This window comes from Candidatus Pantoea communis (genome assembly GCF_011752685.1).
GTDB classification, from domain to species: Bacteria; Pseudomonadota; Gammaproteobacteria; order Enterobacterales; family Enterobacteriaceae; genus Pantoea; species Pantoea communis.
Genome location: NZ_VWXC01000004.1, coordinates 1 through 115,343 on the forward strand (window position 1 = coordinate 1; position 115,343 = coordinate 115,343).

Below are 115,343 nucleotides of genomic sequence, written 5' to 3' on the forward strand. Positions count from 1 at the left end.
TAACCTTCTGAGGTTCATGATGGCGCAGATGGCGTACAGCCTGAAAGGCGTGGAACCTTATCAGATGAGTTTTAAGCAGTCCGCACTGTATCTGAGAAGTCATCTGAGCCTGCTACCGGGCATCTCAGGGGGAAAAATACCGCGGATAATGGAAGAGATAATGGCGATGGCGCCAGGGCTGGTGCTGCCGGAAAGAAGAGTGCGGCATTACCCAAGGGCGGTAAAAAAGAGGCCACAACGTTATCCGTTGCGGCCTCCATTAAGATCTTAACTGACAAGCATTACGCCTGATGCGCCCTTTCTGTTTTAATCCGCCAGCAGATGTCCGTACATCGACATTAGCCTGCGGGTCACACCGTTGGTCCAGCCAAATCCATCCTGCAGTGGATATTCACCGCCGCCACCCGGACGGGCGCGATCGCCGCTGATGTCGTACTTCTCCACCAGCTTGTGATGCAGCGAATAGAAGTTATTCACCGTGGTCAGCCAGTTAACGGCAATCTCTGTCGCCAGCGTCTCTTCGCCGTAATGATTCAGACCCACTACCGCCATCCATTGTAATGGTGCCCAGCCGTTGGGTTTATCCCACTGTTCACCGCTCTCTACCATCGATGTCACCAGACCGCCCTGCGTCAGCAGCAACTGGCGCAGCGCCACCGCCTGCAGATGTGCCTGCTCCGGCGTGGCCAGGCCGAGGAACAGCGGCACCACAGCCGCTGCCGTGAAGGCACCAAAGCGTTCGTCGCGCCAGTTGTAATCACGGTACACGCCTGCGGTGTCATCCCACAGATAACGATGAATCGCTTGCTTACGCGTATCGGCTTTTTTCTGCCACGCCAGCGCCGTTAGCTCTTCGCCTTTAGCATGCGACAGGGTGGAGATCATCAGTTCCAGCTTGTAGAGAAACGCATTCAGGTCCACAGGGATAAACTGGGTAGTGCGAATGCTGGCCAGACGTTGCGGATCGCGCAACCAGCGCGAGGAGTAATCCCAGCCCGATGCGGCACCGGCACGCAAATCGCGGTACACCTCATTAGCCGGTCGGCTCGATTTGCTGGCGGTTTCCACGTCTTCCATCCACGACTCATCGCGCGGGGTGTCGCGGTCATCCCAGTAGCGGTTGAGCAGCGAGCCATCGGGCATGCGCACCACGTGGCGATAAGCCTGATGTGGCATCAGCTCGCCCGCGCCATCCATCCAGAACTGATACTCTTTCATCAGCTGGTCGAGATAACGTTTGGCACCGCGAATCCCATCCTCTTCAAACAGCTCCACCATCAGGGCAAACACCGGCGGCTGTGAGCGGCTGAGATAATAAGTCCGGTTGCCGTTTGGCACGTGGCCGTAGTTATCGATTAGCCATGCGAAGTTATCTGCCATGTCGCGCAGCAAATCGTCACGCCCGGCATCGGCAAGGCCGAGCATGCTGAAATAGGAGTCCCAGTAATAGGTCTCACCAAAGCGTCCGCCGGGCACCACATAAGGTTTTGGCAGCGGCAGCAGCGATGAGTGCGGTAAATGCTGCTGCGGCATTTTAGTTAACACCGGCCACAGCTCGTCAATATGTTCCGTCAGCGATTTATCTGGATTGGAAACATAAAAACTTTCATTCACCTGCGGCAAATAAAAATGGTCGTGCACGAATTTTTCGAGATCGAATTCGGCCGAGCGACGAGTGCGACGATAGCGGATTAATATATCCAGCGGATCATATTTTGGCGCGCAGTCCGGGAATGTTTTTCCGTCCGGAAATATGCGCGACATCTGCACGTGCTCGAACAGTTCAAGGTAGCGATCGGCAGGGGTGAGCGCATCTGGCGCGGGCAGACCCTGGATCAGCTCCGGTTCCGGCTCGGAATCCTCCATGCCTTCGCGGATAAATTCGTGAGGATCGTATTGATACCCCAGATCAGCATTGGCTTCGTGTTCCCCGAAAGCTTGACGTTGCTGGTGGTTAGTATTAATAGCGGCCTCCTGAAATTGCCTGGTTGCTCAAAGCACAAATTATAGAGCTTTGAATAGCTGAGACAACAATGCGAAATATCTATGAACGTAATAAATCTTGTCGATTGATCCGGCTTTTTAGTGAATTTACAGCGATTACAACAAGCTATATTTCAGGAAGTGAAAGCAGTGTTTTAAATACTGGTTCAAATCAGTGCACAGAATTATCTGTAAATAAGAAAATCGCCATTATTTGGCTTAAATACCGCGTTTGGCTTTGATCATTTGGTGGCATACGTGACGGGAATCAGGCCAGCTTTCGCTGGCCTGAACAGGCATTATTTCGCCAGTGTGGCTTTAATCACCTCTGCATACGGCGTGGTCGGGCGACCAATCAGTTTGCTCAGCGCTCGGCTGTCATCAAACAGCCCGCCTTGTGCGGCACCGGCATCGGAGTCCGCCAGCAGTTCTGCCAACGCATCCGGCAAATCGGCGCCTTTCAATGCTGCCTCAAACTCAGCAGGCGGCAGGTTGATGTAATCCACTTGCTCGCCAGACTGTTTAGCAATCTCAGCACTGAACTCGGCCAGCGTGTAGCTCTCATCGCCAGCCAGTTCATACACTTTACCAGCCTGATCGTCACGGCTGATCACTTCAGCGGCGGCGGCGGCATAGTCCACGCGAGCGGCCGATGAGATGCGGCCTTCACCGACCGCGCCAATAAAGGCGTGATGCGCCAGCGCTGGGGCAATGCTGGCGGCATAGTTTTCGGTGTACCAGCCATTACGCAGCAGGGCATAGGGCACGCCTGAGGCCTTAAGCATCGCTTCTGTGGCGCGATGCTCGACGCCCAGACCCAGCGTGGTGGTGTCCGCATGCAACAGGCTGGTGTAAGCGATAAACTTCACGCCCGCCGCTTTTGCCGCATCAATCACCGCCTGGTGCTGCGCTTCACGCTGGCCGACTTCGCTGGAAGAGATCAGCAGCAGTTTGTCGACGCCGCTGAACGCGCTTTTCAGCGTGTCTGGCTTGCTGTAATCCGCCGCGCGCAACGTCACGCCCAGCGCTTTCAAATCGTCTGCTTTCTCAGGTGAACGCACTGCCGCAATCACTTCGCTGGCAGGCACTTTTTTCAGTAACTCGTTAATCACCAAACGGCCCAGTTGGCCTGTGGCACCGGTAATCGCAATCATGATGTTCTCCTTCAGTTTGAGCTGGAATGAAATCAGCCTAAGGGATAAACTAACTTTTAGTAAGTACTTACAGATTTGTTAGTTTGGAAGAGGCAGCATAAATGTCTGAAAAATTGAGTAATAAATTTATCCGCGGCGAGCTGCTTAACGTCAATTGCCCTTCACGCGACGTGCTCAAGCGCATCACCAGCCGCTGGAGCGTATTGGTATTATTAGCGCTGCGCGAAGAAACGCTGCGTTTTAGCGAGCTGCGCCGGAAGATTGGTGGCGTCAGTGAACGCATGCTGGCGCAAACGCTGCGCTATATGGAAGAAGATGGGTTTATCGAGCGCATCGCCTATGAAGTGGTGCCACCGCATGTGGAGTATCGACTGACGCCGCTCGGACGTGAAGTTGAAGGGCACGTGATTGGCCTGGCCGACTGGCTGGAAAGCAATGTGCACCGCATTGTGAAGGATGCGCAATCCGCCTGAATCGCGAGGTCGGCGCAGAGTGCCGACCCACTCGTTTTTTACCCTGATCACTTTCACATTTTTTCCTGATCTCCCCCTGAATCTCTCGATCCTTCTCACACTTTATGACCAAAAAACGGCGGTTACCCGTAACCCCGCTGGCGCGCTCTCCAGCCTGTATCTACGTTGTATACAATCCGCATCCAACTTGAATTTGATGCGTTACGGGGCCAAAAACACCACGGCCAAAAGGTTAATGCTGTCGTCATGAGGTACGTCATGCCACAGGGACAATCTAAATCGATAACGCTGGATAAGGCGATCAGTGCACGCAGAACGAACGTGCGCTGGCTGGTGGTCGCCGTGTTGTTTTTTGTCACGCTGATTAACTATGCCGACCGCGCCTCGATCTCGCTGGCGGGGCCGGGGATGGCAAAAGATCTCGGACTCAACGCCGTAGACATGGGCGTGATCTTTTCGGCATTCGGCTGGGCCTATGTGCTGTTCCAGTTGCCGGGTGGTTGGCTGCTGGATCGCTACGGCTCGAAACTGATCTACAGCCTGAGCATCTTTTTCTGGTCGCTGTTCACCCTGATGACGGGTCTCGCGGGTTTTGTCACTGGCGCGGCGGCGGTCGTGGTGGTGTTTTGTCTGCGATTTTTAGTCGGTGCGGCGGAATCACCGTCATTTCCGGCGAACAGTCGCCTGGTAGCAGCCTGGTTCCCGGCTTCTGAGCGCGGCACGGCGGCGGCGATCTTTGCCTCCGCGCAATACGGTGCCACCGTATTTTTTGCCCCGCTGATGGGCTGGCTGGCACATACCTACGGCTGGCACTCGGTGTTTACTGTGCTGGGTCTGATCGGCATCGCCTTCCTGCCGCTATTCCGCAAACTGGTGCACGATCCCTTGTCCCATCCGATGACGAACCAGGCTGAGTTGGATCATATGCAGCAGGGTGGGGCGCTGGTGAATATGGATGGCGATAAGCACAAGCCGCGCCTCAGTTGGCTGAAGCAATTGCTCGGCAGCCGCATGATGCTGGGCATCTACCTTGCGCAATATTGCTTAAACGCGATTGGCTTCTTCTTCATCACCTGGTTTCCGGTTTACCTGGTGCAAGAAAAGCACATGACCATCATGAAAGCGGGGTTTGTCGCGGCCATTCCGGCAGTATGCGGATTCCTTGGCGGCATTATGGGCGGCTTCCTGTCAGATGTGCTGATTCGTCGCGGGATGTCGCTGTCACTGGCGCGCAAACTGCCGATTGTCTGCGGCATGCTGCTGTGTTGCGTCATGGTGCTGTGTAATTACACCGACTCAGAAACCGCCGTTATCGCGATTATGGCGGCCTCTTTCCTCGGCAAAGGCATAGGCGGCATGGGCTGGACGGTCAACGCTGACACCGCGCCAAAAGAGATCGCAGGTTTATCCGGCAGCGTGCTTAACACTTTCAGCAATGCGTCGAGCATCACCACGCCGATCATCATCGGCTTCATCCTGCAACTCACCGGATCTTTCAACGGCGTGTTGTGGTTTGTGATCGCGCATGCGGTGGCAGTGATCCTTTTCTATCTGTTCATGGTCGGCAAGATCAAACGTTTTGAACTGCGCGATGTTGGGGAGGAAGCGTAATGGAGAGTCCTGGCTACAAGCCTTCGCTCAGCGAAATAGCGTATCGGCGTATCAAAGAGATGATTTTGTCACTGACGCTGGCTCCGGGTAGCTCATTGACAGAGATGGGATTGATTGACCAGTTGGGCATGAGTCGCACGCCGATACGTGAAGCGCTGTATCGCCTGCAGCAGGAACGCTTTGTGGAGTTGACGCCACGCAAAGGCTGGTTCGTCAGCGAAATCAAATTGCAGGATATTCAACAGCTGTTTGTCATTCGTGAGGCACTGGAAGGGATTGCCACGCGGCAGGCGACGCAGCGAACACCCGATCATGAGCTGGCGGTGATGGCGGATAAGCTGGCCGCGCTGGAGCAAGGTCTGCGTGACGATGAACTGAATGCTACCGATGCCGGTGATGAGATCCATACGCTGATCTTTGCGCACGCCGACAATCCTTATATCAGCAGCATCATGACGCTTTATCTGGATCGTCTTCAGCTGTTTCACGTTATCGCGATGAATCTGCCAGGCCGTAAATGGCAATCCTGGCTCGAGCATTGTCAGATTTTAGCGGCCATGCAGTCGCGCGATGCCGATGCGGCCGAACAGGCGATGCGACTACACATCCGCAGTAGCCTGCAAAGTATTCTGGAAGGGCTGATGCAGCAGCCCGGCTTCCCCTCTCCCGGCGTGCGACTCACGCCCTCTCTTTGACAGGAGTTACGATGCGCAAGGCGATTATTTTTGGCGTTGACGGCCTGACGATGCCGCTGCTGCAACGCTATGTGGCACAGGGCGCGCTGCCCCACATTGCCCGCATGTTTCAGCAGGGTTCTGCAGCGGAGTTGCTGCCCTTTATCTCGGCATGGGGCGATGTGAACTGGGTGACCTTTCTGACCGGGCAGAGTCCCGGCACCAGCTGGATTGGCCAGGGGATGCCGCCCGACAATCAGCAAAGCCACAACTTGCTGGCGACCCTGCAAGAGGCTGGACAGCGTGCGGCACTGGTGCATTTTCCGGAAAGCGTTAAAGCCGATGGCGACCACTTCAGCTTTGCGCCCTATTGGGGACGTGCTCAGCCGTGGCCGGGCGAGATATTCCGGCCAATGGGACACACCACGCGCCTCAGCGAGCGTTTAGGCCAGGGCGGTGCAAAGCAACAAACGCTGGGCTGGCCACCGAAAAGTGCGCTGGCGTATCACAATAAAGGCGCGTGGCAGGCGCTTGAGGTGAGCGAAGAGGGTTATGTCCTGTGGTTACGCGGCGGGCAGGGTGATGAGCTGGCGTTAACGCTGCAGGTTGAGCAGGGACAGCCCTCCCTGCTGCTCGGTGAACAGCGGGTTGTCCTGCCGATCGGAGAATGGTCTGCCTGGCTGTCGCTTGCCGCCGATGACATTCCTGGCAGCGTGCGTTTTTACTGCGGTGAATGCGATGCGCAGGGCAATATCGAAATTTTGCAAAGCCAGGTAACGCGTACCGATGCCCTAAGCAGTGATACGCGTTATTTACAGCAGCAAACACCTTTCTTCAGCAAATGGGTGGCAAAAGCGGCGCCACATACCCCTTATCTGGCGGCAACCTGGCAGGAGGGCGATGAGCAGTCACAGTGGCTGGTGGATAGCGCACTGGAATTAACGCAACGCCAGGGGTTTGCATTGTGGGCCACGGTGCACCGACTGGTGGACGAATCGCACCACAACTGCCTTGGGCAGACCGATCCAGACTCTCCGTTCTTTGATGCACAGCAGGCAGAGCAATACGACGCGGTGATGCGTCGCAGTTACCAAATCCTTGATCACAGCATTGGCCGCTTACTGGATGAAACGGACGAGGAAACGCTGGTGATGCTCGCCTCCGATCACGGCGCTGTGCCCAACAGTTATATGTGCGACATCTATCGTTATCTGCAAAAGCAGGCGCTGGCCGTGCTGGACGCGCAAGGCTTGCCAGATATGACCCGTTCGCCGCTCTATCTCAAAGCAGAGCGTGGCGGCCTGGAAATCTTCGTGAATCATGACGTCGTTGCACCACAGCAGGTTGACGATCTCTGCGCTCGAACCCTGCAGGCACTGAGCGGCTGGCAGGTGCAGGAGGGCGATGGCGTGCGTAACGCGGTGAGTATCGCGCTGCGACGTGACGATGCAGTGGCTCTGGGATTCTGGGGCGACTGCTCAGGCGACATTGTCTTTGCCTACAACACCGGTTTCGTCTGGGGCGTTAGTCAGACGGGTGAAGACATCTGTGCGGTGGAGGAGCCTGGCGCAAATCATGGCCCGCAGAAACCCACCGCAGAAACCGCGCTTGGCTCCAACTATGGCGTGATGCTGGCATGGGGCAAAGGCATTCGACAAGGTTACTACCATCCGCGACAGCAGCGAGGGCCTTACCGCATGACCGATCCGGCGGCGACGCTGGCGCACTGGCTTGGCCTTAACACACGCGATCTCGATGGACGCATCATGAGTGAAATTTTTGACACCCCGCAGGAGCCACAATCATGAAAATCACCGCCGTTAACACGCATCTGCTGAGTGCCAAACTTAGCCAACCGTTCGCCTATTCACGTGCCCGTTATGATACCCGCACCGCGATGCTGGTGGAGATCGTTACCGATCAGGGGCTGGTTGGCTGGGGAGAGTGCTACGGTCCGGCGCGCATCACCAAAGCGGTGGTGGAGGAACTCGGGCAGATGTTGATTGGCGAAGATGCATTGCGCAGCGAGTTTCTCTGGCAGGAACTTTACGCCAGACTGCGCGACCACGGCCAAAAAGGCGTGGTGATTCAGGGATTAAGCGGCATTGATATCGCGCTGTGGGATCTGCGCGGTAAATATTTTGGCGTCCCGACTTATCAACTGCTGGGTGGCGCCACGCGAACCGAAGTGCAGGCTTACGCCACCGGATTGTATCGGCGTGACAGTGGGGATCCGCTGCACTATTTGTGCGAAGAAGCGGCGGGTTACATAGAGCAGGGATTCCAGGCAATGAAGCTCAAAGTGGGATTTGGCGTGAGTGAGGATGCGGCCGTGACGCGGGCCATTCGCGACACCATTGGCGAAGACGCTGCGCTAATGATCGATGCAAATCATGCCTATGACGCGATAGCCGCCATTCGGCTTGGCCGGGAAGTGGAAGAGCTGGATATTGGCTGGTTTGAAGAGCCAGTGCCGCCGGAAGATTTAGCCGGCTACCGTGCAGTGAAAGCCGCGATTGATATCCCGGTAGCCGGTGGCGAGTGCGAATTCACCCGCTATGGTTTCCGCGAAGTGCTGACACAGCAGGCGATGGATATTATCCAACCCGATATTTGTGCGGCCGGTGGTTTATCAGAGTGCAAGAAGATTGCTGACATGGCGCAGGCTTTTGGTGTGCGCGTCAATCCGCATGTCTGGGGCAGCGGCATTGGTATTGCAGCTTCGTTGCAATGGATGGCGACAGTGCCCACGCATACGCCCACGTCATTACAGCCGGTTCAGCCGCTGCTTGAATTCGATCAAACCGAGCATCCGATTCGACAGGCCATCATTGCTGAGCCCATTGTGCAGCAAAAAGGGTGGGTGCAAATCCCTAATGGGCCGGGATTAGGCATTGAGATTAACCGCGATGCATTACGGCATTTCGCGCTGTAGAGGGGAGAAGAAGGGCGGCCTGAAGGCCGTCCTCGCTGCGCGTCTCGCTGTTGGGTACTGACGTTATTAGCCGTGCAAATATTTCTCAAACCACCCCAATGTCCGGCTCCACGCTAACTCTGCTGCCGCTTTGTCATAACGCGGGGTCGAGTCGTTGTGGAAGCCATGATTTACGCCGGGATAGATATAGGCTTCATAGGTTTTATGGTTAGCTTTCAGCGCCTCTTCATACGCTGGCCAGCCTTCGTTGATGCCTTTGTCTAACGCGGCATAGTGCAGCAGCAGCGGGGCGTTGATGCGCGGCACGTCTTCCGCTTTGGGCTGGCGACCATAAAACGGCACTGCACAAGCCAGTTCGGGGAAGGCCACCGCAGCAGCATTCGCCACACCGCCGCCGTAACAGAAGCCAGTGATCCCCACCTTGCCAGTGCCTTCTTCGTGGTGCATCAGGAAATCAACGGCAGCAAAAAAGTCGTTCATCAACTTAGTGGGATCGACTTTGGCCTGCATTGCACGACCCTCTTCATCATTACCCGGATAACCGCCCATTGAACTCAGGCCGTCCGGTGCCAGCGCGATATATCCGGCTTTGGCCACGCGACGTGCGACATCTTCAATGTACGGATTCAGTCCGCGATTCTCATGCACTACCACCACTGCACCCACTTTGCCGCTAGCGTTAGTCGGACGCACCAGATAGCCGCGCACCTCGCCATGGCCCTGCGGGGAAGGGTAGTGGATGTATTCGGGTTTGATCTCGGGGTCGGTGAATTCAACTTGATGCGCCAGTGCATAGTTGGGGCTCATGGCGGTAAGCAGGGTGGCACCGGTCATACCGGCGATGGTGAATTTGGCGGCCAGGGTGATGAACTCACGTTTACTGATCCTGCCGTGCGCGTAATAGTCATATAACTCAAGCAGTTCCTGGGGAAAATCCTGTGCGGTAAGACGGGTCATAACCTCTCCTTCGCTGATTAACCGATGGCTTTGCTGCTCTAAAAAAGCACAGCGGGTTAATGCTTGCAAACGCTATGCCGCAAAGCGTTAAGAATGAAGAGAGCGCGATGCGCTGAGTGCAGGTCTGGAAAAATATATCGTTTGGTATTAAAAACAGGCCATTTTAATTAACAATCGGGATAACGCCATATTGTCTGAAATTATTGACACGCCATTTAGCGAGAAAGTTAATTAACCTTTCTGTTGTCTGTATATAATAATAATCAAATGAAGTGCTTACCTGTTAACGCTGAAGTTCTGCCTTATGGAACAATAACAATATCGTCACAATAAGTGAGGGTTGTTAACCTTTGGCTGTCATATCAATCAATTAGTCTCTGATCGAGACAATGATCGCCATCAAAAAACACTGTTATAGTTTTACAGACTTCCTCTGTTTATTTTCGTTCTGGCGCCTTCCCTTTACATTAGTGCGACCTTTCATTCGATAAGACGAAATAACTCCCCGCACGCTGTGGTTCATTATAAGTAAAAATTCCAGTGCACTTTGTGGCAATGAGGTAAGCAATGTTTGGATTAGATGCCTTTCACCTGGCAAGGATACAGTTCGCCTTTACTGTCTCCTTCCATATTATTTTTCCAGCCATCACCATCGGCCTCGCCAGTTTCCTGGCGGTGCTCGAAGGGATGTGGCTGAAAACCCGCAACGAGACCTATCGCGATCTCTATCATTTCTGGTCTAAAGCCTTTGCCGTAAACTTCGGTATGGGCGTGGTCTCCGGGCTGGTAATGGCTTACCAGTTCGGCACTAACTGGAGTGGTTTCTCGCAGTTTGCCGGCAGTATCACCGGTCCGCTGCTCACCTATGAAGTATTAACCGCCTTCTTCCTCGAAGCGGGTTTCCTCGGTGTGATGCTGTTTGGCTGGAACCGCGTCGGCCCCGGTCTGCACTTCTTCGCCACCTGCATGGTGGCGTTAGGCACCATTTTCTCGACCTTCTGGATTCTGGCCAGTAACAGCTGGATGCATACCCCACAGGGTTACATCATCGAAAACGGCGTTGTGGTGCCGCAGGACTGGCTCAGGATCATTTTTAACCCGTCATTCCCGTTCAGATTGCTACATATGTCCACCGCGGCTTTCCTCGCCAGTGCCTTCTTTGTCGGCGCTTCTGCGGCCTGGCATCTGCTGCGCGGCAATGACAACCCAGCCGTGCGCAAGATGTTTTCGATGGCGCTGTGGATGGCACTGATCGTCTCACCGATTCAGGCGTTTCTCGGCGATGCGCATGGCCTGAACACGCTGGAATATCAGCCAGCCAAAATCGCGGCGATAGAAGGGCACTGGGAAAACAAGCCGGGTGAAGCCACGCCACTGATTCTGTTCGGTGTGCCGGATATGGAGCAGGAGCGCACCAAATATGCGCTGGAGATTCCCTATCTCGGTAGCCTGATTCTGACGCACAGCCTCGAGAAGCAGATCCCGGCACTGAAAACCTTCCCGAAAGAGGATCGCCCAAACTCCACGGTGATTTTCTGGTCGTTCCGCGTGATGGTAGCGCTCGGTTTGTTGATGATCGGTATGGGAGTGATCAGCCTGTGGCTGCGGGTGAAGAAGCGCCTGTATCAGTCGCGGCCGTTTTTGTGGTTCTGCTTGCTGATGGGGCCATCGGGACTGATCGCCATTCTGGCGGGATGGATCACCACCGAAATGGGTCGCCAGCCGTGGGTAGTATATGGCGTGCAGCGCACCATTGATGCGGTCTCTGCCCATGGCAATCTGCATATGAGCATCAGTCTGATGGCGTTCATCGTGGTCTACTGCTCGGTGTTTGGTGTCGGCTATCACTACATGATGCGCCTGATTAAACAAGGCCCGGTGACCGGTGAAGGTAGAGAAGTGGCGCACGGTGGCCCGGGTGAGCAACACACTCCGGCTCGTCCGCTGTCAGCGGCCAATACCCATAAACGTGGGGAGCAATAATTATGATCGACTTTTCTATCATCTGGTTCGCCATCATCGTGTTTGGCACCCTGATGTATATCGTGATGGATGGCTTCGATTTGGGCATTGGACTGTTGCTGCCGTTCAACAAAGATCCGATCGAGCGTGACATGATGGTCAACACTGTGGCGCCAGTGTGGGATGGTAACGAAACCTGGCTGGTGCTGGGTGGCGCGGCGCTGTATGGCGCATTCCCGCTGGCCTATTCGGTGCTGCTGGATGCGCTATCGATCCCGTTAACCGCGATGCTCATCGGTTTGATTTTTCGCGGCGTGGCGTTTGAGTTCCGCTTTAAAGCCACTGAAGAGCATCGTCCGTTCTGGGATAAATCGTTCATCGCCGGATCGCTGCTGGCGACTTTTAGTCAGGGCGTGGCAGTGGGCGCCATCCTCAATGGTTTCCCGGTGTCTGGACGTGAATATGTCGGTTCAGCGATGAGTTGGCTGGCGCCGTTCCCGCTATTCTGCGGTATTGGCTTAGTGATTGCTTATGCACTGCTGGGCTGCACCTGGCTGATTATGAAAACTGAGCACGACCTGCACCGCAAAATGTCAGCGCTGGCCACACCGCTCACCCTGACGCTGCTGTTGGTGGTCGGCATTATCAGTGTCTGGACGCCGCTCACCCACGCGGATATCGCGCAACGCTGGTTCTCACGTCCCAACCTGTTCTGGTTCCTGCCGGTTCCGCTACTGGTGGTGCTGTGCTCGTGGGGGATTGTGCGCGCCATCAAACGTGAGGCGCATTACTCACCGTTTCTTTTGACGCTGGCGCTGATTTTCCTCGGTTTTTCCGGTCTGGGTATCAGTATCTGGCCAAACATCGTACCGCCGTCAATCACCATCTGGCAGGCCGCATCTCCGGCCAGCAGCCAGGCGTTTATGTTGGTGGGCGCTTTACTGATTATTCCGGTGATTCTGGGTTACACCTTCTGGAGTTACTACGTGTTCCGCGGAAAAATCAAAGCCGATGAGGGGTACCATTGATATGCCAATTCAGGTCAGCAAGATGAAAGACAGGGTAACGCCGTCGCCATGGTGGAAGCGGGTGATGTGGCTGGTCATTATTTATGGCGCAAGCGTGCTGGCACTGGGTGTGGTGGCATCAATGTTTCGTATGATGATGAACGCGGCAGGCATGCATACACACTGAGTTTGCGAATTAACACGTTTCGCAACAGTGTGCACCCCGTTACAAAAATTGCGTGAAGGTCGCTGGTAATAGCGACCTTATTCACATTATCGCAGTGCAAAAATTGACCCTAAAACGTTAGTAACCTAAGCAATTAATGCTTTTCCCGCCTCGCTGCCTTTACTCTTCCTTACGTAAGTAATACGTTTTTGTTATATTTATGTGACTAATCGCGCAAATTCATTACCTTCACACTTATCACTCGATTGAAAAAATCATGCTCAGCCTGAATCTTAAAAAACAGTACATCAACGATCTGGTGGACTGGATAGAGGCGAATCTGACCGATGAGCTCAATATCGATCTGATTACCCTGAAATCTGGTTACTCCAAGTGGCACATGCAGCGCATGTTCAAAGAGATGACCGGCCAAACGCTGGCCTCGTATACGCGCAAGCGTCGCCTGACCATGTCAGCGATGGCGCTGCGTTTGACCAGCATGCCGCTGATCGATATTGCCGTGCGCTTTGGCTTCGATAACCAGCAGAATTTCACGAGGGTATTTAAAAGCCACTTCTCCATGACGCCCGGCGCCTATCGTCGTATCCCGGACATGCTGATGAAGGATTTCCACAGTCGTATTTCCACGCAGCGTTCGTGGGTCAACGCGCGTCTGGCCGAGAAGCCGGAGTTGCAGCTGTGTGGTGAAGTGATTGAGTGGGAGTGCCGCTTTGGCGAGTACATCGATCATCATAATCAGGTGGTCGCGCAGCATACCCGCGATTTTGTCCGCTTTGCCGGTAAACATGTCAGCCGTGGCTGGCTGGGCTTCCAGTTCAGTCCGGGAGTGAATTCTGCCGATCAGCAGCACATTAGCTTGTTCCAGGCACTGGAGAGTCAGTATGCCGATGTGCTGCCGCGTAATGTGCAGAACTGGACCGGCGAGAGTGGTTTATATGCGGAAATTGACTGGCACGGTACGCCGGAAGAGATCAACGCGTTTACCGCCGAGATTTACTACAACCACTTGCCTGCACTGGGTGTGGCGCGCCGGGCAGGTAAAGACCTGCTCAAGCTGGATCTGAAATACAGCACGCCCGATTTGCTGCAGGGCACTTTCTATATTCCGGTCTCCACCTGCTAATGCATAAATCGTGCGGTTATCTGTGACTAACCGCACGATTTTATAAAATATTCGCCGTAACTGGCGTAAAATCCTTCATTGAAACCTGATTGGCCGCGTAAAACACCAGCCGCCACACATCAGGCTGGATAATCACCTGCATTCCTGGTCCGCTCTGGACCGCTAAAGTGAAAAAGAAAAAATTATGCGACTTTTACCGTTGTTCCTCATGACAGCGCTTGTGGCGTTTTCCTCGCTGGCAAGTGCACAGATGGCTGAGCCTTTCTCTCCGCCGGGCGGCCTGCATCCTCATCAGACTCACTGCCAGCAGCATGAAATTGTGGGTGATAACCCGCTGCCGCAGCACAGCCAGGATGACAATAGCTTCGTCAACTGCAGTAACCATCAGGCCTGATTTCACCTCCGTTTTACCGCGCTTTACTCCGTTAATATCGATGACACGCCGCACGTTTGTTGCGGCGCGATCGTTGCTTGCTGTTGTCCACTAGTCGAACTCAATTCCCTGTGCGGGAGAACTCGCTGCGGTGCTCTCCTGAAACCCCTTCAGCGTTAATACCTGCCAAGCCGCACCGAAAATTCTGCAACTTTTCCCAATAGCATTTTTCGGCATTGCATCGAAGATATATCATAGCTATTCTTCCTGACGTCAGATGAGAATGATTTTCGATAACGTTTGATTCATGCGCGGACTTCTGACGTCCGGTACGGGGCAAAATTATGGATAAACAATCAGCATCGGCCAGCAGTGCGCTGGTAAACCCTTGTCACACCATCTCTTTGGCAGCTGCTCGCGTGGTGATTAACGCCGCATTTGAGGCCGCAGCAGAATTCGGCTGGCATATCAGTGTGGCCGTGGTGGATCGTGCGGGCGAGTTAGTGAGCCTGGATCGCAGCGACAAGGCGATTGGCATCAGCCCGACGGTGGCGCTGGGCAAAGCGCGCACGGCAGCACTGCTGCGTGCACCGTCAAAAGAATTTGAGACCTTCATCAACGCTGGCAGCCCGAGTTTTCTGGCCACGCCCGGCGTCACCCCGCTGGAAGGCGGTATTCCTTTATGGCTTAACGGCGAAGTGATTGGCGCGGTTGGCGTGAGCGGGGCGCATGGCGCTAACGACTCACAGGTCGCGGAAATGGCCGCCGAAGCACTGGCAATCCTTTAAATACCCCGATTGGCAGGGACGTCAGCATGATGCATCTGCCTGGAGAGAACACTTGCAAAAAAACACTAACGATCGCGCACCGAAGCGCGTACGCAACGAATTACGTTTCCGTCATATCACCGTGGCGAGCAAAACCTTAATCGCCGGTGAATTCTGGCGCATCGAGTTTACCGGCAGCGATCTGGCGGGCTTCAATTCGCCATCGTTCGACGATCACATCAAAGTGTTCTTCCCGGACAACGCTGGCAGTGCTTTGGCCTTGCCGCAAATGACCGAAGAAGGGATCGTCTGGCCTGGTGGCGTACGTCCGGCGGCGCGTGACTACACGCCGCTGGCGTTTAACGGTACGGATTCCCTGACGCTCGATTTCTATATTCACGATGGCGGCGTGGCCAGCAGCTGGGCGAATGAGGCAAAGCCAGGTGATCAAATCGCCATGGGCGGCCCGCGTGGCTCCTGTGTGGTGCCCGTGGATTATGCCTGCCAGATTTACGTGTGCGATGAGACCGGTCTGCCAGCCTTTAAGCGTCGCTACGCTGAGATGCAGACGCAGCAGATCCATCTGCTGGCCTACGCCGATGAAACCACCGGGCGTGATTACCTCGGCGATCTGCCAAATGTGCAGGTGACCTGGCTCGGCAGTGGCAGCATGCAGGTAGATAACCTCGGCCCGCTGATTGCGCAGCTGGATCAGATCTCACTGCCCACAGAAGAGTATTTCATCTGGCTGACCGGTGAAGGTGAAGCGGTGAAACTGCTGAGCGACTACTTCACGCAACGCCGTGGTGCCCACACCGACTTCGTGCGCGCGGTGGCTTACTGGCATCAGAAATAACTGACTTCGCCGCGCCCGCTGCCGCCTGTGTTGAATTTTGCCAGGCGGCAGACTACTATCAACCTCCCTTAATTGACCTCAGGGAAGGCAATGAAACAGCAGCGGGATTTTCCATGGCAGTCCGATAATGCACAACGTGCAATCTGTGCAGGTGCGCGTAAAAAGCGCCGTGAAAGGATGCTGGATGCCAGTGATATCCGCCTGTTAATGATGCACTTCCTCGCCAACGGTTCTGCGCATGGCTATGAGCTGATCAAGTCAGTGGAAGAGCTGTCCAAAGGGGAATATTCCCCCAGCCCTGGCATCATCTATCCTAACCTCACTTTGCTCGAAGAGATGGACGCGATCCGTGTGGTGGATGCGCATGCATCGCGTAAAGCCTACGCACTCAATGAGGGTGGTCGCGCATTATTAGCTGAGAACGGCGAGAATATTGCCAATATTATTGAGCGGCTGACCTCGCTGGCGATTCTGGTGAATAATCGCAGTATTCCGGAAGTCGAGCAGGCGATTCATCATATTCGCCACACGCTGAATCATCGCTTATCCCAGGAAGATATTTCGCCTGAGTCGCTGAATATTGTGATTAATGCACTGAACGAAGCGACAGAAAAAATCTCGAACAGTTAACAGGTTAAGGGCGCGTCTTATCGTGCCTTTATTATTGCCTGTGGTATTAACCTTTTTGCTACGAATTTAATTAAATAAAAACATCCCAACATCCATTATTACAGATATACCAAAAAGGTTTAGCCTGTAAATATAAACGGTAGTTTTTAACTTTTTTATTTGGCGCTACTTTTTCTCCATCGCAGTTAACGCGTTTATGGAGAGAAGTATGTCTGAAAATAAAACCCCAGCCGTGCACGATCTGCGCTCGGCCATCACTCTACTCACCAGCCTGAAAGGCGAGTTTGTCAGCACCGATACTGAAGTCGATCCACACGCTGAACTGTCAGGTGTTTATCGCTATGTCGGCGCGGGTGGCACCTGTGAACGTCCAACCCGCAAAGGTCCGGCGATGATGTTCAATAAGGTCAAAGGCTTCCCTGATGTGCGCGTGGTCACCGGTTTGATGTCGACTCGTGAGCGCGTCGGCCACCTGCTTAACTGCCCGCCTGAAAAGCTGGGCTTCCTGCTGAAAGATTCCGTTCACCATGCGATTGCACCGGTGGTGACCAGCACCAAACCGCTGTGCCAGGAAGTGGTGCACTATGCGGAAGATCCGGCTTTCGATCTGCGCACGCTGTTGCCTGCGCCTACCAACACTGAAGAAGATGCCGGTCCCTATTTCACCATGGGCATGTGCTACGCCTCGGACCCAGAAACCCACGAGTCGGATATCACCATTCATCGCCTGTGCATCCAGAGCAGTGATGAGCTGTCGATGTGGCTGACACCAGGCCGCCATATTGATGCCTTCCGTGAAAAAGCGGAAAAAGCCGGACAGCCGCTGCCAATTTCGATCAGTATTGGTGTCGATCCGGCGATTGAGATCGCCGCCTGCTTTGAACCGCCGACCACGCCGCTGGGCTACAACGAACTCAGCATTGCCGGTGCGCTGCGTGGCTATCCGGTGCAGTTAACGCCGTGCGTGAGCATCAATGAAAAAGCTATCGCCCATGCTGAAATCGTGATTGAAGGTGAACTGCTGCCAAACGTACGCGTGCGGGAAGATCAGAACACTAATACCGGTAAAGCGATGCCCGAGTTTCCGGGATACACCGGCGAAGCCAAGGATGCGCTGCCGGTGATCAAGGTGAAAGCCGTCACCCATCGTAAACATCCGATTCTGCAAACCACCTTAGGCCCGAGTGGCGAGCACGTTAGCATGGCAGGCATTCCGACGGAAGCCAGCATTCTGGATATGCTGGATCGTGCGATGCCGGGTCGCGTGTTGAACGTTAATGCGCACACCTCTGGCGGCGGCAAATTACTGGCCGTCATCCAGTTCAAAAAGGCCTCCGCAGTGGATGAAGGGCGCCAGCGCCAGGCGGCACTGATCGCCTTCGCCGCCTTCTCCGAACTCAAACATGTGATCCTGGTGGATGACGATGTCGATGTGTTCGATACCGACGACATTTTGTGGGCGATGCAAACCCGCTATCAGGGCGATGTCGATCACCTCACCATTCCCGGTGTGCGCTGCCATCCGCTCGATCCCTCACAGGTGCCGGAATACAGCGCCAGCATTAGCCAACAGGGCGTGACCTGCAAAACCATCTTTGATTGCACCGTGCCGTGGCACATGAAGGCGCACTTTGAACGCTCGAAGTTCAAAGAGGTGGATGTGAAACGTTTTCTTCCTGATTTTGAGTAAGTGAGGTAGCAGTGAGCAGAAGGCGCATTATCGTCGGCATTAGCGGCGCGTCGGGTTTTCAGTACGGCATGAAGGCGCTGCAGTTGCTGCGCGATCAGGATGTGGAAGTGCATCTGGTGGTGACTAAAGGCGCAGAAGTGACGCGTTCGATGGAAACACAATGGCAACGGCAGGATGTGGTGGATCTGGCCGATGAGGTGCACAGCATCAGCAATCTCGGCGCGTCGATCTCCAGCGGATCGTTTAAAACCCTCGGCATGCTGGTGGCGCCCTGCTCAATGAACTCGCTGGCATCGATTGCCCATGGGCTGACCAGCAATCTGCTGACGCGAGCAGCGGATGTGATCCTGAAAGAGCGGCGTCGGCTGGTGCTGATGGTACGAGAAACGCCGCTCAATCTGGCGCACATCCGCAATATGCAGTCTGTCACGGAGATGGGTGGGATTATTTATCCTCCGGTTCCGGCTTTTTATCAGCAGCCGCAGTCCGTGGATGAGATGGTCCATCACAGCGTGGCGCGCGCCCTCGATCTGTTCGATCTCGATGTGGGCAACCTCAAACGCTGGGGTGAAAAACATAACGATAAGTAAGGAGTAAATTATGGTAGTGGGACCCTTTGTCAACGGCAGCGCGGTGCTGATTGGCGGGCTGGTGGGCGCCTTTCTTGGCACCAGAGTGCCAGAGAGGCTGCGCATCGCGTTGCCCATGACGTTCGGCCTGTCGTCGATGGGCCTCGGCATTGTTTTGATCGGCAAGATCCACAGTTTACCGGCGGTGATTCTGGCGCTGATCCTCGGTGCGGCGCTGGGTGAATTCGCCTATCTGGAGCAGAAGATAGGTCGACTGGGAAATCTGGCGAAAGGGCTGGTGAGCCGTTTTCAAAGCCAGCCAGCAGAAGGTGGATTGAGTGGTGAAGCGTTCACTGAAAAGTATGTGGCGATCATGGTGCTGTTCTGCGCCAGCGGCACCGGCATTATTGGTGCCATGACCGAAGGCATGACCCACGATGCCAATATCCTGCTGGTGAAATCGATTATGGATATCTTTACGGCGGCGATATTTGCCACGCTGCTCGGTTATGCGGTGGCGGTGATTGCCATTCCACAGTTGATCGTGCAACTGGTGCTGGCTTCGGCGGCGGTACTGATTATGCCGCACACCACGGCACCGATGATGAGTGATTTCACCGCAGCCGGTGGGTTTGTGATGCTGGCGGCGGGCTTTCGTATCGCCGGGATCAAATCTTTCCCGGTGGCGAATATGTTACCGGCATTGGTGCTGGTGATGCCGATCAGTCACCTGTGGAGTATCTATATCCACTAAGCTTGCGCTCAGCGCGGTTGGATCGATTTCGGCCATGGTAAAGTAGCGCGAACAGGGCGCGGAGGGATTATGGATCTGAAACGATTGCATTATTTTTGCACGATAGCGGAACAGGGCTCGATCAGTAAAGCCGCGAAGCTATTGAACATCGCACAACCGCCGTTGGGAAAACGTCTGCAAGAGTTAGAACAGGAGATTGGCTCACCGCTCTTTACGCGCACGCCACGCGCCATGGTGTTAACCGAAGCGGGCAGTTTTCTCTATCGCCGCGCCTGCGATATTCTCAGCCAGGTGAACAGTTTAAAGCGGCAGACGGTCACCATTGCCACTCACAAGCAGCGTCGCGTCACCATCGGTATTTCCTACCTGTATCTGCGTTATTTCACCCCGATCCTGATGGATTATTATCAGAACCGGCCCGACTGGGATATCAACGTGGTGGTATCCGATTCCAGCCATCTGGAAGCGATGCTGGTCGATCAGCGTGTCGATATTGCATTGATGCAGGTGCCACACGATCGCCAGGCGTGGTTTGTGCGCGAACTGGAACCGATTGATACTATTGCCGTGGTTTCCACGCATTACAGCGCGATTCTGGCGGGAAAAACCCTCAACTTTACCGATCTCAACGGAATTCCGCTAATTTTGCTGCACCGCATTGGCGGTGAAGGCACTTATGAGATGCTGCGCAACACCCTGTTTAGCAACCTGAGTCACATCAATATCAGCATCAAAGTGTCAGAACCGCGTCTGGTGCTGGAGATGATGGAGCAGGGCTTTGAGGGCGCGGCTTTTCTACCGCGCTCGGAGTTCGTGCCGAGTCAGCACGGCAAATATCTGGCGTGCCCGCTGGCCGAACCGTTTGCCATTTATCATCCTGCCATCGTCACGCTGAGCACCGCGCAGGATCGCTTGTTGTGGCCGCTGGAACAAGAGGCTGAGGGTTGAGCCGTCGGGCACTATGTCTGGCGATTCTGTCATGTTCGATGCGACTTAAGGGCATGCGCATTGCTCCGCTCGGGGATTAACCCGGCTTCTTCTTATCCACGTGCCCTAACTCGCGATCTGGCCAGCAGAAATCACGCACGCGCTGTTTCAGCGCGGCCGCATCCGGGAATCCGCCTTCCTGTTTACGCTCCCAAATCACCGTGCCATCAATCGAGATTTCAAACACGCCACCCGTGCCAGGCTTCAGCGTCACCGCGCTCAAATCTTCGGCAAAAGTGTGCAGCAGTTCCTGCGCCATCCACGCCGAACGCAGCAGCCAGTTGCACCGCGTGCAGTAGTAAATCGTCACAGCCGGTTTTTGCGACATCAGGCGCCTCTTCTTAATTATTGATTATAAACAAGTTAACAAAATGTGCGGTCTAAGATACATCTTAGTGTAAAGTTTATTGATAATGATTACCAATTGCATTACATTCCTGACGAAATTATTTATTACATAAAATAAGTCCACACATTTTACGGTTTATTAACGCATATCGCGTTTTTTTGGCGGCAATCCAGTGAGCGAATACTAACAATTAACCAGGTATTTCGCGCATGTCTTCACTCTTTCAGGGAATGACCCAGCAACGTCTGTTTAAAGTTGCGATTTTGTCTTCCGCTATTCACGCCGCTTGCAGCTACGCGGCAAGCGACAACACAACACTTGCTTTATCTGCTGACAAATCCACCAGTGCAGAGCCGGTTATGACGGTAACTGCGCCGAAGCTGGAGAAACAAGCCGGTAGCAAAAGCACCATTACCGCCGCCGATATGCAGCGGGATGGCGGCAATGATTTCGGTACCATCATGCGTTACGAACCGGGCGTGACGGCAACTGGTGCAAGCGGCGGCTCTTCTGCAGGTAAAAGTGGCTTCGATCGCGCGGGCTACACCGGCTACAACATCCGTGGGCTGGAAAGCAACCGCGTCGATATCAACGTTGACGGTGTTTCTCTGCCGGATGCCACTGGCCGTAGCTACGTCAGCCGCGCCGGTTTGGATACCTTTGGTATTGGCCGCGATTACATCGATCCTTACATGTTTGGTCGCGTGGATATTGATAAAGGCGCGACTTCAGTCTCTCAGGCCAACACCGCCATTGGTGGTGCGGTATCGTTCCGCAACAAGACGCCAGACGACTACTTACATCCCGGTAAAACCACCTACTTTGGCTACCAGAGCGACTTCGATTCCTCAAACCGCAGCTGGCACAACGGCATCACTGCCGCAGCAGGCGATCAGGAACTGCGCGGTATCTTTGTTTACAGCCGTCGCGATGGCCAGGAAACGCAAAACAATGATGCGAGCCGTGGCGCCTATCCTGCCAACTGGCACTCTGACGCACTGCTGGGCAGCGTGGTGTGGGAGCCGAATGACGCGCATAAAATCACCGGTACCGCCGACTTCTACCATAAAACCAATCACACCCATTACGACAGCTGGGATACTTCAGGCAATACCGTTTACGGCACCGCACAGCAGCAGAGCGATACCCGTCGCTTCGGCCTGAGCCTGGCAGACGAGTACACGCCTTACAACGACTTCATCGACAGCCTGAGCACGCGTGTCTACTGGCAGCACACCGAAGCGCATGACAACACCTATATGCCTTCGAGTGCGTCAGCCTATGAAACGGTTTACTCGGACTACAACACTGACAGCTACGGCTTTGAAACCAACCTGGCTAAAACACTGGGTCGTCATGAGCTGACTGCCGGTTTAAATGGACGTCTGGAAAAAACCGAACGTCCATTCCGCCAGTCACCGACGCCTAGTACCTTCAGTGTAATCATGCAGCCTGAAGCAGACAGCCGCAGCTACACGCTGGGCGGCTTTGTGCAGGATAAGATCAACTTCGACCTGGATGGCCACAACTTTGCGGTGGTGCCGGGCGTACGTGTGGCTTACCAAAATACCAAGCCTGATAACCTCAGCAGCCTGACCAGCGGCAGCACCGTTCTAACCGAATCAGAAGTTGAAACGCTTTATGGCTCAGGCAATAGCGATACGCAGGTTCTGCCATCACTGGCATTCCAGTATGAGCTCACGCCAACATTGATGACCTATCTGCAATACAAGCGCGGCGCACAATTCCCGAACGCCAGCCAGCTGTATGGTTCATGGAACCTCGGTTCCAGCTATGCGGGTAGTCAGCAATATGCGCTGATTGGTAACCCGGATTTGAAAACCGAAACCAGCAACAACTTCGAATGGGGTCTGAAAGGACAGCCGACCGAAGGCGTGGTGATGAACACAGCGGTTTACTATAACGCTTATAAAAACTTCATTGCCTATAACCGTTACACCCGTGCCGGTAGCCCGGAGAAATTCACCAACGTTCCGAGCAACATTTACACTACTTATCAGTCAGAGAATCGCGATAAAGCCTATATCTATGGTGCTGAGTTGAGTGGGAAAGTGAATTTCGGCACCTGGTATCAAGATGTGCAGGGCCTGAGCGCACGCTTCGCCTTTAGCTACAACGAAGGTAAATCGAAGTCGAGCTACCTCGGTGACCGTTATGTCGATCTGGAGAGCGTACCGCCAATGAAAGCGGTGCTGGGCCTGGGTTGGGATGCGCCGCAGAACGAGTACGGTGCTGCTGTGACGGCTACTTTCGTGAAGGGCAAAAAAGCCACGGCGACCAACCGCCAGAGCTACACCAATACCGGTTCTGCACTGACCGATTCCACCACCGATTACGAGCGCGTGCCGGGTTACGGTATGGTCGATCTGACGGCTTATTGGCAGGTGGCTAAGAACGTCAAGCTGAGCGGTGGCGTGTATAACCTGACAGATCGTAAATATTGGGATTACCTGAGCAGCCGCGAAATGACCAGCGATACCGCACAGGATCGCAACGATATCGCACTGGCAACTCAGCCAGGCCGCACCTTCCAGCTCGGTGTGAACGTCGACTTCTAATCATTTTTTCGCCCTGCGTTCGCGCAGGGCCTTTTCATGGAGCAAGAGCAATGAACCCACGTTACGATCACTATCTGGCGCTGAAGGGCGAACATCCGAAGAAGTATGCCCGCGATCTGGCCGCTCTGATGGGCATTGGCGAAGCGCAGCTGTGTGAAGCGCGCGTCGGCCAGGATGCGCAAGCGTTAAAAGCAGATTTCCCGGCGTTGCTAAAGGCACTGGAAGCCGTTGGCGAAACCAAAAGCATCACCCGCAACGAATATGCGGTGCATGAGCAGGTCGGCAAATATGAAAACCTGCACCTCGGCGAACATGCCGGGCTGATCCTTAACCCACGTGCGCTCGATCAGCGTCTGTTCCCGGCACAGTGGCACAGCGCCTTCTTCCTGCGTGAGCAGACAGCGCGCGGCGAACGTCAAAGTATTCAGATTTTTGATCGCCACGCGGATGCGGTACTGAAAATCTACACCACCGACAATACCGACATGGCGGCATGGGATGCGCTGATCGCTGAGTTCACGATCGAAGCCGCTGCGGCACTCGATCCACAACCTGCCGCCGTACCAGAACACAGCCGCGCCATTGATGCCGATAAAGTGGAAGCCGAATGGCGCGCCATCACCGATGTGCATCAGTTCTTTGGCTTACTGAAGCGCCATAATATCTCTCGCCAGCAGGCGTTTCACGCAGTGCCGGACGATCTGGCGCGTCAGGTCAGCAACGATTCGCTGGCTCAACTGCTGGAGCAGGCGCAGCAGGATGGCAACGAAATCATGATCTTTATCGGCAACCGGGGTTGCACGCAGATCTTCACCGGTGCGGTGGAGAAGCTGATGCCGATGGACAACTGGGTCAACATCTTCAACCCAACCTTCACGCTGCACCTGATGGCGGACCACATTGCCGAGAGCTGGGTGACGCGCAAACCGAGTGGCGATGGCTTTGTCACCAGCCTCGAACTCTTTGCTGCCGATGGCACGCAGATCGCGCAGCTGTATGGTCAGCGTAGTGAAGGTACGCCAGAGCAGGCGCGCTGGCGTGAGCAGGTCACTGCATTGGGAGCGACAGCATGAAACGTCTGACGCTGTTATTGCTGGGCGCGCTGGCACTGCCGGCATTTGCTGCTGAACGGGTGATCTCTATTGGCGGTGACGTGACGCAAATCATCTATGCCTTAGATGCACAGGCCGATCTGGTGGCGCGCGACAGCACCAGCCAGCATCCAGCGCAGGCTAACAAGTTGCCGGATATCGGTTATATGCGCCAGCTTAATGCCGAGGGCATTCTGGCGATGAAGCCTACGCTGGTGCTGACCAGCGAGCTGGCGAAACCGTCGCTGGTGTTGCAGCAGGTCGAGAGCGCTGGCGTGAAAGTGGTGGATGTCACCGGCAAAACCAGCCTCGACGCCATCCCGGAAAAGATTGCCACCATCGGTAAAGCATTGCACCGTGATGCCGAAGCGAAGGCGCTGATTGAGAAAGTGAACAAGCAGCGCGCGCAGATTCCCCAGCAGCCACTGCCAGTCAAAGTGCTGTTTGTGATGGCGCACGGTGGCATGCGCACTCAGGCAGCTGGCAACCAAACCGGCGCTGATGCTGCAATCCGCAGTGCCGGTCTGGTCAACGCCATGGCGGCGATCCCGCATTATCAGCAGCTGTCACAGGAAGGTGTGGTTGCTGCGGCACCGGATCTGGTGGTGGTCGGTCAAGATGGTCTGCGCACCCTCGGCGGCGAAGAGAAAATCTGGTCGCTGCCCGGGCTGGCGTTAACACCTGCAGGCCAGCATCACGCCTTGCTGGTGGTCGATGAGATGGCCATGTTGGGCTTTGGTCTTGATACGCCGGAGACCATCGTGAAGCTGCGTAAGGCCGCCGAAGCGGTAAAACATGACTAACACCGTCGTGATGCGCTGGCTGTTATTGATGGGCATCAGCATGGTGGTTTGCATGCTGATGGCCGCCAATTTTGGTGCCATGCCGCTGTCGATGCGCACGCTGTTCCACGCGCCGCTCAGCGATATGTCGTGGCAAATCTGGCTGAACATCCGCCTGCCGCGCGTATTGCTGGCGGTGCTGCTCGGTATGGCATTGGCTGTATCAGGCGCGGTGATGCAGGGTTTGTTTCGCAATCCGCTGGCCGATCCGGGTTTGCTTGGGATCAGCAGTGGAGCGGGGCTAGCAGTAGCGGTTTCGATTGTGGTGCCGCTCAGTTTGCCGCCGTTGCTGGCGCTGTGGCTGCCATCGATTGCTGCGTTTATCGGTAGCCTGGTCGTCACGCTGCTGATCTTTAGTTTCAGCCGGCTGGCGCTGGGGAATCTGTCACGTTTGTTGCTGATCGGTATTGCCATCAACGCCTTGTGCGGTGCGGCGGTGGGTGTGCTCTCCTGGCTCAGTAATGATCAGCAGTTACGCCAGCTGGCGCTGTGGGGGATGGGCAGTTTGAGCGCGGCACAATGGCCGAGTCTGGTGGTGTGTGCTGTACTGATTCTTCCTGCGTTGATTGCCATCCAGTCACGTGCGCGCCGTCTTAACCTGCTGCAACTCGGTGAAGAAGACGCGCATTACATGGGCATTGATGTGAAGCGCACCCAGCGTGAGTTACTGGTGCTGAGTGCGCTGCTGGTGGGCACAGCAGTGTCGGTGAGCGGGATTATTGGCTTTGTCGGATTAGTCGTGCCGCACGTGATGCGTTTCTGTGTTGGTAGCGATCATCGCTGGATGCTGCCGGGTTCGGCACTGGCGGGAGCCATCTTGCTATTGCTGGCGGATACGCTGGCGCGCACGGTGGTGATCCCGGCGGAAATGCCGGTGGGATTGATCACCAGCCTGATCGGTGGACCATGGTTTCTCTGGCTGATTCTGCGTCAGAAAAGGGGGATGAATGAGTGATTCAATGCAGGCTCGCGGCCTGCGCTTTAGTCATGGCACGCGTGCGCTGATTGATGATGTCTCGATCACCTTACAGCCAGGAGAAATGATCGCTTTGATCGGCCCTAACGGCGCGGGTAAATCCACGCTATTGCGCCTGTTGACCGGGTTTCTGGCGCCCGAAGCGGGTGAGTGCTGGCTCGGCGATCGCCCGTTAAACGATTGGCCGCGTGAACCGCTGGCGCAACGTCGTGCGGTGATGCGCCAGCAAAACAGCGTGACTTTTCCGCTGCCTGCTGAAGAGGTGGTGGCGATGGGCCGTGCGCCCTGGCCTGCCAGCAAATCCAAAGCGGTGATCGAGGAAGTGATGCAGATTACCGGCAGTCTTGAACTGGCGAAACGCGATTATCGTTCGCTTTCTGGCGGGGAACAGCAGCGTGTGCAGCTGGCGCGAGTGCTGGCACAGTTATGGTACGACGATGGCCCGCGTGGCTGGCTGTTTCTCGATGAGCCGACGTCGGCACTCGATCTGTATTGGCAGCAGTACAGTTTGCGATTGCTGCATAAACTGACGCGTAACGGCCGCTTTAGCGTCTGTACCGTGCTGCACGATCTCAATCTGGCGTCGCTGTGGTCCGATCGCATTCTGCTGTTGCATCAGGGCAAGCTGGTGGCGCAGGGTTCACCGCAAGAAGTGATGACGGAAACTACGCTGACGCGCTGGTATCAGGCGGAACTACACGTGGTGATGCCGCAAGAGCAGGGCAGGCCGCAAATTCAGCTGCGGGCGTAGAAGTGGGGCGCCATTGATGGCGCCCAAAAAGTTACCGGCAATCGACAATCAGACGGCCACGGACTTCGCCCGCCAGCAAGGCTTCAGCACCTTCACGTGCTTCACTCAGTGGAATCACTTTGGTCAACTGCTCCAGCAGTGCGCCATCCACCAGTTCAGCCAGACGCTGCCACGCTTGCTCACGCAACGGCTTAGCGCACATCACGCTATCCACTCCGGCTAACACCACGCCGCGCAGGATAAACGGTGCCACGCTGGTGGGCAGATCCAGGCCTTGCGCCATGCCGCACGCAGCCACCACGCCATCGCGCTTGATGCCCGCCAGCACATTGGCCAGCGTATGGCTGCCGACGCTATCAATCGCCGCAGCCCAGCGCTCTTTCGCCAGGGGTTTACCGGGCGCACTCAGTTCAGCGCGATCGATAATCGAGGAGGCGCCGAGGGTGTTGATCAGGTAATCGCTGTCACTGGCGCGTCCGCTGGAGGCCACCACGTCATACCCTAAACGGGCCAGCAAACTGACGCTGAAACTGCCGACGCCGCCGCTGGCACCCGTCACCAGCACCGGACCCTGCTGCGGCGTGATGCCCTGTTTTTCCAGTGCCAGCACGCACAGCATCGCAGTGAAACCGGCGGTACCAATCGCCATGGTCTGCAACGGGCTTAAAGCCGCAGGCACTTTCACCAGCCAGTCACCAGAAACGCTGGCCTTCTGCGCCAGTCCGCCCCAATGCTTTTCACCCACACCCCAACCGGTGAGCAGTGCCACATCGTCCTGCTGCCACTCTGGATGGCGGCTGCTGATCACCCGACCGACAAAATCGATACCCGGCACCATCGGGAACTGACGCACAATCGGTCCTTTATTGCAGATGGCGAGCGCGTCTTTGTAGTTGAGGGTGGAGTAGCTGACTTCGAGGGTGACATCCTGATCGGGCAACTGTTGTTCTGACAGATCCTGCAGGGAAGTGCGGTATCCCTGCTCATCATTTTCAATGACTAATGCCTTAAACATGCAGCCTCCGGCTGATTGAGGAAAGTGCGGGCCATATTACTCCTCTGGAAACAGGGAGCAACACGAAGGCGGACACACCTTGCATAAATTCGCATAACATAAAGATATTTAAGCGTTTTTATCATGGGTTGATTTGATATTCACTTATTAATCAGATGGTTGCTGAATGTTGCTTATGCGTATCAATCTCGTTGCAACGGGTTGTTCCAGTAAAAAAAAGATGCCATCATTGCGCCGCAGTTTTCCACTGATTCCATCCACCCTGAGGACGCCACCATGCTCGGTACAATGCGCTTTTGCACTTGTCTCCGTTCGCTTTACGATAAGCGGCCCTCCGTCATCTGTTGTTCGCATTTCTCGCTCACCATGCGGTGAGGCCAGCTTAACGCGCTATGCTGTTGGACATGACTAAAGACAGACGCGATCTGACTTTACTGATGTCTATCGGTTGCGGCGGTTGATCCGCCCGAAGACGTTATTCGCCGGGGAATTTTCCTCATTGCTGTGCCACTGGCACCCACTCATCCTTCATTACGGGGATTTGTGTTATGAATCCATTGAAAATTGCTGCCAGCGTTGCGGTAGCGCCAAGTCTGAGCCTGAACACCGCGCGTGATGTGGTGACGCTCGACAATACTGATTTTACCGATGTGGCGGCGGTGGTCGTCTCACTGGCGGATACACGCAGTGGCGTGTTAACGCTGTTGCGCCAGACCGGTTTTAATCTGCCGGTGTTTGTCGCCAACGCGTTCGATGAAGAAGTGCTGAAGCTGCCGGGCGTGACCGGGGAAATCAACGGTGCACCGGAAGAGTGGGAAGCGCTGGAAGAAGCCGCGCAGGCGTATGAGTCTGACCTGCTGCCGCCGTTCTTCGATACCCTGACGCGCTATGTTGATATGCAGAACAGCACCTTTGCCTGTCCGGGCCATCAGGGCGGGGCGTTTTTCCGTAAGCATCCGGCCGGGCGTCAGTTCTATGAATTCTATGGCGAGAACGTGTTTCGTTCCGACATGTGCAACGCAGACGTCAAGTTGGGCGACCTGCTGATCCATGAAGGTTCGGCCAAGCATGCACAGAAGTACGCAGCGAAAGTGTTTAACGCCGATAAAACCTATTTCGTGCTGAACGGCACCTCCAGCGCCAACAAAGTGGTGACCAACGCCATGCTGACGCGCGGCGATCTGGTGCTGTTTGACCGCAACAACCATAAATCCAACCATCACGGTGCGCTGATTCAGGCGGGCGCTACGCCGGTGTATCTGGAAGCGGCACGAAATCCGTTCGGCTTTATCGGCGGCATTGATGCGCACTGCTTTGATGAAGCCTACCTGCGCGAACAGGTGCAGAAAGTCGCGCCACATCGCGCCAAAGATCAGCGTCCGTTCCGTCTGGCGATCATCCAACTTGGCACTTATGACGGCACCGTCTACAACGCGCGTCAGGTGGTGGATCGCATCGGCCATCTGTGCGATTACATCCTGTTTGATTCGGCGTGGCTGGGCTACGAGCAATTTATCCCGCTGATGGAAGGCTGCTCGCCGCTGACGCTGGAGCTGAACGAGAACGATCCCGGCATTTTTGTCACCCAGTCGGTGCATAAGCAGCTGGCGGGCTTCTCGCAGACCTCGCAGATTCACAAGAAAGACAACCACATCCGTGGTCAGAAGCGCTTCTGTCCACATAAGCGTCTCAACAACGCTTTTATGCTGCACGCCTCAACCAGCCCGTTCTATCCGCTGTTTGCCGCGCTGGATATCAATGCGCGCATGCACAAAGGTGAAGCCGGACGCAGCATGTGGCACGAATGCGTCACCATCGGTATTGATGCACGTAAAGCGATTCTGGAACGCTGCGAGATGATTCAGCCGTTCCTGCCGGAGAAGGTGCACGGCAAGCTGTGGCAGTCGGCGGAAACCGAGGTTATCGCCGCCGATCCGGCTTACTTCAGCCTGGCGCCAGGCGAGAAATGGCACGGCTTTGAGGGTTACGCCAGCGAGCAGTATCTGGTCGATCCCTGCAAGCTGCTGCTGACCACGCCAGGCATTGATGCCGCCAGCGGCGAATACACCAGCTTCGGTATTCCGGCGACTATTCTGGCGAACTACCTGCGCGAGAACGGTATCGTGCCGGAGAAGTGCGATCTCAACTCCATCCTGTTCCTGCTGACGCCAGCGGAGAATCCGGAGAAGATGGCGCATCTGGTGGCGATGCTGGAGCAGTTTGAACACCATGTGAAAGAGGATGCGCTGCTGGCTGAAGTGCTGCCGAGCGTCTATCGCAAAAACATCGAGCGCTATAAAGGCTACACGCTGCGCCGCCTGTGTCAGGAGATGCACGATCTCTACGTCAGCTACGATGTGAAAGATCTGCAGAAAGCGATGTTCCGCGAGGCCTGCTTCCCGAAAGTCGAAGTGAATCCACAGGATGCGCATCAGGCTTACATCCGGGGTGAGGTGGAACTGGTGGCAATTGCGCAAGCTGAAGGGCGCATTGCTGCCGAAGGCGCATTGCCATATCCACCAGGCGTGCTGTGCGTGGTGCCAGGCGAAGTGTGGGGTGGCGCGGTGCAGCGTTACTTCCTCGCGCTGGAAGAGGGCATCAACTTGTTGCCGGGCTTCTCACCGGAGCTGCAAGGGGTTTACACCGAGGAAGATGACAGCGGACGTAAACACTTAGTGGCGAATATGATGGTGCGCTAACCTGCCCGACGGCGTGCGGTGCAATCACCGCACGCCGTCAGCACATTATGAGTGACGAACCACCTGAATTTTCTCTTTAGCCAGCCTTCCTGTGCGGTATGTCGCCTGCTTGCGGCGTTTACCGGTAATGTAAACACCGACGCACAGCACCATAAACGTCACCATCAGCGTCATCAGACTCTCGTAGCGATACTGTGGCAGATAGAACATATAGCCCAGCACACTGACAATCATCAAAATGCTCAGCCAGGTCAGCCACGGGAACAACCACATTTTAAAATCAGGCGTGATGCCCTGTTTTTCCATCGCTGTGCGCATTCTTAGCTGTGAAACGGCAATCACCAGATAGACAATCAACGCAATCGCACCAGTGGTGGAGATCAGAAAGGCAAACACCTCTCCCGGGAAAGCGTAGTTGGCAATACAGGCGACAAAGCCCGCCAGCGTGGAACCTAATACCGCCACGCGGGGCGCGCCACCGTTGGATACCGTGGCGCAAGAGGCCGGGGCATTGCCGCGTTTTCCAAGTGAATAGAGCATGCGGGAAGCGGTGTATAACCCGGAGTTCATGCAGCTGCACACGGCAATCAGCACCACCAAATCCACCACCAGTTTGGCACCGGGGAAATTCAGTGTCGATAACACATACTGGAAAGTGCCCTGGGCTAACAGCTGCGGATCATTCCATGCCACCAGCGACACCACGAGGAAAATAGACAGCAAATAAAATAATGCGATGCGGTAAACCACCAGATTAATCGCACGGCTGATTTTTTTACCAGGGTCCTTTGATTCCACGGCGGCAATGGTGACCACCTCCGCGCCAAAGAATGAAAAAATGGTCAGTAAAATACCGGTTAATACTGCGCCAAAACCGTGCGGCATAAAGCCAATGCTGTTATATAAATGTGCCACACCACTGACATTTGCCAGCGGCCAGTATCCGGAAATTGCCACAATGCCGATGCCAATAAATCCAATAATCGCTACCACTTTGATGATGGCGAACCAGAACTCAAAGGCGCCAAAGTTTTTAACGCTAAAAAGGTTAGTGACAGTGAGCAACAGGATAATCGCAGTGGTAAATTGCCACGAGGCAATGGAAGGGAAATAAGCATGCAGAATATCGGCACCGGCAATCGCCTCAACCGGAATCAGTAACACCCAAAACCACCAATATAGCCAGCCGATAGTGAAACCGGCCCACGGACCAATGGCTTTCGCCGCGTAGGTGGAAAAGGACCCCGAATCGGGTTGCAGCACGGCCATTTCTCCCAGCATGCGCATCACCAGCAGTACCAGCACACCGGTCATCGCGTAGGAGAGCAACACGGCCGGGCCCGCCGTGGCGATGGCATTCGCGGAACCGACAAATAAACCGGCACCAATGATGCCAGCGATGGAGATCATACCAACCTGTCGATCCGAAAGACCGTCGCCTAACGAATCCTGTTTTGCGGGTGAATGGCTCATACATTTCCTCTTAGCAATTCAGGCATGACATTGGATATCCCACGGGATGCAAGCATCCGTGTTGACGAAATAATGTTGATATGCCCGATACGATGTTATTTTCCGCGATGAAGTGTGATCTTCATCGATATTTTAATTATTTAAGTCAATGCCAGAAATTATTTATAGAGCGATATGGGACGTTGTTAATTTATCTGTGGAGACGTGAAATAATCATTGTACCTTATTGAAAAAAGGGTCAATCAGGGCGGCAATGTGAGATGGGAAGAAAACGAAAGAATATAGAATATAAATGTTAGGCAGGTCGTCCGTGTGGTTGTAAAAACAACACGTTGCGATGGGCGAAGTTTCACCATATCGATTTCTTATTTTTGTGAGGTCAGGCGAAATTTATCGACGGGATATACCCCTGCAAGGGTAATTAAAAAAGAGGCAGTCAGAGTCAATCTTTTTCTCTCTGTCTGCCCCTAAAATAACTAATGCATTAACTCATCAGTTGATGATTAATACCGATGATAACTACGCTGTGCCTGATTCACCTTGTACAGATAGCGACGTGATTCGCCCGATGGGTGGCTGGTGGTCAGCGTTTGATACACATCATTTGGCGACATGTCGTTAATCTTCGCGAAGGCACGATCTTTATCGCTGGAGAACACGCGCAGTACGCTACCCGCGCCGCCGTTGTAGGCGGTAATTACCGCGTAGCGGCGTGACACTGGATCCTGAATCCCGCCTAAATAACTCTTCTGCAACAGCGACAGATAGGCCGTTCCCGCATCAATGTTATTGGCCGGATCGAGCAGATAGCTGCGGCTCGGTTTACCCCACTTGCCCTTCATGCGGAACACATCCACGCCAGCGGTGTGCTGAACCACCTGCATCAAGCCCAGCGCATCGGAGTTGCTGACCGCATAGGGGTTGAAGCTCGATTCCGTCTGCATAATCGCCAGAATCAGGGATGCATCTACGCCGTACTCTTCAGCGGCTTTACGCACCAGCGGCAGATATTTGTGCGCACGTTTGTCGAGGTGGTTTGGCACCATCGGTATGGTGACCGACCAGATGACATGCAGGCCAGAAGTGCGTTTTTGTAGTTTGTTCTGAATCAGATAATCGGCGAAATTGGCCGCGCGTCCCTGCCAGCGAATCGGCTGACCGGTGTTATCCAGCACCTGGCCGTAAAGCAGCGGCTCTTTACTGATCTGAATATCATTGGCATCGGAGTAGAGATCGACATTACCCGGATCGTCACCAATCAACAGCGTGGTGATGATCGCCTGGCGCAGGCTGGCCATCGGATCGGTGCCAGCAATGGTCTCAATGGTGATGCTACCGCTGTCGAAGTTGATGTGACTGCGGGTGTAATAGCTGTCGCTATATTTGACGTAATCCTTCGGTCCGGCGATCAGAACCTCATTGATACCCCAAATATTTTCAATGTTGGCGGCGAACTGCCCCATCAGGATGTCGAAACCGTTGGTGTCCTTAACCCACTCTTCGTGATACTGCGATTTTTTTTGTCCGGAGCAGGAAACCAAAAGTGGAGCAATCACTAACAGCGCTATCAGTTTTTTATTCATTGTAAATGCGTGCCTGATTCAAAAAGAGGGCCTCAAAGGGAGGCCCTGAACGATTATTTTTCTGGCGGGGTGAAACCTTCGATGTGCACATCTTTGCCTTCAAACAGGAAATTGATCATCTCCTTTTCCAGCACTTTGCGATCTTCCGGGTTCATCATGTTGAGCTTTTTCTCGTTGATCAACATGGTCTGCTTGGACATCCACTGCTGCCAGGCTTCTTTGGAAATCTCATTGTAGATGCGCTTACCGATCTCGCCTGGATAGAGCTGGAAATCCTGCCCTTCAGCGTCGCGTTGCAGAAACGTACAAAAAATGGTGCGGCTCATTACTCTTCCTCTTGGATCACGCGCGTGTGCAGTGCCAGTTGCTGGGGATGGCGCAATTCGTGCAGCAAACGCTCTACGGGCGCAGCCAAACCCACTGACGGTGGTTGCGCTAAGTTATACCAGAGACCGCTCGCTTCATCCATCAGCGACCCGGCAGAAGGCCACGCCAGCCACATAGGCACAATGTCTAAGTGGAAATGACTAAAGGTATGACGAAAAGCCGTCAGCTGCTGTGGTTTGGCGTGAATGCCGCGTTCGGCCAGCCAGTCAGTTAGCGCTTGCTCACTGGTGAACTGTGGGAAGCAGAACAAACCGCCCCATAATCCCACCGGCGGACGTTGCTCCAGGAATACGTCGTCGCCGTGCTGAATCATCAGGAACCAGCCGGTGCGCTCTGGAATCGTCACTTTGGGTTTCTTACCCGGATATTCGGCCCAACTATTGTTGGCATACGCTACACAACCGTTGCTGACCGGGCAAATTTCACACTTAGGACGTGAGCGAGTGCACACTAACGCGCCGAGATCCATCATCGCCTGATTAAACTGGCTTACGCCTTCGGCAGGTGTCACTTCTTCGCTAATCTGCCATAAACGTTTCTCAACGTCTTTTTTGCCCGGCCAACCACCGACCGCATAACACCGGGCCAGCACGCGCTTGACGTTGCCATCCAGAATCGGGAAATGCAGGCCTAGCGATAAGGACAGCACTGCACCCGCGGTGGAGCGTCCAACGCCGGGCAGCGCGGCCACATCATCGAAATTGCGCGGGAACTCGCCACCGTGCTTATCCACCACCTGCTTCGCCGCTTTATGCAGGTTGCGCGCACGGGCGTAGTAGCCGAGTCCGGTCCACAGATGCAGTACTTCGTCCAGCGGTGCAGCGGCCAGATCGGCAATCGTCGGGAAGCGCGCCATAAAGCGTTCAAAGTAAGGGATAACGGTGGCAACTTGCGTCTGCTGCAGCATCACTTCGGAGAGCCACACTTTATAAGGTGTCTTCTCCTGCTGCCACGGCAGGGTTTTGCGGCCGAAGCGCTGATACCACTCCAGCACCTGTTGCGCGAACTGCGGCGCTTGCATCATTTGAGGAAATATTCCGTGTTTGCTCTACAATCAGGCAGGAATTCCAGCACAGAGACATCGGGGTGTAAACCGGAAGATTGCAAAGGCTTGCTTCTGCTATCTAACTTTGCATAATGCCCGTTTCCCAGAAAAGGCTAACCAGCAGGCTTCAACATGATTAATGACGTCATCACCCCGGAATTTGATGAGAACGGGCGGCCATTACGCCGTATCCGCAGTTTTGTGCGCCGCCAGGGGCGCTTAACGAAAGGACAGCAGCTCGCGCTCGATAATTACTGGCCGGAGATGGGCGTCGAGTTCCAGCAGGAACCGCTGGATTTGGCAGCACTGTTTGGCCGTGAAGCGCCAGTGGTGCTGGAAATCGGTTTTGGCATGGGCGCCTCACTGGTGACCATGGCGCAAAATAATCCTCACCAGAACTTCCTCGGTCTTGAAGTGCATGCGCCGGGCGTGGGAGCCTGTCTGGCTTCTGCCAAAGAGGCAGGCGTGGAAAACCTGCGTGTGATGTGTCACGACGCAGTAGAAGTGTTGCAGAAGATGATTCCGGATAACTCACTGCGCATGGTTCAGCTGTTCTTCCCGGATCCATGGCATAAAGCGCGCCACAATAAACGTCGCATTGTGCAGGTACCTTTTGCCGAGTTGGTGATGCGTAAGCTGAAACTGGGCGGCGTGTTCCATATGGCCACCGACTGGGAAGATTACGCGACACACATGCTGGAAATCATGAGCAGCGTGGATGGGTATAAAAACCTGTCAGAAGCTAACGATTACGTGCCGCGTCCGGAAACGCGTCCGTTAACGAAATTTGAGCAGCGCGGGCAGCGACTGGGCCATGGCGTTTGGGATCTGATGTTTGAGAGGATTAAATAATGGCCGTACAGCGTAGCCGTCGTTTACGTAAAAAACTGCATATTGATGAGTTTCAGGAGTTAGGTTTCTCTGTGGCCTGGCGTTTTGCCGAAGGCACCACCGAGGAGCAGATTGATGCCACGCTGGATCAGTTTATTACTGAAGTGATCGATCCCAATGGCCTGGCGTATGACGGCAGCGGTTATCTGGTGTGGGAAGGTCTGGTTTGCCTGCAGGAAACCGGTAAGTGCACCGATGAGCACCGTGAGCTGGTGCGCAAATGGCTGGAGAAACGCGAGCTGTCAGATGTTCAGGTAACTGAACTCTTTGACGTCTGGTGGGACTAAGTACTCTACTGGCCTGAGATATCGCTTCAGGCTGGCTCACTTGCGCTTATGGCGCCGGGCAGTGCGCTTACAAGCTGCGAAAGCGACTTGTACGCCCAAAGGGCGGCTCCGAAAGGGGCGAGCAACGTGAGTCATTCTTATGTACTCAGGCGCGCTCCGATTACTGTGCGCTGACCGTCACCAAATTCGCTGCGCCGCTTACGCCTGACTTGTACTCACTGCAAAGGCGTGGGCGGCTTTTCATTTTAGGGAGATTTCATGGTTCGTAAGGCTCTTCTTACCGCACTGCTGCTGGCCGCAGCGACACAGGCGCAGGCTGATTATCAGTGCAGCGTTAATCCTCAGGATGATGTGATCATCAAACCGCAGAGCGTGCAGGTGGTCGGCACCAACGGTAATCTTGAAATCTCACCGCAGGGCGATGTGACCTTTAACGGGCAGAAAGCCAACGTGGATAACGCCACGCGACAGAAGGCCATCGACTATCAGAATGCGTTACGCCGTGATCTGCCGTGGGTGGATAACGGTGCCTCGACGCGTCTCGAACGCAGCCGTGTGGCGCTGGATAAAGTGATTGTGGAAAAGCTCGGTGCCAACAGCAACGTGCGCAATCGCCTGACCAAGCTGGATGGACAGCTGAAGCAGCAGATGAACCGTATCATTGAGCATCGTCCGGATGGTTTGACCTTCCACCACCAGGCAATTGACCAGGTGCGCGCCGATGGCGAAAAACTGGTGCAGAGCACGCTGGGCGGTATTATGCAGGATAGTCTGAACGAGATGGGCAGCAGCCAGGCCGCCAGCGGCAGTAATCCACTGCAGGCGATCATGGGCAACCTCGGCGGTCTGCAGCAGGCGGTTCAGGCGGAATGGAATAAGCAGGAACAGGACTTTCAGAACTTCGGTCATGAGGTGTGTAATCGCGTGACGGATCTGGAAGGGCAGCGCAAAGCGTTAGTGCAGGGCGTTAAAGGTTAAAAAAAACCAGCGGGACGAAGTAGCGTGCCGCTGGGTTATATGACTGTTTGGCCTACATAAACAGTTCAAGCAGCGAATTCAGGAACAACTTCCCTTTTTCGGTTATCTGCCACTGCTCTGCGGTTTCCACCACGTAACCCGCCTTGATCGCTTCATCCATCTGCGCGCGGATCACTTGTTCATCCAGCCCGGTATAGCGGCTGAAATCTGCACGCGGTGCGGCTTCCAGCAGACGGAAGCGATTCATAAAGAACTCAAACGGCTTGTCATCGTTCTCAACGTTGTGCTGCTTGTCGAGGTACTTACCTTGCATAAAGCCGCGCGGATGACGGGTTTTCACCGTTCGCACAATTCTGCCATCCGGTTGCGTCAATTTGCCGTGGGCACCACAGCCGATGCCAAGGTAATCACCAAAGCGCCAGTAGTTGAGGTTGTGCTCGCAGCGATAACCCGGCTTCGCATAGGCCGAGGTTTCATACTGCTGATAACCGGCGGCACTCAGCAACTCATGGCCTTGTTCGTAGATGTCCCACAGCGCATCGTCATCCGGCAACACCGGCGGACGCGAGCTGAACATCGTGTTCGGCTCGATGGTCAGCTGATACCACGACAGGTGCGGCGGATTCAGCGCAATCGCCTGACGCAAATCGTCCAGTGCCTCTTCCAGTGACTGATCGGGCAAGCCGTGCATCAGATCGAGGTTAAAGCTGCGCAGACCAAGACCGGCCGCGAGATGGGCGGCACGTATCGCTTCTTCAGGGCCGTGAATGCGCCCTAAGCGCTCCAGCTTCTGCGGGCTAAAACTCTGCACGCCAATCGAAATACGGTTAATACCGGCTTTCTGGTAGCCGCTGAAGCGATCCGCTTCCACGGTGCCCGGATTGGCTTCCATGGTGACCTCTGCGTCGGCCGCCAGCGGCAGGCGCGCACGCACGCCATCCATCAACATTTGCATGGCGTTGCTACTGAGCAAGCTCGGTGTGCCGCCGCCAATGAAGATGGTGCGCACTTCGCGGCCAGCGGTAAGCGGCAGATCCTGTTCAAGGTCGCTGAGCAGATGCTGCACATACTCGATGTGCGGCACCTCGCCTTTTAACGCATGAGAGTTGAAATCACAGTACGGACACTTCTGCACACACCACGGAATGTGGATGTACAGGCTTAACGGAGGTAACTCAGGCATTGCGCATCGCATCCAGTAACAGCGTCAATGCTTTGCCACGGTGAGAAACAGCACGCTTTTCATCTTTACTCAGCTCTGCTGCGGTTTTGCCCAGTTCAGGAACATAGAATATCGGGTCGTAACCAAAGCCACCTTCACCTGCTGCTGCACGGGTGATTTCACCCGCCCAACTGCCGTGGAACACCAGCGGTGTCGGATCTTCCGCATGGCGCAGGTAAACCAGCACGCAATGGAACTGCGCCTGACGCTCGCCCTCCGGCACGTTTTCCAACGCCACCAGCAGCTTATCGAGATTTTGCTGATCGCTGGCGTCTTCTCCGGCATAACGCGCCGAGTAGATGCCTGGCGCGCCGCCGAGCGCATCCACCGCCAGACCAGAGTCATCGGCAATCGCTGGCAGACCGGTGATCTGCGCCGCATGGCGCGCCTTAAGAATGGCATTTTCAATAAAGGTCAGACCGGTTTCTTCCGCTGACTCAACGCCCAGCTCGGTTTGCGCCACGATATCGAGGCCGAAGGCCGCTAACAGATCGGCCAGTTCACGAACTTTGCCCGGATTACCGGTGGCGAGTACGACTTTTTGCATAACAGTTCCAGATTAACGAATTACAGCAAATACCAGAGACCTGGGAACAGGTCCATGCCGAGGAAATTCAGCGCGTACAGCACCAGAATCACAATCATGGCAGAGAAATCGATGCCGCCCATCGCAGGCAGAATACGGCGAATCGGTGCCATCAGCGGTTCAGTCAGCTGAATCAACACGTAATCAATCGGGCCACGTCCCTGGCTGATCCAGCTCATCAGCGAACGAATGATGATCACCCAGAACACCAGATAACCGGCGGATTTCACCAGCGACAATAGGCCAACTAATAGATTGGTGGGATCCACCGAGAACACGCCAACCTGAATTAACAGTAGCACCGGATATTTCAGGGTGGTCAGCACAAAGGCCAGCACCAGCGAGGCTGTGTCAATCGGGCCTATCGCTGGCAGCACGCGGCGCAGCGGCTTGATAATTGGCTGTGTAATCTTCACCACGAACTGTGACAGCGGGTTATAGAAATCACAGCGTGACCACTGCATCCAGATGCGCAGCAGCAATACCATCACGTACAGGTCGATCAGCGTTTTGACTAAAAACGTCATTGTTAACATGAGGTTCCTCAATTATTGTTGTGAAGGTCGCGCATAATCCCGCGCGCCAAATACGGCGGTGCCAATGCGCACCATGGTGCTGCCTGCGGCGATTGCCGCATCCATGTCGTCGCTCATTCCCAGAGAAAGCGTATCGACGTCAGGGTAATCCTGTTTTAGAGCGTTAAACGCGCCAGCCATCTGCTGACATACCGCGAACTGCCGATCGTAATCTGGCTCCGGCGCCGGGATCGCCATTAATCCGCGCAAGCGCAGACGCGGCAATGCGGCTATCTGCGCCGCCAGCGCCGGAATCGCCTCCAGCATGATGCCAGATTTGCTGTTCTCGTCACTGATATTTACCTGAATTAACACGTTAAGCGGTGGCAACGCTGCCGGACGCTGATCGTTCAGACGTTGTGCAATGCGTTCACGATCCACGGTGTGACACCAGGCAAAATTCTCCGCCACCAGGCGGCTTTTATTGGATTGCAGCGGCCCGATAAAGTGCCACTGCAGATCAGGATGTGCGGCCAGCTCAGCCACCTTTTCAACCCCTTCCTGTACGTAATTTTCACCGAATGCCTGCTGACCCGCAGCAATCGCTTCTGCGACTGCGCTCGCAGGTTTGGTTTTGCTCACTGCAAGCAGGGTAATTTCTTCTGGCGCGCGGCCGCAGCGTGCAGCGGCAGTGGCGATACGCTCACGCACTTGCTGTAGGTTGTGCTCAATGGAAGTCATAGTCAGGAGAAGTTAAATGGATTTGGATGAAGTTGTGGCCCTTAGTGTAAAGCATAACGCCGCCGATCTGCACCTTTGCAGCGGACATTTACCGCACTGGCAACGGCAGGGGGTGCTGGAGCCGATCCCACAACAAACCGCATTGGATGGCGACTGGCTGGAAACCTTTTTGCAACAGTGGCTCAGCGGCGTACAGCAGGATGAGCTGGAAGCGAGCGGGCACGTTGATTTTGCCATCACCCTGAAAAGCGGCGTGCGTTTGCGTGCCAACCTGTTTATGCAGCGCCACGGTTTATCGCTGGCGCTGCGCTTGATTGACAGCCAGGCGCCCAACATCAACCCATTGCAACTGCCTGACGTGGTAACGCAGTTGTTGCAGCTGGAAGAGGGGCTGATCTTAATCACGGGTGCCACCGGCAGCGGTAAATCCACCACGCTGGCTGCGATGGTGGACAGCCTCAATCGCGAACAGGCACGCCACATTATTACGCTGGAAGATCCGATTGAGTTTTTGCATCACAGCCAGCGCTCGTTGATACAGCAGCGGGAAGTGGGCGCACACACGGTGTCATTCCAGCAAGGATTGAAAGCGGCGCTGCGCGAAGACCCGGATGTGATTCTGTTGGGTGAGCTACGTGACAGCGAGACCATTCGGCTGGCGCTGACAGCGGCAGAGACCGGGCATCTTGTACTGGCAACGTTGCACACGCGAGGTGCCACGCAAGCGGTGGATCGGCTGGTGGATGTGTTTCCTGCCGAGGAAAAAAACCTGGTGCGCACCCAGTTGGCGGGCAGTTTGAAAGCGGTGCTGGCACAGCGTTTGGTGCCGGCAAAAAACGGCGGGCGAATTGGCTTGTTCGAGGTGTTGGTGGCCACGCCTGCGGTGACCAATTTAATCCGCGAGGGCAAGATGCATCAATTGCCCGGCGTGCTGCAAACCGGCGCGCAGTCAGGCATGCAGACGTTCGCGCAGAGCGAACAGGCGCGACAACAGGCGGGATTGATTTGAGAATTTGCGAGTCGATTCAAAAGGGCGGGCATGATTTGCGTGCCTGCGAGTTGATACTAAAGGGCGGGGCATGATTTGAATGCTTGCAAGCCGATACAAGGGAGTGGGCATGATTTGAGTGCCTGCGAGTTGATACAAAGAGGCGGGGATGATTTTAATGCCTGCGAGTCGTTACAAAAGGGTGGGGCATGATTTACTCGCCTGTGAGTCAATACAAGTGGCAGAATTGATTGGCGTGTTTGCAGGTTGCCGTAAATGGCGGGAGCACAATAGCCGAGCGAATAACAAGCAAGCTGTTGCCGCAATTTGTCAGGTGCGCATTCACGCGCACCTGGATTTCAATCAGTGCGTATCGAACCAATCTTCCAGAATGATCACCGCCGATTGCGAATCGACCTGACCTTTTTGCAATGCACGGAAGCCACCGCGTTCGAACAGGTCGGCGCGCGCTTCCACGGTGCTTAACCGCTCGTCCTGCAGCTCAACGCGCACGCCGAATCGGCCATGAATGCGATTGGCGAACTTACGGGCGCGATCGGTTAACGGCTGCTCGGTGCCGTCCATGTTCAACGGCAAGCCCACCACCACGTAATCAGGCTGCCACTCTTTCAGTAGCTTCTCGATCAGCTTCCAGTCTGGCGTGCCATCTTGCGCTTTAAGCGCGGTCAGAGCGCGAGCGGTGCCGGTCAACTGTTGACCGACCGCCACACCGATGCTTTTGGTGCCGAAATCGAAGCCAAGCAAGGTTTCACTGGCCATCAGGCGTGCCCTGCATCGCTGGTCATATTATGAATATCAATGCCCATGCTGCGTGCGGCTTCGCGCCAGCGCTCGGCGATTGGCGTCTGGAACAGAATATTGCTGTTGGCGGGCGTGGTCAGCCAGGCATTTTCCAGCAGCTCGTTCTCCAGCTGATCTTTTTCCCAGGCGCAATAACCTAAAGCCACCAGCACGTTATCGGGCTGTTCTGAGGTGCCGATCGCTTCCAGCACATCCCGTGAAGTGGTGATCACGGTGTTATCAGAGATACGGATGCTGGAAGAGTAAATTTTCTGGGCAGAGTGCAGGATAAAGCCGCGATCTTCCGCCAGCGGGCCGCCAGCGAACACCGGCTTATCCAGCTTAATGGCAGGATCACGTTCTGATGGGCTGATTTTAAGTTTCTTCAGAATGCCTTCGACCGTCAGGTTTTCCATCGGCTTATTCACGATCAAGCCCATGGCGCCATCTTCATTGTGCTCGCAGATATACACCACCGAGCGTTTGAACAGCGGGTCCTGCAGCGACGGCATCGCAATCAAAAAATGGTGCTGTAAATTCATTCTCACTCGTATACCAAAAATAACCGGCGCGGCCGCAGCCACGTCGGTTTTGGGTTCTCACGGCGCTTACACGCCGTTGACATCAGCCCAGGCGTTTCTCAATGGCATCCATCAGCATGCCGGTGATCGAGATCGGGAATGCAGCCTCGATTTCACGCACGCAGGTTGGGCTGGTTACGTTAACTTCGGTGAGTTTATCACCAATGATGTCCAGACCGACAAAAATCAGCCCTTTAGCTTTCAGCGTTGGACCCACGCGACGGGCGATTTCCCAATCGCTGTCACTCAACGGGCGTGCTTCACCGCGGCCACCAGCTGCAAGGTTACCACGGGTTTCGCCACCCTGTGGGATACGCGCCAGGCAGTAAGGCACCGGCTCGCCATCCACCACCAGCACACGTTTATCTCCCTCTTTGATCGCTGGCAGATAGTTTTGCGCCATGCAGAAGTTCTGGCCGTGGTTGGTCAGGGTTTCGGTGATGACGCCAAAGTTCGGGTCGTCCTGCTTCACGCGGAAGATCGAGGCACCGCCCATGCCGTCCAGCGGCTTAAGGATCACATCACCGTGCTCCTGCCAGAAGGCACGCAACTGCTCTTTGTTGCGGGTCACCAGCGTATCTGGCGTCAGGTCGGCGAACCACGCGGTGTACAGTTTCTCGTTACAGTCACGCAGGCTCTGCGGTTTGTTGACGATCAGCGTACCTTGCTCTTCCGCGCGCTCCAGCAGGTAGGTGGCATAGATGAATTCGGTATCGAACGGCGGATCTTTACGCATCAGCACCACGTTGAGATCGGCCAGCGGGATTACCTGCTCACTGCCGAACTCGTACCATTTGTCGTAGTTTTGCTCCACGCTTAACAGGCGCGTGCGGGCGTAGGTGACGCCACCGCGCAGGGAGAGATCGCCCATCTCCATGTAATGAATTTCGTAACCACGGCGCTGTGCTTCCAGCAACATGGCGAAGCTGGTGTCTTTTTTAATGTTGATGGACGAAATTGGGTCCATAACGATGCCAAGCTTAATCATTATTCTCTCCTCAAAGGGGGAATTTATTGCCCCGTTCCGTGACAGCGCTGCGGCTTTTCACGTGCGTAGTTTTAAAACCCTAAAAGTATCCCTTAACCCAGGTCACCAAACCTCACCTGAAGTGCCGTAATGGCCGTCAGTGCGGTAGTTTCTGTACGCAGCACGCGTGGGCCTAACAAAATATCGGTGAAACCCTGCTGCGCCGTCATGGCAATTTCGTCTGCGGATAAGCCGCCTTCCGGACCAATCAGCAGGCGAACTCGTTCAACCGGCTGCGGCAGAGTATTAATACTGTGGCTGGCACGCGGATGCAGATTGAGCTTTAAACCGCTTTCCTGCTCGGCACACCAGGCTTCCAGCGTCATCGCTTCACGGATTTCCGGCACACGATTACGGCCGCACTGTTCACAGGCGGCAATCGCAATTTTTTGCCATTGCTGAATCTTCTTCGCCAGTCGTTCAGCATCCAGCTTTACGCCGCAGCGCTCCGAAAACAAGGGTGTAATTACGTTCACGCCGAGTTCGATCGATTTCTGGATGGTGAATTCCATCTTTTCGCCGCGCGACATCACCTGCCCAAGATGGAGATGGAGCGGAGATTCACGGTCATCAGGCTGACTGGCAAGGACCCTTACTTTTACACGCTTTTTATCAGCTTGGGTGATTTCGGCGTTAAAAGTCAGATTACTGCCATCAAACAGCTCAATTTGTTGACCGGCGGTCATGCGCAGCACGCGCCCGACGTGGTTAGCGGCATCTTCGTCGAGGAAGACTTCACAGTTAACTTTAAGAGGTTCGGGATGATAAATGCGAGGTATGCGCATGCGGTTCCTGCCAGCGTTATGCCGTGTCTTCGGACACGGCCCAATCGGAAAAAAGCTAGTGTAGGGTAGCGCTTTTAGCGCTGGCAAGCCTGTTGTACATAGGGATTGTGATTTCCCTGCACCTGCGCGATGCGGTTGTCGCGTTCACACTCCCATTGGCTTACCGGATATTGCTTGTTCCAGGCGGTGAACAGTTGGGTCTGCTGGCGTGACAGACGCAACTGATACTGGTCACGCATGTAGAAGTAAGTGCGGGCGATGGCACCGCGTGCACGCTCGGGTGGCTGCGCCAGCTTCTGCTTGAAATCGACTTTCATTGCGCACTGCCCATATTGCGCGTCGCCGCCGTTCCACTGGCTGTACTGGAAGTTATTGCGATCGCCATTCACTTCACCAATCGCCGGTTGCAGATTGTGCAGGTCGCTTTCAATGCGGCGGTAATCGGCATCTTTACTGCAATTTTTGCGTCCGCCATTTTGCCAGCACTGGCGCTGATGGCCGAACTCCCATGCAGGCATCACATGTTCCCACTCAATACGTTCAGCGCGGTTGGCATTTTTACGCACGCTGTAGCCGCAGCTACTGAGATCGGGCACGCCTTTTTTGCCGTGCCAGCTGATTTTACAGCCGCAGTAAAATTCTGCCGGGGCATCGGCATTGATCTGCGCGGCGACCACTTTGGCCTGCTGGAAGTTGTTTTGATTGTAGTGGGTGATGCTGAGGCTGAAGGCGCTAATGGGGGCAACTAATAGGGAGAGTAACAACAGCGTTTTGCGAGACATATTCCAAAAATTACCTGATGCGTAAAAAGGCGGCAGGGTAACAGAATGGCGCAGGGTGGGAAATCAGATAAACGGATTAACCTGCTGAAAATTCACCAGGTTGCAGCAAGGTGCCGCAATGCACGCAGCGATATTCACTCTCGCCGCGCTGCACGCGATTGTGGCGGCGCACGGTGAGCTGATGCTGCTGACAGCGGCAGCGATAGGGGAAGGTATTGCTGCGCACCGAAGCGATTTCGAACTGATGGGTACGACGCGCGGGAACGCCGAGCACGCTCTCCATCATCCACTTCCACTCTTTGCCGTGCGGCGGCACGCGGCCAAAGGTTTTCCATACCAGCAGGTGCGCCAGTTCGTGCGGCACCACCTCGTCCACAAAGGCCTGCTGATTCTCCAGCAATAGCACCGGGTTGATGCGAATCTCCCATTTCTCCAGCCAGGCCGTACCGGCAGCGGTGCCGCGCTGCTGATACACCAGCTTCGGCTCGTCATAGTGACGCTCCAGCTTTTCATTGGCGAGCTGCAAATGGTGACGCAACGAGCGCATCACGGCTTGTTGCAGGGCAATGGGAAGGCGAGGTGTTTTCATGCCGGGCAGGATAACCTGGTACGCACAAATGCGCACCTGACGAAACACACAAAAAAAGGGCCGCCAATCGGCAGCCCTTCGTATCGCTTATCGACCTTATTGCTGTCCGATATCGCGCAGTTTTTTGCCTTGCATCAGGTTGCGCTCGATGTGTTCCAGCGAGACGTTTTTGGTCTCTGGAATCAGCGCCACGGTCAGCAGGATAAAGAACACATTCAGACCTGCGTATACCCAGAAGGTCGGCGCGTTGCCCAGCGTGTTCAGCATGGTCAGGAAGGTGGCGCCGACGATCATGTTGGCAATCCAGTTGGTTGCGGTCGACACGGTGATACCAAAATCGCGGCCTTTCAGCGGCTGAATTTCTGAACACAGTACCCAGATCAACGGACCGGCAGACATCGCAAAACCAACGATGAACATCAGCAGCATGGCGACAGCAAAGTATTGTGCGGAAGCGGAGTTAATGCCGATGTGCAGCATGGTACCGAGGATACCCATACCGGCAGCCATCACGATGAAGCCCAGCACCAGCGTCGGTTTACGGCCCCAGCGATCCACCAGGCCAATCGCAATAAAGGTCGCCAGTACGTTGACCAGACCGACAATGACCGTGCCCCACATCTGCTGAGTGGTATTGGCGAAGCCCGCAATCTCAAAGATTTTTGGCGCGTAATACATGATGACGTTCATACCGGTGAACTGCTGCATCACCTGCAACAGCACGCCCAGGAACACCGCACGGCGGAAGTTGCTGTTGCTCTGGAACAGCTGCCAGCCAGACTGTTTGATCTTCAGGCTTTCACGAATCTCATCCAGTTCACGTTTAGCTTGTTCGCTGGTATCACGCAGACGAGCCAGCACGCGTTCTGCACTGCGGAAATCGCCTTTCGCCGCCAGCCAGCGTGGACTGTTTGGCAGGAAGAATACGCCTACCAGCAGCAGCACGGCCGGAATGGTGATGATACCCAGCATCCAGCGCCATGCGCCTGCGTCACTAAATGCAGTGTCAGACAGATACGCGCCCAGGATACCGATGGTGATCATCAGCTGATACAGAGAAATCATGCTGCCACGAATCTTTTCCGGTGCGATTTCAGAAAGATACAGAGGAGCAGTGTAAGACGCGACACCTACTGCCAGGCCGAGTACTACACGTGCAGCAATCAGCATATCCGGGCTAACCGCCATGGCTGACCACAGTGAACCGATCACGAACAGAATTGCACCCGCCATCAGGCTCTTTTTACGGCCGAGATGTGAAGACATCCAGCCGCTACCAATCGCACCGACAGCCGCACCGAACATCATTGAGCTGACAATCCACTCTTGCTCATGTGCAGTCACGTTGAAATCTTTGGCGATGAAGGGCAGGGCACCAGCGATAACGCCGATATCCAGACCAAACAGCAGGCCGGCCAGAGCCGCTAAGAAGCAGACAAACAAGGTCATCATCTTGTTCGACGTTCTGCTCTTATGAGTATTACCAGGCATAATGCCTCCGAAGTTTATCTATCATTGTTTTTATCAATGTTATGAAACCTGCCGACGGAAAAAAGTGAGGATGATCACATCAGTGTAATCGGTTACACACGCTGAAGCCCTGCAATCCAGCATTTTCCGCCTGAAATAGTTACGTAACCAGTAAGGTATAGCACCCTTTAAGTTTCTGACATCTCTCTAAATATCGGCTATCAGACGACGCTGAAAATAACGCATTTTCATACGAATAACTACGCTGAAAATTCTCTAAATGACAGATTACAAAAGGTTTTCAAAATGTAATCGTTAACACTTTGTTGTAAACATCGAAAATGAAGTGTAGACGGCGGGAAAAAATGTGCAGGCTGGTTAACGGGCATAAAAAAGCCCGCAATAAGCGGGCTCGTTTTTGCAGGATTGTAAGATTACAGGCCCGCAGCCTCGCGCAGTTGAGCAGCTTTATCAGTCTGCTCCCACGGGAAGTGTTCGCGACCAAAGTGACCGTAAGCAGCGGTCTCTTTGTAGATAGGTTTCAGCAGATCCATCATCTGAATCAGGCCGTAAGGACGCAGGTCGAAGAACTCGCGCACCAGCAGGGTCAACTGCTCGGTAGGGACCTTCTCAGTACCGAAAGTTTCCACCATGATGGAGGTTGGCTCAGCCACGCCAATCGCGTAAGAAACCTGGATTTCGCAACGGTCAGCCAGACCAGCCGCGACGATGTTTTTCGCGACATAGCGTGCAGCGTAAGCTGCAGAACGGTCAACTTTAGACGGGTCTTTACCAGAGAACGCACCGCCACCGTGACGCGCCATACCGCCGTAAGTATCAACGATGATTTTACGACCAGTCAGACCGCAGTCGCCCATTGGGCCGCCGATCACGAAGCGACCGGTTGGGTTGATATGGTATTTGGTGCTGGCATTCACCCACTCTGCAGGCAGTACCGGCTTGATGATCTCTTCCATCACCGCTTCACGCAGATCGGCTGTCGAAATTTCTTCAGCGTGCTGAGTCGACAGGACAACCGCATCGATACCGACAATTTTGCCGCCATCGTACTGGAAAGTGATCTGGCTTTTCGCATCCGGACGCAACCACGGCAGTGAGCCGCTTTTACGCACTTCAGCCTGACGCTGCACCAGACGGTGGGCGTAGGTTACCGGAGCAGGCATCAGCACGTCGGTTTCGTTGGTGGCGTAGCCGAACATCAGGCCCTGGTCGCCCGCGCCCTGTTCCAGCGGATCGGTACGGTCAACACCCTGGTTGATGTCAGGAGACTGCTTGCCAATCGCGCTCAGTACGGCGCAAGAGTTCGCATCAAAGCCCATATCGGAATGGACATAGCCGATTTCACGTACGGTATTACGGGTGATCTCTTCGATATCCACCCATGCGCTGGTGGTGATTTCACCGCCAACCAGCACCATACCGGTCTTAACGTAAGTTTCGCAGGCCACGCGTGCTTTTGGATCCTGTTCAAGGATCGCATCTAACACGGCATCGGAAATTTGGTCAGCGATTTTATCAGGATGTCCTTCTGATACGGACTCAGATGTAAATAGGTGTTTAGCCATTCTGTTCTTTACCTTACAAATGGTTTGAATTCGACTGCATAGCGTAAGTGGACCAGGCCGACTCGACGCCCCTTCAGGCAAAGCCGCGAGCAGTAGGGAGTGTAGGTGCTTATCACCCACACCGCCTGGATGTTAACCAGTTTAGATGGAAAACCATCTGGACGGCTATTCTAGGTTACACAGTGAGCACTTTTCCAGTGCTTTTTCTGATTCCGCACGTTTACGCAAGTGAGCAGATGGAAGAAATTCCTGACACCTTCCACAAAATCCAGACAAAGATTTTGCTTTTTCACCCTGCAAACTGTATAAAACGCCGCTGCTGTCGACCACAGTACAAAAGGATGACGCCACCGTGCGTCGCGCCGTCAGAGCTGTTCTCTGATTTTCACCCAGGCCGTTTCTCGTTTGCTGTTTGCAGGCGTTGGAGGTGATAAAAGTAATGAACCACACTTCTCTTCTTTTCGGTTCACTGCGCTCAACGGGCGCACTGGCAATCCTTTCCCAATCCAGTCTTATTCTTTTCTCTCGTCGAAGTTTTGCACGTTGCGGTAATTATCCCGACACGAGCGCCGGCTAAGCTATTCCCTCATTTCTGTCGCTGTGTTTCACTCGTCTTTGGCGGTGAAAAGCGTTGGCTTCTGGCCCGTTTTTTACTGACTACGGCGTGGTGTTTTACACTTAGAGTCAGCAACGTGCACGGCAACCCGATAATCGGAGCTCAGCAGGATGGGGAAATGTTTACCCGGACTCACAACAGCAAGACCCGGCAACTGTTTCATATTTCAACGGAAAATTGAGGTTCGCGATGTCTGACGACATGAAGAATATCAAGGGTTCGTCAGCTGGCGAACAGGGTGTACTCCGCTCCATGCAGGAGGTGGCGATGAACGATCAGGAAGCGAGCAGAATGCTGCGTACCTACAATATTGCCTGGTGGGGTAATAACTATTATGACGTCAACGAGCTGGGGCACATCAGCGTGTGTCCGGATCCGGATCAGCCGGAAGTGCGCGTTGACCTGGCGAAACTGGTCAAAGAGCGTGAAGCCGATGGCCAGCGTCTGCCTGCGCTGTTCTGCTTCCCGCAGATTTTACAGCATCGCCTGCGTTCAATTAACGCCGCCTTCAAACGTGCGCGTGAATCCTACGGCTACAAAGGTGACTACTTCCTGGTGTACCCAATCAAGGTTAACCAGCATAAGCGCGTGATTGAATCACTGGTGAACTCCGGTGAGCCGCTGGGCCTGGAAGCCGGTTCGAAAGCCGAGCTGATGGCAGTGATCGCGCACGCGGGTAAAACCCGTTCGGTGATCGTCTGTAATGGCTATAAAGACCGCGAGTACATTCGTCTGGCGCTGATTGGCGAGAAACTCGGTCACAAGGTTTACCTGGTGATCGAGAAGATGACCGAAGTGCGCCTGGTGCTGGAAGAGGCGGAGCGCCTGAACGTGATCCCGCGTCTGGGGATTCGCGCACGTCTGGCTTCGCAAGGCTCCGGTAAATGGCAGTCGAGCGGTGGTGAGAAATCTAAGTTCGGTCTGGCGGCGTCACAAGTGTTGCAGCTGGTGGATATCATGCGCAAAGCCGGTCGTCTCGACAGCCTGCAACTGCTGCATTTCCATCTTGGCTCGCAGATGTCCAACATTCGCGACATCGCCACCGGTGTGCGTGAGTCGGCGCGTTTCTACGTTGAGCTGGCGAAGCTCGGCGTGAACATCAAATGCTTTGATGTCGGCGGCGGTTTGGGCGTGGATTATGAAGGTACGCGTTCGCAATCTGACTGCTCGGTGAACTACGGCCTGAACGAATATGCCAACAACGTGATTTGGGCAATTGGTGATGCTTGTGAAGAGCACGGTCTGGAGCATCCAACCGTCATCACCGAATCCGGTCGTGCGGTTACCGCGCACCACACCGTGCTGGTCTCCAATATCATCGGTGTAGAGCGCAACGAATTCAGTACGCCAGTGGCGCCAGATGTCGATTCACCACGTCCGATTCAGAGCCTGTGGGATACCTGGCAGGAGATGCACGAGCCGAACGTCCGTCGTTCGCTGCGTGAATGGCTGCACGATAGCCAGATGGATCTGTTCGATATCCATACCGGTTACTCTTCCGGCACCTACGATCTCGGCCAGCGCGCCTGGGCAGAGCAGCTTTATTTAAGCATCTGTCACTATATCCAGCAGCATCTGGATCCAAGCAACCGTGCGCACCGTCCTATCATTGATGAACTGCAGGAACGTATGGCGGATAAGATTTACGTCAACTTCTCGCTGTTCCAGTCAATGCCGGATGCGTGGGGTATCGATCAGCTGTTCCCGGTGCTGCCGCTGGAAGGATTGAACAAGATCCCTCAGCGTCGTGCGGTATTGCTCGACATTACTTGTGACTCCGATGGCACCATCGATCACTACGTAGATGGCGACGGTATTGCCACCACCATGCCGATGCCAGAGTACGACATTGATAATCCGCCAATGCTGGGCTTCTTTATGGTTGGCGCGTATCAGGAAATCCTCGGCAACATGCACAACCTGTTTGGCGATACCGAAGCGGTTGACGTATTCGCTTTCCCCGATGGCAGCGTTGAAGTGCAATTGTCAGATGAAGGCGATACCGTGGCAGACATGCTGGAGTATGTGCAGCTGAACCCTAACGATTTGATGACGCTGTTCCGCGATCAGGTGACACAGCAGAAAGACATCGACGAAGAGCTGCGTGCACAGTTCCTTGAAGAGTTTGAAAGTGGCTTATATGGTTACACCTATCTTGAAGATGAGTAACTGTTAATACGCATAGCGGGCCCTGTACAGGGCCCGTTTTTATTTACCTGCCATTCTATTTTCTTATTCCTCTATTCTTTTATTCGAAGTGTGATGAAGATCACTCTCAATAAATGTTAATCATCCATTTATAACTCGCGCCTAAAATACGTGTTTTCTATCCCCTTCATTTTTATTCACAAAGCTAAAGAACCGCTTCGCTTCAATCCCGAATATCCCTGCATTAGTTACTGATTTTGTAAGGATTGGATAGGTAATCTGTTATGTTTTCTTATCGATGTATAATAAAAATTTAAACATTAAGGATTGAATAGTCCCATCAAGAAACTACATTTTTTGACGTCTTTTGGAACCATGCATTCCAGAACGAAAAAAATGAATTTTGCGATGTAATTATCTTTATCAGACAAATTAAGAATAATTTATACAATAAATTCAATGTGTTCGTTGTTTTTATATCTGTCAAGGATGGTATTAACTTAAATTTTTCCAGGAATTATCCGATAATTTTGTGAAAGTAAATTAAGTTTACTTCGTAAATTGATAGATTTAAACGATTGAAGTGTGGTTGAGTCTTTACTGAAATCTATTTTGCAAACTGTAAGTCCTACGTTAGGCTTCAGTTAACGTGTTAAGATTTATCGATGTTTCCCTTACATCTCACATGAGTAATCCTGACAGTTCAGGAGTATCAGTAAGTTGCGGAAGGGACTGTGAAATGAGCAATCAACCTGAATACATTTTCTTGCTGGAACCCGTTCATGGTAAAGCCGGCGAGTTGATTGCATGGGAATTGTTAACCCGATTCTCAGATGATGCAGATATTAATAATAAACGTAACCCTTGCAGGGATGAGGGGTTCTTCAGTCGGCTTCCTGCTGACGAGAAATGGCAATTATTCCTCCACCAGATCGGAAAACTTATTCAGCTATACCAGAAAGGGTTTGATCAGGTAGTCAGTGTAAATGTGGATAGAGATATCGTCGCCGGTATTTTTGAAGATGCTGAAATACAACAAAAACTGGCGAGTTTAACGTTGTTGCGTTTAGAGATATCCGCCTTCTTTACCGCGCGTTTTAACAGCGCAGACCTGCTGATATTAAAAGGTGTCGCGAAAGTGACACACGCCCCTTTATGGCTTGATGACTTTGGTCCGGGTTATTCCAACCTGACCATGCTCGATAGCGGAATATTTGAAATCGTCAAGATTGACAAAGATTTTTTTTGGCAATTTGGCGACGGTCACATTTTTGACACGCTGCTTAGCCACCTCAACCAATTATGCAAAGGCGTGATTGTTGAAGGCGTTGAAAACCCATCACACCTCGATTTGCTGGCGCATAAAGCGATCTACGGTATGCAGGGCTATCACTGGCAGAGTGTCTATCTAAATGATTTTCTTAAGCAATCCTGAGTTTGTGCGGGTTCGGCCACGACAATCGGGGTAGAAAAAATGTCTAAAAATGGGTTCATTGCATTCAATTTGATTTGTGCTCGCCCAATGGAAAATAAAGGCATTTCCCCCTTTGTTCCGCTGAAAAATAAACCCAGCCCATTCCCAGGATGGAGGCTTAACTCGGCTCAGCGCGATTTCATCATGAGTTTGTATGAAATCGACCAAGAAAAGAAGTGAATAGTCATCTGGATTATTCGCCATTGAAGCCGGTATCTGCGGATACCGGGCGTTTTTATGGAATTTAATAACTGCGCGGGATTTCGATAAAATGAATAATATCTCTATCACTCCTAAAGGTGGGACAGTAGCCTCTGAAGTTAGCGGCTCTCAAGTCAACTTAACTGCGCCAAGCGTAGTTAAACTTCACCTTAATCAATCAGATATTAAGTCTTTCACACGCAATGGTAATGATTTAGTCGTCACCACAAAATCTGGTGAAGTGGTTGTTATTCATAATTTTTATACAGCAGCAGGCGACAGTGACCTGGTGCTGCAGGACGACAAAGGTGCACTGTGGTGGGTTGAAGATCCGGGCTCTGATGGGTTCCAGTACGTCAACATTGACAGCACCGAAGGGCTGTTAGCTGAGAACACCACCAATGATGGCACCATCGCGGCCTTCGGTATCGGTGGCGCAGCGCTGGCGGGCCTGGGGGCGATGTTTGCTGGCTCGGCAGGCGGTGGCGGCGGTAATGCCGCAGTCAGTGACGGTAGTACCGGTGGTGGTAACAACGGAGGCGGTAATAACGGTGGCGGCAACAATGGTGGAGGCAACAATGGTGGAGGCGATACCACTCCTCCAGCCGTAGTGACCAACCTGGTGGTCAGTGACAACGTTGGCCCCTATCAAGGCGCGATCACCACGGGTTCAGTCACCGATGACAACACTCCAACCTTAAGTGGCAACGGCGAAGTCGGTGCCATTATTCGCGTTTATGATGGCACAACGTTGCTGGGCTCCACCGTGGTGGGTGCAAATGGCACATGGTCCTTCACCTCACCAGCGCTGGCAGACGGTTCACACAGCCTGACCGTCACCGCGACCGATGCGGCTGGTAATACCAGCGCCGCCAGCGATCCGATTACCTTTACCGTTGATACCACTGCCCCAGAAGCGGTGAGTGATCTCAATGTCGGGAACAACGCAGGCTCGGTGGTATTGCCGATCGTCAATGGTGGATCCACCAATGACACCACGCCTTTGCTGAGCGGCAGAGGCGAGGTAGGAAGCATCATCACCATTCGCGATGGCGATACTGTACTTGGTAGCGTAACCGTAGGCAGTAACGGCAGTTGGAGTTTCACTAGCCCAGAATTAGCTCAGGGTAGTCATACCCTCAGCATCACTTCGACAGATGCGGCGGGCAACACCAGCGTAGCGACCACCATTACCTTCACGGTCGATACCGAAGCACCGGCCAGCGCCACGGGTCTGGCCTTAAGCGGGGATGCTGACGGAACTGCAACACCGGTGACCAGCGGCGGAACGACCGATGACAGTACACCAACCCTGAGCGGAAATGGTGAAGTGGGTGCGGTGATCAACGTTTATGACAACAACACCCTGATTGGCACGGCGGTGGTCGGCAGCAATGGCACCTGGAGCTTCACTACGCCAGCGCTGAGCAACGGTGCGCACAGTCTTACCGTGACGCAGACCGATGCAGCCGGCAATGTCAGCTCGGTTTCTGATGCGTTTGATTTTAATGTGCAGGCTGGGCTGCCTCCAGCCACCACCTCACTGGAAATTACCGACGACTCCGGCAGCACTCTGGTGCAGCTGACTAATGGCGCCAGCACCCATGACAGCACGCCAACGCTGAGTGGGCTGGCCATTGCCGGAGCACTGATCACCCTCTACAACGGCACGACAGAAATTGGCAGTGTGGTGGCGGGTGCGGATGGACAGTGGAGTTTCACACCCACTGCGCTGGCGGACGGGACTTACAGCTTCCATGCCTCTGTCACCGATACTGATGGCACCGTGACGCAAACGCCAACCATCGTCATCACCATCGATACGGTGGTGCCGGATGTAGCGTCTGGCTTACAGCTCAGTGACAATGATAACGGCACCGTTCAACCCATTGCCTCTGGCGGTGCGACCAATACCACTCATCCGGTGCTCACCGGAACTGCGGAACCAGGCAGCACGGTGACCGTTCGTGATGGTGATACCGTGCTGGGTACGGCGACGGTGGGCAGTAACGGCAGCTGGAGTTTCACCTCTCCAACGCTGTCCGAAGGAAGTCATAGCCTGACCACTACCGTTACTGATCCTGCCGGAAATACCAGTGCGGCTTCTGATCCTATCACCTTCACCGTGGACACTCAGGCCCCTGCAGGCGCCAGCGATCTGGTGGTCAGCGATAACGTTGGCACCGTCACCGGCCCATTGACAGCCGGATCCACCACTGACGACAGTACGCCAACCCTGAGCGGCAAAGCTGAAGCCAATGGCATCGTTAAGGTTTATGACGGCACCACGCTGCTGGGCAGTGTGGCCGCTGACAGTGCAGGTAACTGGAGCTTTACCACGCCTGCGCTGAGTAATGGCGCACATACGCTGAGCGTGACGGTAACGGATGCCGCAGGCAATGTCAGTCCGGCAACTACTGGTTTTGGTTTGACGGTGAATGCGGGTGTGCCGCCAACCACCAGCACGTTGCAGGTCACTGACGATAGCGGCAGTACGCTGAAAGTGTTGCCTGATGGCTCAAGCACGCATGATAAAACACCTGTTCTGAGTGGCCTGGCGGCAGCCGGGGACATTATTACGCTGTACAACGGCACCACCTTGCTGGGCAGCACCACTGCTGGTTCCGACGGTCAGTGGAGCTTCACTCCCTCTACGTTGGCGGATGGTTCTTACTCCTTCCATGCGGTTGCCACCGACAGCACCGGTAATCCTACCAACTCTGTCACCATCAACATCACGATTGATAGCGTTGCGCCAGCGGCGGCAGGCGATCTGCAACTGAGCAACAACAACGGCAGTACCGTTACGCCAATCGCGGCAGGCGGCACCACCAGTGATAACACCCCAGTGCTGAGCGGCACGGCTGAACCTGGCAGCACCGTTACTGTGCGTGATGGCGACAATGTGTTGGGCACGGCAACCGTTGGCAGCGATGGCAACTGGAGCTTTACCGCACCGGCACTCGGTGAAGGCAGTCATAGCCTGACGACTACCGTTACCGATGCTGCGGGCAATACCAGCCCAGCGTCCTCTCCGATTGCTGTCACTGTGGACACCTCGCCACCTGCCGCAGTCAGTGACCTCGTGGTCACCGATAATGTGGGTGATTCACAAGGTGAACTGACTTCAGGCGCGGTGACTGACGATAACACGCCAACGCTGAGCGGCACGGGTGAACCTAATGCGCTGTTGAGCATCTATGACGGCACCACACTGCTGGGTAATACCACCGTGGGCGTTGATGGAACCTGGACCTTCACCACGCCGGCTCTGAGCAACGGTTCTCATAGTTTCACCATCACCGCCACAGATACCGCAGGCAATGTTGGCCCTGCCAGCCCACCATTTATTGTGGATATTGAAGCCGATCTGCCAACGGCCAGTGATTCTCTGGAAGTGATCGATGATAACGGCAACACCGTTGAGCAGTTGGTTGATGGAGCCAGCACCAACGATCCTACGCCAGTGCTGATTGGTTCGGCGAGTCCCGGCAATATCATCACCCTGTATGATGGTAGCCAGCTTCTTGGCAGCACCACCGCAGGCGCGAACGGACAATGGCTGTTCAGAATGGGCATCCTGAGTGATGGCCCGCATGCAATTCATGGCACTATCACCGATGCCGCGGGCAACATCACCGATACCCTCACCATCAATATCACCGTGGATACGGTGGCGCCTGATGCAGTGGCCGGCTTGCAGATTAATAACGATGCAGGCAGCACGTCAGTGCCTATTACCAATGGCAGCCTCACCAATGATGCAACGCCAGTTCTGAGCGGCAGCGCCGAAGCGGGTAGTGTGGTCACCATTCGTGATGGCAACACTGTGCTGGGTAGTGTGACTGTAGGTAGCAATGGTAACTGGAGCTTCACCACCCCAGCATTGGGAGAGGGTAGCCACAGCCTAACGACTACCGCAACAGATGCGGCAGGTAACAGCAGCCCAGCCACCACTCCGATTACCTTTACCGTTGATACCACGGCGCCAGCGGCGGTTAGTGGACTGGTCGTGACTGATGATGCAGGCACCAGCACCGGGGCGCTGACTTCCGGTGCGACCACTGATGACAGTACACCAACCCTGAGCGGCACGGCAGAAGCGGGCAGCATCGTTAAGGTTTACGATGGCACCACGCTGTTGGGCTCTGCATCCGTGGGCACGGATGGCAACTGGAGCTTCACGCCAGCTTCACCACTGACCAATGGCCAGCATAACCTCACCACTACAGTGACCGACGCCGCAGGTAACGTGAGTCCGGCATCACCGGCCTTTACCGTGAATATTGATGCAGGTGTACCAACCACCAATGAACTCATTGTGGTAGCGGACGACAGCGGCAGCACTATTGTGCAGTTGACGGATAACTCCAGTACTCATGACAGCACGCCTGTGCTGAGTGGTCAGGCCGGTGCAGGCGATCTGATCACCATTTACAACGGCACCACCGTACTCGGTAGTGTCACGGCGGGCAGTAACGGACAGTGGAACTTTACGCCAGCCGCACTAACGGATGGCACCTATGCTTTCCATGCCACCGCGACAAACCCAACCACTGGCGCGATTAGCGATACACCGACGATCAATGTCACCATTGATACCGTGGCGCCTGCGGCACCAACGGGCGTTGGCCTGACCAATGGTGATGGCGATCCGATTCCATCGGGTAGTAGCACTAACACCACAACGCCGACTCTGGAAGGTAACGGTGAGCCTGGCGGTACTGTCACCATTACAGATGGCACCACCGTCATTGGTACAACAACAGTCGGCGGCGATGGCACCTGGACTTACACCACACCACCGCTGAGTGATGGCAACCACAGCCTGACGACCACCGTGACGGATCCGGCGGGTAACACCGGCCCGGCATCGACGCCTGTGACCGTGACGGTTGATACGCAACCTCCAGCAGCGGCGGGCAACGTCCAGCTTAGCAATGATGGCGGTACACCAATTACTTCTGGCGGCAGCACCAATGACAACACGCCAACCCTGAGCGGCACCGCAGAACCGGGCAGTACGGTAACCGTTTCTGATGGCGGCGCGGTATTGGGCACTGCCACTACCGGAAGCGATGGCACCTGGAGCTATACCCCCACCACGCCGCTGGGCGATGGCAGCCATAGCCTGACCACAACCGTGACCGATCCGGCGGGTAACACCGGACCGGCTAGTACGCCCGTTATTGTGACAGTCGACACCACCGCACCAGCAGCAGCAACAGGTGTGCTGCTGAGCAATGATTCCAGCGGCACAGCTGTACCGATCACTGGCGGCACCACCAATGACACCACGCCGGTGCTGAGTGGCCGAGCCGAACCTGGCAGCATCGTCAATGTTTCTGACAACGGTACGGTTATTGGCTCCACTACGGTGGGTAATGACGGCAACTGGAGCTTTACGCCAACTTCACCGTTGGGCGATGGCAGCCACAGCCTCACCACCACGGTAACTGACCCTGCGGGCAATACCGGTGCGGCAACCACGCCAATTACCGTCACCGTTGATACCACCATCCCTGCTGCACCGGGTAATGTGGCGTTGAGTAATGATGAGAGCGGCACCCCAGTACCGATTACCTCCGGCACGGCAACGAATGATGCCACTCCAGTTCTGAGTGGATCCGCTGCGGCAGGTAGCACTATCACCGTCTCAGATGGCGGCACAGTGCTGGGCACAGTAGTTGTCGGCGCGGGCGGCACCTGGAGCTTCACCCCAACCGATCCGTTGGGTGAGGGCAACCACAGCATTACCGCAACCACCACCAGTCCTGCCGGTAATACCAGCGGTCCATCTACGCCTATCGTGATCACCGTAGACACCACCGCACCTGCAGAAGCGAGTGGTCTGCAGCTCAACAATGACACCAGCGGCACGCCGGTCCCTATTACCGCCGGTGGCACCACTAATGACACCACTCCAGTCCTGAGTGGTACCGCTGAACCGGGCAGCACGGTGAAAGTTTCTGACAACGGCACGGAGATTGGTTCGGTCACCGTTGGCAGCAATGGTAGCTGGAGTTTCACCCCAACTACGCCGCTGGAGTCGGGTTCGCATAGCCTGACGACCACCGTGACGGATCCGGCCGGCAACACCGGTCCGGAAACCACACCGATTACCTTTAACGTGGACACCACGCGACCGGATCCTGCAAGTGGGCTGGTGCTGAACAATGACACCAGCGGTACGGCGGTACCGATTACCAATGGTGCGACAAATGACACAACACCGGTGTTAACCGGTTCAGCCGCCGTTGGCAGCACCGTTACCGTGCTGGATGGTACCACGGTTCTGGGCACCGTGGTGGTAGGCGCCGGGGGGACCTGGAGCTTCACTACGCCAGCGCTGAGCCAGGGCGATCACAGTTTGACCACGACGGTGACCAGCCCGGCAGGTAACGTTAGCGAGGCTTCACCAGCCATCACCGTCACCGTGGATACACAAGCACCTGCAGCGGCAGGAGGGCTGCAGTTCTCTACAGACGATGGCACCCCAATCGCCACTGGCGGTTCAACCAGCGATACCACACCAACCCTGAGCGGAACGGCTGAGCCAGGCAGCACCGTCACCATTTCTGAAGGCAACACCGTGCTCGGCACGGTGGTGGTCGGCACAGGAGGGACCTGGAGCTTTACGCCAACCACCGCATTGGATGAGGGTAGCCATAGCATTACCACCGTGGTCACTGACCCTGCAGGTAATAGCAGCGCACCAACCTCCGAAGTTGTGGTGATTGTTGACAGCACCTCTCCGGGTGAAGTCGGCAACCTGCAGCTCAGTGATGACTCAACGGGTGTGGCGGTGCCTATTACCGCAGGCAGTGCTACTAACGACCCAACGCCAGTGCTCAGTGGCACCGCAGAAGCGGGCAGTATCGTCACAGTGAAAGATAACGGCACCACGATTGGTACCGCGATTGTTGGTAGCGATGGCAACTGGAGCTTTACGCCAGCGACCGCGTTGATTGATGGCCCACACAGCCTGACTACTATTGTCACTGATTCAACCGGTAACGCCGGCCCTGAATCACCGGCATTTGGCTTCAGCGTGGATACCGTTGCACCTGATTCGGCTAACGCTGTGGTGCTGAACAACGACAACGGCACCCCCACACCGATCACTTCCGGTGGTGCCACCAATGACACCACGCCGGTACTGAGCGGCACTGCTGAGGTGGGCACCATTGTCACGGTACGTGATGGTGATACCGTGCTCGGCAGTGTTCAGGTCACTAACGGTGGCGCCTGGAGTTTCACTTCCCCGGTGCTCAGTCAGGGATCGCACAGCCTCACCGCCACCGTGACGGATGCGGCAGGCAACAGCAGTGCACCTTCTACGGCGATCACCTTTACCGTCGATACTCAGGCACCAAATACCGCAGGTGCCGTGCAGTTGAGTAATGACAGCAGCGGCACGGCTGTACCAATCACCGCGGGCAGTGTCACCAATGACAATACGCCAGTTCTGAGCGGTACGGCGGAAGTGGGCACGACGGTCACCATCCTGGATGGCAGTAATGTGCTTGGCACAGTGGTGGTGGGCACTGGCGGCACCTGGACCTTCACGCCTACCCTGGTATTGGGCGAGGGTCCGCACAGCATCACCACGACCGTTACCGATGCTGCGGGCAACGTCAGTGCGCCATCGGCGGCAATTGATTTCACCGTGGACAGCACACCACCAGCGACTCCGGTGGTGACCAGCCTCAGCAACAACAACGGCGGTACTGCCGTAGTGTTCACTGCGGGCAGCACCACCAATGACTCCACACCTGTTATTCGCGGAACCGGCGAAGTGGGCGCTACCGTGACTATTCGTGATGGCAGTACGGTTCTGGGGACGGCGATTGTCGGTACTAACGGCATCTGGCGCTTCGAGCCGACTACAGCACTGGGCCAGGGCAGCCATACTCTGACGGTTACCGCAACAGACACTGCAGGCAACAGCAGTGCACCTTCTGCAGGCATCACTTTCAACGTAGATACCATCGCACCTGACGCTATCAGTGATTTGGTGGCGAAAGATGACAGTGGCAATACACTAACCGGAGTGACCAACGACAATACACCATCCCTGAGCGGCACGGCGGAAGCGGGCAGTATCATCAAAGTTTACGATGGCACCACTCTGATCGGTTCGACTCAGGCTGGCACCGGCGGTACCTGGAACTTCACGACGCAGACCCTGACCGACGGCGCTCACACACTGACAGCCACCGCCACCGATACGGCAGGCAACGTCAGTGCTGCGGGTAATGCGGTGACGATAACGGTGGATACTTCTGTTCCGTCTACGCCAGACTTTGTGGTCACCAATAACGATGCTTTGCCAACGGAACCAGTGACGAACAACGGCTATACCAACGACAACACGCCAGTGTTGAGTGGTACCGCTACGGCTAACAGCCTGGTGACCATTTATGATGGCAATACGGCGATTGGTAGCGTCACCACCAATGCGCAGGGCGTGTGGAGTTTCACAGCGGATACGCTGAATGATGGTGCGCATCCACTGACCATTACGGTGACGGATTCAGCGGGCAACGTCAGCCCGGCTTCTGCTGTGGTCACGATCAATATTGACACTGAAGCGCCGGATGTGGCGCAAGGCGTGACCGTCAACAACAACGAAGGCAGCACGTTGGTGCCGATTGCAGCAGACGGCTATACCAACGACACCACGCCACAACTAACCGGCAGTGCCGAGGCTGGCAGTATCGTCAGGATTTATGACGGTGCTGGAGAAATCGGCTCGGTGCTGGTAGGCAGCAGTGGTAACTGGAGTTTCACCACCGACACCCTGGATCAGGGCGTGCACAATCTGAGTGTTACGGTGACGGATGCGGCAGGTAATACCAGTGCCAATTCACCAACCCTGACCTTTACGGTGGACAGTGAAGCACCGGATGCAGCGCAAGGTCTGACGCTTGCCAATAACAACAGCGGCACAGAAGTGCCTGTTACGAGCGGCAGCACGACCAATGACAGTACACCGGTTCTGCGCGGTACAGCGGAAGCCAACAGCACCATTATTATCTCTGATGGCAATACCGTTCTCGGTACGGTTATCGCGAATGGTAGTGGTGACTGGAGTTACTCTCCAACATTGACAGATGGTACCCATAATCTGAGCGTGGTGGGGCAGGATGCGGCCGGCAATACCAGCCCGATCAGCGACATTGTGACCGTCACCATTGATACCGTAGCACCGCCATCGGTAACCAACCTGGTGCTGACCAACAACATTGATGGTGCGGTTAACATTCCAAACGGCGGCCTGACCAACGACAACACGCCAGTGCTGAGCGGTAACGGTGAGGTGGGTAGCATTATCACTATCTCTGATGCCAGTGGGGTGTTGGGATCTACAACCGTTATTGCCGGTGGCACATGGAGCTTTACGCCACCTACGGCGCTGGCGGACGGTTCTCATACCTTCAGTGTCAGTGCGTCCGATGCGGCAGGTAATGTGAGCGGTACGACCACCATTAGTGCGGTGATTGATGCCACACCACCTGCGGCACCGAGTGCGATTACGGCCAGCAATGACGACGGTACAACGCCAGTAACGATTACGAGTGGAAGCATCACCAACGACAGCACGCCGTTCCTCAGTGGCAGCGGAGAGGCGGGTAGCATTATCCGGATCTATGATGGCACCACGGTGTTGGGCAGTACGGCGGTGGGTAGTAATGGCCAATGGAGCTTCAGCGTGCCAGCGCTGGATGACGGCGCCTATACGCTGCGTGTGACGGCAACGGATGTCGCAGGTAACACCAGCGAGGCCGCGAACACCGTTGACTTCACCGTAGACGCCACTCCGCCAGCTGTACCAACGCTGGTGGTGACCAACGACATCACTTCCGTTGTCGTCGCCAACAATGGGCTAACTAACGACAACACGCCAACACTGAGTGGTAGCGCCGAGGCGAACAGTCTGGTGACCATTTACGATGGCACCACGGTGATTGGGTCAACCACCGCGACCGGTGGCGGTACCTGGACATTCACTTCGCCAACCTTAACCGATGGGTCGCATACTCTGACTGTCACCGTGACCGATGAAGTGGGTAACGTCAGCACGTCTGCAGCGACGGTTGTGCGCATTGATGGCACACCACCTCAGCCAGCGGGCGACCTGCTGTTGCAGAACAACAATGGATCGCCAGAAACCACCATTCCAAATGGCGGTACTACCAGCGACAACACCCCGGCAATCAGCGGCACGGCAGAGGCGAATGCTATCGTCCGTGTTTATGACGGCACGACGCTGGTAGGTTCCACTACGGCAGGTTCAGACGGCAGTTGGAGCATCACAACCAGTGCGCTATCGAACGCGACTCACACGCTCAACGTGACGGTAACCGATGCAGCCGGCAACGTGAGTGCGGAATCGTCGGTATCGTTGACCGTGGATAACACCACGCCGGCGGAAGTCCTGACGTTCGCGATTTACAACAACGCCAATACCACGCCGGTACTGGTGGCGAATGATGGCTTCTCCAACGACAACACGCCGGTGTTGCGCGGAACCGGTGTGGCGGGAACCACTATCAATATCATCATTGATGGAGTGCAGGTTGCGACCACCACGGTGGCAAGTAACGGTGTCTGGCGTTATGAAACCGCCGTTGAGGCAGATGGCCCGCACACTTACTCGGTGTCAGTGACCAACGCAGCAGGCACCACCGGGCCAGCAACCACTCCTGTTGAAATCACCATTGATACCTCTACACCGGCAACGGTGAATACGAGTACGTTGGTGGTGACTGATGATGTGGGCGTTACCGGCACGCTAAATACCGGTGATACCACAGATGACAATACGCCAACCTTTAGCGGTACAGTTGAAGCTAACAGCACAGTATCAATCTACGATGGTACGACGCTGCTTGGCACTGCAACGGCATCGGCAACGAACGGGGCATGGACCTTCACGCCACCGGAAGGGCTGTCTAACGGTAACCATAGCTTCACCTTCACAGTGACGGATCAGGCGGGCAATGTTAGCGCAGCCAGCTCTCCGGCCTTCACGTTGAACATCGAAGCCGGCTTGCCAGCGGCCAGCGGTACGTTGGTTATCACTGATGACAGCGGCAGTATGCCTGTGACGCTGGCAGATGGTGCGAATACCAAAGACAACACGCTGGTGTTGACCGGTTCAGCGACTGCCAATGATGTGATTACCATTCACGACGGTAGCGGTACTGTATTGGGCAGTGTAACCGTTGGTGCGAATGGACAGTGGAGCTTTATTACACCTACGCTGGCTGATGGTGCTCATGCTATTTACGTCACCAACCTTGCGGGTAACCCATCCAGCACGTTCAACATCAACGTCGATACCCTGGCACCAGCTGCCGTAACCGACCTGGCGGCCGCCAATAACAATGGCAGTACACCGGTTGCGATAGCTAATAACAGTATTACCAATGACAGCACACCGCTGCTCACCGGTAACGCGGAAGCTAACGGTATTGTCACCATCTATGACGGCAACACCATAGTGGGTTCGACGACAGCCAGTGCAACGGGTGCATGGAGCTTTATTTCGCCTACCCTGAGCCAGGGCGCGCATACTTTAAGCGTCACAGTCACCGATGCGGCGGGTAACGTTGGACCGCGTTCTTCTACCGTGAGCTTCACCATTGATAGCATTGCGCCTAATGCGAGTACGCTGGTGGTCACTAATGACGTCAGCAACACCACGGTAGCCAATGGCGGTTATACCAATGACACCACACCAACGCTGAGTGGTGTGGCGGAAGCGGGAAGCCGCGTGTCCGTCTACGATGGTGCGAATCTGTTGGGCACTGTCATTGCGGGCAGTAATGGTGCATGGACCTACACCACGGCGGTATTGACGCAGGGTAGCCACTCGCTCAGTGTCACTGTCACGGATGCCGCGGGCAACGTCAGCGGCACCACATCCGCCACTGTGATTGTCGATAACGTCGCGCCAGCAGCCGTCACCAGCCTGGCTGCCGCCAACAACAACGGCAGCACGCCAGTGGCGATTGCCGCAGGCAGCAGTACCAACGACAACACCCCAGCGCTAAGTGGTACAGCAGAAGCAGGCAGCGTCGTCAAAATTTATGACGGCACAATTCTGCTAGGTTCGGTGACGGCGAATGCCACCACCGGTGCGTGGAGCTACACCTCAACGCAACTGTCTGACGGTAGCCACACCATCAACGTGACGGCGACCGATGCGGCGGGCAACACCAGCTCGAATGCCTCGATTACCTTTACCGTGGTGACAGGCGCGCCGAATCCGGTTACAGGCCTGGTGGTGAACGACAACGTGGGCACCTCACAGGGGCCGTTGACGAGTGGTGCATCTACCGATGACAACACGCCGACCCTGAGCGGTTCCGCGACGGCGGGCAACATTGTGGTGATTTCTGAAGGCACCACCGTTCTCGGCTCGGTCGTCGTCGGAAGCGGTGGCACCTGGACCTTCACCACTGCAGCACTGAGTGAAGGATCGCATCCACTCAGTGTCACCGTCCGTGATGCGGCGGGTAACACCAGTACGGCCACTAACTTCACTGTAGTGGTGGATACCGTGGCGCCGGCAACGACGTCACTGGTGGTCACCAACGATAACACCACGGCCGTCGTACCCAACGGTGGCTCGACCAACGACACCACGCCAACACTGAGCGGTGTGGCGGAAGCCAACGGTCGCGTCTCGATTTACGATGGTACGAACTTGCTGGGCACAGCAATTGCCAGCGGCACCGGCGCATGGACCTTCACCTCAACGGCACTGACGCAGGGCTCTCATACGCTGAACGTCACGGTGACCGATGCGGCAGGTAACGTCAGTGGTACCACCTCTTCTGTGGTGGTGATTGATACCACGCCTCCAGCGGCGGTAGCGAGCCTGGCAGCGGCGAACAACAACGGCAGTACGCCGGTGGCGATTGCCGCAGGCAGCAGCACCAACGACAACACGCCAGCCATCAGCGGTACGGCGGAAGCGGGCAGCGTGGTAAAAGTCTACGATGGCGGAGTCCTGCTTGGATCTGTTATCGCGGGCAGCAACGGTGCCTGGAGTCTGACATCCACTACGCTGGCTGACGGTAGCCACACCATCAACGTGACGGCGACCGATGCGGCGGGCAACATCAGTCCGAATGCGTCCATCACCTTCACGGTCGATACCGCCGCGCCCGCCACGGTCACTAACCTGGTGGTCACCAACGATGTCACCAGCACCACGGTGCCAAACGGCGGTTCAACCAATGACAATACGCCAACCCTTACCGGTACGGCTGAGGCGAACGCGATTGTCACGGTGTATGACGGCACTACGGTATTGGGTTCCACTACGGCCAGCGGTACCGGCGCATGGAGCTTCGTCAGCCCGGCATTGAGCAACGGGACACATCCGCTGAGTGTCACAGTGAAAGACGCAGCGGGTAACGTCAGTCCGGCATCGACCCCGGTTTCCGTGATTGTCGATACCGTGGCGCCGAATGCTTCGACGCTGGTCATCACTAACGATGTCACTAACACCACGGTCGCCAGCGGCGGTTCCACCAATGACACCACGCCAACGCTGAGTGGTACGGCGGAAGTGGGGAGTCTCGTTAAGATTTACGATGGTGGCACGCAAATCGGTTCGGTCACGGTTGGCACCAATGGCACCTGGACCTTTACCACCGCAGTACTGGCCCAGGGCTCGCACACCATTAGCGTGACCTCAACAGATGCGGCCGGTAACGTCAGTGGTAGCACCAATGCCACTGTCAACATCGACTCCGTGGCACCAACGCTGACCCTGGCGGCAGCCAATAACAACGGCAGTACGCCGGTGACGATTAACGCAGGCACCAGTACCAATGACAACACGCCTGCGCTGAGCGGCACCACGGAAGCGAACAGCGTCGTGAGAATTTTCGATGGCGGGGTGCAGATCGGTTCTGTGACGGCCAGCAGCACGGGCGCATGGACCTGGACTTCAACCACGTTAAGTGAAGGTTCGCATACCATCACGGCGACGGCGACAGATGCAGCGGGCAACGTCAGTAACACGCCATCTATTACCTTCACCGTGGATACTGTCGTCCCTAACACCGTCACTAACCTGGTGGTGACTAACGATGTCACCAGCACCACGGTGCCAACCGGCGGTTCCACCAACGACAACACGCCAACCCTCACCGGTACGGCTGAGGCGAACGCGATTGTCACGGTGTATGACGGCACGACCGTACTGGGTTCCACTACTGCCAGCGGCACCGGCGCGTGGAGCTTCGTCAGCCCGGTATTGAGTAATGGTAGCCACCCACTGAGTGTGACGGTTAAAGATGCGGCGGGTAACGTCAGCCCATCCTCAACACCGGTCACTATCACCGTGGATACCGTGGCGCCAAATACCGCAACGCTGGTGATCACCAACGATGTCACCAACACCACGGTCGCCAGCGGGGGTTCAACCAACGACACGACGCCAACGCTGAGTGGCACGGCGGAAGCCGGTGGTCGAGTGACTATCTATGACGGTACAACGACGCTGGGTACGGCTATCGCCAACAGTTCGGGAGTGTGGACCTTCACAACCTCGACCTTGACGCAAGGCTCGCACACCATCAGCGTGTCGGTCACGGATGCAGCCGGTAACGTCAGTGGCAGAACCAACGCCACAGTGGTTATCGACACCACGCCTCCGGCAGCGGTGACTCTGGTGGCGGCCAATAACAATGGCAGCACGGCGGTGACAATCCCGAACAATGGCGTCACTAACGACAGCACGCCACTGTTGAGTGGTACGGGTGAGGTCGGGGCTAAGGTCAGTATCTATGACGGTTCAATCTTGCTGGGCACCACCACCGTCGCCAGCAACGGTACCTGGAGCTTCATCTCCACCACGTTGAGCAACGGTAGCCATACGTTGAATGTCACCCAGACAGATGCAGCGGGCAACGTTAGCCCGAATGCCTCAACTGTGATGACCATCGACACAGTGGCACCGAATGCGGTCACCAACCTGGTGATTACCGATGATGTTGGCGCGAGTCAGGGGCCGCTGGCCAATGGCGCAGTGACCGACGATGCGACGCCGACTTTGAGCGGTACCGCAGAAGCGAATGCCATTGTCACCATCTATGACGGTACAACGGTGCTGGGTTCAGTGACTGCCGGGACCAACGGTGCATGGACCTTCACCACGGCCACGTTGAGTAACGGTACCCATCCGTTGAGCGTCACGGTGACCGATGCAGCGGGTAACACCAGTGCGGCTTCCGCAACGGTCTCCATTACCGTGGATACCGTAGCGCCAGCGGCATCAACCCTGGTGATTACCAACGACATCACCAACACCACGGTGGCGAACGGCGGTTACACCAATGACTCGACGCCAACCCTGAGTGGTACGGCGGAAGTGGGCAGCAAAGTGTCGATCTACGATGGCACGACGCTGCTGGGCACTGTGACAGTGGGCAGCAGTGGCGCATGGACCTATACCACGACGGTATTGACGCAGGGTAGCCACCCGATCAATGTCACCGTGACGGATCCAGCGGGCAATGTCAGCGGCACCACGTCAGCCACGGTGATTGTCGATAGCGTTGCTCCAGCGGCAGTGACCAGTCTGGTTGCGGCGAACAACAACGGCAGTACGGCGGTGACCATCCCGAACAATGGTTCCACCAACGACAATACGCCGCTGTTGAGTGGTAACGGCGAAGTTGGTGCGAAAGTCAGCATCTATGACGGCAGCACGCTGCTGGGCACAACAACGGTGGGCAGCAATGGTACGTGGAGCTTTATCTCCACCACCTTGAGCAATGGTACGCACACCATTAACGTGACGCAGACCGATGCGGCAGGAAACATCAGCCCAACGGCTTCTACCGTCATGACCATCGATACCGTGGCACCAACGGCGAGTACGCTGACCATTACCGACGATACCGGCACCACGCCGGTGACGCTGGCCAATGGTGCGTACACCAAAGACACCACGCCAACCTTGAGTGGCACGGCGGAAGTGGGTGCAATTGTCACCATCTATGATGGCGCGACCGTTCTCGGCTCCCTCACCGTAGGCAGTACCGGTGCCTGGACCTACACCACTGCGGTTCTGGCGAACGGTGCGCATCCGTTGACCACCACCGTTACGGATGCGGCGGGCAACGTCAGTACTGGCAACACTACGGCCACGGTGAACATCGATACCGTGGCACCGGTGGCGGTAACGAACCTGGCGATTAACTCGGCGGGTACCACCGTAACCGGTAATGGTGAAGTGGGCGATACGGTGACGGTGCGTGATGCCAACGGTAACTCGCTGGGTACCGCGACCGTGGGCGCTGCGGGCACCTGGTCGGTAACCTTGAGCACTGCACAGACCACAGGTGCTTCACTGTCGGTCATCCAGACTGACCGTGCGGGCAACGTTTCACCATCCACAGCGTTGACTGGGGTGATTCGTATTGTGGCCACCAACGATACCAATGAGGTGGACTACAGCACGACCACGCAAACGGTGAATAACGGCACCACCAGCGTCTCGCATGCGGCTCTGGCCACGGTGAACCTTGGCACGCTGCTGGGCGTCGGCGTTCTGTCGAACGGTAATGCTTACACCTTCAGTGTGGGCACCGGTGATACCCGTACTGTGACCTTGCATGGTTCGGTCGGTGGTATATCTCTGATATCAACCTACTCGTTGTATCTCTATCAACAGAACTCGGATGGTTCCTGGACGCTGAAGAGCGTGACCTCGAACTATCTGTCGACTGGATTACTGTCGCTGGGTACACAGACTGGTGCCAACGTCACTTATAGCGGACTCGGCTCGGGTACCTATGCAGTAGTAATTGGTTCGAGTGGCGGTATTGCTCTGCTGCCAAGCACCACCATCACTACGGTGACGGATACCACGCTGGATGCGGTCACCGTGTCTTCAACGGTGACAGGTAACCTGCTGACCAACGACACCAGTTCTGTGTCCGGTACGGTACCAACCGGTACTGCGGTCACCACGGTGTCGGGCAGTGCTGTTGCCGCGACGGGTAACACGGTGATCAACACCACTTACGGTACGCTGACCATCGATTCACACGGTAACTACACCTATGTGCTGAAGGCGGGACTGGATGTCAGTACCTTGCCAACCACCGACACCTTCACTTACTCGGTGAGGGATTCGAGTGGTGCAGTGACTTCTGCATCCCTGACGGTCACGTTGCATAACGGTGCAGCGACGTCGCTCACCGTGAACAGCCTGCTGGCGGAAACCACCTCAACCGGTGATCACGATGCCAGCGGCAGTATCTACGGTGACTCGACGACGCATACCGGAACCTTGAGTATCACTAATGAAAACGGTGATGTCACAACGGTTCACAGCGTGGGTACCACGTCGATTGCCGGGGACTATGGTGTGCTGAGTATTGCAGCCAACGGTAGCTACACCTATACGCTTAATGCCGGGGTTGATGGACAAAGCCTGCTGCATAAAGAGGTGTTCAGCTACACGCTGGCAGCAACCGATGGCACCATCACCACGCACTCCTTCACTATCGACCTGCATCCAACTATCACAGGAACGGCAGGGGCTGACACCATTACCGGCGGTGCCTACAACGACACCATCACGACCGGCGCGGGTGCCGATACCCTGGTGTATCACCTGTTAGCGAGTGCAGACTCAACGGGAGGGAACGGTCACGATACCTGGACCGACTTCAATGTTGCGCAAGGCGACAAAATTGACATCAGTAACTTGCTAATCGGCTGGAATGATTCCACAAGTAATATTAATGATTTCGTGAAAGTGGATCATACTTCAGATGGCAATACCGTGCTCTCAATTGACCGTGACGGTACCGGTACGGGTTACAGCAGTACCCAGTTGATAACGCTGGAAGGTGTCAACGTTTCACTGGAGGAATTGCTGCAGCAACCGCACCAGACTCACACGGCATAAGGGGCCGCGCGTAGCAAGGATGCAGTAAGGGCTCATGGATGAGCCCCTTTCCTTTTACTGACTGGTGGATTATCGATGGATTTGATGCAATCAGGCGCTCCAACTCGCCGTTACTCTAAGCTCAGCGTCTTCTGTGCGGGCATCGCTTTATTTCATTGTTCACAACTCATGGCTGCCAGTGATGCGCTCACCTCGGCCAGCCGAATCACCTCCGCAGGCCTGGCGCAACAGCAGCAGGATCTGCCGTCATTAACCGGTGAAGTGGCCGAACCCGCATTGGCTCACGTCCCGGATTCACTCACGATTAACCAGGCCGTACAGCGTGCCATTCAGTGGCATCCGGATATCGCGCAGGCGGTGGGGAAAATGCTGGAACAGGCCAACCAGGTGGATGTGGCGAAAGCCAAATATTATCCGCAGATCAGCGGCGGGATGAACAACGGCTACAGCAATGCCTATACCGAGAAGGGGTTCAGCCCATCGTTTGTGTTATCGGTTTCGCAGATGTTGTATGACTTTGGCAAAGTCAGCAGTTCGGTGCGATCCGCTGAAGCTGGCGTGGCGATGGAACAAGCCAACGTGCTGGTGAGTATTGATACGGTGGCACATGACACGGCCTCCGCGCTGGTGGAAGTGCAGGGCTATCAGCAACTGGTGAAGATTGCCCAGCAGCAGCTCGATGCACTGAGCAAAATTGGCGATCTGGCCCGTCAGCGAAATGATGAAGGCGCGGCTTCGCTCTCCGATGCCACGCAAACTGATGCGCGTATTGAAGGGGCGCGCACCACGCTGATTCAGTATCAGGCCAACCTCGATCGCTGGCGTGCCACGTTGGCGACCTATCTCGGTTGGCCGCTGGTGAAGAAAGTGAATGAAGATTTTCCGGTGAACCTGACGCGCTCCTGCGCGGTGGGTAAAGCGGATGACAAACTCAACCCGGCAGTGCTGTCGGCATGGGCACAGGCCAATCAGGCACAGGCAAAACTGGATAATGCTAACGCGCAGAACCTGCCAACGATTTCGCTGGAACCCCAGGTCACGCACTACCTCAACAATCACTACTCCGGCAGTGAAACGCTCGATCGCACTCAGTATCAGGCCTTCGTCAAAGTGGAGATGCCGATCTATCAGGGAGGCGGGATCACTGCCGCCCGTGACGCCGCTGCCAACGCCTTGCAAGCGGCCAACGCGGCCGTCAACTCCGCGCGCCTGAAAGCACGGCAGCAACTCAGTGAATCGCAAAGTGCAGCCCTTAGCTTGTCGCAGAGTCTGGCGATTATGGGGCGGCAACAGACGCTGGGTGAGAAAACCCAGCAGCTCTATCAGGATCAGTATCTGCAACTCGGCACCCGTCCGCTGCTGGACGTGCTGAACGCCGAGCAGGAAGTGTTCCAGACCCGTTTCACCCTGCAGCAAACCATCAGTCAATTACGATCGTTGCAACTCGACTGCTTATACAGCACCGGGCATATCCGATCGGCGTTCGCTTTGAATAATCAGCGGATCCAGAATGTGGAGATCCAGCCATGACCCAATTACAAATTCCCGATGCCCCCAACGGTGATACCAGCAGTGGTGCCGACGGTCACGTTCCGTTAAATGGATGGGCGACGGCGATCATCCAGATCGCCACCCATTATCGTTTGCCCTGCTCTCCGGGCATGATTATGGCCGCCGCCGAATGGCAGGGTAAACAGACGCGCGACAAAGCGCTGCGCCATTTAGCGCGTCAGGCGGGGTTATCCCTCCAGCTGTACGAAGAGAACAAGTGGGAAATCACCAGCTGGCGTCTGCCGCTGGCAGTGGAGCTGGCCGACGGACAGGTCGGTGTCATCACCCACTTTGATGGTGAAGATGAAGTGCGCGTGCACTTTTCGGGAGATGAGCAACCGGCGCCCGTTGTGCTGGAAACGCTGCTGCCGGAGATTCGTTTTGCCGCCGCATTACGTCCGGTCACCGCCGCCAAAGACAGCCGCGTCGATCGCTATCTGGCAACGGTAAAGCCGGACTGGCTGCGGCGTTTGGTGCTGCATGATCTGCGGCCTTATGGCCACGTGATGCTGGGATCCTTCCTGCTCAACCTGCTAGCGATGGTCGGCATTATCTTCTCGATGCAGGTGTATGACCGCGTGATTCCGGCGCAATCCTATCCCACGCTGTATGTCCTCTATATTGGGGTGATTATCTCCGTGGTGTTCACCTACATCCTGCGTGTTGGGCGCGATCATGTCACTGACCTGCTGGGTAAGCGTGCCGATATGCGTGTTTCGGATCGCGTGTTTGGTCATGCGCTGCGGCTGCGTAACAGTGCAGTGCCGCGCTCCACCGGTACCTTTATTTCGCAGCTGCGCGAGCTGGAATCGATCCGCGAAATGGTGACCTCAACCACCGTTTCCGCCATTGTTGATATGCCGTTCTTCCTGCTGTTTATGCTGGTGATGGCGATCATTGCGCCACAGCTGGCGTGGATTGCGCCGATTGCGGTGATCCTGATGGTGCTGCCCGGCATTCTCAGCCAGAAGAAGTTGTCAAAGCTGGCGCAGCAAAATCTGAAGGAATCGACGCTGCGTAATGCGGTGCTGGTGGAGAGTGTGCAGGGGCTGGAGGACATCAAGCTGATGCAGGCGGAAGACCGTTTCCTGCAACAGTGGAACAGCTACATTCGCATTACGGCGCAATCCGGTGTGGAGATGCGCAAAGTGATGCATTCGCTGATCAGCTGGGGTGTCACGGTGCAGGGGCTGGTGTATGCCAGCGTGATCGTGGTCGGTGCGCCGATGGTGATCAACGGTGATATCACCACCGGTGCGATTGTTGCGGCTTCGTTGCTCTCTTCACGCATGATTGCCCCCATGGCGACGTTGTGTGGGGTGCTGGCTCGCTGGCAGCAGGTGAAAGCCGCCAAAGGCAGTCTGGATGCATTGATGAATCTGCCGGTGGAGAACAGTAAAGATGAGACGCGCATCCATTGTCCGGTGCTGTTTGGTCATTATCAGTTCAATGATGCGATGTTCCGCTACTACACCGATTCACTCACCATCGCGCTGCGCATCAAAAGCCTGACTATCAAACCGGGTGAACGGATTGCCGTGCTGGGTCGCAACGGTTCGGGCAAGTCAACCTTGTTGCAAGCGATGATCGGCGGCATGGATCTGGTGGGCGGTGAACTGCGTCTGGATAACCTCAGCTTGCCGCATATTGATGTGTCGGATGTGCGCCGCAACGTAGGTTTGATGACGCAAAACGCACGCCTGTTCCACGGCACGCTGCGTGAAAACCTCACCATGGGCGCGGCCCACGCGACTGACGATGCCATCTTCGGTGCATTAACGGTCAGCGGCGGGGCGGATTTCATTCGTCGCTTGCCACTCGGTCTCGATCATCCGGTGATGGAAGGCGGGGTAGGCTTATCAGGCGGCCAGCGCCAGTCGGTACTATTGGCTCGCATGCTGTTGCGCGATCCCAACATTATCCTGCTGGATGAACCCACGGCGGCGCTGGATGATCATACCGAGAAGGAGTTCATCGAACGTCTGGGCGCGTGGCTGAATGGCCGCACGCTGATCGTGGCGACGCACCGTGCGGCGATCCTTGCGCTGGTGGATCGCGTGCTGGTGCTGAAAGATGGGCAACTGGTGATGGACAGCCCGAAAGAGAATGCGTTGCCGCCACCGCGTGCCGGCGGTAACTCACCGGAGGTGCGTCCATGATGAAGCAACTTCCCGGCAAACTGCGACTGGTCACCGCGGCAGAAGTCGATTCCTCTGACGATCTGTTGGGGGAGCTGAAATCTGAGACCCACTACACCGGTGCGGTCAGGCTGATCACCATCAGCGCCGCGTTGATCCTGATATCGCTGGTGTGGGCCTGGTTTGGCGTACTGGATGAAGTCTCAACCGGCACGGGCAAAGTGATCCCGAGCTCACGTGACCAGGTGCTGCAATCCTTAGAAGGCGGCATCCTTACCGAGCTTTATGTGCACGAAGGCGATCGGGTGAAAGCGGGGCAGGTGGTGGCACGTCTTGATGCCACGCGCTCGCAATCCAGCGTGGGTGAAAGTGCGGCGCGTTATCGTGCGGCACTGGCAGCGGCCTCGCGCCTGAGAGCCGAGGTCAACGACGACCCCCTTACGTTCCCCAATGAACTCAAGGCTTATCCTGATTTGATTGCCTCCGAGACGCGGTTGTACAAAACCAAACGCGCTCAGCTTGCTGACTCGACGAAGCAGTTCAACGAGTCGCTGGCGTTGGCAAACAAGGAATTGGCGATCACACAAAAGCTGGCCAAAACGGGTGCCGCCAGTAGCGTTGAAGTGCTGCGTTTGCAGCGCGATAAATCGGATCTGGAGCTGAAACTCACCGACATGCGCTCGCAATACTATGTGCAGGCGCGTGAGGAGTTGGCGAAAGCCAGTGCCGAAGCGGACAGCCTGGCTGAGGTGATTAAAGGGCGCGAAGATACGGTGACGCGCCTGACCATCCGTGCGCCGATGAACGGCATCGTGAAAAACATCAAAGTCTCCACCGTCGGCGGGGTGATTCCTCCCAACGGTGAACTGATGAACATCGTGCCACTCAACGACCGCCTGCTGATTGAGGCGCGCCTGTCACCGCGTGATATTGCTTTTATCCATCCCGGCCAGCGTGCGGTGGTGAAGATCTCGGCCTATGACTACGCGATTTATGGTGGCATGAACGGCGTGGTGGAAAGCATTTCACCGGATACTATCCAGGATGAGGTGAAGCCGGAGATTTACTACTATCGCGTGTTTATCCGCACTGATAACGACTACGTGCAGAACAAAGCCGGTAAGCGCTACTCGATCAGTCCGGGGATGGTTTCTACTGTCGATATCAAGACCGGCGAGAAGACCATCATGGATTATCTGGTGAAACCGTTTAATAAAGCCAAAGAGGCGATGCGCGAACGCTAATCGCACAATCTCGATGTTTAAGGGCCACCGTTGAGGAGTCAACGGTGGCTTTTTTGTGTCTGTGAGTGGATGACTTAAATGAAATTTATGTTTTATTGGTGTGTGAACCGGTGCCATTTTGCAAGACGATGTCATTTTTTATCCAGTATCAGCGCTAACCTGTTCGCCAAATCTAATGCTGAAAGGATGCAGCTAACCAAGGCCATTCTCAGGAGGTTTTCTCGGTTTTCTTTGACCTGATGGGTTGCAATGGTAATTACTGGAAGCTTTTTGACATTTTTAGAAAATTTTAGTGCGAATTAGTGAAGCGTGTTGAGGATTTGACTTAAACCTTCGTTAACCAGATGAATTAAAGCGTTTTATACCAGTAGGTGCTTTTTTATGGTTAAGAATTGACCGCTGAATAGGTAAGGGTTCAATAAGAATATGCTTAAAATTCTTGTGCCGCCTGTTGCTGTATGTTACATAGAGTGTCGAATTTCTATCCCTTGCTCACCTCAGATTGTGCTGTGAGCGTCGCAGTGAAAAATAATAAAAAGAGCTTACCTCACTACCCGTTAAGCGGATGCCTATGCGCACGCTTTGGCTCGCCACTGATAAAGATGGCGCGATGAGGTTTTTCAAGGGATAGAGCAAAATCTTTAATGCAATTTAGCTACGCGTCCGTTGTATGGAAGCGTAGCGAGAGCATTTGCCAGATACATCATGCAAAGGAACTGACATGAAGCAGGTTGTTTTTCAGGAGCAGCAAAGCGGCAGCATTTTGCCGGGATTTATCCCTTCAGTTTCTACCGTGTTGGTTGAGTGGCACCCAGCGCTTAGCCTCAACTCTCAGCATGACCCAATCGAATCTAAGAATCCGCAAATAGGGTGCAGAACCTCTGAGTCCCTGCGCTTTTGATTACCTGTTGACTGAATAAAAATAACCAGCCTCGTACAAATTTTCGGCTGACCATGGAGAAGTGGGTGTGAGAATTATTGCCAAACCCGAATTGTAGTTTGGGCACCCCAACAATAATTGATGACTGTTACATGTTGATGAAAGTGAAGTCCGCCGCATCCACGATGCGTTCGCGTTTTCCTGCCATTTCACTGGCGGAAATCCAGAAGCACCTGGCGAAAATTATCATTCTGCTGCCGATGGCGCTGCTGCTGATCTATCTCGTGATCTTCAGCCAGCCGCGCTATATGAGCGAATCCAAAGTCGCGATAAAACGTTCGGACGATCTCACCAGCAGTAGTCTTAATTTTGGCTTGTTGCTGGGTGCCTCTAATCCCAGTTCCGCCGAAGATGCGCTCTACCTCAAGGAGTACATCAATTCACCTGACATGTTACGGGTGCTGGATAAGCAACTCGACTTCCATGAAGCCTTTAGCCATAGCGGGTTGGATTTCCTCAACCATCTGGCGAAGGAAGAGACTGCCGAACGCTTCCTGCAGTATTACCGCGACCGTATCAGCATTGCTTACGACGACAAAACCGGCCTGCTGGATATCCAGACGCAAGGCTTCAGCCCAGAATTTGCGCTGAAGTTTAACCAGGCCGTGTTGAAAGAATCCGAGCGCTTTATCAACGAACTGTCGCACCGGATTGCACGCGATCAGCTCTCGTTTGCTGAAGCGGAAATGGAGAAAGCACGCGTTCGACTGGATGCCAGCAAAAGTGAATTGCTCGCTTACCAGAACAGCAACAACGTGCTGGACCCGGAAGCGCAGGCTCTTGCCGCCAGCACCCTGGTCAATACCCTGATGGGTCAAAAGATCCAGATGGAAGCCGATCTGCGTAACCTGCTGACCTATCTGCGTGATGACGCGCCGCAGGTGGTGAGTGCGCAAAACGCGATCTCCTCCTTACAAGCGCAGATTGACGCTGAAAAAAGCAAAATCACCGCGCCGCAGGGCCACAAGCTGAACCGTATGGCGGTGGATTTTGAAGAGATTAAATCGAAGGTAGCGTTTGATACCGAGTTGTACAAGCTGGCGCTGACTTCGATTGAGAAAACCCGCGTGGAAGCGGCACGTAAGCTGAAAGTCTTGTCGGTGATCAGTTCACCGCAGCAGCCGCAGGAATCCACATTCCCCAATATCCCTTATTTGATCGCCTGCTGGTTGCTGGTGTGCTGCTTATTGTTCGGCACGCTGAAATTGCTGTTAGCCGTTATTGAAGATCACCGGGATTAATTGAGTTCGTCATGAAATTATTGAAGTCACTGTTACTGCTTGCCGCATGGCAAACCACCACCGCCAGTGCTGCGCTGGATATTAATGCCGATCCGAATCTGACCGGTGCGGCACCGTTGCCTTCGTTCCTCACTGGCCAGCAGAGTAGTCAGGTGCAGAGCAGCGATGGGTTTGATAACACCCCGCGCCCGGTAGCACCGGCGATGATGAGCCGCATGTTTGGCGCACAGCTGTTTAACGGCACCAGCGCCGATAGCGGTGCCACGGTCGGTTTCAACCCCGGCTATGTGCTCAATCCTGGCGACAGCATTCAGGTACGCTTGTGGGGCGCGTTTACTTTTGATGGCGCTCTGCAGGTTGATCCGAAAGGCAATATCTTCCTGCCGAATGTGGGGCCGGTAAAAGTCGCGGGCGTGAGCAACAGTCAGCTGAATGCGTTAGTGACCAGCAAAGTAAAAGAGGTTTATCAGGCTAACGTCAGTGTGTACGCCTCGCTGCTGCAGGCGCAGCCGGTGAAGGTTTACGTGACCGGTTTTGTGCGCAGCCCTGGACTATATGGCGGTGTGACCTCTGATTCCCTGCTCAACTACCTGATTAAAGCGGGCGGCGTCGATCCCGATCGCGGCAGTTATGTCGATATCGTGGTGATGCGTGGCAACCGCGTGCGTTCCAGCATCAACCTGTATGACTTCTTGCTCAACGGCAAGCTGGGTCTGTCACAGTTTGCCGATGGTGACACCATCGTGGTGGGGCCGCGTCAGCACACCTTTAGCGTGCAGGGTGATGTGTTCAACAGCTATGACTTTGAATTCCGCGACAGCAGCATTCCGGTGACGGAAGCGCTGAGCTGGGCGCGTGCTAAGCCAGGCGCCACTAACATCACTATTATCCGCCAGCAGGGCTTGCAAAAACGTAGTGAGTATTACCCGATCAGTTCTGCGCCGGGCCGCATGTTGCAAGATGGCGATACGCTGATTGTCAGCACCGATCGCTATGCCGGCACCATTCAGGTTCGCGTCGAAGGTGCGCACTCTGGCGAACACGCGATGGTGCTGCCATACGGTTCGAGCATGCGTGCGGTGTTAGCGAAGATCCGCACCAACAGCATGTCTGAAATGAGTGCTATCCAGCTTTACCGTCCTTCTGTGGCGCAGCGTCAGAAAGAGATGCTGGATCTGTCCCTGCAGAAACTGGAAGAAGCCTCGCTCTCTGCCCAATCCTCCACCAAAGAAGAAGCCAGCCTGCGCATGCAGGAAGCTCAGCTGATCAGCCGCTTCGTCAACAAAGCGCGCAACGTGGTGCCGAAGGGTGAAGTGATCCTCAACGAGAAGAACCTCGATTCGATTCTGCTGGAAGATGGCGACGTGATTAACATCCCGCAGAAAACCTCGCTGGTTATGGTGCATGGCGAAGTGCTGTTCCCGAACGCAGTGAGCTGGGAAAAAGGCATGAGCCCGAAAGATTACATCGAGAAATGTGGTGGTCTGACGCAGAAATCGGGTAACGCCAAGATTGTGGTGATTCGTCAGAACGGTGCAGCCGAGAACGGTGAAGATGTTGACACGCTGAACCCAGGCGACGAACTGATGGTACTGCCGAAGTACGAATCGAAGAACATCGAAGTCACACGTGGTATTTCCACCATCCTCTACCAGCTGGCGGTGGGTGCGAAAGTGATTCTGTCGATCTAAGGATAAAGAGACATGATTGGTATTTTCTCATCAGGTATTTGGCGTATTCCGCATCTGGACAATTTTCTGGCACAGCCGTGTCAGAAGCTTTCTCCGATGCGTCCTATACCCGCTGAGATTGATACTGTCGCGGTGTGGGGCCATCGCCCTAGCGCACGCAAGCCGGTGGAATTAGCACAGGCGGCGGGTAAATCAATTCTCCGTCTCGAAGATGGTTTTATCCGCTCGCTAGATTTGGGGGTAAGCGGGGCTCCGCCACTCTCAATGGTGCTGGATGATGAAGGGATCTATTACGATGCCAGCCGACCGAGTGCGCTGGAGCGTTTGATCCACCAACGCGAAGACAATCAGGCATTAGCCGCAGAAGCGAAAGAAGCGATCCACACCATCGTTACGGAAGACCTTTCCAAATATAACCAGGCTCCGGCATTCATCGCCGGGGAGAGCCTGACCAGTAACTTAGTGCTGGTGGTGGATCAGACCTTTGGCGATATGTCAGTGACATACGGTAACGCCGGGCCAGATGATTTTGTAGCGATGCTGGATGCGGCGATAAAAGAAAACCCGTCATCGACCATTTGGGTGAAGGTCCATCCTGATGTGTTAGAGGGTAAAAAAGCCGGATACTACCATCAGCTGCAATCGACGCATCGCGTACATTTGATGGCGGACAACGTCAGCCCGCAATCGTTGCTGCGGCATGTCTCACGCGTATATGTGATGACTTCGCAATATGGTTTCGAAGCTTTGATGGCAGGTAAGCTAGTGACCTGCTTTGGCCAGCCCTGGTATGCAGGATGGGGGTTAACTGACGATCGCCATCCACAGGCGGAGCAACTTCGCCAGCGTCGTGGAAGCTCAACGTTGGAAGAGTTGTTTGCCGCCGCCTATCTGCGTTACAGCCGGTATATCGATCCGTTGACAGGTGGAGCCGCAACTCTATTTGATGTGTTGGGCTGGATGCAGTTACAGCGACGTCATCAGCAGCAGCGCAGTGGACATTTATGGGCTCCAGGATTAACGCTGTGGAAATCCACCATCCTCAAACCGTTTTTACATACCACCGCCAATAAGCTGAGTTTTTCCCGCCATTGCCGTGCAGCCACGGCCTGTGTGGTGTGGGGAGTGCGAGGTGAGCAGCGCTGGCAGGAGAAGGCGAAATTACGTCAGCTGCCGCTGTGGCGGATGGAAGATGGTTTCCTGCGTTCTTCAGGTTTGGGTTCTGACTTGTTACCGCCACTTTCATTGGTGCTGGATAAGCGCGGCATCTATTACGACGCCACGCGCACCAGCGATCTCGAAGTGATGCTAAACCACAGCGAACTGACGTTGGCGCAGCAGCAGCGTGCCGAAAAACTGCATCAGCGTTTGGTCCAGAGCAAACTAAGCAAATACAACTTGGGGGCGGATTTTGCCCTGCCGCAAGGTTCGCAGGGTAAGCGGATTCTACTGGTGCCTGGCCAGGTTGAAGATGACGCCTCAATTCAAACGGGTACGCTTTCCATCAACACCAATCTGTCATTACTGCGCACGGTTCGTGAGCGTAATCCCGATGCCTTCATCGTTTATAAGCCGCACCCTGATGTACTGGTAGGCAATCGCAAAGGGGATATCCCAGCGGAAGTGGTGGCGCAACTGGCGGACTATCAGGCGCTGGATGCTGATGTTATTCAGTGCATCCAGAAGGCAGATGAACTGCATACCATGACTTCACTCTCCGGCTTTGAAGCGCTGTTGCATGGCAAGCAAGTGCATTGCTATGGCCTGCCATTTTATGCCGGATGGGGGTTAACCAATGATGAGCATGTCTGTGCAAGGCGCAAACGCAAGTTGGGGCTTGCGGATGTGATCTACCAGGCGTTGATTGCTTATCCGACGTATATCCATCCGCTGCGTTTAGCAGCAATCAGCGCGGAAGAAGCGGCAGAGTTCTTGATTCACGCACCGCGTGGACAGATGTTTATCAATAAGAAGAAAGCGTGTTACCTCGTTAGGCATTATCGCAAGATGTTGATGTTTTTTAAGGTTAAATTCGGTTAGGAAAACCGATTCATAAAATAACAAAAAAGAAGGTTGATGATGCACAGTAACGCTTTAAAGATGCTGCTGTCTGGGAAAAAGTATCTGCTATTACAGGGGCCGATGGGGCCGTTCTTCAATGATCTGGCCACATGGCTCGAATCACTGGAGCGTGAAGCTGTTAATGTAATATTTAACGGTGGGGATCGTTTTTACTGTCGCCAGCGTAAATATTTGCCTTACCTGAAAACTCCAAAAGAATTTCCATCATGGCTGCGCGATACGCATAAAGAATACGATTTCGACACGATTCTTTGCTTTGGCGATTGCCGTCCTATGCATCAGGCTGCCAGGCGCTGGGCGCAAGCCAAAGGGATACGTTTCCTCGCGTTTGAAGAAGGCTACTTGCGCCCGCACTTTATTACGGTAGAAGAGGGCGGGGTCAATGCGTTCTCATCACTGCCGCGCGATCCTGAGTTCTATCGCCGTCTGCCAGAAATGCCGCCAATGGAAGTTGAGAAGCTTAAGCCCTCAGCCATGAAAAGGATCGGCCACGCTACCTGGTATTACCTTGTGGGTTGGCGCTATCGGCATGAGTTCCACGAGTATCGACACCACAAATCCTTCTCGCCGTGGTATGAGGCACAGTGCTGGATCCGAGCCTACTGGCGCAAGCAGTGGTACGGCTGGCGTCAACGTAATGTGCTATCACATTTGCAGAACAGTCTGGATCAACGTTATTTCCTCGCCATTCTGCAAGTCTATAACGACAGCCAGATTCGTTACCATAGCCCGTATGAGGATGTGCGCGACTATATTAATGAAGTGATCTTCTCATTCTCTAAGAAGGCACCACGTAACGAGTTCCTGGTAATTAAACATCATCCGATGGATCGCGGACACCGTTTATATGGCCCGCTGATCAATAAACTCAGCAAAGAGTACGGCGTAAAGAACCGGGTGATTTATGTGCATGACGTGCCCATGCCTGAGTTAATAACCCATGCTAAAGCTGCAATCACGATTAACAGCACGGCTGGGATTTCAGCGCTGATCCACAACAAGCCATTAAAGGTGATGGGGAACGCGCTGTACGATGTGAAGGGATTGACCTATCAAGGGCATCTTAATCAGTTCTGGACGGCGGATTTTAAGCCGGATATGAAGTTGTTTAAGAAGTTTCGTGGTTACCTGCAAGAGAATACGCAGGTTAATGCGGTTTATTATAGTGTAGGTGGTTGGGATTTAGATAACGCAGAGCTCAATGCTTTAAACTTTCCAATGTTAAAGCTATCTAAGTTTTAACATTATGCATATTGGTTTATATTGAGATTTTTTATGATTGAACAAATTAAATTCATTAACGATGTTGAAATAAAATTCAAAATAAAACCAAGGAAATATGATACTCAACACTTGATTGTGATTTTTTCAGGGTTTGGAAGCTCAGGGGAGTTCACATATGATTTTGAAAATGCATTAATGGACTGCCCCGCTAGTATATTGTGGATAAAAGATGATTTCGAAGGACACTGCACCTATTATACTTGCTTAGGAATGGATTTTAAAATTGAAAAAGCCATAAATATTTTCATAGATGAAACATTGAATAGTCTTAATTTAATGAAAAGTCAATGCACAGTTGCTGGTTTTTCGAAAGGAGGAACGGCGGCAATATATTATGGTGTGAAGTATAATTATAAAAATATAGTTTCTACGGTGCCTCAATTCTATATCGGTTCATATGTAAAGAAAAACTGGCCCGCTGTAGCAAATCATATGATGAACGGTATTTCAGAAGAATATGTGAACACTTTAAATAATTTATTGCCTGATACAATAGATGATGATAAGGAACTACAAAAAAACATATACTTATTAACTTCCGAAGCTGATGACCAATTTAAGAGTGAGGTTAGCCCTAATTTATCAAAGTTTATAAAATATGATAACTTTAACTACCTTCTATCAAAGTCGATACTGGTCAGAGCCCACAATCAAGTTACCGTCCACAACTTACCTTTACTTTTAGGGGTTTTTTACTCCATTGCTCAAGGAGCTGTACCAAGATTTGGTTATTGTGAACTGGGTGGAGATGAATTAAGGTTACCAGAAAACCCTTCGGCGAAACCGCTAACAGTTTTGAAAAAGATTAGGATTGATAAGGGGAGGTTTTATCCGGAGGGACTTTCTGTATTACGTGGTATATCATGTGAAAATCACAAAGATTTAAAAGTTAAAATGATTCTAAGTTCAAATGATAACATTATTGAGATAGATCTCGCAAAAGCTCACATGCCATATCTTACGCGTGCTTTGTATGACGGAACATTTGTTAACTATGATAAAGGATGGTTTTGTTCACCTACTCATTCTGGCTTCAATATAGATATAGTGGCAAGCGGAGAATATGAGATTGAATTAGTTGTTACATGCCAAGGGATCACTAAGAAAAATAATCTTACAATCGATGCTCATATGAACAATAAATTACTCGCCGAAGGGGAAGGGATGAAAATATTCGCCAAAGATGGAAGTGTTTTTCTTTATAAGAATTAATGAAATCTGGATGGTGACTTTTATCACCATCCAACCAATTCTAAGATTTAATTAAAATCTATTTCCCATTCCGCTGCAATCGGATATGCAGTACACATAAATCTCACTACCTTCTCAACTTGATGCGCGGAAACAGTTCTGTGATCGTTGATACAGAAAACCGAACACTTCCCAGACTTTAATTTTTTTTGCAAGTTATCTAATTTTTCTTCTAAAATAGGATCGTCAGTGCTTATATATTCATAAGAAATTGAAGATTGAACTGAGCGACCCTTTTCAAAGGAATAATAAGCTGACATTAAATAGAGTGGTGATATGGTTTCGGCCTCCCTAAACCTTGAAAATCCGGTTTTATGAATGAGTTCACTAAATTCGCCTTCCATTTTTTCTAGCAAGTTAATGTTTTTAATCATTGGAACATGCAAAGGCCAGAATGATGGCCATTTATTATATTTATTATAAAAGCTCATTGCGGTGAATAATGATATCTTTGTTGTTGATTCGCTGTCCTCGAAAATTTCTCCATAAGCGTTAGGGATACTTTCAAGGAATAGTTTAGCGATGCCATTAGAATGAATGAAATGATCTTTTGTTACTGGTGAACCAAAAAAATAATCATCATTAGCATAAATGAAATTTTCAGACAAACCTGGAATTTTATGTATCCAAGACTCAATGGCAACCGAGTTAAATACGGGTAGAGCAGAATCATTAGGGAAGATATCTGTATGATTTATCACTTTTATCTTTTCATTATCAGTATCTAACCAGTAAGGTATTTGGTTGTCAGTTACTATGAAAATATTTCGGATGAATTTAGCATAATAAGCAGCGCTTCTTAAAGAATAACGTAATTGTTCATATTCTATAAATCTTGTTTCATCACTTAATGCATCCTCATTGCTAAAGATAGTTTTTTTTGCTCGCCACTCTGGGTCGGTATCATTGACCCAAGTATATACCAAATCAATTGGTTCGCTATATTCATCAAATAAAAATGAATCAATTTTAACCATGTCATTTAATTGATCAATATCATTTTCGTTTCTGTTTAATCTGACTGGATAAAAAGAGTGAACACTTTTGTTTATATGCGCTTTAGGAATGAATTGGAGTAGATTGTTTTTATTTCTTGTTAAAGTCCCACTTGGAGACATATACCATGGGTCTAATTGAATAATGTTACTCTTATATACGAAGGTTTCATCATGAAAATAAATTTTAACCAGATCGAATCTGTTAGTGCCTTTAACAATGTAAGGTTTCTTGGTGAAGTTACTGTTTTTTTCAATTAAGGAAATTACGTTATTTATATATGAATCTTGTATTGCAATTCGAGTGATGTGCTTCCATGGTAAAGAGATTTTATGGTAGTTAATTCCAGCTTCATCAAGTGTTTTATAAAAGTTCATCTCTTGGTTGTGAGGCGTAATGTGGTCTTCTCTTAATGTTGAAAAAGGCGTTTCCTTTAGAATGGAACCGATTTTCTTTCTTTCGTGAAGATATTTATCATTGGCACTTGTGGTTTTTGTATTCAATTTAATACGACTTGAAATACTGTGTGTATTAATACTCTCTTCTACAGGAATACCCATCTTTTTTTTAAAGATTTTAAATGTTTTCATGTCATTAAAAAATAATCGTGGGTTTTTTAAAAATTTCCTTGTTTTTCGTTTCAACTTATTCATATCAGGCAACTTCCATTTTATGCTCAGAGGATTCTAAATGATTTGATTTTTTTTCAGTATTGCTGATTTGATCTAAGTATATCGATTCTAGTTTTTCATATGAATTCGAAATGCTGTATTTCTCAAGTATTAATTTGTCAGCATATCCTAAATTGGGGTTTTCAATATATTCTTTAATTTTAAGTGATAGTGAATTTACATTTTCATTTTCATATAATAATTTGTCATCACTTAATATATCCGTGAAGGAAGGTATGTTACTGGCAATTATACGGGTGTTTGCGTTAACTGCTTCAAGAAGTGCCAGTCCAAATGATTCGAATCTAGATGGTACAACTGTAATATCAGCTAATTTTAATAAGCAAGCAGCATCAGTGATCTTCCCTGCAAATATTATTTCTTTGGAGGATATTTTTCTCAAAGCACTCATTTCGGGACCATCCCCGATTAATACCAATTTATACCCTGCTGGTCTCAATCTGTTAAATGCTCTTATTAATATGTCAGGGCCTTTAACTAAATCAAGTCGACCAAGAAAGAAAATATATTTTTCTTTGTCATTTAAGTGATGTTTTCTCATAAATAATTTAATTTTCTTTTGAGTATCAATTTCCTTTATAAATAGGAAATTCTCAATTGTGTGAGCTTTTTCTTGATGTTTTTTTGGGATTTCTTCTATTTGCCATTTAGCAACTGTAAATATTTTATCAGCTAACTCATATAAAGGGTGGAATCTAACATGCATGGAAACAAAAATTAAAAAGTTAAGAGATAGCTTATGCTTTAGCATGTCACCCATTAAGCAACCATATGGTAGATGAGCATGTAAAACATTTAGTTCGTTAACGGCATTGACAAAGTTATCGTCTTTTAATAATGAATTGATTTGGTTGCTGGGATGTGTTTCTGATTGTGCTGTCCAAAATATTTTAATAGAATCTTCAAAGTTTGACTCAATAACTTTTTTGCTAAATTCTTTATTTTGTCTTAACACCACCGTAACTTTATGACCATTTTTAGCTTGTTCATTTGCAATGGCAGCGGCAATAGATTCTGAACCAGCCCACCCGCCATGGGTTATTACATGTAATATATTCATGATGATTTTATAACTCCCTTTTGAGCTAAAATAATAGCTTCCCTGTTTTAATCCTTGAAAAAAACATCAAGTTCTTCTTTTAACTGGTGGTTACAGTTTTGCAAACGATTACTCTCTGTATGGAAGTCATTTGCACAAAAAGAATGAGGAAGACAGTTGTTAATTTTTCCATTTTTTAATGCTTTGAAATTTGATTTTGCTGAGGCTGATCTAATATTAAAATAGTAACAAATGTCTCTTGCGGGATAAGAAACCCCATTTAGGTATGATAACCATGGGACAAAAAATGTAGCTAAATTTAGATCGTTGTTGGATCTGAACTTATTGGGTAAGAATTCCTTTATTTCATCACTGTATAAATCCCACGCTTTCTCAAAATAACTTTTTCTTAATGGGACGTAAGTGTGTACCAATGGCGTGTCAATCGACATGCCAAAATCTTTCTTGAGAATAATTGCGGAGCGCGTAGAGGCTGATAAAGTAGATGTGCTCGTACCCCTTAGTTTCATTGCAGATAGACTTTTTTGTGATAAAAATAATGAAGCGATTCCATTGCTTTTAAAAAAATGAGATGCCGTTAAAGGACGCGCTACAAAAACATCGTCATTAAAGTAAATGAAATGTTCAGAGAGATCTGGTATTTTGTGAAGGTGTGCCTCAATTACATGAGAATTAAATGTAGGGAGATATTCTTCATTAATAATTTCCTTATGGTCAATGATTTTTATTTTTTCATTATTGCTCAACCAAGAGGGTATTTGTTCATCAGTTACTATATAAATTTTGTTAACCCATGGCAAATGATATTCAATACTTTTTATTGAATGACGTAATTCATCGTGGTTACTGAATCTGGATGAGTCAAAAGCATAATTACTAGTATTTTCTTTATCAGCTAGGTCTCGATTTTTTTTGTTTTTTATTTGCCATTTTTTATCAGCGTCATCTACCCAAGTAAATACAATGTCTATTGGAATAGTCGTATCGATCAAACTTTCCATTTGTAAATCATGTTCAATCAATATTGCTTCTTCAATTTCTGGGCATTTTATTTCATTTCTGATTATTGGGTAGTTCTTGTTGAAGTAATCACGAAAAAACACTCCAGGGCTTCTGAAGAATTTTTTTATTTTCTTTAATTTCATGAATGTTCCAAGTTGTTTTTTATGTCGATTTTTATTGAAATGAAAATTCAAGCTTTATGTTTCTCACTCTACTGAATATTAGGATTAGATCATCTGCTCGCTTTTATAAGCTTTTATGGCTTCATCTATGCTTTCATAAAACGATAGTATGTTGTTATCTTGAAACAGTAATGCTACATCACAAAATTCTTTTAGTGAATCTAAACTGTGTGAAACCATCAGTAAATTGGATTCTAAGCTTTTATTTTTAAAAATATTTGAACATTTTTTTTTAAATCTAGCATCACCAACTGCTGTAATTTCATCTACCAAGTAATAATCGAATCTAAAAGCCATGCTTAATCCGAACCCTAAACGGGACTTCATTCCTGAAGAGTACGATTTTATCGGCATATCGAAGTATTTTCCTAACTCGGCAAACTCCTCCACATATGCAACTTTTTCTTGTAATTCATCTTTTCTCGAATAGAGACGCGCTACAAACTTAACATTTTCTCGACCCGTTAAGCTACCCTGAAATCCACCCGAAAGCCCCACTGGCCATGAAATAGTTTTATCAGTTGTAATCAAGCCACTGTCTGGGCGGTCAATACCGCCAATCATCCGAAGTAGAGTTGATTTTCCCGCGCCATTTCGGCCAATAAGCGCCACACTTTTACCGCTTGGTATCTCAATATTCAGATCTTTAAATACGTAATGGCGACCTTGTGGCGTCCGGTATGATTTGGTTAAGTTTTCAATCTTAATCATGAGGTCAGCATTGCCTCTTCGCGAGTACGGTATAACGCCAGGCCAAGAAAACCAGTAATGAGCGTACAGAGTGCCAAATACGTAAGGCTGACACCTTCACTTATATATCCAGGCATTACCGATTCCCGACTGAGTTCTACTGCGTGTATGATCGGGTTCCACAGGAGATAAGGCCAATAGTCTTTTGGAATGGAATGTAGCGGAAACATTATTCCAGAGATGAAATACAAAGGTTTAAGCAGTATCGGTAAAAACTTTTGCGTTTCAGCAAATGTTCTACCAACCACCATAAAGATGAGCCCAATCCCGCAAGAAAATAGAATTAGCAGAACCCATGTCGCAACGAGTTGCAGAAGATTTGTAATCGCAAAGTACTCGCCAGCCATCCAAACCACCAACATCAGCAGGATGTACACTGCTGCGTAAATCAACGTCTCAAGCAGTGCGCGGGCAATAATGGTGTCGATCGGCTTTACCGGACGGTAATTAAACAGCCCTTGGTTAGCTTCAATCGCACCGACTGAGCGGTTTGTAATATTACTGAAAATAAAGTACGGGATAATGCCGTTCAGCAGAAATACCGGGAACGAGATGTCCGGCATGGTGCGGTGCATGATGAAACCAAATATGCCCAGCAGCACCAGTAAATGCGCAGACGGCTCAAGAATTGCCCAAAAATAACCCAAGCGAAACTTACCAAATCGGGTGCGTATTTCACGCAAAAACAAGGCCTTAACGGCTGCTTGCTGGACTTCAAATCCACTTCTGGCCATTGATTTAACTCATTTGAATTGGGTGGGATTTTTACACGCTACCGCCCCTGGCTTAACAGCTACCAATGCACTGGACGTACTACGGGCGGTGTAGGGGGGAGGTTTATAGTTTTTTCAGACGGGGGAGCTGAATTAATCAGCATATTTTACGCAAATTCAAAAGATTAGAGCTTATGAATACACGAAAGGCGTGATGCCATTTTGAACAATTAGATGGTTTGTCGTTGATATGGATCCATCCACTTGAACAGTCGATCCCTGCTTGTCTGTAAGAATTTTCCCTAATATTGACGACGTAAGTTACAGATCATGTCGAAATAATCCTAAACGTTTTCGTCTATTAATATTTTGCAAATTATCTGTAAGGCCTATTGAACTAATTATTGCGCCTGCTTTAACTCAACTTACTGAATATAATGACTTTAATGCTTAGGTGTGTTTCTGTTCTTGACCTTACACTGCATCATGAAATCAACACTGCTAATCAATTCATTCACGAGACAATCCACTGAATTTTACAAAAAGTAGTAGTTGTTACATTTGAAAGGTGACGATTGCAGGTCGCCTGATTCTTCGCGATAATCACGCACAACAAATCCCTTCCTCGTCGGGCTTAACGACGCGGAGGGGATTTTTTTCATCTATACCTTAGTGGCCAACCGACTCACGGATCTAAAGAGGACAAGTTATGTATAACACCCTGGGCAATCAGTACGATAACTCCCTGGTTTCTAACGCCTTCGGTTTCATGCGCTTCCCGGTGAACTTCCAGCCTTACGACAGCGATGCTGAGTGGGTGATCACTGGTGTACCTTTCGATGCCGCAACTTCAGGTCGTCCGGGCAGCCGTTTAGGGCCGGGCGCGATTCGTCAGATCTCTACTAATCTCGCATGGGAAGGTTGCCGCTGGCCGTGGGATTTTGACCTGCGTCAGCGCCTGAACGTGGTGGATTGCGGTGACCTCGTTTACGCATTCGGTGATTCACAGGATCTCTCTGACAAACTGCAGGCTCACGCTGAGAAGTTGCTGGCAAACGGTAAGCGTATGCTGACTTTTGGGGGTGACCACTACGTTACGCTGCCGCTGTTGCGCGCCCACGCCAAACACTTCGGTAAGATGGCACTGGTGCACTTTGATGCGCACACTGATACCTACTCTAACGGTCCAACCTTCGACCACGGCACTATGTTCTTCACCGCGCCGAAAGAAGGTCTGATCGATCCGAATCATTCGGTGCAGATTGGTATCCGTACTGAGTTCGACAAGAGCCTTGGCTTCAACGTGCTGGATGCAGCACAGGTTAATGACCGCAGCGTCGATGATATTCTGGCTGAAGTGAAACGCACCGTGGGCGATCTGCCGGTGTATCTGACCTTTGATATCGACTGTCTGGATCCGGCGCACGCACCGGGCACTGGCACGCCAGTGATCGGCGGACTGACCAGCGATAAAGCTACCAAGTTGATTCGTGGCTTACAGGGTATGAACATCGTCGGGATGGATCTGGTGGAAGTGGCACCGGGTTATGACCACGCTGATTTGACTTCACTGGCGGCTGCTACGCTGGCGCTGGATATGCTGCACGTGCAGGCTGCAAATAAAGGTTAATCCAGATGAGGGCAAGGCGATGGCCTTGTCCTCAACTTAATAGTTGTTGTTGATATCGTTGCTGGCTGAACGCACTACGGCGAATCCGGCAACCGCTAATAACGTCACTGCGCTAATGATGATAATTGTCAGCATATGTGGCTCCTGTCAGAGTCTTTGAACCACGCTACATCTTATTTATGACAGAAATCTTGCTTCGCCCGCTAATTCAGAATCATCCATCCAGGGGCATTCATCGCTTCTGAGCTTTCTCATCACGTTTCTGCTTTCTCATTCTTCGCACGAATTCGTCTACAGATTTTTATCGTCCATTCTCAACGCGCATTGATAGCAATGATGTCAATCTGTGAAGTGGGTTGGGATTTGTTTTGAGCGGCGCGGAGTGATTAAGAAAGGGTGATAGCTGATGGGGCGATCCATTGCCCTCGACGTCCCCGGTTCCTAGTAATCGTCATTCACATCTTTGGCTGCGGAACGTATCACCAGATACGCGCCAATCAGCACAATCGCAATAACGACGGCGAGAATAATCAGAATGGTCAACATAGTATGTAGTGCTCCGGTGACTCTCTCTGATATCGCCTGAAAACTAACGGTCAGTGTAGACCATGCTCACTATGACATGGCCTCGTCTGGCGAGTTCAGACCATTGTCACGCTTCTCGCATCAACGGCTCAACAACTTAACGGTGACAATTCGTTATCGGCTGCGCGTGGCTATACTTTGATGCGTACGTCATTAATCGCTTCGTTAATTACGGTTAGAGAATCTTTGGAGGTCACCATGGGCTTTCTGGATGAATTAGTAGGTTCGCTGGGGAACGGCAACGGTCAGGGCAATCAGTTGGGTCAGTTGCAGGCGATCTGGAATTGGGTGCAGGAGCAGGGCGGTATCGAAGTGCTGCTGCAGAAGTTTCAACAAGGCGGGCTTGGCGAGGTGCTGGGTTCGTGGATCGGTACTGGCGGCAATCAGCAGGTCGGCGGCGGTGAGATTCAGGGTGCTTTCGGGCAGGAGGAGTTGCAGTCGCTGGCCGATAAGCTGGGCACCGATGTGAATGGTGCATCTGGCACGCTGGCGGCGCTGTTGCCGCAGCTGATCGATAAGATGTCGCCGCAAGGTCAGCTGGATGAGCAGAGTCTGCACAACAACCAAATGGATTTGGGTTCGATGGTGGATGACCTGTTTAAGCGCTAGCTGTTGAAGCTGAAGAGAGGAGCGCACATGGCGCTCCTTTTTATGGCCGATTATTTGCCATCTGCCGCAATACGATCGCGGATGTGCTGTGCACGTGCTGCGGAATCCGGGTGCGAATCGAACATCGAACTCGTTTGGCCTTGCTGCATTTTCGCCAGTTTCTCGAAACTGGTGGCTAAGCCAAGTGGATTAATACCGCGCTTTTTCAGCAGGTCATAAGAGTAATCATCTGCCTGCGATTCCTGAGTCTGCGAGAACTGCGCATTGACCAGCTTCTCGCTTAGATCGCCCAGCTGGGATTGCGACAGTTGACCAATCACGCCGCCAACCGAGGCCGCAGCGGTGCGTGCTGCCGTGGTGGCGTAGGCAACCTGCATCGCTTTGCGCGTATGGCCGAGCGCAACGTGGCCCATTTCATGGCCGAGCACGCCTTCCACTTCGTTGTCCGTCATCATATCCATCAAGCCGCTGTAGACGCGGATGCAGCCGTTGGCCATCGCCCACGCATTCACATCTTTGGTCAGATAGACTTTGTAGTTGGCTGGCACACCATTGATGTTATCGCCCAGCGCAGCGGCGATTTTGTTCAGGCGCTGCTGATATTCACTATTGGCAGGTGCGAGCTGGTTGTCTTTGTCCATCTGGGCACAAGACTGATCGCTTAGCTGCTTCACTTGTGAATCATTCAACGTATAAGCCTGATAGGCCTGCGCGCCGGATTGCAGTAGCGCGTTATTGTCCATTCCTTCGCAGCCGCTCAGCAGCGAAGCGATTCCCACAGCAAGAATTGTGGCGCGGATTTTCATTGAGAGGTCCTTTGCGTAACAAGGTAGAGAAAACAAACACCTGAAATTGAGAACGGTGTTCAAACGCTTTGGTTATAGCGCGCATCCTGTTCACTGGCTAGCAGACAAGCCCCGAATTGCAACCGTTTACCCGCTATTTAGCACGTCGACGCATGTACTTTTGCCCCGATTTTCATGTACATTGATGTGCGACCTTTTTCTCGCTTCGCCTGATAACTGATTAATTACAATACGTTAAGCGCGGCGGAGCATTAATCCGATCTGGAGTAGAAGATGCCCTCTCGTAAAGAGCTTGCCAACGCCATTCGCGCGTTAAGTATGGATGCAGTACAAAAAGCCAAATCGGGACATCCTGGTGCCCCTATGGGCATGGCGGACATCGCCGAAGTGCTGTGGCGTGACTTCCTGAACCACAATCCGACTAACCCGCTGTGGGCAGATCGTGACCGCTTCGTGCTGTCTAACGGTCATGGCTCCATGCTGATTTATAGCCTGCTGCACCTCACCGGTTATGACCTGCCGATGAGCGAGCTGCAGAACTTCCGTCAGCTGCACTCTAAAACTCCAGGCCACCCAGAATACGGCTACACCGCTGGCGTTGAAACCACCACCGGTCCACTGGGCCAGGGTATCGCTAACGCAGTCGGCTTCGCCATCGCTGAGCGCACTTTAGCGGCACAGTTCAACCGTCCAGGCCATGACATCGTAGACCACAACACTTACGTGTTCATGGGCGACGGCTGCATGATGGAAGGCATCTCACACGAAGTGTGCTCCATCGCCGGTACCCTGAAACTGGGTAAACTGGTTGCCTTCTATGATGACAACGGCATCTCTATTGACGGTCACGTTGATGGCTGGTTCACCGACGACACCGCAGCACGTTTCGAAGCTTACGGTTGGCACGTGGTGCGTGGCGTAGACGGCCACGATGCCGACGCCATCAAGAAAGCAGTCGAAGAAGCCAAAGCGGTTTCAGACAAACCTTCACTGCTGATGTGCAAAACCATCATCGGTTTCGGTTCTCCGAACAAAGCCGGTACCCACGATTCGCACGGCGCACCGCTGGGCGACGACGAAATCGCACTGACCCGTAAGCAGCTGGGCTGGAATCACGCGCCGTTTGAAATTCCTTCAGACATCTACGCGCAGTGGGATGCGAAAGAAGCCGGTCAGGCAAAAGAATCTGCATGGGATAAGAAGTTCGCTGCTTATGCTGCTGCTCATCCTGAACTGGCTGCAGAGTTCACGCGTCGTACCAACAACGAGCTGCCAGCTAACTGGGAAACTGAGTCGCAGAAGTTCATCGAACAGCTGCAGGCTAACCCAGCTAAAATCGCCAGCCGTAAAGCTTCTCAGAACGCGATTGAAGCCTTCGGTAAGATCCTGCCGGAATACATGGGGGGATCGGCTGACCTGGCGCCAAGCAACCTGACTATGTGGTCTGGTTCTAAGCCAATCAACGAAGATGCAGCCGGTAACTACATCCATTACGGTGTGCGCGAATTCGGTATGACCGCAATCGCTAACGGCCTGGCGCTGCACGGTGGTTTCCTGCCGTACACCGCAACCTTCCTGATGTTCGTAGAATACGCGCGTAACGCGGCACGTATGGCTGCACTGATGAAGATTCGTCAGATCATGGTTTATACCCACGATTCAATCGGTCTGGGTGAAGATGGTCCAACGCACCAGCCGGTTGAGCAGATGGCCAGCCTGCGCGTAACACCAAACATGAGCCTGTGGCGTCCATGTGACCAGGTTGAGTCTGCGGTTGCCTGGAAATACGCTATCGAGCGCGTAGACGGCCCATCAGCCCTGATCTTCTCTCGTCAGAACCTGGCGCAGCAGGATCGTACCGCTGAGCAGCTGGCAAACGTGGCACGCGGTGGTTATGTGCTGAAAGACAGCGAAGGTACGCCAGAGCTAATCTTGATCGCTACCGGTTCAGAAGTGGAACTGGCGGTTGCCGCTTATGACAAGCTGACCAGCGAAGGCCGCAAAGTGCGCGTTGTTTCAATGCCTTCAACCGATGCCTTCGACAAGCAGGACGCGGCTTACCGTGAATCTGTACTGCCGAAAGCAGTTGCTGCGCGTGTGGCAATCGAAGCGGGTATCGCGGACTACTGGTTCAAATACACCGGCCTGAATGGCGCTATCGTCGGCATGACCACCTTCGGTGAGTCTGCTCCGGCAGAGTTGCTGTTCAAAGAGTTCGGCTTCACCGTTGAGAACGTGGTGAACATCGCGAAATCTATTCTGTAATCAGCGGTCGCCATCAAGGGCGGCCCGACAGGTTAGATGATCGCTAACGAAGGTGCGCTTTATGCGCACCTTTTTTCATTTCAGACCCCGCCTTCAACCTGAAACGCTTCAATTATTCCTGCAGTAATAATTTTTACGTGCGAAATATGTGACGTAGATCCAATAATCAGCAGCGCAATTGATCGCAATCATTCCTGTTATTCCGCGCATGCTTTATTCTAGCTGAACCGTTTCAGTTGCAATTGAGTGGCATCATTTTGCAACGTTAAGCGGGCAATAATTCCCTGTACAAAACGCAGCGAAACGCTCAAGGTATTTGGCACGTTTTTTTGGCTGTTGTTGCAGGAAGTGAGATGACCGTTCGCATAGCAATTAATGGTTTTGGTCGTATCGGACGCAATGTGCTGCGTGCGTTGTATGAAACCGGCCGCCGCGCTGAAATTACCGTGGTGGCGATCAACGAACTGGCTGAAGCCACCGGCATGGCGCATTTGCTGAAGTATGACACCAGCCATGGCCGCTTTGCCTGGGATGTGCGCCAGGAGCGCGATCAGCTGTTCGTGGGCGACGACACCATTCGCATTCTGCACCTGGCCGATATCGATGCACTGCCATGGCAGGAACTGAACGTCGATATCGTGCTGGATTGCACCGGCGTGTACGGCAGCCGCGCAGATGGCGAAGCACATCTGCAAGCGGGCGCGAAGAAGGTATTGTTCTCGCATCCGGGCGGTAACGATTTAGATGCCACCGTAGTGTTCGGCGTAAACGAACAGGCTCTTAAACAAACTGACCGCATTGTCTCCAACGCATCCTGCACCACCAACTGCATTATTCCGGTGATCAAGTTGCTGGATGACGCCTTCGGTATTGAATCGGGCACCGTGACCACGATTCACTCGGCAATGCACGACCAACAGGTGATTGACGCCTATCACAGCGATCTGCGTCGTACCCGTGCCGCCAGCCAATCGATCATTCCGGTGGATACGCGTCTTGCTGCGGGCATTACCCGTATTTTTCCGAAATTTAATGACCGCTTCGAAGCCATCGCTGTGCGCGTGCCCACGATCAACGTGACAGCCATTGATTTGAGCGTTTCGGTACGTGAAGCCGTGAAGGCGTGTGAGGTCAATGCGTTGCTGCAAAACGCGTCAGAAGGGGCGTTTCGTGGTATAGTTGACTATACGGAATTACCGTTAGTCTCAGTAGATTTTAACCATGATCCGCACAGTGCCATAGTCGATGGCACGCAAACGCGGGTCAGTGGTCATCACCTCATCAAGACCTTGGTTTGGTGTGACAACGAATGGGGCTTTGCTAACCGCATGATCGACACCACGTTAGCAATGGCCGCAAGCGGTTTCAGGTAAGACGCGGACTGCGTCTGGCAAAACTTATGAGAATCAACGAGAGGGTTCACCATGTCTGTAATTAAGATGACCGATCTGGATCTTGCTGGTAAACGCGTTCTGATCCGTGCCGATCTCAACGTGCCAGTGAAAGAAGGGAAAGTGACGTCAGATGCACGTATCCGTGCTTCTCTGCCTACCATCGAAGCGGCGTTGAAACAGGGCGCGAAAGTGATGGTTACCTCTCACCTGGGTCGTCCGACCGAAGGTGAATACAACGAAGAGTTCTCGCTCCTGCCGGTTGTTAACTACCTGAAAGACAAACTGAACGGCACTACCGTTACCCTGGCAAAAGACTACCTCGACGGCGTTGAAGTCGGCGCGGGTGAGCTGGTGGTTCTGGAAAACGTGCGCTTTAACAAAGGCGAGAAGAAAGACGAAGAGACGCTGTCGAAGAAATATGCCGCCCTGTGCGACGTGTTTGTGATGGATGCCTTCGGTACTGCGCACCGCGCGCAGGCTTCAACCCACGGTGTGGGCAAGTTCGCCCCTATCGCTTGTGCTGGCCCTCTGCTCTCTGCTGAACTGGAAGCGCTGGGTAAAGTGATGAGCAATCCACAGCGTCCACTGGTAGCGGTTGTGGGTGGATCTAAAGTATCGACCAAATTCGACGTGCTGCAGTCTCTGGTGAAAATCGCGGATACCGTGATTGTCGGTGGTGGTATCGCTAACACCTTCGTGGCTATCGACAACAACGTCGGTAAATCACTGTACGAACCAGACTTCGTTGAAGCGGCGAAAAAGCTGCGTGACGAGCACGGCATTCCAGTTCCAACCGACTCTCGCGTCGGAACGGAATTCTCTGAAACTGCCCCGGCAACCGTGAAAAAGGTTTCCGAAGTGGCGGATAACGAAGAGATTATGGACTTCGGTGACGAAACCGCACAGGCGATGGCAAAACTGCTGAAAGAGGCAAAAACCATCCTGTGGAACGGTCCGGTTGGCGTGTTCGAATTCCCGAACTTCCGCAAAGGCACCGAAATCGTGGCGAACGCGATTGCAGACAGCGACGCGTTCTCTGTAGCGGGCGGCGGCGATACCCTGGCAGCGATTGATCTGTTCGGTATCGAAGACAAGATCTCCTACATCTCTACCGGCGGTGGCGCATTCCTCGAGTTCGTGGAAGGCAAAAAACTGCCCGCTGTAGCGATGCTGGAAGAGCGCGCTAAGCAGTAATTTTTGGGGGCGGCGCTTCGGCGCCGTCTGAAGGCTTGCCCATCCTGGGCAAAAAATCGACGTCCCTTTGTGGGATGAACGGTAACGAAACAGGACACAACCATGTCTAAAATTTTTGATTTCGTAAAACCCGGCGTTGTCACTGGTGATGACGTTCAGAAAGTTTTCCAAGTAGCGAAAGAAAACAAATTCGCTCTGCCTGCAGTTAACTGCGTCGGCACGGACTCCATCAACGCGGTACTGGAAGCTGCGGCCAAAGTTAAAGCGCCGGTCATCGTTCAGTTCTCCAATGGTGGTGCTGCCTTCATCGCCGGTAAAGGTTTCAAAACCGACAAGCCACAGGGCGCAGCAATCTTCGGCGCTATCGCCGGTGCGCACCATGTGCATCTGATGGCTGAACAGTACGGCGTGCCAGTTATTCTGCACACCGACCACTGTGCTAAGAAACTGCTGCCATGGATCGATGGTCTGCTGGATGCCGGTGAAGAGCACTTCAAGAAAACCGGTAAGCCACTGTTCTCCTCTCACATGATTGATCTGTCAGAAGAGTCACTGGAAGAGAACATCGAGATCTCTTCTAAATACCTGGCGCGCATGGCGAAAATCGACATGACCCTGGAAATCGAACTGGGTTGCACCGGTGGTGAAGAAGACGGCGTGGACAACAGCCACATGGACGCTTCTGCCCTGTACACCCAGCCAGAAGACGTTGATTACGCGTACACCGAGCTGAGCAAAATCAGCCCGCGTTTCACCATCGCCGCTTCATTCGGTAACGTGCACGGCGTGTACAAGCCAGGCAACGTGAAACTGACTCCAACCATCCTGCGTGATTCTCAGGAATACGTGACCAAGAAACACAATCTGCCGCACAACGCGCTGGATTTCGTGTTCCACGGTGGTTCAGGTTCTTCTGCTGCAGAAATCGAAGAGTCAATTGGTTACGGCGTAATCAAGATGAACATCGATACCGACACCCAATGGGCGACCTGGGACGGCATCCTGCAGTATTACAAAAAGAACGAAGACTATCTGCAAGGCCAGCTGGGTAACCCAAATGGCGTGGATAGCCCAAACAAGAAATACTACGATCCTCGCGTATGGCTGCGTTCTGCACAGGCTTCAATGGTTGTGCGTCTGGAGCAGGCTTTCAAAGAGCTTAACGCTATCGACGTGCTGTAATTTTTCCTTACAGTACAAAAAAGGCCCGAAAGGGCCTTTTTTTATGCATTCGATTCGGAATAGTGAGTAAATTCAGCCCATCTTTGGCGCTTGATGCCATTTTTGTTTACCCTTGTACACGGGAGTGCCGGAGTTAATCTGGCCGTTTTTGCATTTTCCTGCGGGAAACTCAACAACAGGGCTAACAAATGGAAGACTTAAATGTCGTCGATGGCATTAACAACGCTGGCGGCTGGCTGGTACGTAATCAGGCACTGATCCTGAGCTATGCGGTGAATATCGTTGCGGCGATTATCACCATTATTATTGGTATGTTCATTGCGCGTATCGTTTCAAATACGATTAATCGCGTGCTGCAGGCGCGTCACATCGACGCTACCGTAGCAGACTTCCTCTCTGCCCTGGTGCGCTACGGCATTATCGCTTTCACCTTGATCGCGGCGCTGGGTCGCGTGGGCGTGCAAACCGCCTCGGTGATCGCCGTACTGGGTGCCGCCGGTTTGGCCGTCGGCCTGGCACTGCAAGGCTCTCTGTCCAACCTCGCAGCGGGTGTGCTGTTGGTGACCTTCCGTCCGTTCAAAACCGGTGAGTTCGTTGATTTAGGCGTGATGGGTACTGTGCAAAACGTGCAGATTTTCTCTACCACGCTGAAAACCGTTGATGGCAAAATCGTGGTGATCCCGAACGGTAAAATCATCGCCGCCAACATCGTTAACTTCTCGCGTGAGCCGATTCGTCGTAACGAATTTATTATCGGCGTGGCCTATGATGCGGACGTTGATCAGGTGATCGAGTTGTTACGTGAAGTCGTCGAAGCCGATGAGCGTGTGCTGAAAGACATGGGCATTCAGATCGGTCTGAACGAACTGGCCGCCTCTTCACTGAACTTTGTGGTGCGCTGCTGGAGCAAAAGCGGTGACCTGCAGAACGTGTACTGGGATCTGCTGAAGAACTTCAAACGTGCACTGGACGCGAAGGGTATTGGCATTCCGTATCCGCAGATGGATGTGCATCTACACCAGGTGAAAAGTGAGCAGCAGGCTGCACAAGCCGAGTAATCACTCAGTAGCGTTGTGTTTGAACGGTAAACTGCACAGCATCATATTAAGGTCGTCATTTATGGCGACCTTATTATTTTCTCTAATGCCTGATTAAATCTTTCAATTTCCACTAATATCCTCGCGTCACTATACTGCATCGCATTACCTCGTTATTCAGGACTATCAACGTGTTATCTGTTTATTTACAAGGGCTTGCTCTTGGGGCTGCACTCATTCTGCCATTAGGCCCGCAAAACGCATTCGTGATGAACCAGGGCATTAAACGCCACTACCATTTGATGACTGCAGGATTGTGCACGCTGAGCGATATCGTGCTGATTTGCGGCGGTATTTTTGGCGGCAGCGCCTTGCTGAATCAGTCCCCGATTCTGCTGATGCTGATTACCTGGGCAGGCGTGGCGTTTCTGCTGTGGTACGGCTGGGGCGCACTGCGCAGCGCATGGCAGGGTGATGTGACGCTGGCCGATGATGCGGTGATGAAGCAAGGCCGCTGGCGCATTATTGCCACCATCGTCGCGGTGACCTGGCTCAACCCGCATGTCTATCTCGATACTTTCGTGGTGCTCGGTAGCCTGGGCAGTCAGTTGCCTTCTACCGCCGCGCGCCAGTGGTTCGCGTTGGGCACCGTGAGCGCATCGATTATCTGGTTCTTTGGTCTGGCGCTGTTAGCCGCATGGCTGTCACCGCGTCTGCGCACCGTGCGCGCCCAGCGCATCATCAATCTGCTGGTGGGCGGTGTGATGTGGTTTATCGCCATCCAGTTAGCGCGTCAGGGCATTGCCGCGTTCTGATGCAGATGTAAACCGTACAGTGCGGGCAGCGCGCCCGCACTGGCAATCAGCTCTAAGCGTATCTGCCGGAAACTGACATCCTGCGGCACGACGTGATGGCATAGCGAGTGATGATTGTCCTTCACTTCCACCAGTAACATCTCATCCAGCCATAACCGATAATGTGTGGTGCAGTGCGGCGTCACTGCCTGCGCATGACCCATCTGCACCGTCTCCATCGCGTGGTCAAAGTCGTTATCAAACAGCAGGGTGATTTGGCGTGCGTGTTGCTGCTGTTCCCATCGCCAGGTGGCAGCTGGCTGGGCATCATCCAGTGCTGGCACCCAACAGTTGGTGTGCTGTTCCGGGCGCAATTTGCCGTTGAGTAAATAATCGCGATGCCAGAGTTTTAACGGCGTCTCCAGCGCGAACGCCAGCAGCACCTGATTTGGCGCACGGCGCGGCAGCCAGAAATCAAACTCATCCACGCCGTAATCGCCATCGTTAATCTGCCTTGTGCGTTTGGCAACGCGAGGATTGAGGCTGTTGAACACCATCATCATGCCTGGCAAGCGCTGGCGGGTATGTGCCACTTCAATCTCTGGCTTCTCTTCGAAGGCGATAAACAAATAACGATCGACATCCGCACGATAATCAAAACTCAGGCGGTAGCTGCCCTGGTCGTTAACCGTGATTGTCTGGTTGGCGATGTGCTGATCGCCGCAGGTGTTGGCCGGATTGTCACTGCTGAGCAGCGAAACCTGCAGTTTTTGCGTCTGTTTGGCGCGAAGCTGCACGGATATCGTCGGTAAGCGCTCACCGGCTTTCAGTGGCAGCAGCAACGCACAGCGCGATTGCAACGACTGCCAACCGCCATCGGCGGGCAGGGCGCTGAGTTGCAGGGTGCTGCTGACCTCGATCTGCGCATCGCTGACCGGGTTCGCAAGCTGCTGGCGTGGGATGTATGCCCCTTCGCGCAGCAGGCGTTGCTGCAGTTGCGTTACGTGAGCAGGCTGGGCTAACTGTGCTGGCGTGAGTTGCTGCTGCTGACAGATCGCCGCCGCACGTCCCACCACTTCACCCAGTACGCCGCAGGTGCACATCACGCGCGCGCTGCCAAAGGCCACGTGGGTGGCTGAAATTAAGCGACCGGTGAGCAGCAGATTATCCAGCGACTGGCTGTAAAGCGCACGGAATGGAATGGTATAGGTGCCTTTGCTGTGAAACTGGCGACAGCCATCGTGTTCGCTGTAGACGCCATCGGCCGGATGCAGGTCAATCGACCAGCCGCCATAGGCGACGGCGTCGTAGTGATCGCGCTGTTCGATGATGTCCTGCTGGCATAGCAGGGTGTCGCCAAGGAAACGACGACTCTCGCGTTTGCCGGGAATTAATCCTACCCACTCAATGGTCAGGTTATCGGCATCCGGGAACTCGCCAGAGTTTTTAATGTAATCCCAAACGCCCCAAACAATTTTCCACAGCTCCCATTTGATGGTTTCGCTTTCGTGCACCGTATCGAGCCGTCCGCCCCATTCCAGCCACCACAAATCACAGCCGTTAAGATCGGAGGTCAGGCGTTTGTAACGCGGAATGGCGGTAATATCTTTAAGCGCAAAAGAGGGCGGGACAAAGCGAACCGGCTGCGAAGTACGTTTGGTGTAGAAGTAGATTGAGTGGCCGAGTTTGTGGCCAAAATGTTCGCCTGGCGCCATCTTTTCGCCAAACTCTTCAATCGTTTCCGCGCCCACGCGATGCGCCGCACCGGCCAGATATCCCAGCACGCCATCGCCGCTGGCATCAATAAACTGGCTGGCCTTAACGTGATAGCGGGTCTGATTGATGGCGTTGAAGGCTTGCACCGATTGCAAATGACGGTCTGATTTCTCGATATCGGTGACCACGGTATTGAGCAACAGGGTTAATCCGGGCTGCGACTGCACCAAATCCAGCAGCACCATATCGAACAGCACCGGATTGCCCTCTTTGTTGCGCCACAGGTTTTCCTCCATGATCTCGCCCATGATGCCGCCTTCGCGCGCCCAGCGGTTGTTGTTGCCCATATGCGATGTCGCCCCATTGGCCCACAAGCGCACTTCACTCGACGCGTTGCCACCCAGCACCGGGCGATCCTGAACCAACACCACCTGTAATCCGTCACGCGCGGCGGCCAGTGCGGCACACACGCCCGCGAGCCCACCGCCCGCCACCAACAGATCGGCCTGTAATTTTTGCTCTGGGAAGTGGCGCGCATTTTGCGAAGAGAAAGTCTGCATCATTTGCTTCCTGTCATGCTGAAGCTAAGATTGGTGTTTTGAGCGCCACAGGGTGAACTATGTCTTCTCAACCCAACCAAAGCCTGATTGATGGGATTCGCTGCTTGCAGTATTTGGTTTCCAGCGATAAAGCCGTGGGCTGCCGTGAACTGGCGCGACAGATGGACATGAACAGCACACGCGTTAACCGCCTGCTGATGACCATGGCCTCGATTGGCCTGACGATTCAGGATGAACATCGCCGCTATTTGCCCGGCCCGGGGATTCATGCGCTGGCGGCGCAGGCGATTCGCGGCTCCTCGCTGTTTGCCCAGGCGCTGCCGCAACTGGAAGCACACGCGCCGCGCGACATCGTGGTGGCGCTGGGCGTGTTGTGGGAGGACCAGGTGATTTACATCTGGCACTCCGAACCGGGTGAGCGCACCAGTGCCAGTCAGGCGCTGGCCGGTTTCCGCATGCTGCCGGCGTGGCAGTCGGTGATTGGTGTGTCGCTGCTGGCGACAGAGAGTGATGAGCAGTTGCGTCCACGATTTACCGACGAACAGTGGGCGCAGATGGCGCCGTTGCTGGCGCGCAAGCGCGATGCAAACCACTTGATTTGGCACCGTGATGACGGCGAAATCAGCATGGCGCAGCCAATCAATAGCAACCGCGCCGCGCTGGCGTTTGCCAAAATCTGGCAGGCAGACGATGCGCATCTGCAGCAGCGGGTGACGCAGTTGCAGTCGCTGGCGAAAGTGCTGATCAGTGCGCGCTGACATGCTCGATTTTCCCGACCACGAACAGATAGCTGCAAATGCCTATCGCGGCCAGCACGGCAATAAAGCCGAGTGCTGGCGCGAAATTGTCGCCATCGATCAACGCGCCAATGGTAATTGGCACCACAATAGCGGAAAGCGCGCCGGTGAAATTGAATACGCCGCCCGCTAAGCCAATCAGATGGCGAGGTGCCAGTGCGGTGACAAACACCCAGGTGATGGTCGCGAGGCCGTTGCCAAAAAACGCCAGCGACATAAACATCACGATGAGCGTGGCGTCGTCGGTGTAATTGGCGCCAAGAATAAACAGCGTCAGGAACAGGCCAAGGATCACCGGCAATTTACGCGCCACGCTGGGCGACACGCCTCGCCGTATCATGCGATCCGAAGCGAAACCTGCCAGCAGTACGCCACAGAAAGCGGCGAAGTAGGGCACGGAAGCCACATAGCCGCTTTTAATGAAGCCCATATGGCGATACTCCACCAGATAGGTCGGGAACCAGGTGAGGAAGAACCAAAAGGTGGCGGAGATGGTGAACTGGCCGATATAGATCCCCACCAGTTTGCGGCTGCGGAACATCTGCGCCAGATCGGTCCAGCGGGCTTTCGGCTGTTGTGTGTGCTGACGACTCTCCAGTAAGGCACCGTTGCTGCGCAAATAGTTTAACTCAGCCTCTGACACGCCTTTGTGTTCATGCGGTTCACGATAAAGCAGATACCACACCAGCGCCCAGATCATCCCGGCCACACCGGTCATCAGGAACAGCCCGCGCCAGCCAAAGGCATCCTGCACGTGGAACAGCAGCGGCGTCATGCAGGCGAGCCCGACAAACTGCGCGGAGGAGTAGATACCGATGGCGCTGGCACGCTCCTGTTCCGGGAACCAGCTGGAAATCACGCGGTTATTCGAGGGCATCACCGGCGCTTCAAAAGCACCTACGCCCAGGCGCAGGCCAAACAGCGCACCGAAGCTGTTGGCGAGCGCGTGCAGAGCGGTGATCAACGACCAGGCAAATAGCCCGATGCCATAAACCAGACGCGCGCCGAGACGATCGATCAGAAAACCTCCGGGGATCTGCAGCGCCGCATAGATCCAGCCAAATGCTGAGAAGATCAACCCCATCTCCATTGGCGTAAAGCGCAGTTCACCGGCCATTTGCGTGGCGGCCACGGAGAGATTGGTGCGATCCATGTAGTTGATGATGATGTTGATAAACACCAGGCCTAACATCAGGAATCGGGTACGTCCGGCGCGAACGGCAACGGCGCTGTGGCTAAGGGGCTGTTCTGTCATAATACAACTCTCCCGGAGGCTAGAATTGTTTCTTTAATAGAAACACCAAGGCGAACTTTCCGCGAATCTGTCAGCATAGTTTTGCGATCGCGGATACGTTAAAACCGCAGTTATCCGAACTTTTTGGTGATTTCAAACTCAGACCATCACGCATAGTAATGTGTTTTAGGTTTAGCCATAGTGGCGACCTGTAAATTGAACCTTCAAGGAGGACTTTCGTGAAACTGAAAGCACTGGCGCTGGCCGCCGTAATGAGCACTGGCGTAATGTCAGCGATGGTACAAGCGGGTGAAGTCCCGAATGGCCCGCATGTTGTGACCTCCGGTCAGGCAAGCGTGGATGCCCGTCCGGATATCGCGACACTCTCCATCGTGGTGAATGTTTCTTCGAAAGATGCGGCAGATGCGAAAAAACAAGCTGATGACCGCGTGGCGCAATATTTCGATTTCCTGCAAAAGAACGGTATCGAAAAGAAAGATATTGATGCGGCAAACCTGAGCACGCAACCCGAGTATGACTACACCAAAGAAGGGAAGTCCGTACTGAAAGGTTATCGTGCGGTGCGTCAGGTGCAGGTGACCTTACGTCAGCTGGATAAACTGAATGAGTTGCTGGATGGCGCGCTGAAATCCGGCCTGAACGAAATCCGTTCAGTAGAGCTGGGCGTGGCGAATGCCGATGCTTATAAAGATCAGGCACGCAAAGCGGCGATTGCTAACGCCACTCAGCAGGCAGGCGCATTGGCAGAAGGCTTTAATGCGAAATTAGGCCCGGTATACAGCATCCGCTATCACGTGGCGAACTATCAGCCAATGCCAATGGCGCGCATGTACAAAGCGGCTGCTGCCCCTGCGGATACCACCGCGCAGCAGACCTATGAGCAGCAGAGCATTCACTTTGACGATCAGGTCGATGTCGTGTTCGAGATTAAGCCGAATACAGCTCAGTAATCTGATGTGTTGAATCATAGCGGCGTGATTTATGGCGCTGAACGGCAGCAATACTGTTGTCCATTCATGCGATAAACTGCGCCGCTATGCTCATCGGTAATTGGGATTAGGCTGTCGCCGTATCCTGACGCAATACGCGATGACCGTGCGCGATTAACGCATCCGTCACGCTGCGCATTAAGCGGCTCTCTGGCGCAAATCGGTGCCAGTAAAGCATGCGACGCTGATAAAGACCCGGCGTCAAATCCACCAAATCCCCTTGTGCCAGTTCACGCTCAATCTGTAAGTGCGGAATCATACAGCACACCGAACCCTGACGCGCCAGCTGCACGAAGGCTTCCGACGAGTTAACGATGTGGCACGGTACGCTACCTGGGGACAGATCAAAGTTCTGCTGTAAAAACGCCTGATGCATATCATCGAGATGGTCAAATGCCACCGCAGGGGCTTTCAACAAAGCCGAACGCGTGACGCCATTCGGGAAGTAGCGCGCAGCAAAATCCGGCGAGGCGCAGAACAGATAATCCAGTGCACCCAATTGATCCACCAGACAGCTTGGCAGCGGTTGTGGCTGGATACTGACGGCACCGACCACTTCACCACGACGCAGGCGTTCCTGAGTGCGGGTTTCATCTTCGACCTGCAGATTCAGGCGCACCGGTGAATCGGCCAGCACATCTTTCAGCGCAGGAAGCAGCCAGGTCGCCAGACTGTCGGCGTTGACCGCCAGTGACAGCAGCAATGGCGTGGTGCCGCCGTTGTCATCACCCAGCCACTCTTCTTCCAGCAACTCGACTTGATGTAACAGTGCCAGCAGTTTTTGTCCTTGCTCGGTCGGACGCGGCGGCACGGTACGCACCAGCAGCGGCTGACCAAATAAATTTTCCAGCTGTTTAATGCGCTGTGACACCGCAGACTGCGTGATGCAGAGTTTTTGGGCCGCACGCTCAAAACCGCGCTCGCGAATCACAGCATCCAGCGCCTGAAGCGTTCGATAATCCGGGCGTTTCATTGTTGTTCTCTCTCGTTCAGGATGGAAAGTACTATGCCACAAAACTGTCATATTGTGCTGCGGCGGATTTTTGCGGGCTGGCTTCCAAAGGCTTAAATCGATGCGTTAACAGCCGCGCATTTTCACGACGCCTTGTTTTATACTACGCGCACTTCGATGTCGCACAGGTTTTAAACATACCATGACCCAGGATGAACTGAAAAAAGCGGTTGGTTGGGCAGCACTGCAATTCGTGCAACCCGGCACCATTGTTGGCGTTGGTACCGGTTCAACAGCGGCGCATTTTATTGATGCGCTCGGCACCATGAAAGATCAAATTGAAGGCGCGGTCTCCAGTTCGGAAGCCTCGACGGAAAAACTCAAAGCCCTGGGGATTCCGGTTTTTGATTTGAATAATGTGGATGAGCTGTCGGTGTACGTTGACGGCGCGGACGAAATCAATCCACAGATGCAGATGATCAAAGGCGGCGGCGCAGCGCTGACGCGTGAGAAAATTGTCGCAGCGGTGGCGAAGAAGTTCATCTGCATTGCGGATGCCTCCAAAGAGGTGGATATCCTGGGTAACTTCCCGCTGCCGGTGGAAGTGATTCCGATGGCGCGTGCATTTGTCGCGCGTGAACTGGTGAAGCTGGGGGGCCAGCCGGAGTATCGTCAGAACGTGGTGACCGACAACGGCAACATTATTCTCGACGTGCATAATCTGCGTATTCTCGACCCGATTGCATTGGAAAAAACCATCAATGCACTGCCGGGCGTGGTCACCGTGGGCTTGTTTGCTGCGCGTGGTGCTGATGTGGCGTTGATCGGCACGGCAGAGGGTGTGAAAACCATCACTTATTGATCTGATAGCGTACTCACCGGCGCGAGTGCTGCGCCGGTTATTTCCATCTGCAAAACATCTTTTCTTGCTGGGGTGAAATTTGGTGACTTATGTCACAAAAGATTCATCAACAGCAGGTTCGTACTTCGGCGCACTCGCATCCCACGATTTTGTACGGCTTTGTGCTGCCTCAACGTGGGCGCGTGCTGGCGGTCAGGCAATCGTTTGTATTGCCGCGCTCGAAATTTTTGATATTTTGGCAGAAGGCTACCTTATGGTAGTCCTCGTTGAATTCTGAATAGGGTCGGGAAATGGCAAAGGTATCACTGGAAAAAGACAAGATTAAGTTCCTGCTGGTGGAAGGCGTTCACCAGAGTGCACTGGATAATCTGCGTGCTGCAGGTTACACCAACATCGAATTCCACAAAGGGGCACTGGATGCGGAGTCGCTGAAGTCCTCCATCCGCGATGCGCACTTCATTGGTATCCGTTCCCGTACCCAACTGACTGAAGAGATCTTTGCGGCGGCTGAGAAGCTGGTCGCAGTGGGCTGTTTCTGTATCGGTACTAACCAGGTTGACCTGAATGCGGCCGCAAAACGCGGTGTGCCGGTCTTCAATGCGCCATTCTCTAACACCCGTTCAGTGGCTGAGCTGGTGATTGGTGAAATGCTGCTGATGCTGCGCGGGATCCCTGAAGCGAACGCCAAAGCTCACCGTGGTATCTGGAACAAAGTGGCTAACGGCTCGTTCGAAGCGCGCGGTAAGAAACTGGGCATCATTGGCTACGGCCATATCGGTATGCAGCTGGGCGTACTGGCAGAAGGCCTTGGCATGCACGTGTTCTTCTACGATATCGAAACCAAACTGCCGCTGGGTAATGCGACACAGGTTCGTCACCTGTCCGATTTGCTGAATATGAGCGACGTGGTCAGCCTGCACGTACCAGAAAATGCTTCAACGCAAAACATGATTGGCGCTGAAGAGCTGGCGCTGATGAAGCCGGGCGCACTGTTGATCAACGCCGCACGCGGCACCGTGATTGATATTCCAGCCCTGTGCAACGCCCTGGCGAATAAGCATCTGTCCGGCGCGGCCATCGACGTCTTCCCGGTTGAACCAGCGACCAATAGCGATCCGTTCAACTCACCGCTGTGCGAGTTTGATAACGTGATCCTGACGCCACATATCGGGGGCTCGACTCAGGAAGCGCAGGAAAACATCGGCCTGGAAGTGTCGGGCAAGCTGGCGAAATACTCTGACAACGGTTCTACGCTGTCTGCGGTTAACTTCCCGGAAGTGTCTCTGCCGATGCACGCTGCTAGCGTCAGCCGCTTGCTGCACATCCATGAGAACCGTCCTGGCGTGCTGACCGCGATTAACCAGATCTTTGCCGAGCAGGGCATCAACATCGCCGCTCAGTATCTGCAGACCTCGCCGGTAATGGGTTATGTGGTTATCGATATCGATGCAGAAGAAGATGTGGCGGAAAAAGCGCTGCAGCTGATGAAAGCGATTCCGGGCACCATTCGCGCCCGTCTGCTGTACTGATGATTCAGGGCACCATGCGTGCCCGTTCATCTTGCTGATTGCTCAGGGCGCCACATCGTTTGGCGCCCTTTGTTTTATCGTTCGGCGCTATCCCACTGCCACAGCTTTGACGGCGTCAAAATAGCAGGCAAGGGGACATCCCATGCCGCGACTGGCAATGCCTCAACACGCTGGCAATCGTGCGCAATGCCCATCGGTAAAAAGCCATGCTGCTGCCAGTGCTGCAGGGTGCGATCGTAAAAACCTCCACCCATGCCCAATCGCTGACCCTGGTGGTCAAATGCCACTAACGGCACCAGCATCACATCCAACTGATCGAGTGTGGCCATCTGCGTGATATCCAGCGGCGGTTCCGGGATGCGCAATTTGTTCGGGGTCAGTGAGGTCTCAGGTGTATAACGCAGGAACAGCAGATGGCCGGGAGCGAAAGGATGCAGTACCGGCAAATAAACCTGCTTTTTCTGCTGCCACAGCTTGGCAATCAGCGGGCGGGTGTTGATTTCACCATCGACAGATAAAAACAGCGCGATGCGTTGAGCATTAGCGATAGGCGCAAAGTTGATAGCGTGCTCGGCGAGCAGATCGGCAGCTTGTTCCTGCTGTTCAGGCGTAAGGTTGCGACGCAGATGGCGCACATGCTGACGAATGTCCTGGCGATCAAGTAGGGAAGGTGCGGTCATGATGCCCCCCGGCAGAGTCGGCTATTTGGCCAACTATATCATGCGAAGCGGGAGATTCGCGTCATACTTCAGGTACAGGGGGGTTAACTGCGCTCATGCACCCCAATCACTCAATTTGTTAAGCTGATTGGGATTCATTTGCTTGCCGCCTTGCTGAAACATGAGTCTCTGGCGAAGGGGACGAAAGAGAAGATCTCCGAGATGCCGCCGCAGGCTGTAACCCTTGAACCCTTGGTTCAAGGTGAATATGCCGTCGCAACCATCAGGCTTCTCGGACGGACCGAGCATGCTCACAGGTTACGGAGCGTCACATTCTGTTGGTATGAAATATCGGCTCAGGGGACTGGCCCGCTTGCAAACATCTCAGAGAAAATTGACTTCACCGTCACTCTAACACGAGTACCATGAAGTGTTATTCGAATTTAGGGCCCTGGCGATCAGTTATGCGACCTTGCTCAACTAATGCTTGTTCAATGGTCTGCTGCAGCATGCGGATACGTTGTTCCATGTTTGCTGCATAGTCGCGCGTCTTGCCTTTTTCCTGTGCCAGCTCGTGGCAGATATTTAAGGCGGCGATGAACACCAGTTGCTCTGTATTGGTGACTCTAGTGCGAACTTTTAAATCTTGCAACCGTTGATTGAGATCCTCAGCAGCCAGATTCAGCGCATCTTGCTGTTCGGGAGGACAATTTACTCTCAATGAACGACCAAAAATCTGAATATCTACCGGTTGTGCAGACATGCCACCATCCTGACTGATTACTCTGTTCGCATCTCCCTTACCTGTCAATGGGTTGGGAGGTGCGCAACTATATAGAGCCGCGATATAAGTTACAACCCCTTTTCTGGAAACCCTGAGGCACCTGGTGGTAGCATAACACGAACTTATTCTGCCAACGACGACCAAAGCCTATGTCTTTACAGAACGAAACTCCTGGTTACAACGCGCTAGCCGCAGCCCTTTCTCAGCAGGGCGTGGGCATGACGCCAGCCGAAATGCACGGATTGCTGTCCGGCATTTTGTGTGGTGGCAATAAAGACACCCGCTGGAAAACCATGGTCCATGACCTCACCAACGAAGGCATGGCGTTTTCACAAAGCCTGTCACAGCCGCTGCAGGCGCTGCATGAAAATCTGAGCAATACGCTGGAAGACGAGGGTTTCATGTTCCAGCTGATGCTGCCGGAAGATGATGATATCACCGTCTTCGATCGCGCGGATGCGCTCGCGGGCTGGGTCAATCATTTCCTGCTCGGCTTAGGCGTTACGCAGCCGAAGCTGGATAAAGTCACTGGCGAAACCGGCGAAGCGATTGATGATTTGCGCACCATCGCGCAGCTCGGTTACGACGAAGATGAAGATCAGGAAGAGCTGGAGCAGTCGCTGGAAGAAGTGATTGAGTATGTGCGCGTGGCGGCCTTGCTTTGCCATGACACATTCACTCGTCAGCACACGCCAACTGCGCCGGAAGTGCAAAAGCCAACGTTACACTAAGTGCGTTATTGCGGGCGCGTGGTGCCCGTTTCAACAGGGAGTGCAAACATGATTACACTGGATACTTTCCAGCAACGTCGTCAGGCGCTGATTGCCCGTATGGCACCTGGCAGCGCCGCTTTGATTTTCGCTGCACCTGAAGTGACCCGCAGCAACGACACGGAATACAATTTCCGCCAAAACAGCGACTTCTGGTATTTCACCGGGTTCAATGAACCGCAGGCGCTGCTAGTGCTGATCAAAAGTGATGACAAGCATAACCACAGCGTGCTGTTCAATCGAGTTCGCGACCTTACCGCTGAGATCTGGTTTGGCCGCCGCCTCGGGCAAGATGCCGCACCCGCTAAGCTTGGCGTTGACCGCGCTTTACCGTGGGATGACATCGGTGAGCAATTGCATCAGCTGCTCAACGGGCTTGATGTGGTGTATCACGCTCAGGGTGAGTACGCAGAAGCTGACCAACGGTTGTTCAGCGCGTTGGAAAAACTGCGTCGCGGCTTCCGTCAGAATCTCAGCGCGCCTGCCACTGTCACCGACTGGCGTCCGTGGGTGCACGATATGCGCCTGTTCAAAAGCGAAGCTGAGATTGAAATCCTCCGCCGCGCAGGAAAAATCAGTGCGCTGGCACATACTCGTGCGATGCAAGCCTGCCGTCCGGGGATGTTTGAGTATCAGCTCGAAGGCGAAATTCACCATGAATTCAATCGCCACGGCGCACGTTTCCCTTCTTACAACACCATTGTGGGATCGGGTGAGAACGGCTGCATCCTGCATTACACCGAAAACGAAAGTGAAATGCGCGATGGTGATTTGGTGCTGATTGATGCGGGTTGTGAATTCCACGGTTATGCCGGGGACATCACCCGCACCTTCCCGGTTAATGGCAAATTCACGCAACCTCAGCGCGAGATTTACGACATCGTGCTGGCCTCGCTGTACAAAGCGCTGTCGATGTTCCGCCCTGGCATCAGCATCCACGACGTCAATGACGAAGTGGTGCACATCATGATCACCGGTCTGGTCGATCTCGGTATTCTGGAAGGCAATATCGATACGCTGTTCGAAGAGCAGGCGCACCGCCCGTTCTTCATGCACGGCTTGAGTCACTGGCTGGGGCTGGATGTGCATGACGTCGGCCATTACGGTACACCAAGCCGTGACCGCATTCTCGAACCGGGCATGGTGCTGACCATTGAACCTGGCCTGTACATTGCGCCGGATGCCAAAGTCCCACCGCAGTATCGCGGTATCGGTATCCGTATCGAAGATGACATCGTGATCACCGCTGACGGCAACGAAAACCTGACCGACAGCGTAGTAAAAGATGCAGAGGCAATTGAAGCCTTGATGGCAGCGGCACGCCACGCATGAGCATTTTGATTGCAGGCGGCGGCATGACCGGGGCAACCCTGGCGCTGGCGATTTCGCATCTGACGCAAGGCCAACTGCCCGTCACGCTCATTGAGCGCAGTCTGCCGGATAGCCGCAAACATCCGGGCTTTGATGGCCGGGCGATTGCGTTAGCGGCGGGCACCTGTCAGCAGCTGGCGGATATCGATGTATGGCGCTCGCTCGCAGATTGCGGCACGCCGATCACGGATATTCACGTCTCTGACCGTGGCCACACCGGTTTTGTGCAGCTAAAGGCGGATGATTATCAGGTCCCAGCGCTGGGGCAGGTGGTTGAGCTGTTTGATGTGGGCCAGCGCCTGTTCCAGCGTCTGAAAAGTGCGCCTGGTGTGACGCTGCGCTGCCCGGATTACGTCACGACGGTGGTGCGATCAGCTGAATCTGTCACAGTGACACTCAACAGCGGCGAGCAGCTACAGGGCGCGTTGCTGGTGGCAGCCGATGGCTCACGTTCGCCCCTTGCGGCGTCATGCGGTATGACCTGGCAGCGGGACGATTATCAGCAGCTGGCGGTGATTGCCAACGTCACCACGCAGCAACCGCATCAGGGGCGTGCTTTTGAACGCTTCACCGAGCACGGTCCGCTGGCGCTATTACCGATGTCTGGCAATCGCATGTCGCTGGTGTGGTGCCATCCCGTCGAGGCAGAAGCGACAGTTAAACAGTGGGATGATGCGACCTTCCTGCACGAGCTTCAGCAGGCGTTTGGCTGGCGCTTAGGGCGTTTTACCCATGCCGGCCAGCGCGAAGTGTACCCGCTGGCGCTGCAAACCGCAGAGCGTCAGGTGGCGCATCGCCTGGCGTTGGTGGGCAACGCGGCGCAAACGCTGCATCCTATTGCGGGCCAGGGTTTTAACCTGGGCTTGCGCGATGTGATGTCGCTGGCGGAAACGCTGGCAGGCGCGCATCGTCAGCAGCAGGATGTTGGCAGCTATGGCGTTTTGCAGCACTTCGCTGCACGCCGTCAACCGGATCGCGCCGCGACAATCGGCGTGACCGATGGTCTGGTGCGGCTGTTTGCCAATCGTTATGCGCCCTTAGTGGCGGGAAGAAATCTTGGGCTGGTGGCAATGGACCATCTGCCAT

At 53.6% G+C, this 115,343-nt stretch carries 86 protein-coding genes, 1 other RNA gene and 1 pseudogene (1 of these 88 running past the window's edge); 55 read left to right on the forward strand and 33 right to left on the reverse strand.

Translation table 11 applies throughout. The features are described from left to right. A pseudogene (locus tag F3J37_RS28010) lies at nucleotides 1-271 on the forward strand (IS4 family transposase); the annotation flags it as partial. A gap of 35 nt (nucleotides 272-306) precedes the next feature. Here the strand turns inward: F3J37_RS28010 and treF are convergent. Continuing rightward, on the reverse strand, nucleotides 307-1,965 hold the full coding sequence (treF, locus tag F3J37_RS07335) for an alpha,alpha-trehalase TreF (RefSeq protein WP_166932978.1): 1,659 nt from the start codon (nucleotides 1,963-1,965) through the stop codon (nucleotides 307-309). Between the two features lie 317 nt (nucleotides 1,966-2,282). Then, nucleotides 2,283-3,137 (reverse strand): SDR family oxidoreductase, encoded by an 855-nt coding sequence (locus tag F3J37_RS07340; RefSeq protein ID WP_166932786.1) that lies wholly within the window; start codon nucleotides 3,135-3,137, stop codon nucleotides 2,283-2,285. A 101-nt stretch (nucleotides 3,138-3,238) separates the two neighbouring features. Between F3J37_RS07340 and F3J37_RS07345 the strand changes: the two genes are divergently transcribed. From F3J37_RS07345 to F3J37_RS07365, 5 genes are all read left to right on the forward strand, one after another. Then, nucleotides 3,239-3,610 carry a winged helix-turn-helix transcriptional regulator gene (locus tag F3J37_RS07345; RefSeq protein ID WP_034823303.1) on the forward strand — a complete coding sequence of 124 codons (372 nt, stop codon included), beginning with the start codon at nucleotides 3,239-3,241 and terminating at the stop codon, nucleotides 3,608-3,610. A gap of 258 nt (nucleotides 3,611-3,868) precedes the next feature. Beyond that, on the forward strand, nucleotides 3,869-5,221 hold the full coding sequence (locus F3J37_RS07350) for an MFS transporter (RefSeq protein ID WP_155287969.1): 1,353 nt from the start codon (nucleotides 3,869-3,871) through the stop codon (nucleotides 5,219-5,221). After that, nucleotides 5,221-5,916, forward strand: a complete 696-nt coding sequence (locus F3J37_RS07355) for a GntR family transcriptional regulator (RefSeq protein WP_058959309.1) — start codon at nucleotides 5,221-5,223, stop codon at nucleotides 5,914-5,916. The genes F3J37_RS07350 and F3J37_RS07355 overlap by 1 nt, the downstream gene beginning before the upstream one ends. Nucleotides 5,917-5,927: 11 nt before the next feature. Beyond that, a complete protein-coding gene (locus F3J37_RS07360; RefSeq protein WP_166932788.1) occupies nucleotides 5,928-7,703 on the forward strand; it encodes an alkaline phosphatase family protein in 1,776 nt (591 codons plus the stop codon). Further along, a complete protein-coding gene (locus F3J37_RS07365) occupies nucleotides 7,700-8,830 on the forward strand; it encodes a mandelate racemase/muconate lactonizing enzyme family protein (protein WP_160833027.1) in 1,131 nt (376 codons plus the stop codon). The genes F3J37_RS07360 and F3J37_RS07365 overlap by 4 nt, the downstream gene beginning before the upstream one ends. A 66-nt stretch (nucleotides 8,831-8,896) precedes the next feature. On the opposite strand, the gene yghX is transcribed toward F3J37_RS07365, so the two are convergent. Further along, on the reverse strand, nucleotides 8,897-9,787 hold the full coding sequence (gene yghX, locus F3J37_RS07370; RefSeq protein ID WP_166932790.1) for a YghX family hydrolase: 891 nt from the start codon (nucleotides 9,785-9,787) through the stop codon (nucleotides 8,897-8,899). A gap of 567 nt (nucleotides 9,788-10,354) precedes the next feature. On the opposite strand from yghX, the gene F3J37_RS07375 reads away from it, so the two are divergent. From F3J37_RS07375 to F3J37_RS07430, 12 genes are all read left to right on the forward strand, one after another. Beyond that, nucleotides 10,355-11,770, forward strand: a complete 1,416-nt coding sequence (locus F3J37_RS07375) for a cytochrome ubiquinol oxidase subunit I (RefSeq protein WP_058959313.1) — start codon at nucleotides 10,355-10,357, stop codon at nucleotides 11,768-11,770. Between the two features lie 2 nt (nucleotides 11,771-11,772). Beyond that, nucleotides 11,773-12,777, forward strand: a complete 1,005-nt coding sequence (cydB, locus tag F3J37_RS07380) for a cytochrome d ubiquinol oxidase subunit II (RefSeq protein ID WP_058959314.1) — start codon at nucleotides 11,773-11,775, stop codon at nucleotides 12,775-12,777. A 1-nt stretch (nucleotide 12,778) separates the two neighbouring features. Continuing rightward, nucleotides 12,779-12,943: a DUF2474 domain-containing protein gene (locus tag F3J37_RS07385; RefSeq protein WP_166932792.1), complete on the forward strand. Its 165-nt coding sequence runs from the start codon at nucleotides 12,779-12,781 to the stop codon at nucleotides 12,941-12,943. A 256-nt stretch (nucleotides 12,944-13,199) separates the two neighbouring features. Continuing rightward, a complete protein-coding gene (locus tag F3J37_RS07390) occupies nucleotides 13,200-14,066 on the forward strand; it encodes a helix-turn-helix domain-containing protein (RefSeq protein WP_034823295.1) in 867 nt (288 codons plus the stop codon). A 184-nt stretch (nucleotides 14,067-14,250) separates the two neighbouring features. Beyond that, complete coding sequence (locus tag F3J37_RS07395) at nucleotides 14,251-14,460, forward strand: hypothetical protein (protein ID WP_034823294.1); 210 nt, start codon at nucleotides 14,251-14,253, stop codon at nucleotides 14,458-14,460. 323 nt (nucleotides 14,461-14,783) lie between these two features. Next, complete coding sequence (locus F3J37_RS07400; protein WP_166932794.1) at nucleotides 14,784-15,227, forward strand: GlcG/HbpS family heme-binding protein; 444 nt, start codon at nucleotides 14,784-14,786, stop codon at nucleotides 15,225-15,227. Between the two features lie 52 nt (nucleotides 15,228-15,279). Continuing rightward, nucleotides 15,280-16,062 carry a siderophore-interacting protein gene (locus F3J37_RS07405; RefSeq protein ID WP_240154083.1) on the forward strand — a complete coding sequence of 261 codons (783 nt, stop codon included), beginning with the start codon at nucleotides 15,280-15,282 and terminating at the stop codon, nucleotides 16,060-16,062. 90 nt (nucleotides 16,063-16,152) lie between these two features. Further along, nucleotides 16,153-16,692: a PadR family transcriptional regulator gene (locus F3J37_RS07410; protein ID WP_166932798.1), complete on the forward strand. Its 540-nt coding sequence runs from the start codon at nucleotides 16,153-16,155 to the stop codon at nucleotides 16,690-16,692. Nucleotides 16,693-16,900: 208 nt separating this feature from the next. After that, entirely contained in the window at nucleotides 16,901-18,382 is a 1,482-nt protein-coding gene (locus tag F3J37_RS07415; protein ID WP_166932800.1) for a UbiD family decarboxylase, read from the forward strand. Nucleotides 18,383-18,393: 11 nt separating this feature from the next. Beyond that, on the forward strand, nucleotides 18,394-18,972 hold the full coding sequence (locus F3J37_RS07420; RefSeq protein WP_072226488.1) for a UbiX family flavin prenyltransferase: 579 nt from the start codon (nucleotides 18,394-18,396) through the stop codon (nucleotides 18,970-18,972). A gap of 10 nt (nucleotides 18,973-18,982) precedes the next feature. Next, a complete protein-coding gene (locus tag F3J37_RS07425) occupies nucleotides 18,983-19,705 on the forward strand; it encodes a DUF554 domain-containing protein (RefSeq protein WP_166932802.1) in 723 nt (240 codons plus the stop codon). A gap of 69 nt (nucleotides 19,706-19,774) precedes the next feature. After that, nucleotides 19,775-20,653 (forward strand): LysR family transcriptional regulator, encoded by an 879-nt coding sequence (locus F3J37_RS07430; protein WP_166932804.1) that lies wholly within the window; start codon nucleotides 19,775-19,777, stop codon nucleotides 20,651-20,653. Between the two features lie 76 nt (nucleotides 20,654-20,729). On the opposite strand, the gene F3J37_RS07435 is transcribed toward F3J37_RS07430, so the two are convergent. Then, nucleotides 20,730-21,020 carry an Rdx family protein gene (locus F3J37_RS07435; RefSeq protein WP_166932806.1) on the reverse strand — a complete coding sequence of 97 codons (291 nt, stop codon included), beginning with the start codon at nucleotides 21,018-21,020 and terminating at the stop codon, nucleotides 20,730-20,732. 230 nt (nucleotides 21,021-21,250) lie between these two features. Between F3J37_RS07435 and F3J37_RS07440 the strand changes: the two genes are divergently transcribed. The 5 genes from F3J37_RS07440 to F3J37_RS07460 are packed head-to-tail and all read left to right on the forward strand — an operon-like array spanning nucleotide 21,251 to nucleotide 27,280. Beyond that, nucleotides 21,251-23,620, forward strand: coding sequence for a TonB-dependent hemoglobin/transferrin/lactoferrin family receptor (locus tag F3J37_RS07440; protein WP_166932808.1), 2,370 nt, complete (start codon nucleotides 21,251-21,253; stop codon nucleotides 23,618-23,620). A gap of 50 nt (nucleotides 23,621-23,670) precedes the next feature. After that, on the forward strand, nucleotides 23,671-24,693 hold the full coding sequence (locus F3J37_RS07445) for a hemin-degrading factor (RefSeq protein WP_166932810.1): 1,023 nt from the start codon (nucleotides 23,671-23,673) through the stop codon (nucleotides 24,691-24,693). After that, entirely contained in the window at nucleotides 24,690-25,514 is an 825-nt protein-coding gene (locus F3J37_RS07450) for a heme/hemin ABC transporter substrate-binding protein (protein ID WP_166932812.1), read from the forward strand. The genes F3J37_RS07445 and F3J37_RS07450 overlap by 4 nt, the downstream gene beginning before the upstream one ends. After that, nucleotides 25,507-26,508, forward strand: a complete 1,002-nt coding sequence (locus tag F3J37_RS07455; RefSeq protein WP_166932814.1) for a FecCD family ABC transporter permease — start codon at nucleotides 25,507-25,509, stop codon at nucleotides 26,506-26,508. Before F3J37_RS07450 ends, F3J37_RS07455 begins: the two co-directional genes overlap by 8 nt. Then, on the forward strand, nucleotides 26,501-27,280 hold the full coding sequence (locus F3J37_RS07460; RefSeq protein ID WP_166932815.1) for a heme ABC transporter ATP-binding protein: 780 nt from the start codon (nucleotides 26,501-26,503) through the stop codon (nucleotides 27,278-27,280). Before F3J37_RS07455 ends, F3J37_RS07460 begins: the two co-directional genes overlap by 8 nt. Nucleotides 27,281-27,311: 31 nt before the next feature. Here F3J37_RS07460 and acuI read toward each other — a convergent pair whose 3' ends face one another. Continuing rightward, complete coding sequence (gene acuI, locus F3J37_RS07465; RefSeq protein ID WP_166932817.1) at nucleotides 27,312-28,295, reverse strand: acrylyl-CoA reductase (NADPH); 984 nt, start codon at nucleotides 28,293-28,295, stop codon at nucleotides 27,312-27,314. A gap of 548 nt (nucleotides 28,296-28,843) precedes the next feature. Between acuI and F3J37_RS07470 the strand changes: the two genes are divergently transcribed. Then, nucleotides 28,844-30,994: an ornithine decarboxylase gene (locus F3J37_RS07470; RefSeq protein ID WP_034823280.1), complete on the forward strand. Its 2,151-nt coding sequence runs from the start codon at nucleotides 28,844-28,846 to the stop codon at nucleotides 30,992-30,994. Nucleotides 30,995-31,039: 45 nt separating this feature from the next. Here the strand turns inward: F3J37_RS07470 and F3J37_RS07475 are convergent, their stop codons facing one another. The 4 genes from F3J37_RS07475 to mutY all read right to left on the reverse strand — a co-directional run bounded on the left by F3J37_RS07475 (nucleotide 31,040) and on the right by mutY (nucleotide 35,461). After that, the gene (locus F3J37_RS07475; RefSeq protein WP_166932818.1) at nucleotides 31,040-32,467 is read right to left on the reverse strand and encodes an amino acid permease; all 1,428 of its coding nucleotides are present in this window, start codon (nucleotides 32,465-32,467) and stop codon (nucleotides 31,040-31,042) included. Between the two features lie 503 nt (nucleotides 32,468-32,970). Further along, nucleotides 32,971-34,050 carry a membrane-bound lytic murein transglycosylase MltC gene (gene mltC, locus F3J37_RS07480; protein WP_058959330.1) on the reverse strand — a complete coding sequence of 360 codons (1,080 nt, stop codon included), beginning with the start codon at nucleotides 34,048-34,050 and terminating at the stop codon, nucleotides 32,971-32,973. Between the two features lie 53 nt (nucleotides 34,051-34,103). Next, entirely contained in the window at nucleotides 34,104-34,376 is a 273-nt protein-coding gene (locus F3J37_RS07485; RefSeq protein ID WP_034823278.1) for an oxidative damage protection protein, read from the reverse strand. Beyond that, nucleotides 34,376-35,461: an A/G-specific adenine glycosylase gene (gene mutY / locus F3J37_RS07490; protein WP_034823277.1), complete on the reverse strand. Its 1,086-nt coding sequence runs from the start codon at nucleotides 35,459-35,461 to the stop codon at nucleotides 34,376-34,378. The genes F3J37_RS07485 and mutY overlap by 1 nt, the downstream gene beginning before the upstream one ends. A gap of 153 nt (nucleotides 35,462-35,614) precedes the next feature. Here mutY and trmB point away from each other — a divergent pair, with 153 nt between their 5' ends. The 3 genes from trmB (at nucleotide 35,615) to F3J37_RS07505 (ending at nucleotide 37,638) form a co-directional block, all read left to right on the forward strand. Continuing rightward, nucleotides 35,615-36,334, forward strand: a complete 720-nt coding sequence (trmB, locus tag F3J37_RS07495; RefSeq protein ID WP_166932820.1) for a tRNA (guanosine(46)-N7)-methyltransferase TrmB — start codon at nucleotides 35,615-35,617, stop codon at nucleotides 36,332-36,334. After that, nucleotides 36,334-36,660: a YggL family protein gene (locus tag F3J37_RS07500; protein ID WP_034823275.1), complete on the forward strand. Its 327-nt coding sequence runs from the start codon at nucleotides 36,334-36,336 to the stop codon at nucleotides 36,658-36,660. The genes trmB and F3J37_RS07500 overlap by 1 nt, the downstream gene beginning before the upstream one ends. A gap of 258 nt (nucleotides 36,661-36,918) precedes the next feature. Further along, complete coding sequence (locus F3J37_RS07505; RefSeq protein ID WP_166932822.1) at nucleotides 36,919-37,638, forward strand: YggN family protein; 720 nt, start codon at nucleotides 36,919-36,921, stop codon at nucleotides 37,636-37,638. A gap of 52 nt (nucleotides 37,639-37,690) precedes the next feature. Here F3J37_RS07505 and hemW read toward each other — a convergent pair whose 3' ends face one another. Genes hemW through F3J37_RS07525 form a run of 4 tightly spaced genes read right to left on the reverse strand, consistent with a single transcriptional unit; the run spans nucleotide 37,691 to nucleotide 40,702 of the window. After that, complete coding sequence (gene hemW / locus F3J37_RS07510) at nucleotides 37,691-38,821, reverse strand: radical SAM family heme chaperone HemW (protein ID WP_166932823.1); 1,131 nt, start codon at nucleotides 38,819-38,821, stop codon at nucleotides 37,691-37,693. Next, nucleotides 38,814-39,407: an XTP/dITP diphosphatase gene (locus tag F3J37_RS07515; RefSeq protein WP_097118062.1), complete on the reverse strand. Its 594-nt coding sequence runs from the start codon at nucleotides 39,405-39,407 to the stop codon at nucleotides 38,814-38,816. Before F3J37_RS07515 ends, hemW begins: the two co-directional genes overlap by 8 nt. A gap of 20 nt (nucleotides 39,408-39,427) precedes the next feature. Beyond that, nucleotides 39,428-39,982, reverse strand: a complete 555-nt coding sequence (locus F3J37_RS07520; RefSeq protein ID WP_034823271.1) for a YggT family protein — start codon at nucleotides 39,980-39,982, stop codon at nucleotides 39,428-39,430. A 12-nt stretch (nucleotides 39,983-39,994) separates the two neighbouring features. After that, complete coding sequence (locus F3J37_RS07525; RefSeq protein WP_166932824.1) at nucleotides 39,995-40,702, reverse strand: YggS family pyridoxal phosphate-dependent enzyme; 708 nt, start codon at nucleotides 40,700-40,702, stop codon at nucleotides 39,995-39,997. Nucleotides 40,703-40,718: 16 nt separating this feature from the next. Between F3J37_RS07525 and F3J37_RS07530 the strand changes: the two genes are divergently transcribed. Next, on the forward strand, nucleotides 40,719-41,711 hold the full coding sequence (locus tag F3J37_RS07530) for a type IV pilus twitching motility protein PilT (RefSeq protein ID WP_166932826.1): 993 nt from the start codon (nucleotides 40,719-40,721) through the stop codon (nucleotides 41,709-41,711). 342 nt (nucleotides 41,712-42,053) lie between these two features. Here F3J37_RS07530 and ruvX read toward each other — a convergent pair whose 3' ends face one another. The 8 genes from ruvX to metK all read right to left on the reverse strand — a co-directional run bounded on the left by ruvX (nucleotide 42,054) and on the right by metK (nucleotide 49,311). Then, nucleotides 42,054-42,470, reverse strand: coding sequence for a Holliday junction resolvase RuvX (gene ruvX, locus F3J37_RS07535; protein ID WP_034823268.1), 417 nt, complete (start codon nucleotides 42,468-42,470; stop codon nucleotides 42,054-42,056). Further along, nucleotides 42,470-43,033, reverse strand: coding sequence for a YqgE/AlgH family protein (locus tag F3J37_RS07540; RefSeq protein WP_034823267.1), 564 nt, complete (start codon nucleotides 43,031-43,033; stop codon nucleotides 42,470-42,472). Before F3J37_RS07540 ends, ruvX begins: the two co-directional genes overlap by 1 nt. 82 nt (nucleotides 43,034-43,115) lie before the next feature. Further along, a complete protein-coding gene (gene gshB / locus F3J37_RS07545; RefSeq protein WP_034823266.1) occupies nucleotides 43,116-44,060 on the reverse strand; it encodes a glutathione synthase in 945 nt (314 codons plus the stop codon). A gap of 92 nt (nucleotides 44,061-44,152) precedes the next feature. Then, nucleotides 44,153-44,884, reverse strand: a complete 732-nt coding sequence (gene rsmE / locus F3J37_RS07550; protein ID WP_166932827.1) for a 16S rRNA (uracil(1498)-N(3))-methyltransferase — start codon at nucleotides 44,882-44,884, stop codon at nucleotides 44,153-44,155. A 74-nt stretch (nucleotides 44,885-44,958) separates the two neighbouring features. Then, a complete protein-coding gene (gene endA / locus F3J37_RS07555; protein WP_034823262.1) occupies nucleotides 44,959-45,666 on the reverse strand; it encodes a deoxyribonuclease I in 708 nt (235 codons plus the stop codon). Between the two features lie 76 nt (nucleotides 45,667-45,742). After that, on the reverse strand, nucleotides 45,743-46,255 hold the full coding sequence (locus F3J37_RS07560) for a SprT family zinc-dependent metalloprotease (RefSeq protein ID WP_166932829.1): 513 nt from the start codon (nucleotides 46,253-46,255) through the stop codon (nucleotides 45,743-45,745). 96 nt (nucleotides 46,256-46,351) lie between these two features. Next, on the reverse strand, nucleotides 46,352-47,746 hold the full coding sequence (locus F3J37_RS07565; protein WP_034823260.1) for a sugar porter family MFS transporter: 1,395 nt from the start codon (nucleotides 47,744-47,746) through the stop codon (nucleotides 46,352-46,354). Between the two features lie 413 nt (nucleotides 47,747-48,159). After that, nucleotides 48,160-49,311 (reverse strand): methionine adenosyltransferase, encoded by a 1,152-nt coding sequence (gene metK, locus F3J37_RS07570; RefSeq protein WP_058959339.1) that lies wholly within the window; start codon nucleotides 49,309-49,311, stop codon nucleotides 48,160-48,162. Between the two features lie 805 nt (nucleotides 49,312-50,116). On the opposite strand from metK, the gene speA reads away from it, so the two are divergent. The 12 genes from speA (at nucleotide 50,117) to F3J37_RS07630 (ending at nucleotide 85,083) form a co-directional block, all read left to right on the forward strand. Next, nucleotides 50,117-52,096, forward strand: coding sequence for a biosynthetic arginine decarboxylase (gene speA, locus F3J37_RS07575; protein ID WP_072016983.1), 1,980 nt, complete (start codon nucleotides 50,117-50,119; stop codon nucleotides 52,094-52,096). Between the two features lie 718 nt (nucleotides 52,097-52,814). Next, nucleotides 52,815-53,510 carry an EAL domain-containing protein gene (locus F3J37_RS07580; RefSeq protein ID WP_097118055.1) on the forward strand — a complete coding sequence of 232 codons (696 nt, stop codon included), beginning with the start codon at nucleotides 52,815-52,817 and terminating at the stop codon, nucleotides 53,508-53,510. 310 nt (nucleotides 53,511-53,820) lie between these two features. Next, the gene (locus F3J37_RS07585) at nucleotides 53,821-71,700 is read left to right on the forward strand and encodes an Ig-like domain-containing protein (protein WP_166932831.1); all 17,880 of its coding nucleotides are present in this window, start codon (nucleotides 53,821-53,823) and stop codon (nucleotides 71,698-71,700) included. Nucleotides 71,701-71,775: 75 nt separating this feature from the next. Next, on the forward strand, nucleotides 71,776-73,230 hold the full coding sequence (locus F3J37_RS07590; protein WP_034823255.1) for a TolC family outer membrane protein: 1,455 nt from the start codon (nucleotides 71,776-71,778) through the stop codon (nucleotides 73,228-73,230). Then, a complete protein-coding gene (locus tag F3J37_RS07595; RefSeq protein WP_166932833.1) occupies nucleotides 73,227-75,410 on the forward strand; it encodes a type I secretion system permease/ATPase in 2,184 nt (727 codons plus the stop codon). Before F3J37_RS07590 ends, F3J37_RS07595 begins: the two co-directional genes overlap by 4 nt. Continuing rightward, nucleotides 75,410-76,633, forward strand: coding sequence for an HlyD family type I secretion periplasmic adaptor subunit (locus F3J37_RS07600; protein WP_370662128.1), 1,224 nt, complete (start codon nucleotides 75,410-75,412; stop codon nucleotides 76,631-76,633). The genes F3J37_RS07595 and F3J37_RS07600 overlap by 1 nt, the downstream gene beginning before the upstream one ends. A gap of 721 nt (nucleotides 76,634-77,354) precedes the next feature. Further along, a complete protein-coding gene (locus tag F3J37_RS07605) occupies nucleotides 77,355-77,534 on the forward strand; it encodes a hypothetical protein (protein WP_166932837.1) in 180 nt (59 codons plus the stop codon). Nucleotides 77,535-77,665: 131 nt separating this feature from the next. Further along, nucleotides 77,666-78,814, forward strand: coding sequence for a capsule biosynthesis protein (locus tag F3J37_RS07610; RefSeq protein WP_166932838.1), 1,149 nt, complete (start codon nucleotides 77,666-77,668; stop codon nucleotides 78,812-78,814). 11 nt (nucleotides 78,815-78,825) lie between these two features. After that, nucleotides 78,826-80,505, forward strand: a complete 1,680-nt coding sequence (locus F3J37_RS07615; RefSeq protein ID WP_166932840.1) for a polysaccharide biosynthesis/export family protein — start codon at nucleotides 78,826-78,828, stop codon at nucleotides 80,503-80,505. Between the two features lie 12 nt (nucleotides 80,506-80,517). Next, nucleotides 80,518-82,545, forward strand: a complete 2,028-nt coding sequence (locus tag F3J37_RS07620) for a capsule polysaccharide biogenesis protein (RefSeq protein ID WP_166932842.1) — start codon at nucleotides 80,518-80,520, stop codon at nucleotides 82,543-82,545. A gap of 39 nt (nucleotides 82,546-82,584) precedes the next feature. Then, on the forward strand, nucleotides 82,585-83,829 hold the full coding sequence (locus tag F3J37_RS07625) for a capsule polysaccharide biogenesis protein (RefSeq protein WP_166932980.1): 1,245 nt from the start codon (nucleotides 82,585-82,587) through the stop codon (nucleotides 83,827-83,829). A gap of 33 nt (nucleotides 83,830-83,862) precedes the next feature. Next, nucleotides 83,863-85,083: an accessory Sec system protein Asp2 gene (locus F3J37_RS07630; protein ID WP_166932844.1), complete on the forward strand. Its 1,221-nt coding sequence runs from the start codon at nucleotides 83,863-83,865 to the stop codon at nucleotides 85,081-85,083. A 47-nt stretch (nucleotides 85,084-85,130) separates the two neighbouring features. Here F3J37_RS07630 and F3J37_RS07635 read toward each other — a convergent pair whose 3' ends face one another. The 5 genes from F3J37_RS07635 to F3J37_RS07655 all read right to left on the reverse strand — a co-directional run bounded on the left by F3J37_RS07635 (nucleotide 85,131) and on the right by F3J37_RS07655 (nucleotide 90,538). Then, on the reverse strand, nucleotides 85,131-86,771 hold the full coding sequence (locus tag F3J37_RS07635; RefSeq protein ID WP_166932846.1) for a stealth family protein: 1,641 nt from the start codon (nucleotides 86,769-86,771) through the stop codon (nucleotides 85,131-85,133). A gap of 1 nt (nucleotide 86,772) precedes the next feature. Then, on the reverse strand, nucleotides 86,773-87,870 hold the full coding sequence (locus F3J37_RS07640; protein WP_166932848.1) for a glycosyltransferase family 4 protein: 1,098 nt from the start codon (nucleotides 87,868-87,870) through the stop codon (nucleotides 86,773-86,775). A 47-nt stretch (nucleotides 87,871-87,917) separates the two neighbouring features. Further along, nucleotides 87,918-89,015, reverse strand: coding sequence for a stealth family protein (locus F3J37_RS07645; RefSeq protein WP_166932850.1), 1,098 nt, complete (start codon nucleotides 89,013-89,015; stop codon nucleotides 87,918-87,920). Between the two features lie 84 nt (nucleotides 89,016-89,099). Further along, entirely contained in the window at nucleotides 89,100-89,765 is a 666-nt protein-coding gene (locus F3J37_RS07650; protein WP_166932852.1) for an ABC transporter ATP-binding protein, read from the reverse strand. Continuing rightward, on the reverse strand, nucleotides 89,762-90,538 hold the full coding sequence (locus F3J37_RS07655) for an ABC transporter permease (RefSeq protein WP_166932854.1): 777 nt from the start codon (nucleotides 90,536-90,538) through the stop codon (nucleotides 89,762-89,764). Before F3J37_RS07655 ends, F3J37_RS07650 begins: the two co-directional genes overlap by 4 nt. A gap of 688 nt (nucleotides 90,539-91,226) precedes the next feature. On the opposite strand from F3J37_RS07655, the gene speB reads away from it, so the two are divergent. Together speB and F3J37_RS07665 are read left to right on the forward strand one after the other, a co-directional pair. Beyond that, nucleotides 91,227-92,147, forward strand: a complete 921-nt coding sequence (gene speB, locus F3J37_RS07660) for an agmatinase (protein WP_034823229.1) — start codon at nucleotides 91,227-91,229, stop codon at nucleotides 92,145-92,147. Between the two features lie 783 nt (nucleotides 92,148-92,930). After that, complete coding sequence (locus tag F3J37_RS07665; RefSeq protein ID WP_166932856.1) at nucleotides 92,931-93,341, forward strand: YidB family protein; 411 nt, start codon at nucleotides 92,931-92,933, stop codon at nucleotides 93,339-93,341. Between the two features lie 50 nt (nucleotides 93,342-93,391). Here F3J37_RS07665 and loiP read toward each other — a convergent pair whose 3' ends face one another. Further along, the gene (loiP, locus tag F3J37_RS07670; RefSeq protein WP_166932858.1) at nucleotides 93,392-94,147 is read right to left on the reverse strand and encodes a metalloprotease LoiP; all 756 of its coding nucleotides are present in this window, start codon (nucleotides 94,145-94,147) and stop codon (nucleotides 93,392-93,394) included. Nucleotides 94,148-94,420: 273 nt separating this feature from the next. Here loiP and tkt point away from each other — a divergent pair, with 273 nt between their 5' ends. From tkt to argO, 6 genes are all read left to right on the forward strand, one after another. Beyond that, nucleotides 94,421-96,412, forward strand: a complete 1,992-nt coding sequence (gene tkt / locus F3J37_RS07675; protein WP_166932859.1) for a transketolase — start codon at nucleotides 94,421-94,423, stop codon at nucleotides 96,410-96,412. A gap of 353 nt (nucleotides 96,413-96,765) precedes the next feature. Further along, complete coding sequence (epd, locus tag F3J37_RS07680; protein ID WP_034823224.1) at nucleotides 96,766-97,785, forward strand: erythrose-4-phosphate dehydrogenase; 1,020 nt, start codon at nucleotides 96,766-96,768, stop codon at nucleotides 97,783-97,785. A gap of 51 nt (nucleotides 97,786-97,836) precedes the next feature. Next, nucleotides 97,837-99,000 (forward strand): phosphoglycerate kinase, encoded by a 1,164-nt coding sequence (gene pgk / locus F3J37_RS07685; protein ID WP_166932861.1) that lies wholly within the window; start codon nucleotides 97,837-97,839, stop codon nucleotides 98,998-99,000. Between the two features lie 102 nt (nucleotides 99,001-99,102). Then, nucleotides 99,103-100,182 (forward strand): class II fructose-bisphosphate aldolase, encoded by a 1,080-nt coding sequence (gene fbaA, locus F3J37_RS07690; protein WP_166932863.1) that lies wholly within the window; start codon nucleotides 99,103-99,105, stop codon nucleotides 100,180-100,182. A gap of 188 nt (nucleotides 100,183-100,370) precedes the next feature. Then, on the forward strand, nucleotides 100,371-101,240 hold the full coding sequence (gene mscS / locus F3J37_RS07695) for a small-conductance mechanosensitive channel MscS (protein WP_166932865.1): 870 nt from the start codon (nucleotides 100,371-100,373) through the stop codon (nucleotides 101,238-101,240). Nucleotides 101,241-101,410: 170 nt separating this feature from the next. Next, nucleotides 101,411-102,034, forward strand: a complete 624-nt coding sequence (gene argO / locus F3J37_RS07700) for an arginine exporter ArgO (RefSeq protein WP_034823218.1) — start codon at nucleotides 101,411-101,413, stop codon at nucleotides 102,032-102,034. Here argO and F3J37_RS07705 read toward each other — a convergent pair. Further along, on the reverse strand, nucleotides 102,013-104,289 hold the full coding sequence (locus tag F3J37_RS07705) for an FAD-dependent oxidoreductase (RefSeq protein ID WP_370662126.1): 2,277 nt from the start codon (nucleotides 104,287-104,289) through the stop codon (nucleotides 102,013-102,015). The genes argO and F3J37_RS07705 overlap by 22 nt on opposite strands. A gap of 59 nt (nucleotides 104,290-104,348) precedes the next feature. On the opposite strand from F3J37_RS07705, the gene F3J37_RS07710 reads away from it, so the two are divergent. After that, nucleotides 104,349-105,047 carry an IclR family transcriptional regulator gene (locus tag F3J37_RS07710; RefSeq protein ID WP_166932869.1) on the forward strand — a complete coding sequence of 233 codons (699 nt, stop codon included), beginning with the start codon at nucleotides 104,349-104,351 and terminating at the stop codon, nucleotides 105,045-105,047. Here F3J37_RS07710 and F3J37_RS07715 read toward each other — a convergent pair. Continuing rightward, on the reverse strand, nucleotides 105,034-106,341 hold the full coding sequence (locus F3J37_RS07715; RefSeq protein ID WP_166932871.1) for an MFS transporter: 1,308 nt from the start codon (nucleotides 106,339-106,341) through the stop codon (nucleotides 105,034-105,036). The genes F3J37_RS07710 and F3J37_RS07715 overlap by 14 nt on opposite strands. 218 nt (nucleotides 106,342-106,559) lie before the next feature. On the opposite strand from F3J37_RS07715, the gene F3J37_RS07720 reads away from it, so the two are divergent. Then, on the forward strand, nucleotides 106,560-107,291 hold the full coding sequence (locus F3J37_RS07720; RefSeq protein WP_045814671.1) for an oxidative stress defense protein: 732 nt from the start codon (nucleotides 106,560-106,562) through the stop codon (nucleotides 107,289-107,291). Nucleotides 107,292-107,397: 106 nt separating this feature from the next. Here F3J37_RS07720 and F3J37_RS07725 read toward each other — a convergent pair whose 3' ends face one another. Next, nucleotides 107,398-108,303 carry a LysR family transcriptional regulator ArgP gene (locus F3J37_RS07725; RefSeq protein WP_034823211.1) on the reverse strand — a complete coding sequence of 302 codons (906 nt, stop codon included), beginning with the start codon at nucleotides 108,301-108,303 and terminating at the stop codon, nucleotides 107,398-107,400. Nucleotides 108,304-108,484: 181 nt separating this feature from the next. On the opposite strand from F3J37_RS07725, the gene rpiA reads away from it, so the two are divergent. Together rpiA and serA are read left to right on the forward strand one after the other, a co-directional pair. Continuing rightward, nucleotides 108,485-109,144, forward strand: a complete 660-nt coding sequence (rpiA, locus tag F3J37_RS07730; protein ID WP_166932873.1) for a ribose-5-phosphate isomerase RpiA — start codon at nucleotides 108,485-108,487, stop codon at nucleotides 109,142-109,144. Between the two features lie 290 nt (nucleotides 109,145-109,434). After that, on the forward strand, nucleotides 109,435-110,673 hold the full coding sequence (gene serA, locus F3J37_RS07735) for a phosphoglycerate dehydrogenase (protein ID WP_160868292.1): 1,239 nt from the start codon (nucleotides 109,435-109,437) through the stop codon (nucleotides 110,671-110,673). A 74-nt stretch (nucleotides 110,674-110,747) separates the two neighbouring features. Here the strand turns inward: serA and F3J37_RS07740 are convergent, their stop codons facing one another. The 3 genes from F3J37_RS07740 to zapA all read right to left on the reverse strand — a co-directional run bounded on the left by F3J37_RS07740 (nucleotide 110,748) and on the right by zapA (nucleotide 112,095). After that, entirely contained in the window at nucleotides 110,748-111,353 is a 606-nt protein-coding gene (locus F3J37_RS07740; protein ID WP_097118032.1) for a 5-formyltetrahydrofolate cyclo-ligase, read from the reverse strand. Between the two features lie 189 nt (nucleotides 111,354-111,542). Next, nucleotides 111,543-111,726, reverse strand: a non-coding RNA gene (ssrS, locus tag F3J37_RS07745) — 6S RNA. 39 nt (nucleotides 111,727-111,765) lie between these two features. Further along, entirely contained in the window at nucleotides 111,766-112,095 is a 330-nt protein-coding gene (zapA, locus tag F3J37_RS07750; protein ID WP_034823204.1) for a cell division protein ZapA, read from the reverse strand. Between the two features lie 170 nt (nucleotides 112,096-112,265). Between zapA and F3J37_RS07755 the strand changes: the two genes are divergently transcribed. The 3 genes in view from F3J37_RS07755 to ubiH are tightly spaced (at most 48 nt apart) and all read left to right on the forward strand, a layout consistent with a single transcriptional unit that may run on beyond the window. Further along, the gene (locus tag F3J37_RS07755) at nucleotides 112,266-112,847 is read left to right on the forward strand and encodes a YecA/YgfB family protein (RefSeq protein ID WP_034823202.1); all 582 of its coding nucleotides are present in this window, start codon (nucleotides 112,266-112,268) and stop codon (nucleotides 112,845-112,847) included. Nucleotides 112,848-112,895: 48 nt separating this feature from the next. Further along, entirely contained in the window at nucleotides 112,896-114,218 is a 1,323-nt protein-coding gene (gene pepP / locus F3J37_RS07760) for a Xaa-Pro aminopeptidase (RefSeq protein ID WP_166932874.1), read from the forward strand. Further along, nucleotides 114,215-115,343: the 5' portion of a 2-octaprenyl-6-methoxyphenyl hydroxylase gene (gene ubiH, locus F3J37_RS07765; protein WP_166932876.1), read on the forward strand. It continues 50 nt past the right edge of the window; only the first 1,129 of its 1,179 coding nucleotides appear in the window; its start codon is at nucleotides 114,215-114,217; its stop codon lies off the right edge, out of view. Before pepP ends, ubiH begins: the two co-directional genes overlap by 4 nt.

Excerpts from the sequence above, each read along its gene's own strand:
- F3J37_RS07350 (WP_155287969.1), top strand. The coding sequence starts at position 3,869 with ATGCCACAGGGACAATCTAAATCGATAACGCTGGATAAGGCGATCAGT.
- F3J37_RS07430 (WP_166932804.1), top strand. The coding sequence starts at position 19,775 with ATGGATCTGAAACGATTGCATTATTTTTGCACGATAGCGGAACAGGGC.
- F3J37_RS07665 (WP_166932856.1), top strand. The coding sequence starts at position 92,931 with ATGGGCTTTCTGGATGAATTAGTAGGTTCGCTGGGGAACGGCAACGGT.
- F3J37_RS07640 (WP_166932848.1), bottom strand. The coding sequence starts at position 87,870 with ATGAATATATTACATGTAATAACCCATGGCGGGTGGGCTGGTTCAGAA.
- F3J37_RS07445 (WP_166932810.1), top strand. The coding sequence starts at position 23,671 with ATGAACCCACGTTACGATCACTATCTGGCGCTGAAGGGCGAACATCCG.
- F3J37_RS07655 (WP_166932854.1), bottom strand. The coding sequence starts at position 90,538 with ATGGCCAGAAGTGGATTTGAAGTCCAGCAAGCAGCCGTTAAGGCCTTG.
- hemW (WP_166932823.1), bottom strand. The coding sequence starts at position 38,821 with ATGCCTGAGTTACCTCCGTTAAGCCTGTACATCCACATTCCGTGGTGT.
- F3J37_RS07435 (WP_166932806.1), bottom strand. The coding sequence starts at position 21,020 with ATGTCGCAAAAACCGGCTGTGACGATTTACTACTGCACGCGGTGCAAC.
- F3J37_RS07470 (WP_034823280.1), top strand. The coding sequence starts at position 28,844 with ATGAATCCATTGAAAATTGCTGCCAGCGTTGCGGTAGCGCCAAGTCTG.
- F3J37_RS07615 (WP_166932840.1), top strand. The coding sequence starts at position 78,826 with ATGAAATTATTGAAGTCACTGTTACTGCTTGCCGCATGGCAAACCACC.
- F3J37_RS07450 (WP_166932812.1), top strand. The coding sequence starts at position 24,690 with ATGAAACGTCTGACGCTGTTATTGCTGGGCGCGCTGGCACTGCCGGCA.
- F3J37_RS07415 (WP_166932800.1), top strand. The coding sequence starts at position 16,901 with ATGTCTGAAAATAAAACCCCAGCCGTGCACGATCTGCGCTCGGCCATC.
- F3J37_RS07515 (WP_097118062.1), bottom strand. The coding sequence starts at position 39,407 with ATGCAAAAAGTCGTACTCGCCACCGGTAATCCGGGCAAAGTTCGTGAA.
- loiP (WP_166932858.1), bottom strand. The coding sequence starts at position 94,147 with ATGAAAATCCGCGCCACAATTCTTGCTGTGGGAATCGCTTCGCTGCTG.
- cydB (WP_058959314.1), top strand. The coding sequence starts at position 11,773 with ATGATCGACTTTTCTATCATCTGGTTCGCCATCATCGTGTTTGGCACC.
- ruvX (WP_034823268.1), bottom strand. The coding sequence starts at position 42,470 with ATGGCCAGTGAAACCTTGCTTGGCTTCGATTTCGGCACCAAAAGCATC.
- F3J37_RS07710 (WP_166932869.1), top strand. The coding sequence starts at position 104,349 with ATGTCTTCTCAACCCAACCAAAGCCTGATTGATGGGATTCGCTGCTTG.
- F3J37_RS07520 (WP_034823271.1), bottom strand. The coding sequence starts at position 39,982 with ATGTTAACAATGACGTTTTTAGTCAAAACGCTGATCGACCTGTACGTG.
- F3J37_RS07365 (WP_160833027.1), top strand. The coding sequence starts at position 7,700 with ATGAAAATCACCGCCGTTAACACGCATCTGCTGAGTGCCAAACTTAGC.
- F3J37_RS07440 (WP_166932808.1), top strand. The coding sequence starts at position 21,251 with ATGTCTTCACTCTTTCAGGGAATGACCCAGCAACGTCTGTTTAAAGTT.
- metK (WP_058959339.1), bottom strand. The coding sequence starts at position 49,311 with ATGGCTAAACACCTATTTACATCTGAGTCCGTATCAGAAGGACATCCT.
- zapA (WP_034823204.1), bottom strand. The coding sequence starts at position 112,095 with ATGTCTGCACAACCGGTAGATATTCAGATTTTTGGTCGTTCATTGAGA.
- F3J37_RS07540 (WP_034823267.1), bottom strand. The coding sequence starts at position 43,033 with ATGAATTTACAGCACCATTTTTTGATTGCGATGCCGTCGCTGCAGGAC.
- acuI (WP_166932817.1), bottom strand. The coding sequence starts at position 28,295 with ATGTTTAAGGCATTAGTCATTGAAAATGATGAGCAGGGATACCGCACT.
- F3J37_RS07600 (WP_370662128.1), top strand. The coding sequence starts at position 75,410 with ATGAAGCAACTTCCCGGCAAACTGCGACTGGTCACCGCGGCAGAAGTC.
- F3J37_RS07340 (WP_166932786.1), bottom strand. The coding sequence starts at position 3,137 with ATGATTGCGATTACCGGTGCCACAGGCCAACTGGGCCGTTTGGTGATT.
- F3J37_RS07390 (WP_034823295.1), top strand. The coding sequence starts at position 13,200 with ATGCTCAGCCTGAATCTTAAAAAACAGTACATCAACGATCTGGTGGAC.
- F3J37_RS07355 (WP_058959309.1), top strand. The coding sequence starts at position 5,221 with ATGGAGAGTCCTGGCTACAAGCCTTCGCTCAGCGAAATAGCGTATCGG.
- tkt (WP_166932859.1), top strand. The coding sequence starts at position 94,421 with ATGCCCTCTCGTAAAGAGCTTGCCAACGCCATTCGCGCGTTAAGTATG.
- F3J37_RS07345 (WP_034823303.1), top strand. The coding sequence starts at position 3,239 with ATGTCTGAAAAATTGAGTAATAAATTTATCCGCGGCGAGCTGCTTAAC.
- F3J37_RS07360 (WP_166932788.1), top strand. The coding sequence starts at position 5,928 with ATGCGCAAGGCGATTATTTTTGGCGTTGACGGCCTGACGATGCCGCTG.
- F3J37_RS07385 (WP_166932792.1), top strand. The coding sequence starts at position 12,779 with ATGCCAATTCAGGTCAGCAAGATGAAAGACAGGGTAACGCCGTCGCCA.
- speB (WP_034823229.1), top strand. The coding sequence starts at position 91,227 with ATGTATAACACCCTGGGCAATCAGTACGATAACTCCCTGGTTTCTAAC.
- pgk (WP_166932861.1), top strand. The coding sequence starts at position 97,837 with ATGTCTGTAATTAAGATGACCGATCTGGATCTTGCTGGTAAACGCGTT.
- F3J37_RS07410 (WP_166932798.1), top strand. The coding sequence starts at position 16,153 with ATGAAACAGCAGCGGGATTTTCCATGGCAGTCCGATAATGCACAACGT.
- F3J37_RS07585 (WP_166932831.1), top strand. The coding sequence starts at position 53,821 with ATGAATAATATCTCTATCACTCCTAAAGGTGGGACAGTAGCCTCTGAA.
- F3J37_RS07475 (WP_166932818.1), bottom strand. The coding sequence starts at position 32,467 with ATGAGCCATTCACCCGCAAAACAGGATTCGTTAGGCGACGGTCTTTCG.
- F3J37_RS07725 (WP_034823211.1), bottom strand. The coding sequence starts at position 108,303 with ATGAAACGCCCGGATTATCGAACGCTTCAGGCGCTGGATGCTGTGATT.
- rsmE (WP_166932827.1), bottom strand. The coding sequence starts at position 44,884 with ATGCGCATACCTCGCATTTATCATCCCGAACCTCTTAAAGTTAACTGT.
- F3J37_RS07525 (WP_166932824.1), bottom strand. The coding sequence starts at position 40,702 with ATGACTTCCATTGAGCACAACCTACAGCAAGTGCGTGAGCGTATCGCC.
- pepP (WP_166932874.1), top strand. The coding sequence starts at position 112,896 with ATGATTACACTGGATACTTTCCAGCAACGTCGTCAGGCGCTGATTGCC.
- F3J37_RS07620 (WP_166932842.1), top strand. The coding sequence starts at position 80,518 with ATGATTGGTATTTTCTCATCAGGTATTTGGCGTATTCCGCATCTGGAC.
- gshB (WP_034823266.1), bottom strand. The coding sequence starts at position 44,060 with ATGATTAAGCTTGGCATCGTTATGGACCCAATTTCGTCCATCAACATT.
- F3J37_RS07650 (WP_166932852.1), bottom strand. The coding sequence starts at position 89,765 with ATGATTAAGATTGAAAACTTAACCAAATCATACCGGACGCCACAAGGT.
- rpiA (WP_166932873.1), top strand. The coding sequence starts at position 108,485 with ATGACCCAGGATGAACTGAAAAAAGCGGTTGGTTGGGCAGCACTGCAA.
- F3J37_RS07590 (WP_034823255.1), top strand. The coding sequence starts at position 71,776 with ATGGATTTGATGCAATCAGGCGCTCCAACTCGCCGTTACTCTAAGCTC.
- F3J37_RS07595 (WP_166932833.1), top strand. The coding sequence starts at position 73,227 with ATGACCCAATTACAAATTCCCGATGCCCCCAACGGTGATACCAGCAGT.
- F3J37_RS07645 (WP_166932850.1), bottom strand. The coding sequence starts at position 89,015 with ATGAAATTAAAGAAAATAAAAAAATTCTTCAGAAGCCCTGGAGTGTTT.
- epd (WP_034823224.1), top strand. The coding sequence starts at position 96,766 with ATGACCGTTCGCATAGCAATTAATGGTTTTGGTCGTATCGGACGCAAT.
- F3J37_RS07715 (WP_166932871.1), bottom strand. The coding sequence starts at position 106,341 with ATGACAGAACAGCCCCTTAGCCACAGCGCCGTTGCCGTTCGCGCCGGA.
- F3J37_RS07425 (WP_166932802.1), top strand. The coding sequence starts at position 18,983 with ATGGTAGTGGGACCCTTTGTCAACGGCAGCGCGGTGCTGATTGGCGGG.
- F3J37_RS07560 (WP_166932829.1), bottom strand. The coding sequence starts at position 46,255 with ATGAAAACACCTCGCCTTCCCATTGCCCTGCAACAAGCCGTGATGCGC.
- F3J37_RS07625 (WP_166932980.1), top strand. The coding sequence starts at position 82,585 with ATGCACAGTAACGCTTTAAAGATGCTGCTGTCTGGGAAAAAGTATCTG.
- F3J37_RS07500 (WP_034823275.1), top strand. The coding sequence starts at position 36,334 with ATGGCCGTACAGCGTAGCCGTCGTTTACGTAAAAAACTGCATATTGAT.
- F3J37_RS07455 (WP_166932814.1), top strand. The coding sequence starts at position 25,507 with ATGACTAACACCGTCGTGATGCGCTGGCTGTTATTGATGGGCATCAGC.
- speA (WP_072016983.1), top strand. The coding sequence starts at position 50,117 with ATGTCTGACGACATGAAGAATATCAAGGGTTCGTCAGCTGGCGAACAG.
- yghX (WP_166932790.1), bottom strand. The coding sequence starts at position 9,787 with ATGACCCGTCTTACCGCACAGGATTTTCCCCAGGAACTGCTTGAGTTA.
- F3J37_RS07635 (WP_166932846.1), bottom strand. The coding sequence starts at position 86,771 with ATGAATAAGTTGAAACGAAAAACAAGGAAATTTTTAAAAAACCCACGA.
- F3J37_RS07485 (WP_034823278.1), bottom strand. The coding sequence starts at position 34,376 with ATGAGCCGCACCATTTTTTGTACGTTTCTGCAACGCGACGCTGAAGGG.
- endA (WP_034823262.1), bottom strand. The coding sequence starts at position 45,666 with ATGTCTCGCAAAACGCTGTTGTTACTCTCCCTATTAGTTGCCCCCATT.
- fbaA (WP_166932863.1), top strand. The coding sequence starts at position 99,103 with ATGTCTAAAATTTTTGATTTCGTAAAACCCGGCGTTGTCACTGGTGAT.
- F3J37_RS07460 (WP_166932815.1), top strand. The coding sequence starts at position 26,501 with ATGAGTGATTCAATGCAGGCTCGCGGCCTGCGCTTTAGTCATGGCACG.
- F3J37_RS07565 (WP_034823260.1), bottom strand. The coding sequence starts at position 47,746 with ATGCCTGGTAATACTCATAAGAGCAGAACGTCGAACAAGATGATGACC.
- mutY (WP_034823277.1), bottom strand. The coding sequence starts at position 35,461 with ATGATGCAAGCGCCGCAGTTCGCGCAACAGGTGCTGGAGTGGTATCAG.
- F3J37_RS07580 (WP_097118055.1), top strand. The coding sequence starts at position 52,815 with ATGAGCAATCAACCTGAATACATTTTCTTGCTGGAACCCGTTCATGGT.
- F3J37_RS07400 (WP_166932794.1), top strand. The coding sequence starts at position 14,784 with ATGGATAAACAATCAGCATCGGCCAGCAGTGCGCTGGTAAACCCTTGT.
- trmB (WP_166932820.1), top strand. The coding sequence starts at position 35,615 with ATGATTAATGACGTCATCACCCCGGAATTTGATGAGAACGGGCGGCCA.
- F3J37_RS07375 (WP_058959313.1), top strand. The coding sequence starts at position 10,355 with ATGTTTGGATTAGATGCCTTTCACCTGGCAAGGATACAGTTCGCCTTT.
- F3J37_RS07605 (WP_166932837.1), top strand. The coding sequence starts at position 77,355 with ATGAAGCAGGTTGTTTTTCAGGAGCAGCAAAGCGGCAGCATTTTGCCG.
- F3J37_RS07530 (WP_166932826.1), top strand. The coding sequence starts at position 40,719 with ATGGATTTGGATGAAGTTGTGGCCCTTAGTGTAAAGCATAACGCCGCC.
- serA (WP_160868292.1), top strand. The coding sequence starts at position 109,435 with ATGGCAAAGGTATCACTGGAAAAAGACAAGATTAAGTTCCTGCTGGTG.
- mltC (WP_058959330.1), bottom strand. The coding sequence starts at position 34,050 with ATGAATAAAAAACTGATAGCGCTGTTAGTGATTGCTCCACTTTTGGTT.
- F3J37_RS07505 (WP_166932822.1), top strand. The coding sequence starts at position 36,919 with ATGGTTCGTAAGGCTCTTCTTACCGCACTGCTGCTGGCCGCAGCGACA.
- F3J37_RS07705 (WP_370662126.1), bottom strand. The coding sequence starts at position 104,289 with ATGCAGACTTTCTCTTCGCAAAATGCGCGCCACTTCCCAGAGCAAAAA.
- F3J37_RS07630 (WP_166932844.1), top strand. The coding sequence starts at position 83,863 with ATGATTGAACAAATTAAATTCATTAACGATGTTGAAATAAAATTCAAA.
- F3J37_RS07740 (WP_097118032.1), bottom strand. The coding sequence starts at position 111,353 with ATGACCGCACCTTCCCTACTTGATCGCCAGGACATTCGTCAGCATGTG.
- F3J37_RS07610 (WP_166932838.1), top strand. The coding sequence starts at position 77,666 with ATGTTGATGAAAGTGAAGTCCGCCGCATCCACGATGCGTTCGCGTTTT.
- mscS (WP_166932865.1), top strand. The coding sequence starts at position 100,371 with ATGGAAGACTTAAATGTCGTCGATGGCATTAACAACGCTGGCGGCTGG.
- F3J37_RS07755 (WP_034823202.1), top strand. The coding sequence starts at position 112,266 with ATGTCTTTACAGAACGAAACTCCTGGTTACAACGCGCTAGCCGCAGCC.
- F3J37_RS07395 (WP_034823294.1), top strand. The coding sequence starts at position 14,251 with ATGCGACTTTTACCGTTGTTCCTCATGACAGCGCTTGTGGCGTTTTCC.